Origin of the sequence: Nannocystis sp. RBIL2, assembly GCF_026626745.1 — a bacterium.
GTDB lineage: Bacteria > Myxococcota_A > Polyangia > Nannocystales > Nannocystaceae > Nannocystis.
Genome location: NZ_JAPNJW010000002.1, coordinates 1,844,558 through 1,959,900 on the forward strand (window position 1 = coordinate 1,844,558; position 115,343 = coordinate 1,959,900).

Sequence of the window (115,343 nt, forward strand, 5' to 3'; positions counted from 1 at the left end):
ATGTCGGCGCGCCCGCGCTCGCGGGGCGCTCGACGGTCGCCTGTCCGGACGGCCAGGCGGCCTCGGCGGGTGCGGCCGTGCGCGCTTCGGGCTCGTGACGGGGCGACGGCGCGGCCGACACGTACGTCAGGCCCCGGAACTCCCGGAGGTGGCGCAAGTGCGCGGCGAACTGGACCGCCAGCCGTCGCGTCGCGTCGCGTCGATCGCCCTCCACGAGATCCTCCAAAGGTTATGTGGCCGCCAACGCGTCGAGCAGCCAGGTCGCCAGCGCCGCCTTGGCGATCGGCGGGCCCGAGGCGCGCACGGCGATCGCGTCGCCGTCGCGCGCGAGCAGCAGGCCGGCGTTGGTCGCCGACGCGAAGCCGACCCCGGGCGCGCCCACGCGGTTGACGAAGATCGCGTCGGCGTCCTTGGCCCGCAGCTTGGCCTCGCCGAGGCGGATCAGCTCCTGCTGCAACCTGTCCTCGGGGCCATCCTCGACCGTCTGCGCCGCGAACCCGAGGAAGCGCGCGCGCGCGGCCCCTGCCGGCGCGCCGCGACCGAAGCGGGCCGTCAGCGCGGCGAGGATGTCGCGCGCCGTTCGCCAAGCGAGCGTCGGCAGCTTCGTCAGCAGCTCGGCCTTCTCGAGCTTTCGCCCGGCCCCGCCGTCGATCTCGAGGTCCTGCACCGCCGCGACCATCGCCACCCAATCATATGGCTTTTGGGACAGCTCGCTCTCCAGCGCCGCGAACATCTGCTCCGCGGTCTCGACGTCGACGCGGCGCACCCCCTGCGGCGTCGCCAGCTCGACCGGCCCCGCGACCAGCGTCACCTCGGCGCCCGCGCGGCGGGCCGCCTCGGCCAGCGCGAACCCCATCGCCCCGGTGGACGCGTTGGTGACGAAGCGGACCGGATCGATGTACGTGCGCGTCGGCCCGGCCGACACCAGCACGCGCTTGCCGGCCCACGGCCCGCGCGCCTCGAGCTGCGCCAGCGCGGCCGCGACGATCAGCGGCGGGTCGATCATGCGGCCCTCGCCGATCCACCCGCACGCCAGCTGCCCGCGGTCGGGCCCGACGAACTCGGCCCCGCGGGTGCGCAGCGTCGCCAGGTTGGCCTGCGTGGCCGGATGGCGCCACATGTTGGTGTTCATCGCCGGCGCCCACAGCACCGGCGCGCGCGTGGCCAGCAGCACCGTCGCCGCCAGGTCGTCGGCCATCCCCGCGGTCGCGCGCGCCAGCAGGTCGGCGGTCGCGGGCGCGACGACCACGAGGTCGGGCCAGTCGGCCAGCTCGATGTGGCCGACGTGGCCCTCCTCCTCCGGGTCGAGCAGACGCTTGCGCACCGGTCGAGTCGACACCGTCGCCAGCGACAGCTCGCTGACGAACGCCGCGGCCGCCGGCGTCATCACCACCTGGACCTCGCAGCCGGCGGCGACGAACGCCCGCACCAGCTCGGGCGTCTTGTAGGCCGCGATCCCGCCGCTGACGATCAGCAGGACGCGACGCCCGCGCGGACGTGTCCCTTGAGACATGTCCGTCGTGCCAGCCTCAGCCAACCGCCCCCTCCTCGAGCGGCACGGCCCCGACGGTGTGGATGCCGAAGCCGGTCAGGCCGACGATCTTGCGCGGGTTGTTGGTGATCACCTCGATGCGGTGGATGCCGAGGCTGCGCAGCACCTGGGCGCCGAGGCCGAACTCGCGGAAGCCGGCCTCCGCGGGCTTGAGCGCCGGCGCCGGCTCGGCGGTGCGCGGCGTCAGCAGCGGGTCGGACGGCCAGCGGTGGCCGAGCACGTACAGGAACACCCCGCGGCCGGCGCGATCGATCTGCTTGAGGCTCGCGCGCATCCGGCTGGCCGCGCCGTCGCCCGTCACGCCGAACACGTCCTCGAGCACCTGCGACCGCTGGGCCCGCAGCAGCACCGCGTCGTCGCCGTCCTCGCGCTGGTGCAGGTCGCCCTTGCACAGCGCGACGTAGAAGCTGGCCGGCTCGACCGTCGAGCGGAAGGTGTGCATCGTCCAGCCGTCTTGCGCGGTGATGCCGAGGATCGGCGACTCGAGCGGCTGGCGGGCGATCTCCTCGATCAGCGTCTCGCGCTGCAGGCGGTAGCCGATCAGATCGGCGATCGTCAAAATCGGCAGGTCGTGCGTGCGCGCGAACGCCTCGAGGTCGTCCATGCGGGCCATCTCGCCGTCGTCGCGCATGATCTCGCAGATCACGCCGGCGGAGCGCAGGCCGGCCAGGCGGGCCAGATCGACCGAGCCCTCGGTGTGGCCCGAGCGGACCAGCACGCCGCCGGGCTGGGCCCGCAGCGGGAAGATGTGGCCGGGGCTGACCACGTCGTGCGGGCCGAACTTCTCGTCGCTGGCGACGCGGATCGTCTGCGCGCGGTCGGCCGCGGAGATGCCGGTGGTGACGCCGCTGCGCGCCTCGATCGACACGGTGAAGGCGGTGCCCATGTGGCCCGGGTCGGTCGGCACCATCATCGGCAGCCGCAGCTCGCGCACGCGGTCGGCCGTCAGCGCCAGGCAGATGAGCCCGCGGCCCCACCGGCACATGAAGTTGACCTGCTCCGGCGTGCAGTGCTCGGCCGCGCAGACCAGGTCGCCCTCGTTCTCGCGGTCCTTGTCGTCGACGAGGACGATCATCCCGCCGCGGCGGATGACCTCGATGCAGCGCTCCACGTGCTCGTAGTTGGTCGTTTCGCTCATGATGGTGCTACTGGTTGCCTTCAGAGACAGGTGCTTCGGGACATGGCGCTTCGGACCTGTCCCGAGAGTCAGTGTAGTCCGCGGCCGCGTCTTCGAGGTAGCCGGCGCGGGCCAGGGCCTCGCGCGTGAGCGGCGGCGCGGCCGCGCGGGCGGGCTCGTCGCCGGCGCCGAGCAGGCGGGCGACGTAGCGGGCCATCAGGTCGACCTCGAGGTTGACCGCGTCGCCGACCTTGCGCTCGTTCAGCGTCGTGACCGCCAGAGTGTGCGGGATCAGGCCGACGGCGAACCCGCGGGGGTCGACCGCGTTGACGGTGAGGCTGACGCCGTCGACGCACACGCTGCCCTTGATCGCGATGTAGCGGGCCAGCTCGCCCGGCACGTCGAACCACACCTCGAGCGCGTCGCCGCGGGCGACCCGGCTGCGCACGCGCGCGAGGCCGTCGACGTGGCCCGAGACGAGGTGCCCGCCGAGCGCGTCGCCGAGGCGCAGCGCCGGCTCGAGGTGGACGCGGCTGCCGGGGCGCAGCTCGCCGAGGGTCGTCACCGCCAGCGTCTCGAACGCCGCCTCGACGGTGAAGTCGCGCGCGGTCGAGGCGACCACGGTGAGGCAGACGCCGCTGATCGCGACGCTCGCGCCGAGGCTGCGATCGCCCTCGGACAGGGCGTAGGCGATCACGAAGGTGCGTCGCTGCGCGCCGGGGATCACGCGCTCGACCGTGCCGACGCCGCGCACGAGGCCGGTGAACATGCGGGGGTTATGGCACAGATCACCGGCCGGATCGACGCCCCGCGGCGGCCGCCGCCGGCGTCAGCTCTCGCGTCTCGCGGGCTCCTCGGCGCGATCCGCCGGCGGCCCCAGGACTGTGAGGCCGTCGACCCCGACGTCGGTGCGCAGCAGCGGACGGAGCCGCGTGGCGTCGGCGACCGCCGCGACCTTCAGCCCGGCCGCGGCCGGCCTGCCGTCGCCCAGCACCACCGGCGCGTGGAACCAATAGAACCGCTGCCACGCGCTCGCGGCGACGAAGCTGGCGATCATCCGCCCGCCGCCCTCGACCAGCAGCGAACGCAGCGGCAGCTGGCCCAGCGCCTGCAACGCCCCGGTCACGTCGACCCGACCCTCGGCGTCGCCGGCCAGTTCGATGCGCCGCAGGCCGAGGTCCTCGACCGCCCGCTGCGCCGCCGCCGGTGCGCGGCCCGTGTGCAGCACCACGGTGCCCGGGCGCAGCAGCGTCGGCCGCCGCACCGCCCCGGCCACGCGCAGCGCGCTGTCGAAGATGACGGGCAGCGGATCGACGCCGGTGACCATGCGCACCGACAGCGCGGGATCGTCGCGCAGCACAGTGTCGGCGCCGACCGCGATCGCGTGGTGACGGGCCCGCAACCAGTGCCCGAGCCGCCGCGCCGGTTCACCGGTGATCCACTTGCTGTCCCCGGAGCCAGCCGCGATCTGGCCGTCGAGCGACGACGCGATCTTGAGGGTCACGAACGGCAGCCGCGTCACCTCGTGATGCACGTAGTGCTCGTGCGCCGACGCGCACGCGCCCGCGAGCACGCCGTGGCGCACGCGGATGCCTGCCGCGCGCAGCAGCTCGAGGCCGCGTCCGCCGGCGTGCGCGGCCGGATCGAGCGCACCGACCACGACCTCGGCGACGCCGGCGGCGATCAGCGCCCCGGTGCACGGCGGCGTGCGGCCGAAGTGCGAGCACGGCTCGAGCGTGACGTAGACCGTGGCGCCTCGCGCGGCCCCACCCGCCTGCGACAGCGCCGAGACCTCCGCGTGCGGCCCCCCGGTGACCGCGCTGCGCCCGGCGCCGACGACCCGCTCGCCCTGCACGACGATCGCGCCGACGCACGGGTTGGGATAGGTCGCGCCGGTGCCCGAGCGGGCCAGCGCCACTGCAGCGCCCATCAGTCGGACGTCGCGCGCCTCGGGCGACTCGTTCGCCGCCGCCACGCTCGCCAGCGCCGCCGCGATCGCGGCCGGTCCGTCGTCGGCGACCCCGTCCGCTCCGCCGAGCAAGTCGGCCAGCTCGGGCGCGATCACGAGACCTCGCTGTCCGGCACGGCGGCCGCGGTCGACCTGTCCCCGGAGTCAGCCTCGTCCTCGGCCTCGACGAACAGCCGGCTCGGCGCGCTGAGCTGGATCTGCCCGCGCGCGTCGATCTCGAACAGCGTGCGCTGGCCCTCGGGGCTGGTGTGCGCGGCCTTCTCCATCTGGCCCAGAAGATGAACGAACTCGTCGACGTTGTGATAGACGCCGTGACTGGCGAGGTAGCGGACGTAGGCGACCAGGTCGAGCGGGCGCAGCAAGCGAGTGACGCGGTCGGCGATCTCCTCGGCGCGGATCTCCCGCTCCCCGCGCGTCGCGGCCCACAGCTCGACCGCGACGATCAGCGCCTCGATCTGCTCGTCGTCGACCGGCCGCTTGTGACACACGCGCTGCAGCCCGGCGCGGATCTTGTTGCGGTCGAAGGCCTGCTTGCCGCCGCCACGCTTGAGCACGATCGGCGGGGTCGTCTCGATGCGCTCGTAGGTGGTGAAGCGGTGGTTGCAGTCGAGACACGCGCGGCGCCGCCGGATCGCACCGCCGTCCCGACTCTCCCTCGAGTCGAGGACCTTGATGCTCCCGCTGCGGCAGACCGGGCAGAGCAACCTACCCCCCGGGCTCCAGCTTCTCGACCCGCCGGGCGTGGCGCCCCCCGGCGAAGCGGGCGTCGAGGAAGGTCCTGAGCAGGACCTTCGCCAATTCGACGCCGACCACCCGCGCGCCCAGGCAGAGCACGTTGGCGTCGTTGTGCTCGCGGGCCATCGCGGCGCTGAACGGATCCATCACCACCGCGGCGCGGATGCCCGGCTGCTTGTTGGCCGCCATCGCCATGCCCTGACCTGTCCCACAGACCAGGAGGCCGACCGAGCCCGGATCGGCCTTGACGCACGCGCTGACGGTCGCCGCGACGTCCGGGTAGTCGACCGACTCGGCGGCGGTCACCGGCCCCGACTCGCTCGCTACTTCGTGGCCGAACGCCGCGACCGCGGCCGCGAGCTCGCGCCGGAGGTCGATCGCCGCGTGGTCGCTGCCGAGGTGAACGCGCATCGTCGGTCCTACGCTGTCCGCTTGAACGCGAGGCACGCGTTGGTGCCGCCGAAGCCGAAGCTGTTCGAGAGGGCGACGTCGACCGCGACCTTGCGCGCCTCGTGCGGCACGTAGTCGAGGTCGCACTGGGGGTCGGGATCGTCGAGGTTGATGGTCGGCGGCAGCACCTGGTGGTGCAGCGCGAGGGCGCAGATCGCCGCCTCGAGCCCGCCGGTGGCTCCGAGCAGGTGGCCGTGCATCGACTTCGTCGACGACACCGCCAGCTTGCGCGCGTGCTCGCCGAACACCGCCTTGATCGCGCCGGTCTCGGTCGCGTCGGCGCCAGTCGAGGTGCCGTGGGCGTTGATGTACCCGACCGCCTCGGGGGAGAGCCCCGCGTCGCGCAGCGCGAGCCGCATGCAGCGCTGGGCGCCCTCGCCGTCGGGCGGCGGCGCGGTGATGTGATGCGCGTCCGCGGTCGCCGCGTAGCCGACGATCTCGGCGTAGATGCGGGCCCCGCGGGCCGTCGCGCGCTCCCACTCCTCGAGGACCACGAGGCCGCAGCCCTCGCTGAGCACGAAGCCGTCGCGGCTCAGGGTGAACGGCCGCGACGCCTTGGTGGGCTCGTCGTTGCGGGTCGACAGCGCCCGCATCGACGCGAACCCGCCGATGCACAGCGGCGAGACCGTGGCCTCGGTGCCGCCGGCGATCATCACGTCGGCGCCGCCGCGGGCGATCAGGTGGAACGCCTCGCCGATGCTGTGCGCGCCGGTCGAGCAGGCCGACACGTGGCTCATGTTCGGCCCGCGGTAGTTGTGGCGGATCGAGATCTGCCCGGGCGCGAGGTTGACGATGATCGCCGGCACGAAGTACGGGCTGATGCCGTGGCGCGGCCCCTTCTCGCGCAGCGAGTCGTGCGTGGCCTCGAGGACCGGCAGGCCGCCGAGGCCGGCGCCGACGTAGACGCCGAAGCGCTCGGGGTCGTCGGGCGGCCCGAGCTTCGCGTCCTCCACGGCCATCGCCGCGGCCGCGATCGCGTACTGGATGAAGAGGTCCATCTGTCGGACCTCCTTCTTCGGGATCCAGCGCGTCGGGTCGAAGTCACGCACCTCGCCGGCGATGCGCGTCGTCAAAGCGCTCGCGTCGAACCGCGTGATCGGCCCGATCCCCGACTTCCCCGCGCACAAGCTCCGCCAGTTCTCGTCGTTGCCGACGCCCAGCGGGCTGATGAGCCCCACTCCCGTGATCGCGACCCTACGACCCGTCACAACGACCCCTCAGGCCTTGCGGCGCGCGCGGATGTAGTTCACCGCGTCGCCGACGGTCTTGATGTTCTCGACCTCTTCGTCGGGGATCTTGATCTCGAAGTGCTCCTCGAACGCGAGGACGAGCTCGACGATCGCCAGCGAGTCGGCGCCGAGGTCGTCGGTGAAGATCTTGTCCAGCGTGCAGTCCTCGGGCTTCACGTCGAGCTGCTCACGGACGATTTCGATGACCTGCTTCTCGATGTCGGTTGTCGTCATAGTGTGGTTCCCTCTCCAGACGGGTCACAAGCGGCGGGCAAAGCGTTTCACATGCGCAGGCCGCCGTTGATCGCGAGGACTTGCCCCGTGACGTAGGCGGCGGCCGGCGCGGCCAGGTAAGCGACGGCCTCGGCGACCTCTTCGGGTCGGCCGATCCGGCCGAGCGGGATCTGCTTGAGCAGCGCCTCGCGGGCGTCGCCGTGGACGCTCGCGGCGGTCATGTCGGTCTCGAAGAAGCCCGGCGTGACCGCGTTGACGGTCACGCCGCGGCTGGCGAACTCGCGGGCGAGCGAGCGGGTCAGGCCGAGCAGGCCGGCCTTGGCGGCGGCGTACATCGCCTGACCGGCGTTGCCCTGCTCGCCGATGACGCTGCTGATGTTGATGATGCGGCCGTCGGCCTTGGCCTTGAGCAGGTGGCGAGCGGCCGCCTTGGCGCAGAAGAACGCGCCCTTGAGGTTCACGTCGAGGACGCGCTGGAAGTCGGCCGGCGCGGCGCGCATCAGCAGCGCGTCGATCGAGATCCCGGCGTTGTTGACGAGGATGTGCAGGCCGCCGAGCTCGGCGACGATCTTCTGCACCCCGGCCTCGACCGCGGCGGCGTCGGCGACGTCGAAGCCGAACGGCTTGGCCGCGCCGCCCTCGCCGACGATCTCGTCGCACAGCTCGCGGGCCGCGTCCTCGCGGGCCGCGTAGTTGACCGCCACCGTCGCGCCGCGCTGCGCGAGCACGCGGGCGATCGCCCGGCCGATGCCACGCGACGCGCCAGTGACGAGCGCGACGCGCCCGGTGAGCGCGAGCGACGGCGGCAGCGCCCTGGCTTGAGGAGTGGCTTCGTGGCCCGACACTAGGTGCCGAGCTTTAGCACATCGAGGTCCGCCGGGGAACTGACGCCGACGACCGAGAAGCCCTTGTCGATGCGTTTAATCAAGTTGTGGAGCACTTTGCCGTGCCCGAGCTCGAGCCCGCGAGAGATATCCATGCGCATCACCGTTCGCACGCTCGCCTCCCAGCGGACGCGGCCGGTGATCTGACGAACGAGCCGATCGCGGACGGCCTGCGGATCGCCCGTCGACGGATACGGCTCGGCATCGACGTTCGCGATCACGGGCGCACGCGGCGCGGAGATGGCGATGTCGGCGAGCGCCGCGGCGACACGCTCGGCTGCGGGCTGCATCAACGCGCAGTGGAACGGCGCCGACACGTTGAGCTTCATCGCTTTCGCGCGACCTTCCTTCGCGCGCGCGACCACTCGCTCGACCGCAGCCGCATGCCCGGCGATCACGATCTGTCCGCCGCCGTTCTCGTTCGCGGGGCTGACGACCTCGCCCCCCACGCTCGCCTCTTCGCACCACTGCTCGAGCGCGGCCGGGTCGGCGCCCATCACCGCCGCCATCGCGCCGACGCCCGCCGGCACGGCCTCTTGCATCGCGAGGCCGCGCAGCCGCACCAGCTTGACCGCGTCGACGAACGACAGCGCGCCCGCGGCGACCAGCGCCGAGAACTCGCCGAGGCTATGGCCGAGCAGCGCCGCGGGCTGCAGCCCGAGCTCGTCCGTGACCACCGTCCACGCGGCGATGCTGCAGGTGAGGATCGCCGGCTGGGTGTTGGCGGTCCGCGCCAGCGCCTCGGCCGGGCCCTCGAAGCACAGTTGCGACAGCGACTCGCCGAGCGCGTCGTCGGCCTCGGCGAACACGCGCCGCGCGGCCGGGAACGCCTCTGCGAGCGCCTTGCCCATGCCGGGCTCCTGGCTGCCCTGGCCGGGGAACATCAACGCGAGCGGCCTTGCGACCCCAACGCTGTCCGAAGAGACATGTTCGTTCATGCAGGTGAATCCTCGCGCTTGGCCGCGGCGAACAGCTCGCGGTGATCGCCGATCGCGGCCCGCAGCGCCGGCGTGAGGTCGCGCGCCGCGTAGTCGGCGGCGATCCGGATCCCGGTAGCGAGCGCCTTTGGTCCCGCGCCGCCGTGACAGATGATGGCGACCCCGTCGACGCCGAGCAGCGGCGCGCCGCCGTACGAGTCGGGGTCGAGCTGCTCGCCCAGGGCGCGGAAGGCCGGGCGCAGGATCAGCCCGCCGAGCTTGGAGCGCGCGGTCTGCATCACCGCCACGCGCAAAAACCCGACGATCCCGCTCGCGGTGCCCTCCATCACCTTCAGCGCGACGTTGCCCGTGAACCCGTCGGTGACGATCACGTCGACGGTGTCCTTAAAGAAGTCTTTGCCCTCCACGTAGCCGTGGAAGGAGAACGCCGGGCTCGGGTGGGCCGACAGCAGGCGATGCGCCGCGCGCGTGAGGTCGGTGCCCTTGCCCTCCTCGCTGCCGTTCGACAGCACGCCGACCCGCGGCTTCTTGCCGTGGGCGGTGTTGGAGAAGATCGCCCCCATCACCGCGAACTGCACGAGGTTGATCGGCTTGCACTCGACGTTCGCGCCCATGTCGATGAGCACGCACGGGCCGCCCTTCGGCCGCGGGAAGCTCGAGACGATCGCCGGGCGATCGATCCCCTTGAGCCGACCGAACCGGAACAACCCGCTGGCGAGCATCGCCCCCGAGTTGCCGGCCGAGACCACCGCGGCAGCCTGACCGCGGCGGACCAGGTCGAAGCACACGACCATCGACGCGTCGGGCTTGGAGCGGACCGCCTTGGAGGGGGTATCCTCCATGGTGATCGTCTCCGACGCGTGATGGACGGTGATTCCGTCCTCGCCTTCGAAGCGAGAGATCCCGAGCAGCGCGAGCTGCGGGACGAGGCGCGCCCGGTCACCGACGAGGATCACCTCTTGCCCGGCGCGCGCGGCGAGGACTGCGGCCTCGACCTCGACGAAAGGACAGTGATCACCGCCGAAGGCGTCGAGCGCGATCTTCCTCGTCGCCGCCACCTCTTATTACTCTTGCGCGATCGTGATCACCTCACGGCCCTTGTAGTGGCCGCAGGCCGGGCAAACGTGGTGGCTACGCACGCGCTCCTGGCAGTTCGGGCAGGCGACGAGGGTCGGTGCCGAGCGCTTGTCGTGGTGGGCGCGCCGCATGTCGCGACGGGACTGGGACTTCTTCTTCTTGGGGACAGCCATGACACGAACCGCCTTGGAAGCGGGGGCGGGAGTCTAGCGCTTTTCCCGGCGCCACAATCGGCGCCGGGGGCGGTAGAGCGCCCGGAGGACCTGAGATAACTCAAACCTCCGGGCAGGGATCACTACTTCTTCTTGCCGGCAGGCCGGGACGACGACTTGGTCGCGGGCTTGCCGGAGGACTTGCTGGTCGCCTTGCTCGACTTGTTTGGGGCCTTGCCCGACTTGCCGGTCGGGGTCGCCGACTTGCCGGCCGCGCCCGACTTGCTCGTGGGCGCCGTGGACGATCTACCCGCCGGCTTGCCGGCTCGCTTGCCGGCCGACGGGGCCTTGTCGCCGGGCCGGGGCTCGGGCTCGCCGAACCCGGGATCGAATTCTTCATCGCCGGGAATAGGGCCGGCGAAGCCCTGGTTGTTGGCGTCGGTGTCGTCGTTCTCGCCCACGCCGGAGTCGGCCAGCTGCCGCAAGGCCGCCTGCCACGACGTCGTGGGCTTCGCCGGCGCCTCCTCCTCGCCCTCGTCCTTGTCTTCGAGGGTGACGAGCGGCACCTGGGCGTCGGCCGCTCCGCACGCCGCGCACGGCCCCAGCGGCTGACCGTTCAGCTCGGCGCCGCAGCGCATGCAGAGCCCGCGGCACGCCTCGCCGTAGGCGCACAGCGCCCGGATCGGATAACTCAACAGCACCTGCTCCACGAGCAACGGCCGCAGATCGATGCGCGTGCCCGAGAAGCTGCGCTCGTCCGGCGACTCGGTCTCGCTGTCCTCGTCGTCGGCGTCGCCGACGCGATCGCGGACGAAGTGGACGCAAATCTCCCCGCCCGCCGAGACCGCCGCCGGCGCCAGGCAACGGGCGCAGGGGACGCTGTAGCCGCCCTGGAGGGTCCCGCGGACCAGATAGCTGGTGCCCTCGCCCAGCGGCGTCACCTCGAGCGACGTGGAGCCGGCGCTCGTGACCTCGGCGTCGGTGTGCGCCAGCACCGTCTTCATCCACGGCGCGGGGAGCTCCGCCTGAATGGCGTAGGGGCCCGGCCCGGAGCGAGCCAGGGCCACGAGATCGAGGTCAAGCTCCGGCGGGAGCTGCGTGCCGTCGTCGCGGGTCGCGGCCTTCATCCGGCCGCATGTAGCGCGTGGCGCCAGGGCTGTCAAACCGCCGCCAGCCCGGATCCTTTCGCCGCCTGCCCCAGATCCTTTGGTTGACACGGCAAACGCGGATTGGCTATTGCCTCCCGGCCCTTGGTCGCCTCTGAGCCCACTGCGCGCCTCGGAGGCGCCGACGCGAGCCCCCGGACCGACGCGCCCGGCGAGGTCACGCCGATCGCCGAGCCCGCGACGACGCGTGCGCTCGAGTCCGGTGTCCGTCGTTCACGCGTCCTCGCGGTGTCGGGCCTCGTCGGCGCCTGTCTGATCGGACTTGTCCCTCAGGACAGCCACGCCCGCACCCGCACCGGCGCGCTCGGGGTAGTCGCCCCGCCCGCGCCGCCGCTGCTGCCGAGCCTGCGCGCCGCCCCGGGCCTGCGCGCCGCCGACCTGGTCGCCGGCCTCGGCGCGCCGCTGCTGCTCGGGCCGCCGCCGCGCACCACCCCGCGGCGCCTGCCGGGCGAGCAGCCCCCCGCGGCGCCGGGCACCGAGCCGACGCCCGTCGAGCCTGCCCCCGAGGACATGTCCGAAACGCCAGCGCCTTCGGGACCTGGCCCAACGGGCAGCCCGCTGACCCGCCCCGCGCCCACCCTGGCGCCGCCCCCCGCGGAGGGCGAGGTCGCAGTCGAGACCGAGACCGAGACCGAGGCGAAGGCCCCCGCCCCTGCCCCCGCGCAGGACGGCCAGATCTTCGCGCCGATCACCACCACCGAGCCGAAGACGGAGCCCGAGCCCGAGCCACAAGAGGAAGCCTCGCGCTTCCTCAAGGGCAAGAGCGTCCCGCCGTTCTGGATCGATCGCACCTACACGACGCACCGCACGCGCGCGCTGACGCTGCCGCCGCTGTTCTTCCACCGCACCGGCGCCGCCAACCACCCGGAGAAGTTGTTCCACTTCAACCTGTCCCTCACGACAGGTTGGTACAGCGAGCGGACCGCGAAGCGGCGGTGGTTGTCGCCGGCGATCCTGTTCTTCGGCTCGTTCAGCGAGCGCACCTCCGGCTGGGGCGCGGTCGCGCTGCTGATGGGCTACAAGCGGGTCGGCGAGCAGTACAGCTTCGGCCAGTTCCCGTTCGTCTGGCGGTGGGGCAACAAGTCGGTCAAGAACCTGGTCGTCGTCCCGTTCCACTACCACCAGAAGACGCCCGACAGCTTGCGCGGCTTCTCGGCGGTGCTGTTCTGGTACGGCCACAAGAACACCACCGACAAGGACCCGCTCAACGACCTGCGCTACTTCGTCGGCTTCCCGCTGTTCTACCGCGTGACCCGCGGCCCGAGCACGGTCAACGTCGGCGTGCCGCTGTACCTCGGCGGGCAGAACAAGGCCCGCGGGGTCCAGTGGCACACGGTGCTGCCGTTCGTCCACTGGCAGTCGAGCGAGTACGGCAACCGCAAGGACCTGTGGACGCTGCTGTACGTGCAGCGCAGCGACAAGGCCCGCAGCCGGCGCACGTGGGCCGTCCCGCCGCTGCTGACGTTCTCGCGCCAGACCCCGACCCACAAGCTGTTCTCGGCCACGCCGCTGGTGTGGCGGGCCGAGAACCGCGACCGCGGCAGCGTCGCCTGGTCGGTGTTCCCGTGGGTCAGCTACCGCGACCCCGAGCAGCGCAACCGGGTGCTCTTCCCGCTGTTCTGGCAGTTCGGCGACGTCAAGGCCGGCGTCACCAGCAGCGTGTTCGTGCCCCTCGTCTACGCGCGCAAGAGCCCGCAGGAGACGCGGGTCTACACGCTGCTCGGCGGCGGCCGCTCGGGCAAGAACGGGCGCTGGGGCTTCGGCATCACCCCGCTCCTCACCTTCGTACGCAACGAGCCGGGCGGCAAGAGCTTCCAGGTCGTCACGCCGCTGTTCGGCCACTCGCACGACCCGAGCGCCTTCGGCGGCAAGGGCGAGCGCACCCTCTCGGCGGCGGTGCTCGGCTACTACCGCCGCCGCGGCGAGCGCTGGGACGCCGGCTTCGCCCCGCTCGCGTTCGTCGGCCGCGACGGCACCCGCTCGTACCAGACCATTACCCCGCTGTTCTGGCACCGCCGCGACACCGACCCGCAGAACCCGAGCGACCTGTGGGTGCTCGGCCCGGCCTACGCCAAGAAGGTCAAGTCAGGCGGCCACGGCGGCCTCGCCCCGCTGGTGTTCGCCGGCCGCGACGACAAGTTCCGCTACGGCATCGTCCCGCCGCTGCTGTTCGGCCACGTCCACGACGTCGAGGCCCAGCGCTCGCGCACGGTCTCGCTGGTGTTCGCCCGCGACAAGGGCCCCGACCACCGCACCCTCGGCGTCCTCAACCTGTTCTGGGACGTGAAGCGCCCCGCAGGCGAGCGCCACACCGCCCTGTTCCCGCTGTTCTACCGCCGCCACGCCGAGGGCAAGACGCTCACCCTCACCCCGCTGGGCGGCGCCTACAGCACGCCGGAGCAGCGCACGTGGTCGGCCGCCGCGCTGCTGTACGGCTTCCGCGGCTACAAAGATCCGACCCGCCGCGGCTTCGGCCTGATCCCGCTGATCTTCTACGATCGTCGCAAGGTCGAGGGCGGCGTCGCCAGCAACCTCGTCGTCGCGCCGCTGTTCGCCCGCCATCGCGCGCCCAGCGAGGACCTCGACATGTGGTCGCCGCTGGTCTGGCGCACCGCCACTCGCGGCGAGAAGCCGCGCAAGAACCTCGCGGTCATCCCGTTCTACTTCCGCCAGCGCCAGCCCGACGGCATCGACGTCGACGCCGGCCTGATCCTCCCGTTCTTCTACAGCCGCGACAAGGTCCGGCGCACGCACACGCTCATCGCCGGCCCGGCGTTCCACCGCCTCACCCGCACCTCGCTCAACGCGGGCCTGGTGCCCGTCTACTGGTGGCACGACTCGGCCGAGAAGCGGCGCCTGATCTCGCTGCCGCTCATCTTCCACCAGGCCGACAAGAACAAGCTCGAGCACACCACCATCGCTGTGCCGCTGTGGTTCGACCGCCGCCGCGCCAACGGTCGCCGCTCGTGGGTCGCCTTCCCGTTCGTCGTCGGCGTCAAGGGTCAGTTCAACTTCACCCGCTTCAGCCTGACCCCGCCGATCTTCTTCGACATCTTCCGCCTCCACAAGAACTACCGCTTCACCGGCGTGGTCCCGTTCGCGTTCCGCTACCAGAAGTGTGGCTTCCGCGAAGAAGACGACGATCGTTGCCGCTACACGCTGTGGGGCTCGTGGCCGCTGTTCCTCTACGGCAAGGACGGCAAGGGTCGCACCAGCCACGGCGCGCTGATGCTCTACTACTTCGACAAGGATCCGGGCGGCCGCCGGTTCCTCACCCTGCTGGGCGGCGCCAACGTGCGCCCGGGCGAGCGCCTCACCTGGTACGCGCTCAACTTCGGCCACACCACCACGCGGCAGTTCAAGACCACCGTCTTCTTCCCGCTGTTCTTCCGCAAGGCCTACCGGACCAAGGACCGCAGCACCACCGTCGTGCTGCCGCCGCTGTTCGTCGGCGCCCGCCGCGAGGACTACCGGTGGTTCCAGGCCGGCCTGATGGTGTGGAACTTCCGCCGGCCGCACAAGGTGACGACCGTGGTCGCGCCGCCGCTCTTCTACACCGCGCACAGCTACGCCGAGCGGCGCATGACCTGGCTCCTGCCGCTGTTCCTGCGCGACAACAACTGGGCCAAGGACACCAGCTTCACCAGCGTCTTCCCGGCCCTGCTGTTCCAGCGCCGGCGCGGCCAGGACAACGACTGGGTCCAGTTCCCGCTGGTCTGGCACATCGAGCGCGGCGAGAACTCGGGCACCTTCGGCGCCTTCATGTGGTGGGACATCCGCCGCAAGGGCCGCATCACCCAGGTCGTCCCGGCGCTGTGGGCCCGCCACCGCGGCCGCGGCCGCGACGTGCAGGTCCTCGGCCCCGGCCTCGGCTGGTGGTGGCGCGACGAGCAGCCGATCCGCGACGCCCAGGGCGAGAGCATCGGCACCAAGAAGGGCCTCCACTGGCGCGCCCTGTTCGGCATCCTCGGCGGCGGCAACGACGGCGTCCAGCGCTACTTCTCGCTGTTCGGCGGCCGGATCCCCCTGCGCCCCAAGGCCGTGTGGGAGCCCCGGCGCAAGCGCCTCAAGGCCGCTCAGCCCGCCGCGCCCAAGGCCCTGCCCACCGCGGCCCCGGCCGGCCCAGTCGCGCCGGTCGAGAAGAAGCCCTGAGCAGCGCGAGCGCCGAACGCACCTCCCGTTCGAGCCTGCGTGAACGAGCATGTCCGTGCGGGCATGTCCCTGCGGGCATGTCCGCTCGAACATGTCCCGCGGCGTGTCGACAGGGCTAGCGAGCGTGCGTGCGCGCGTCTCGCCAGCGCTCGTCTCGCGCGCGAGGCGTGACCACGCCTGGCGCCCGCGAACCGCCGCGTGCAGCGCGGCGCCTGACGTGGCGAGCTCGGCGTCCCCTCGGCGCGCGTCGGCCTCTACCGAACGGGCGGCACGCCGCGAGAGGGCGCCCCCACCGCCCACAGCGCCGCCTGAGGGCGCTCACCAGCGATCGCCCGCTCCCCGCCGCCCGCGAGCGCCCCCCCTTTATTAAACGGCCCGAGGGCCCCGGAGCGGCGCTCCGGAGCCCTCGTCGTGCGCGCAGCGGAGCGCGGCTCACATCGGCTGGACGCCGCAGTCGTCGACCTCGCTCGGGACGCAACCCTCGCAGTCCCAGCGGAAGTTGTCGAGCAGCGTGGCGGTCGACAGGTACTGATCGGACATGTCGGCCAGGAAGAAGCCGATCGTGATCTCGGCGCCCGGCTGCACGCCGCCCTTGGCGGTGAACCAGTCGGAGCACGCGTGCTGCTCGAAGCCGGTGCCGGCCAGCTGCGGCTCGTTGTAGGTGTAGCCCTGCTGGATGAAGTACGGGTCGAGCGCGGTGATGGTGATCGGCAGGCCCTTGGTCGGATCGTTCGGATCCGGGATGAAGGTGACGTTGCCGCTGTACGGATCGACCGGCGGGACCTGGTTCGGATCGTCCGGCGTCGGGTCGACCTGGTAAGCGATCAGCAGGTCGTTCCACACGGTGTCGACGAAGGACGGCCACTCGGCCGAGCAGAACGCGAACTCGAAGGTGTAGCCGAAGGTCCCCGGCGGCACGACGGTCTTGAAGCTGAAGTAGATGCGGTCGTTGCCGTCGGCGTTGGTCATCTCCCACTGCGCCTGGATGGTGTCGGAGCAGTCGTTGTCGCCTGCACCGTTGTCGCAGTCCTTGAACGGGGTCCCGCCGGCGCCGTTGTTGCTGCCGTTCTTGGCCTTGAAGGGCAGCGGCAGCCCGCCGCCGTCGGGGTTGCCGTTGTTCGTGGTGCCCTGGTTGTTGGGCGCCTCGATGACGATGCCCTCGGCGTTCGGCGCCACGATGTCGCCGTTCGAGATGATGAGGAAGGTGTCGCCCTCGCGCGGGCTGTACAGGCGCTGATTCGGCGTCTGCGGGTCGTTATCGTGGTCGAACATGTAGGTGCCGTAGCCCTTGGCCACCTGCCAGCTCTTGTTGACCGGGTTCGAGTGCTGGAAGTCGCTCGTGATGACCGAGTTGTTCGGCGCGACGTTGCAGATGCCCATCGCCTTGAGCATGTTCGTCTTGTCGGCCTTGTCCGAGATCACCTGCGGGGTGTTGTCGCAGACGACGTAGTCCGCGGGCGCCTGGCAGTTGGCCGGGAAGAACGGCGTGCAGTTGTTGAGGCAGAAGTCCTGCGGACCGCCGTTGACCTCGTTGCCGTCGTCGCACTGCTCGCCCCGCTCCTTGACGCCGTTGCCGCACTCGGCCGGCGAGAAGGTGCAGTCCGGCTCGCAACCGTCGCCGGGCTCCTGGTTGCCGTCGTCGCACTGCTCGGGGTCCTCGACGGTGCCGTTGCCGCAGTCCTGCTGCGGGGTCGCCGTCAGGCAGTCCGCGCTGCACTCGTCGCCGTCCTCGGTGTTGGCGTCGTCGCACGCCTCACCCTGCTCCACGGTGCCGTTGCCGCACACCGCCGTGATCGTGCACGTGGGCTCGCAACCGTCGCCCGCGACGTCGTTGCCGTCGTCGCACTCCTCGTTGCCCTCCTGCACGCCGTTGCCACACTCCGGCGTCGCCTCGGTCACGCCCTCCGTCGTGGTCGACGTCGCATCGGTGGTGGAGGTGGTGGCGTCCGTCGTCGCGGCGGTCGTGCCCTGCGTGTCGCTGTCGCTGATGCCCGTCGTCGGCGTGGTCGTCGTCGGCGTGGTATCGCTCTCCGAGTTGCTGTTGCTCCCCGGCGTCGGGTTGTTGCTGGTGGTGTCCGTCGAGGTGTCACCCTGGGTCTGGTTGCCCGACGCAGTGATGTTGTCGACGGCGTCACCGCACGCCGCGAGCGCGGTCACACACAGCCCGGTGGAGAAGAGTCGAAGCACGGAAATCTTCATGGTCATGGTCCTGGGTTCTAAGGTCATGGCCGACCCCACGCGGGCCTGGCCGATCGCACGCCAGCGTTTCCCATCCGCCCCTTCATTTCAAGGGCGTAAGTCGCGGTACGTCGACGACGTCGACAGCATCGCGGGCCGACCTCAGGCGCATGCCTCGTGCGTCGCTTCGGCGAGACGCCGAGCTGCACGGCGCTCCAGGCTCGGTGGCCACTCCGCCCGCTTTCCGTCGGTGCGGGGATCGAACGGCACGATCGTTCGCCTCACTCGACTCGCCGCTTCCACACGAGCCCCACGTGAAAAAGGGGCGCGCCCGTCGCCGGGCACGCCCCCTTCGAGCTCATGCTCGCGTGACGATCACATCGGCTGGACGCCGCAGTCGTCGACCTCGCTCGGGACGCAACCCTCGCAGTCCCAGCGGAAGTTGTCGAGCAGCGTGGCGGTCGACAGGTACTGATCGGACATGTCGGCCAGGAAGAAGCCGATCGTGATCTCGGCGCCCGGCTGCACGCCGCCCTTGGCGGTGAACCAGTCGGAGCACGCGTGCTGCTCGAAGCCGGTGCCGGCCAGCTGCGGCTCGTTGTAGGTGTAGCCCGGGCCGTCGAAGTACGGGTCGAGCGCGGTGATGGTGATCGGCAGACCCTTGGTCGGATCGTTCGGATCGGGGATGAAGGTGACGTTGCCGCTGTACGGATCGACCGGCGGGACCTGGTTCGGATCGTCCGGCGTCGGGTCGACCTGGTAGGCGATCAGCAGGTCGTTGAACACGCTGTTGACGTAGGTCGGCCACTCGGCCGAGCAGAACGCGAACTCGAAGGTGTAGCCGAAGGTCCCCGGCGGCACCGTGGTCTTGAAGCTGAAGTAGATGCGGTCGTTGCCGTCGGCGTTGGTCATCTCCCACTGCGCCTGGATGGTGTCGGAGCAGTCGTTGTCGCCCGCACCGTTGTCGCAGTTCTGGAACGGGGTGCCGCCGACGCCGTTGTTGCTGCCGTTGACCGCCTTGAACGGCGCCGGGAGCGGGCCGCCGTCGGGGTTGCCGTTGTTCGTGGTGCCCTGGTTGTTGGGCGCCTCGATGACGATGCCCTCGGCGTTCGGCGCGACGATGTCGCCGTTCGAGATGATGAGGAAGGCGTCGCCCTCGCGCGGGCTGTACAGGCGCTGATTCGGCGTCTGCGGGTCGTTGTCGTGGTCGAACATGTAGGTGCCGTAGCCCTTGGCCACCTGCCAGCTCTTGTTGACCGGGTTCGAGTGCTGGAAGTCGCTCGTGATGACCGAGTTGTTCGGCGCGACGTTGCAGATGCCCATCGCCTTGAGCATGTTCGTCTTGTCGGCCTTGTCCGAGATCACCTGCGGGGTGTTGTCGCAGACGACGTAGTCCGCGGGCGCCTGGCAGTTGGCCGGGAAGAACGGCGTGCAGTTGTTGAGGCAGAAGTCCTGCGGACCGCCGTTGACGTCGTTGCCGTCATCGCACTGCTCGCCCCGCTCCTTGATGCCGTTGCCGCACTCGACCGGCGAGAAGGTGCAGTCCGGCTCGCAGCCGTCGCCGGGCTCCTGGTTGCCGTCGTCGCACTGCTCGGGGTCCTCGACGGTGCCGTTGCCGCAGTCCTGCTGCGGGGTCGCGGTCAGGCAGTCCGCGCTGCACTCGTCGCCGTCCTCGGTGTTGGCGTCGTCGCACGCCTCACCCTGCTCCACGGTGCCGTTGCCGCACACCGCCGTGATCACGCAACCGGGCTCGCAACCGTCGCCCGCGACGTCGTTGCCGTCGTCGCACTCCTCGTTGCCCTCCTGCACGCCGTTGCCGCACTCCGGCGTCGCCTCGGTCACGCCCTCCGTCGTGGTCGACGTCGCATCGGTGGTGGAGGTGGTGGCGTCCGTCGTCGCGGCGGTCGTGCCCTGCGTGTCGCTGTCGCTGACGCCCGTCGTCGGCGTAGTCGTCGTCGGCGTGGTGTCGCTCTCCGAGTTGCTGTTGCTCCCCGGGGTCGGGTTGCTGTCGGTGGTGCCGGTCGAGGTGTTGCCCTCGGTCTGGCCCACGGTCGCAGTGAGGTTGTCGACGGCGTCGCCGCACGCCGCGAGCGCGGTCACGCAAAGTCCGGTGGAGAAGAGTCGAAGCACGGAAGTCTTCATGGTCATGGTCCTGGGTTCTAAGGTCGTGGCCGACCCCACGCGGGCCCGGCCGATCGCATGCCAGCGTTTCCCATTCGCCACACCCTTTCAAGGGCGTAAGAGCGCGACGCGCGAGGTCGTGCTCGCGACACATCACACGCTTAAAGCGCGTAGCGGGCCGCGCCCGGAGGCACGGCCCGCTTCGCACGCCACATCACTCACATCGGCTGGACGCCGCAGTCGTCGACCTCGCTCGGGACGCAACCCTCGCAGTCCCAGCGGAAGTTGTCGAGCAGCGCGACCGTGGTCAGGTACTGATCGGACATGTCGGCCAGGAAGAAGCCGATCGTCACCTCGGCGCCCGGCTGCACGCCGCCCTTGGCGGTGAACCAGTCGGTGCACGCGTGCTGCTCGAAGCCCGTGCCCGCGAGCTGCGGCTCGGCGTAGGTGTAGCCGGGGCCGTCGTAGTACGGATCGAGCGCGGTGATGGTCAGCGGCAGGCCGCTGGCCGGGTTGTTCGGGTTGGGGATGAAGGTGACGTTGCCGCTGTACGGATCGACCGGCGGGACCTGGTTCGGGTCGTCCGGCGTCGGGTCGACCTGGTAGGCGATCAGCAGGTCGTTGTACGAAGAGCCGACCCAGCTCGGCCACTCGGCCGAGCAGAACACGAAGTCGAAGGTGTAGCCGAACGTGCCCGCCGGGACCGTCGTGTTGAAGGTGAAGTAGATGCGGTCGTTGGCGTTGCCGTTCGTCATCTGCCACTGCGCCTGCAGCGTGTCCGAGCAGTCCTTGTCGCCGTTCGGGACGCCGTTGTCGCAGTTCTTGAACGGGGTGCCGCCGACGCCGTTGTTGCTGCCGTTCACGTTCTTGAACGGCGGCGGCAGCGGGACCTGGTTGACGTTGCCGTCGGGGTTGCCGTTGTTGTCGTGCGTCTGCGAGTTGGGCGTCTCGATGACCACGCCCTGGCCGTTCGGCGCGGCGATGAAGCCCGACGACAGCATCAGGAAGGTGTCACCCTCGCGCGGGCTGTAGAGCAGCCGGTTCGGCGTCTGCGGGTCGTTGTCGTGGTCGTAGGTGTAGGAGCCGAAGCCCTTCGCCACCTGCCAGGTGTTGTCGACCGCCTGCGAGAACTGGAAGTTCGAGGTGATGATCGAGTTGTTCGGCGCGACGTTGCAGATGCCGATCGCCTTGAGGGCGTTGGTCTTGTCGGCCTTGTTGCTGATCACGTCCGGCGTGTTGTCGCAGGTCACGTAGTCGGCCGGCGCCTGGCAGTTGGCCGGGAAGAACGGGGTGCAATCGTTGAGGCAGAAGTCGTTCGGGCCGCCGTTGACCTCGTTGCCGTCGTCGCACTGCTCGCCCCGCTCCTTGACGCCGTTGCCGCACTCGGCCGGCGTGAACGTGCAGTCGGGCTCGCAGCCGTCGCCGGGCTCCTGGTTGCCGTCGTCACACTGCTCGGGGTCCTCGACCGTGCCGTTGCCGCAGTCCTGTGCCGGCGTGGAGGTCAGGCAGTCGGCGCTGCACTCGTCGCCGTCGTCGGTGTTGGCGTCGTCGCAAGCCTCGCCGCCCTCGACCTGGCCGTTGCCGCACACCGCGGTGATCGTGCAGGTCGGCTCGCAGCCGTCGCCCTCGACGGCGTTGCCGTCGTCGCACTCCTCGCTGCCCTCTTGCACGCCGTTGCCACACTCCGGCGTCGGCTCCGTCACACCCTCGGTCTCGGTCCCCGTCGACGTGGTGGTGGTCGCGTCCGTGGTCGTGCTGTCGGTGGTGCCCTGCGTGTCGCTGTCGCTGATGCCCGTCGTCGGCGTCTCGGTCGTCGGCTGCGCGGTCTCCGACTCGCTGACGCTGCCCGGCGTCAGGTTCGTGCCGTTCGTCGTCGTGGTCGTGTCGTCGCCCTGAGTCTGGCTCTCCGACGCGGTGGAGACGTTGTTGCCGTCGTCACCGCACGCGGCGAGCGCCGAGGCGAGAAAACCCGTCGTAAGGAGTCGAATGATCGGTCGAGTCGTCATGGTGGTGTCCTAGTCGCAGAGAAGGCGGCCGTCCTCGAATGCGTGGCGGCATCGCCACGATTTCCCATATTCGACGGTTGATCAAGCCGGGACGTCCGCCCGTTCGCCGACCCTGCAGCGATCCGAGCGCAGCACCCGACTCTCGTCACTGGACCGCTGTTCGGGCGCAAGACGCACGAACTTGCGCGTGGTCTCCGATCGCGCGTCGTTACGCCCCCGCAAGGTCGCGCGGTCGCTCCGCACGAACCATGTCGGCGTCGATGATTCGACGTCGCGTTTGTTCGACTCGCTCGATTCGCCGCAATATCACATTCACGAATGTCACAGGTCGACGTCGCGACGAAGCGCGCACGTCGCCGTGCGCGCCTCGTCGTGATTCAGGCCAGCAGGCCGATCACATCGGCTGGACGCCGCAGTCGTCGACCTCGCTCGGGATGCAACCCTCGCAGTCCCAGCGGAAGTTGTCGAGCAGCGCCAGCGTCGCCAGGATGTTGTCCTGCATGTCGGCGAGGTAGAAGCCGATCGTGACCTGCGCCCCCGGCTGCACGCCGCCCTTGGCGGTGAACCAGTCGGAGCACGCGTGCTGCTCGAAGCCGGTGCCCTGGAGCTGCGGCTCGTTGTAGGTGTAACCCGGGCCGTCGAAGTACGGGTCGAGCGCCGTGATCGTCAGCGGCAGGCCCTTGGTCGGGTCGTTCGGGTTGGGGATGAAGGTGACGTTGCCGCTGTACGGATCGACCGGCGGGTTGACGTTCGGGTTGTCCGCCGTCGGATCGACCTGGTACGCGATCAACATGTCGTTGAACGAGGTGCCGACGTAGGTCGGCCACTCCGACGAGCAGAACACGAAGTCGAAGGAGTACCCGAAGGTCCCCTGCGGCACGGTGGTCTTGAACGTGAAGTAGATGCGGTCGTTCGGGTTGTTGGCGCCGAGGGTCCACTGCGCCTGCAGCGTGTCCGAGCAGTCCTTGTCGCCGTTCGGGACGCCGTTGTCGCAGTTCTGGAACGGGGTGCCGCCCGCGCCGTTGTTGCTGCCGAAGCCGACCTTGAACGGCGCCGGCAGGGCGTTGTCGTCGGAGTTGAAGTTGTCGCCGTTGCCGACCTGCGAGTTGACGGCGTGGGTGACGACGCCGGTGCCGTTGGGCGCGTTGATCGTGCCGCTCGACAGCATGAGGAAGGTGCTGCCCTCGCGCGGGCTGTACAGCAGCTGGTTCGGCGTCTGGGGATCGTTGTCGTGATCGTAGGTGTAGGTGCCGAAGCCCTTCGCCACCTGCCAGGTGTTGTTCTGCGCCGCGGCGTCGAACACGAAGTCGGTCACCTGGATCGAGTCGTTCACCTGCTGGTTGCAGATGCCGATCGCCTTGAGGGCATTGGTCTTGTCGGCCTTGTCCGTCAGGACGATCGCGTCGTCGCAGTTGACGTAGTCGGCCGGCGCCTGGCACTGCGGCGGGGAGTACGGGGTGCAGTCGTTCTTGCAGAAGTCGTTGGGACCGCCGTCGACGTCGTTGCCGTCGTCGCACTGCTCGCCCGTCTCCTTGACGCCGTTGCCGCACTCGGCCGGCGTGAAGGTGCAGTCGGGCTCACAGCCGTCGCCCGCGTCCTCGTTGCCGTCGTCGCACTGCTCCGGCTCCTCGACGGCCCCGTTGCCGCAGTCCTGCGCCGGCGCGGCGGTCTGGCAGTCGGCGCTGCATTCGTCGCCGTCGTCGGTGTTGCTGTCGTCGCAGGCCTCGCCCGCCTCGACCTGACCGTTGCCGCACACCGCCGACAACACGCAGCCCGGCTCACAGCCGTCGCCCGGCACGTCGTTGCCGTCGTCGCACTCCTCGGTGCCCTCCTGCGTGCCGTCGCCGCAGACCGGCGTCCCCTCGGTCACGCCCTCCGTCGTCGTCGCGGTCGCCTCGGTGGTGCTCGACGTCCCGGTCTCCGCCTCGGTGGTGGTGCCCTCGGTCGTCGCCTGGGTGTCGCTCATCCCCATGCCGGTGGTCGGCGAGGTGGTGGTCGGCCCCTGCGTGTCCGAGTTGCCGCCCGGCCCAGCGGTCGTCTCGCCGTCGTCGGTCGTCGCGCCGCCCTCGGTGTTGTTGGCGGTGGCCCCCGTCAGCTCGCCGCCGTCGTCGCCGCAAGCGGCCAGGGTGGCAGCGCAGAATCCTGCAGTGAGAAGGCGAATGATCGGTCGAGTCTTCATGGTCCGTGAAATCCTGGAATGAGGTGCGCCCGAAACCGAGCGCGAACTTCTCTGTCCGGGCGGCGTCCGCGCCGCACGAGCGGAAACAACGGCGCCACGATTTCGGACTTCGTCGATTCGATCAAGCGTCGGCCGACGTGGTGCACGCAGACTGAGCCGTACGGCACCTGCGGCCAATTCAGTCGCGCACGGGCGCCGCCGGCGCGTTGTCGCTCGCTCGGCCGAAACACAGGTGTGATTTAACCTGCCGTCGCGTCTTCACGCGCAGAGTCCGCTGCGTGCGCGCAGGCGCACGACATGTCTCTTCCGACCTGTGCTTTCACACCTGTCTTATGGATCCTGTCCGCTGGTTTGCACGCGCGCTCGCGGGCGAACAGCGGTCAGCCGCGCCGGACCGATCCCGCGCACACGGTTCAGGTCGTCGACCGTCGCGTAGGGTCTCCCTTCGACGATCCGCCGCGCCAACTCGGGACCGATCCCAGGCAAACTCTCGAGCTCGGGGGCCGACGCGTAATTGAGATCTACGGGGATCGCCAGCGCCTCGAGATCCTCGCCGCGCATGCGGGCCCAGCCGTTCGCGCCTGGTCTGGGCGCTGCGTCGGCGCACAGCGTCGCGCGCGTGACGGCGTCGCCGTGCGACAGAGCGAGGCTCGCCCGGCCGGCGCCGCACAGCGCCGCGACGTCACGCGGCGCCTCGCCGTCGCAGCGCAGCACGCCGTCGACCTCGACCGCGAAGTCGCACGCCGTGTACACCATCAGCTCCGGCGCGGTCGGCCGCAGCCAGGCGACCAGCGCCACGACGAGCGCGGCGATCAGCGCGACTGTCGCCCCGACGCGGACCACCGCGGCTCCCCTCAAGCGGCGCTGCTCGTCGGCCCCTCGTGGAGGCCGAACCCGGCGTGCAGCGCCCGCAGGGCCAGCTCGCCGTAGCGCTCGTGGACGACCACCGAGACCTTGATCTCGGAGGTCGAGACCATCTGAATGTTGATGTTCTCGCGGGCGAGGATCTCGAACGCCTTGGAGGCGACGCCCGCGTGGGTGCGCATGCCGACGCCGACGATCGAGATCTTGCAGATGTCGGGATCGCTGAGGATCTCCATCGGCCCGGCGCCGGGCAGCTCGAGGCTGCGCAGGCCGGCGACCGCCTTCTTGAGGTCGTTCTCCGGCACCGTGAAGGTGACGTCGGTCGAGCCGCCGCGGCTCGCGTTCTGGATGATCATGTCGACGACGATGTCGGCCCCCGCGAGCACGCCGAAGATCGAGGCGATGGTGCCCGGGACGTCGGGCACGTTGGTGAGGGTGACCTTGGCCTCGTTGCGGTCGAGGGCGACGCCGGTCACGACCGCGGACTCCAGACTCTTCTGCTCAGACACGATCCACGTCCCTTCGCTCTCGTTCAGGCTCGATCGCACGTGCACCGGCACGCCGAACTTCATGGCGAACTCGACGCTGCGGATCTGCAGCACCTTGGCGCCGAGGCTCGCCAGCTCGAGCATCTCTTCGTACGTGATGCGCTGGATCTTGCGCGCGCGCGGCTCGATCCGCGGGTCGGTGGTGTAGACGCCGTCGACGTCGGTCAAGATCTCGCACACGTCGGCCTTCAGCGCCGCCGCCAGCGCGACCGCCGAGGTGTCGGAGCCGCCGCGGCCGAGCGTGGTGATGTTGCCGGCGGCGTTCAGCCCCTGAAAGCCGGCGCACACCACCACGTTGCCGGCCGTCACTTCCTGGCGGATACGCCCGTGGGAAAACCCGAGGATCCGCGCGTTGGTGTAGGTCGCGTCGGTCTGCAGGCCGATCTGGTGGCCGACCAGCGAGATAGCCCGCCCGCCCGCGTTCTGGATCGCCATCGCCAACAGCGCGGCGCTGACGTTCTCGCCGGTGCTCACCAGCTGATCGAGCTCGCGCTCGTGGGCGCGGTCGCCCGCCCGCTCGCTGGCGACGTATGGCCCCTTGCTGGCGCCGCCCACCTGCCCGTCACCCTCGTTCGCCAGGTGGTTGGCGAGGCCGATCAGGCGGTTCGTCTCGCCCGCCATCGCCGACACGACGACGACCACGTCCTGACCCGCGCGCTGGGTCGCCAGGACCCGCTGGGCGACGTTGCGGATCCGCTCGAGGTTGGCGACCGAAGAGCCGCCGAATTTCTGCACGATGAGCATGGCTTTCGATCGGGACGCGCAGTCCCGTGCGCCGTTGCTGTACCGCAATTGCGGTGCGAGGGCACTACTCTTTTCGTGTCTTGAACAGCGGTAGCTGGAACAGCGCCTCGGGCGCCCCGCCGTCGCGACCGCCGCGCCGCTTCTGGGCCTCCTCCTCGAGGATGGTCTTGATGGCCCCGCGACAGCTGCCGCAGCCGGTGCCGGCCTCGCAGTCGTCGCCGACCTCCTCGACGGACCGGGCCCCGCGACGCACACAGGCGATCACCTCGTGCTCGAAGACCGTGTTGCACTGGCACAGCAGCACCCGCACCCCACTGGGATACCGCAGCGGCGGCCGCCCGTCGATGTCCGCCGGCGAGCGCGGGCGCACGCGCGCATGCCCGGGAGACAGGGATGTCCCCGCGGACATGTCCCTCGCGCCATGTCTATTCGACCAGGACCGCGAGGTAGTCGCGGACGGCCCGGTCGAGGCCGACGAACAGCGCGTGGCTGATCAGCGCGTGGCCGATCGAGACCTCGTCGAGGTGCGGCAGGCGGCTGAACAGCGGCAGGTTGTCGAGGTCGAGGTCGTGGCCGGCGTTGATGCCGAGGCCGAGATCGTGGGCCAGCTCGGCGGCGGCGGCGAAGCGCGCCAGCTCGGCCTCGCCGCGGCCGGCGGCGAAGCCCCGCGCGAACGGCTCGGTGTACAGCTCGATCCGCTGCGCGCCGACGTCCCTGGCCCACCGCACCGCCTCGAGGTCGGCCTCGATGAACAGCGACACCCGGACGCCGAGCCCGTGCAGGCGGGACGTGATCGCGCCGAGCTCGGTCCGCGAGGTGTCGGTCGGCCACCCGGCCTGGCTCGTGATCTCGCCGGGCCGCACCGGCACCAGGGTGCACTGGTGCGGCCGCAGCTCCTCGACCATCGCCAGCAGGTCGGGCCGCGGGTCGCCCTCGATGTTGAACTCGATCTGCTCGCGCAGCGGCGCCAGCTCGGTCGCGATCGCCCGCGCGTCGACGGCCCGGATGTGCCGCTCGTCGGCCCGCGGGTGGATCGTGATCCCCGGCGCCCCGGCCGCCACGATCGTCCGCACCGCCGCGATCACGCTCGGTACGTCGCCGCCGCGGGCGTTGCGGAGAGTCGCTACCTTGTTGACGTTGACGCTGAGGCGGGCGGCCATGCCGCGCGGATAGCACCAGCGCGCGCGCTTGTCACCTCCCTTGTGGCCGCCGACGCGCGAGCTCCCCCGCGGACGCGGCCGGCCCCGCCCTGGCCGCGCGAGCCTTGAATCGACGCGTCCGCGCGGGCTCGGCCGGCGCGTCCCCCGTTGAAGCCGCGCGGCCCGGGCACTAGGCTCGAGAGGTGCCGTCCGCGTCCGCGCCCGCAGTCGTCGTCGTCGGCGCGGGCTTCTGCGGCGCGGCCGTCGCCTGGCACCTCGCCCGCGCCGGCGGCCCGCGCGTGACGCTCGTCGACGGGCGCGGCGAGTTCGGTCCCGGCCTGGCCTATCGGACAGCCGACCCGCGCCACCTCCTCAACACGCCGGCGGGGCGGATGAGCGCGCTCGCCGACGACCCGGAGCACTTCGTCCGCTGGGCCCGGGCGCGCGACCCCTCGGCCTGCGGCGGCAGCTTCCTGCCGCGCGGCGTCTATGGCGACTACCTGCGGCAGCTGGTGGCCGCGGCCGGCTCGGGCATCACATGTCTCTCGGGACATGTCGTCGACATCGCGCCGCCCGGGCCCGCCGGGCCGGCGACCCTCACGCTGGCCGACTGCACCCGGCTCGCCGCCGAACACGTCGTCCTCGCCCTCGGCAACCTCCCGCCGCGCCTGCCCGCCGGCCTCGACGACCGCGTCCGCGCCGATCCGCGCTACGTCCACGATCCCTGGACCGCGCCGGGACCCGCGATCGCGCAGGACTCCGCGGTGCTGGTCTTCGGGACAGGTCTATCGGCGCTCGACCTCGCCCTCGGGCTCGCCGGCGCCGGCCACCGCGGACCTGTCCACCTGCTCTCGCGCCATGGCCTGTTGCCGCAGGCCCACCGCGCCCCGGCCCGTCCGCCCGAGCCGCATCCGCCGGCGTACGCCGACTGGCCAGCCACGACGCGCGGGGCCCTGCACGCGCTGCGCACGGCCGCTCGGAACGAGGCGGCCCGCGGCGGCGACTGGCGCGACCTGCTCGCCGACCTGCGCCCGGTGACTCAGGCGATCTGGCGCCGCTGGCCGGCGTGCGAGCGCGAACGCTTCGTCCGTCACCTGCGGGTCTACTGGGAGGCTCACCGCCACCGCGCCGCCCCGACGACCGCCGCCGCGATCGCCGAGCTGCGCGCGAGCGGTCGGCTGCACGTCCACGCCGGGCGCATCGAGGACATGTCCCTCGGGACAGACGCGATCGCCGCGGCGATCCGCCCGCGCGGCGCCGCCACCCGCGTCCACCTGCGCGTGGAGGCGCTGCTCAACGCCACCGGCCCCGCGCCCGATCCGCGCGACTGCGACGACCCGCTGCTGCGCGCCCTGATCGCCCGCGGCCTGCTGGTGCCCGACCCGCTCGGCGCGAGCGTCGCCGACGACGGGGCAATCATCGACGCGGACGGCCAGGCGTCGAGCTGGCTGCACGCCGTCGGCGGCCTGCGCCGGCCGCAGCTGTGGGAGACGACCGCGGTGCTCGAGCTGGCTCCCCAGTGCCAGGCGCTCGCCGAGCGCCTGCGCGGCCAGACTTGAGCCCGGAACGGCTTCATACCGCCTGTCCCTCCGGACAGCCCCGACCTCCGCCCGCCTATTCCTTCGGACAGACTCAACCTCTGCCCGCCTGTCCCTCCGGACAGCCTCGACGTCTACCCGCCTGTCCCTCCGGACAGCTCAATCTCCGTCCGCCTGTCCCTCCGGACAGCTCAATCTCCGTCCGCCTGTCTCTCGGGACAGCTGCCCGTTCGTCCGGCCGGCCCCCATCTCTCACTCGCCGGCAGGCTCGGGCTCCCCACCCTCGCCTGTCCCTTCGCGCAGCTGCTGCAGGCGCGCCCACGCGGCCGCCTCCCACCCGCGTGGGCCCGGGTGGGCGTAGCGCTGCCCTCTCAGGGCCTCCGGCAGATAGCTCTCGTTGCCCGGCACCACCCCGCCCTCGAAGTCGTGCGGGTACTTGTAGCCGACCCCGTACTGCGCCTCGCGCATCAGCGGCGTCACCGCGTTGCGGACCGCCAGCGGCACCTCGAGGCTGCCGGCGCGCAGCACGTCTTTGCGCGCGTTGGCGTAGGCCGTCAGCGCAGTGTTGCTCTTCGGCGCCAGGGCCAGGAACAGGGCCGCCTGCGTCAGCGGCAGCACGGCCTCGGGCATGCCGATCTGGTGGGCCGCCTGGGACGCGGCCACCGCCACCGGCAGCGCCTGCGGCTCCGCGTTGCCGACGTCTTCGGCGGCGAAGATCACGATCCGCCGGGCCACGAAGTCGACGTCCTCGCCGGACTCGAGCATGCGCGCGAGCCAGTACACCGCCGCGTCGGCGTCGCTGGCCCGCATGCTCTTGATGAAGGCCGAGACGACGTTGTAGTGCTCCTCCCCGGCCTTGTCGTAGCGCAGCGCGCGGCCGCCGACGGCCTGCTGCGCGACCTCCCGGCTGAGCCGCGTCTCGCCCTCGGGCACCAGGTCGACCGCCAGCTCGAGCGACCCGAGCGCCCGCCGGGCGTCGCCCTGCGCCGTGTGGGCGATCGCCGCCAGCAGCCCGTCCTCGGCCTCGAGCTTGCGCGCCCCGAGCCCACGCTCCTCGTCGGTCAGCGCGCGGCGCAGCAGCGCCACCAGGTCGCGGACCTCGATCGGCCGCAGCTGCAGCACCCGCACCCGGCTCAGCAGCGCCGCGTTGACCTCGAAGCTCGGGTTCTCGGTGGTCGCCCCGACCAGCGAGCACACCCCCGCTTCGATGTGCGGCAGCAGGATGTCCTGCTGCGCCTTGTTGAAGCGGTGGATCTCGTCGACGAACAGCAGCGTCCCGCGGCCCTCGTGGGCCCGCCGTCGGCGCGCGACCTCGACCACCTCGCGCAGCTCGCGGGCTCCGGCCGAGGTCGCTGACAGCACGCAGAACGCGCTCTGGGTGTGCTCCGCCAGCAGCCGCGCCAGGGTCGTCTTGCCCGTCCCCGGGGGCCCCCACAGGATCAGGCTCGGCACTCGCCCGGTGTCGGCGATCCGGCGCAAGATCTTCCCCGGCCCGAGCAAGTGCGTCTGCCCCACCACCTCGTCGAGGCGGCGCGGCCGCATGCGCTCGGCCAGCGGCACCAGCGTGGGGTCGCGTTGCCAGGCGCGCTCGAAGAGGTCGTCGCTCGCGTGGGACTGCACGGTGCGTGGTAGCCTACCAGGCGTGACGCGCCGCGCCGCTCCTTCCGCGCCTGCGACCGCCCGCCTGCGGCCGGTCTCGCCGCGTGCGCTGGCCCTCGCGGTCGCCGTGGCCGCCGCCGCCGGGCCCGCTTGCGACGAGAAGTTCCAGTCCTTCCTGAAAAACGCCTCCGACCGCCACGTCGAGCGCGAGAAGAAGAAGGAAGGCGACGTCGAGCGCCAGGCCGCCGAGGAGGCCGTGATCTCGTCGCCCGTGCGCGCCGCGATCGCCCTCGTCCGCACCAGCGACTACGACTTCGTGTCGGTCAAGTCCGACGGCAGCCGCAAGCGCTACAGCGGCTTCGACTTCGCCGCGATGCTCGAGACCAAGTCGCGCTGGCTCGGCCGCGGCCTCGACGAGCTGCCCGCCTGGCTCGACCAGATCGGCAGCCGCACCTTCTTCGGCGGCCGCTCCTACTTCGTCCGCTTGCCCGACGGCCGCGAGCTCAACTTCCGCAGCTGGCTCGAGGCCGAGATCGCGGCCCTGCCGACGGCCCTGCCCACGGAGTCACCATGACCGCAAAGACAGGCATCATCCTCGCCGGCCTCCTCGGCTTCTTCGGCGTCGCCGCCGGGGCCTTCGGCGCCCACGGCCTGCGCGACCGCGTCGGCCCGCGCGAGCTCGAGATCTGGCACACCGGCGCGCACTACCAGCAGCTGCACGCCGTGGTCCTCCTGGCCGTCGCGCTGTGGGCCCTCACCCTCTCGGCCCGCGGCGAGCCGACCGGCCTCCACGGCGTCGCCATGTCGCTGTTCGTCGCCGGCATCGCCATCTTCTCCGGCACCCTCTACGCCATCACCCTCGGCGGTCCGCGGATCCTCGGCGCAGTCACCCCGCTGGGCGGCCTGTGCCTGCTCGCCGGCTGGCTGACGATCGTCGTCCTCGGCCTGCGCCAGGTGACGTAAGCCGCGAGCGCGGACGGACCCCGCCGGTCACCGGCCGCATGTCCTCGCGGACATGCCCGATCGAACATGCCCCGATGCGCATGTCCGTTCAGGCATGTCCCGAATCGATCGCCTGAGCCGTCAGTCGACCCCGCAATAGCGCAGCGCGCAGGTCGGCGGCGTCGGCAGGCGGTACATGATGAACGGCCCGCAGTTCTGCACCGCGATCGGCACCTTGAAGTGGCAGGTCTCGTCTTCCCAGTGGAAGCAGACCTCGCGCGGCACCACTCCGTCGGCGGGGGCCGGCTCGGAGCCGTTGAGCCAGCCCGGCGCGTGGGTCCCGCACGAGAACTGCGGCGGCGCAGCGGTCGGCATGCGCTTGCCCGCCGAGCCGACGAAGCGCGACCACTGACCCTCGACCGGCAGGTCGAGGTCGCACTCGACCTCCTCCACCTGCGACGCCACGTTGCGACCCGGCTGCGGCAGCGCCACCGCCTGCCCGCACTCGCCCGGCAGGTTCTCCGTCAGGCACGCGTTGCAGCCGTCGCCCGCCGTCTGGTTGCCGTCGTCGCACAGCTCGCCCTCGTCCGCCTGCAGCACGTTGTCGCCGCAGCGAGGCCCGAGCGCCGAGCAGCCGGGCGCGCAGCCCTCGTACGAGTTGTCGTTGAGCTTGTCGTCGCAGACCTCGACGCCGGCGCGGACGAAGCCGTCGCCGCACACCGCGGTCTTGCAGGTCGTCGGACACTCGTCGGTGTCGGAGGAGTTGCCGTCGTCGCACTCCTCGCCGTCTTCGACGAGCCCGTTGCCGCAGTCAGTGGGCGGCTCCGTCGTCACCGTCACGGTCACCGACGTGACCGTCGGGTCGGTGAAGATGGTCGTGAAGGTCGGGTCGGTGATCGTCGGGTCGGTGTCGGTCGGGTCGATCGTCGTCGGCGTCGTGATCGTCGTCGGCAGCGTGTCGGTCGGCTCGATCGTCGTCGGGCCGGTGTCGGTCGGCTCGATCGTCGTCGGCGTCGTGATCGTCGTCGGCAGCGTGTCGGTGAGCGTGTCGGTAAGCGTATCGGTCGTGATGGAGGTCGAGAGCGTGTCCGTCGTGTCGATCTTGACGGCGAAGCAGCCGCTGATCAGGTGCGCAAAAACAATCGCTCGTGTCGCCAACCCCCACCGTCTACAAGCGCGTAACATAATGTCTTCAAGGTACTCGTGGCCCCCGTACCCGTGCAAGGCCGACCCCTCGATCAGGCTGGCCCGGGCCTTCTGCGACACGATCGCGCGCGATGTGTGACCGCGAAGGTGCGGGCTATCGGCGTCAGTTGACAGCCGGCGGGCCTTGCCCGATTGAGGCTTTGATGACGAGGCAAACGCACCGCCCCTGGTTCGGGGCCGCGCTCGGGCTCGTGTGGTTGGCTGCCTGTCCGAGCAGCCCGACCGCCAACGACACCGACGAGCCGGCCACGGCTGGTAACACGATGACGTCGCCGACCGGGGGGCCCACCGAGGGCACCGCGGGAGAGACCGAAGATCCGACAGCCGGCGATCCCACCGAGGGCGGCGAGGAAGCGGACCCGGGGCGCGTGACCGTGCATCGGCTCAACCGCACCGAGTACAACAACACCGTCCGGGACCTCCTCGGCACCGCGCAGCGGCCGGCCGACAGCTTTCCTGCCGACGACTTCGGCCTCGGCTTCGACAACATCTCCGACGTCCTCAGCACCTCGCCGCTGCAGGCCGAGCTCTATGAGCGGGCCGCCGAAGGTCTGATCCTCGAGGCGATGGAGATCCCGATCACCGATCCGGGCACCTGGCAGATCGAGGCCGAGGACGCGCTCGCCTCGGTCGGCGGTGCGTCCGGCGAGGCCTGGAACCTCTACAGCAACGGCGAGGTGTACCAGACCATCGAGCTGCCCTACGACGGCCAGTACAAGTTCAGCGCCCGCGTGTGGGGCCAGCAGGCGGGGCCCGACTTGCCGCACATGAACCTCACCGTCGACCAGGCGCCCGTCGGCATGTTCGACGTCGAGGCGGTGCAGAACGGCGCCCAGGTCTACGAGGTCACGATCGACGCGACCGCCGGCGTGCACAAGTTCGCCGTCGAGTTCACCAACGACTACTACGACGAGCCGAACATGGCCGACCGCAACCTGCTGGTCGACTGGTTCAAGGTCGAGGGTCCGATCAACCTGCCCGACGGCGACAACCCGCTGCGTACGCGCATCATGGTGTGCGATCCGAACGTCGACGGCGAAGAGGTCTGTCTGCGCGAGATCTTGACCAAGTTCACCGAGCGCGCCTGGCGACGCCCGGTCACCGGCGCCGAGCTCGACGCGCTGATGAAGTTCATCGCCGACGGCAAGGGCGCCGGCGAGACCTGGGAGGCCGGCCTCCGCATCGCGCTGCAGGCAGTGATGGTCTCGCCCTACTTCATCTACCGCGTCGAGCTCGACGCGGCCCCCACCGACCTCACGCCGCACCCGCTCGGCGACTTCGAGCTCGCCTCGCGCCTGTCGTACTTCCTGTGGAGCAGCATGCCCGACGACGAGCTGTTCGCCGCCGCGGCCGCCGGCACCCTGCAGGACCCGAAGGTGCTCGAGACCCAGGCCCGGCGCATGCTCGCCGACGACCGCGCGCGCGCCCTGATCGACAACTTCGCCGGTCAGTGGTGGCTCATCCGCAACATCGCCGTCGCCTTCAAGGACGTGGCCCTGTTCCCGCAGTGGAACGACGCCATGCGCGAGTCGATGCGGACCGAGATGCGCCTGTTCGCCGAGGCCTTCTTCTCGGAGGACCGCGACATGCTCGAGATGCTGACGGCCACCGACACCTTCGTCGACGCCACGCTCGCGCAGCACTACGGCCTCGAGGGCCAGTTCGGCGCCGAGTTCGCCCCGGTCGACTTCGGCGACCGCCCGTTCCAGGGCATCCTCAACAAGGCCGGCCTGATGACCGTGCTCTCGCACGCCGACCACACCTCGCCGGTCAAGCGCGGCAAGTGGGTGCTGGAGAGCCTGCTGTGTCAGGTCCCGCCGCCGCCGCCGCCCGGCGTCGACACCAAGCTGAACCCGGTCGAGGGCAAGACGCAGCGCGAGATCCTCGAGGCGCACCGCGAGAAGCCCGAGTGCATCAGCTGTCACGTCACCATGGACCCGCTCGGCTTCGGCCTCGAGCACTACGACCCGCTCGGCGCCTGGCGCGACCTCGACAACGGCCTGCCGATCGACGCCTCGGGCACACTGCCCAACGGCACCCCGTTCGCCAACGGCCTCGAGATGCAGACGCTGATCGCCGACGAGCCCGACTTCTTGCGCTGCGTCGCCCGCAAGACCTTCATCTACGCGCTCGGCCGCGCCGTCGGGCTCAAGGACATCCCCTACCTCGACGGCGTCACCGAGACCTTCTCGGCCAACGACCGTCGCTTCTCCGACCTCGTCGTCTCGCTCGTCACCAGCGAGCCGTTCCGCATGCGCCGCGGCGACCCCGCGATGTGACCTCACCACCCCATTCTCCGGAGACATCACGATGCCGCGTCGCTTCTCTCTCTCGCGCCGTACCCTCCTGGGCGGGGCTGGTGCCCTGATCGCCCTGCCCTGGCTGGAGGCGATGGCGCCCGTCGCAAGGCGGGCTCGCGGGGCCGACCCCGAGCCCCCGCCGCTGCGCGCCCTCTTCTACTACCTCCCGAACGGGATCCACATGCAGTCCTGGACGCCCGCCACCGAGGGCCCGGGCTACGAGATCACGCCGATCCTCTCGCCGCTGGTCGACCCGCAAGCCATGGTCGACCTCAAGGGCGACGTCATGGTCCTCACCGGCCTGCAGAACCTGCCCGCCAAGCCCGAAGGTCCGGGCGACCACGCGGGCGGTACCTCGGCCTTCCTGACCTGCACCCACGTCACCAAGTCCGAGACCGACATCAACAACGACATCTCGATCGACCAGGTGCTCGCCAATGCCATCGGCGAGGCCACGCCGCACCGCTCGCTGCAGTTCGGGACCGCCAACGGCGCGACCATGGGCAACTGCGACAGCGGCTACAGCTGCGCCTACACCAGCAACATCTCGTGGGCCGACGCCAAGACCCCGCTGCCGAAGCTGTACGACCCGCAGGTCATCTTCGACCTGCTGTTCTCCGGCTTCGACCCCGAAGCGACCGCCGAGGAGCAGGCCAAGCGGCGCGCCAACCGGATCAGCGTCATCGACTACGCCACCGGCCAGGTCGAGTCGCTGCAGACCAAGCTCGGCAAGACCGACCGCGACAAGCTCGACCAGTACCTCACCGGCCTGCGCGACCTCGAGAAGCGCCTCACCGCCGAGAACACCGACGCGGTGTGCGAGCTGCCGGCGATGTTCTCGGGCGCCTACCCCGACTTCACGACGCACGTCGACCTGATGACCGAGCTGATGGTGCTGGCCTTCCAGTGCGACCAGACCCGCATCATCACCTTCATGCTCGAGAACGCCGGCAGCTACCGCGACTACTCGTTCATCGGCGCTCAGGGAGCGCACCACGAGATCTCGCACCACATGGACAACCCGGACAACTTCGCCAAGCTCGAGATCATCGATCGCTGGGAGATGGTCCAGTTCGCCAAGCTGCTGCAGAAGCTCAAGAGCTCGCCCGAGGGCGAGGGCACGCTGCTCGACAACTGCGTGGTGTTCCTGTCGTCGGAGATCAGCGACGGCAACGCCCACAACCACAACAACCTGCCGGTGCTGCTGGCGGGCCGCGCCGGCGGTCAGCTGACGCCCGGGCGCCACGTGAAGTACGGCGAGACCCCTCCGCTCTCCAACCTGTTCATCTCGATCGCCGAGATGTTCGGCGTGCCGGCGGACGGCTTCGGCGACGACGGCGTCGGCCCGCTGCCGAACCTCAAGGTCTGAAGACCGCCGACGGGGGCGCCACGCACCCCCGGTTCGACGAACGCGAAGAGACCCGCGTCCCTGGCACCCCAGCCAGGCCGCGGGCCTCGCCGCGTCGAACGTCGGAAGCCACTCGGCGCGCTCCCGTACCAATGTGCATCGGAGGACCTGCCCCGAGGGTCATGTCCGATTCGACATGCCCGAATGAGCATGTCCCCCGAAACACCCCGCCTACGGCGCCGCCAGCTCGCGCCGTGCGACCTCGCCGATCCGCCCGGCCAGCTCCTCGAGCCGGGCGAGGTCGGGGCCCTCGAGCATGACGCGCAGGCTGGCCTCGGTGCCGGAGTAGCGGACCAGCACGCGGCCGTCGTCGCCGAGCTCGGCCTCGGCCTCGCGCACGACGGCGCCGAGCTCCGGCAGCAGATCGAGCGGCACCTTGCGCGCGACCGGGATCGCCTTGAGCAGCTGCGGGTAGCGGATCATCACCCCGGCGAGGTCGGCCAGCGAGCGGCCGCTGCGCTGCATGATCGCCAGCACCTGCAGCGCCGCGACCATGCCGTCGCCGGTGGTGCCGTGGTCGAGGAAGACCACGTGGCCCGACTGCTCGCCGCCGAGGTTGTAGCTGCCCTGGACCATCGCCTCGACGACGTAGCGGTCGCCGACCGGCGTGCGCACCACCCCGATCCCGCTGCCGGCCAGGCAGCGCGCGAGGCCCATGTTGGACATCACCGTCGCCACCACCGCCGCCCCGCGCAGGGCTCCGCGCGCGTGCATGTCGAGCGCGCACATCGCCAGGATCGCGTCGCCGTCGACCACCGCGCCCTGAGCGTCGCCGAAGACCACGCGGTCGGCGTCGCCGTCGAGCGCGATGCCGAGGTCGGCCCCGTGCTCGACCACGGCGCGGCACATCGCCTGCGGATGCACCGCCCCGCACGCGTCGTTAATGTTGACCCCGTCGGGCGTCACGCCGATCGGGATCACCGTCGCCCCGAGCTCGCGCAGCACCGTGGGCGCCACCTTGTAAGCGGCCCCGTGCGCGCAGTCGACGACGATCTTGAGGCCGTCGAGCGCGAGCGACGACGGAAAGCTGTGCTTGAGGTGGGTGAGGTAGCGGCCGGCCGCGTCGTCGATGCGCGCGGCCTTGCCGATCTCGCGCCCGCGAGCGACCCGCTCGTCGACCGCCCCGGGCTCCATCAGCTGCTCGAGGTGCGCCTCGACGTCGTCGGGCAGCTTGAAGCCGTCGGCCGCGAACAGCTTGATGCCGTTGTCGGCGAACGGGTTGTGACTGGCCGAGATGACGACGCCGGCGTCGGCCCGCATCGAGCGCGTGATGTAGGCGATGCCCGGGGTCGGCAGCGGCCCGACCAGCAGCACCTCGGCCCCGATCGCGCACACCCCGGCGGCCAGCGCCGTCTCGAACATGTAGCCCGACAGGCGCGTGTCCTTGCCGATGACGACGCTGCCGCGTCGTCCGAAGTGGGCCGCCACGGCCATGCCCAGCCGCAGCGCGATCTCAGGGGTCATCGGCGGGACGCCCGCGGGGCCGCGGATCCCGTCGGTGCCGAACAACCGACGCTCGTTCGCCATGCGCTCTTTCTTAATGGCCGCGACCGGCGCCGTCCAGCGGCTTTTCGGCGGGCGGAGGCGGAAGGATGATCCGCTCCTGATCTGGCTCCAAGGTCAGGTTGGCGCGCAGCGCCGGAGGCACCGCCTCCGACAGCCCGAGATCCACCATCACCGCGCCGACCGGCGCGTCCTCCTGCGGCTTTTGCAGCTGCACCGTCGCCACCACCGCGCTCGGGATCGCGTCGATCTGCCGCAGGGACGGCACCGGCCCGCGCACCACCGCGGCGACCTTGAGCGGCGCCCCGTACGGCGCTTCCTGGTCGACGGGCCAGGTCAGCGGGACCTCGTAGCGGCGCTCGCTGAGCTTCGGCCGGATCGCCACCGACACCGTCACCTTCGGCATCTCGCCCGGCGCCACGCCGGTGTACTCCGCGCCCTCGCGCAGCTGTCCGAGCCCCACCACCATCTCGACGTCGCTCGTCGCCCCGCTGACGTCGATCGGGTCGGTGTTGAGGTTGGCCAGCTCGCCGACGATCTTGCTGCCGCCGTGGACGCGCCAGCGCGGCGGGTCGACGCGCGTGCCGGTGTGCTCGTAGTCCGGGTGGACCAGCCCGCGCACCGCGGCGCTGATGAGCACCGCGCGCTCGATCACCGGGTCGAAGCGCAGGTCGACCTTCTCGTAGTCCATGCCGCGGAAGATCACCCCCGGCGGCATCACGATCGTCGCCGGGTCGAGCTCGAGCGGGCCCGGACGCGCGCCGGCGAGGTCGAGCTGGGCGCTGCCGAGGTCGTGGCTCGACAGCCGATTCATCCGCGCCCACGAGCCGTGCAGCTCGACCGTCACAGTGTCCGGCAACTTCGTCAGCAGCACGCGCCGCGGGTCGGTGTTGACCTTGAGCGGGATCGTGAAGCGCCGCGTGACGTCGTCGCGGGTGAAGATGAAGAACCCGCTGGCGAGCACGAGCGCCGTCAGCTTGGTCAGCAGATGGTTGAACAGGGCCCCGTAGAGCCACCGCAGCGCGCGCGTCACCCCTCACCTCCCTTGCGCGCGGCGGGCGGGAAGTCGGCCACCGACGGCGCGTGCAGGAAGTCGTTGTCGTTCCACTTCTCGTCGGCCGCGCCTTCTTTGCCGCGCTGGCGCACCACCGTCATGCCGCTGCCGCTGTCGCCGGCCTTGCGCAGGTCCATGTAGCTGCGGGCCGCGCCCTTGGCGACCGCCAGGCTCTCGCTCGGCGGCGCGGGCCGCGAGGCCTCGGCGCGCGGCTGATCGAGCCAGCGGGTGATCCGCTCCTCGAGCTGCTCCGGCGTCAGCGGCTCGGAGATCGCGCCGCGATGCACGGTGCGGATCTCGCCCCGCTCCTCGCTGAGGACGACGACCAGCGCGTCGCTCTCCTCGCTGACGCCGATGGCCCCGCGGTGACGCGTGCCGAACGCCGGGTCGAGCCGGTCGCGCTGGGTCAGCGGGCAGATCACGCCGGCCCGGGCGATCCGCAGGTTCTGAATCAACACCGCGCCGTCGTGGGTGAGGTTGATCGAGTACGGGATCAGCAGCGCGACCAGGGTGTCGGCGTGCAGCGACGCGTCGATCTCGCGGCCGCGGTCGCTGACGACGTCGAGGACGTCGATCTCGCCCTGGAGAATGAACAGCGCGCCGAGCCGCGCGCGGTGCAGCCGCTCGACCGCCACCACCAGCTCGCTGACGGCGCTGCGGGCCGCGTCGCGGTGACCCTGCGGCAGCAGCCGCTGGCCCATGTGCAGCAAGATCCGCCGCAGCTCCTGATGGAACACGACGATGAGGATGATGATGACGTACTCGAGGAAGTAGCGGACCAGCGCCGCCACCGCGACCATGTCGAGCGCGCTCGCGGCGGCGGCGATGCCCCCGAACACCGCGACCGACAGCAGCACCGGCACCGCACGTGTCCCTTGGAGCAGGCGCAGCGCGGCGTACACCAGGATCAGCAAGATCCCGAAGTCGAGCCCGTCGCGCCACGTGAGCGCCTCGATGAAGTCCCGCGGCGTCACCATCGCCCCCGTTCGACCTCCTCCGCCTCCTCGCGGGCCGCCGCCGAAGCGGTGCGGATCGCCCACGCCACGCGCAGCGCCTCGGCCGTGGCCGCGACGTCGTGCACGCGCACGACGGCCGCGCCGCCGAGCGCCGCCATCACCGCCGCCACCACGCTGCCGATCAGCCGCTCCTCGACCGGCCGCGGGCGCCCGCCTACCACGCCGAGGAACGCCTTGCGGCTGGCGCCGATGAGCACCGGGCAACCTGTCTCTCGCATCAGGTAGTCGGACGCGCCGACCAGCGCCGCGCTGTGCTCGGCGGTCTTGCCGAAGCCGATGCCTGGATCGACCGCGATCCGATCGGCGGCGACGCCGGCCCGCAGCGCCCGCTCGACCGCGCGTCCGAGCTCGGCCGCGACCTCGACGAGCACGCGTTCGAACCGGATCTCCCGCATCATCGTCGCCGGCTCGCCGCGCAGGTGACCAATCACGAGCCCGGCCCCGTTGTCCGCGGCCACGCGCGCCATCTCCGGGTCGGCGAGCCCGCTGACGTCGTTGATGATCGCCGCGCCGGCCGCCATCGCCGCCGCAGCGACCGAGGCGTGGCGCGTGTCGACGCTGATGGGCACGCCGGCCAGCTCCGGATCGGCCATCAGTCCGCGGATCACCGGCAACACGCGCCGCAGCTCGACGTCGGGCGCCACCGGCGTCGCGCCTGGACGCGTCGACTCGCCGCCGACGTCGAGGATGTCGGCGCCTTGCTGGCGATACGACCGGCACAGCCGCGCCGCCACGCTGACGCTCGGATCGTCCGTCTCGGGCGCGAGCAGGTTACCGCCGTCGAAGAAGCTGTCGGGCGTGATGTTGACGATCGCCATCACTCGCGGCGCGCTCACGTCGAGCGCTCCGCGAGCGTGCACCCACGGGGGCGCGGGCTCGGGCCGCGCGCCAGCGTCACGGGCGGAGGCGCGGTCGGCGGCGAAGGACATCGCCGCCATGGTAGCGCGCCATTACGCCAATGACACGCCCGGGTCGCTGTTGTCGCTGTGCCCGCCTGCAGCCCCGCCCCGCCCGGCGGCGAACTGCTTGGCGTCGATCCCGTAGCGGCGCAGCAGCTTGTGCAGGTACTTGCGGTCCATATCGGCCTCGCGGGCGGCCCGCGAGATGTTGCCCTCGGCCCGCTGGAGCAGCCAGTTCAGGTACGTCTCTTCGAACAGCTCGACCGCGCGTTCCTTCTGCTCGCGGAACGTCAGGGTCGGGTCGAACGCGACCTGCTGCTCGCGCCCGGCGCGCCCGAGGTTGCCGGTCGTGATGAGGTCGATGACCCCGTCCGGCGACAGGTACGCCGAGCGCTCGACCACGTTGCGGAGCTCGCGGACGTTGCCGGGCCAGTCGTAGCCGACCAGGCGAGCCATGGCCTCGGGGCCAGGCGCGCGCCACATGCCCGGGGGCAGGCGCCGCGAGAACTGGTCGATGAGCATCGGGATGTCCTCGCGACGGTCGCGCAGCGCCGGCACCTCGATGTGAACGACGGCGAGCAGGAAGTACAGGTCCTCGCGGAACTCGCCCGACTTGACCTGCTCTCGCAGCCCGCGGCTCGCAGTCGCCAGCACGCGGATGTCGACCTCGAGCTCCTCGGTCACGCCGTGGCGGCGAACCTTGCCGTTCTCGAGCGCCCGGGTGAGCTTGGGCTGGAGGTCCGCGGGCAGCTCGCCGATGTCGTCGAACACCAGCGTGCCGCCGTGCGCGAGCTCGAAGGCCCCACGACGGTCCTCGTGGCCGAACAGCTCCACCTCGAGCTGAGCCGCGGCCGTGCCACCGCAGTCGACGACCACGAAGGGGCCGTCGCGCCGCGGCGAGATATCGTGGATGGCCCTAGCCAGCAGCGCCTTGCCGGTGCCTGTCTCTCCATCCAGGAGGATGGTCGCTTCGGCGCCCGCCACGCGCTCGAGGACTCCGAAGATCTTGCGCATCGCAAGGCTGCGTCCGCAGACCGGACCGAAGCTGTCGGCTTCGCTAGGAAGAAGTTCGACACGCGAGTCCCTGGGCATGAATCGGACCTGGACCTTGCCGAGCCCGAGGACATCGCCTGGGCGCAGGAAGCCGTCGCTGACCCGCACGCCGCCGATGAACATGCCGTTCGTGGACTGTTGATCCAGGACCCGATAGCTGTCGCCTTGCCGCCGGATCTCCGCGTGGATCCGGCTCACCGACTCGTCGGGCAACACCACGTCGCACTGGCGTGACTTGCCGAGCTGGACGACATCCTGGGTGACATCAATCTCGCGGCCGCGGAGCTCGCCGTTCAGGACGACCAGTCGAAAGCCCGAGTGCCGCATGGGCTCGGCATCGTCCTGGACCACCGTCGAATCCACCGCTGCTTCGATCTCGTGCGCCATGTCCTCCACGCTACCAGGGGGCTCCCTCTGCGGGAAGCACACAACGGCCGGTACGGAGCGTCTGGCGAAGATTTACAGCGTTGAGGTCGCTCGGCCGCAGACAAAAAAAATCGGGGTGCCTCGGCCCCGAAGCACCCCGAACCTCCGCGAAAAACTTCCTCAGACGTAGAAGTCGACGATGGCCACGCCGCGCTCCAACGGCTCCGGCGGCGACGGGCGCTCATCGAGCTCGTCGGCGGGCACCCGCGGCAGCTCGAGCTCGATCTGCAGCGTCGGAGTCCGCTTGCCCGGGATCTTCTTGCTAGGGACCTGCTTCTGCTTCTCGAGGGCTGGTCGCATGAACACCTGCCTTTTTCGCCAGAAATCCGAATAAGCTACCGGGCTGTGTGTTTCAAAGCTCACGAGGTTGGCGCTTGCACCGCCTCCTCGCGGGGAGTACCAATCCTCCCCACGAACGAGGTGGCTCGCTCGACATGCAGCTTCGACCCTGATGTGCCCACCATCCGGTTCGGAGCGCCTGAATTCTTGGTTCGCCACCTTACGTTTGAGACTAACGCCGCCACGCTTGTTGGCAAGAATTGTCTTCGCGCCGTTTAGCGCTGTTCCAGTGTGCGCCAGGCGTACACCGGAGCCAGGTCTACGACGCTCGAATTGAGCCCAGGCGGCGCTGACGACCTTGCCCCGACGCGGTCGTGGCGACAAACTCAGAAGTCAACCACGACCCAGCGGGTGCCTTCCCGCTCGAGTCGGGCGACCTCGGCGTTTCCCAGGTCGAGGACGGCCTCGTGCGCGTCGGCGACGATGGGATCGCCCAGTCGGGCTGCCAGGCGATCGCGGGCCGTCTGCAAGGCGTCGGCATGCTCGCCCTTGGTCCAGGCCGCACGGAGATCGTCTTCCGACAGACCGAGCCGGTAACGCTCGGGCGCAAGGCCGAGGAGCACGTCCCAGCGGCGCTGCAGACTCGCCCGCACCAGGCTCCGCAGCGCCGCGCGAGGCGTCGACTGGTCGTACACGACGGTCGGGTCCTCGGCGAACACCCAGCCGCGCGGCGTCCAGCGCACGTCGACCGGAGAGTCGGGCGCGAGGAACACCACCGCACGAGGGCGGATCTCCTCCGGCTTCTTCAACGTCTTCGCCCAGCGCTGCCGCGCCGCCTTGTCGCCGAGGAGCGCCGCGTAATCGACGCGCGCGCGCGCGCCGACGAGCACGTGGCTCGACAGTTCCTTCGCATCGCCGCGACGAACCGCACCGGCGGCGGCTTCGCTCGCGCGCGCGAGGCCGCGGACGTCTCGCTGTGCGCAGGATGCGAGCAGCAGCGCCACGCACACCGCGAAGCTCTTCACGCAGCGCCCCCGGCGGCGCTGCGCTTGGGCTCGATGATCGCGGTGAAGACGCCCGAGCTCTTCACCTGATCGCCGACGCGGGTCTCGCCCGAGAACTTGCCGATCCGGCCGAGGCGCTGCGCCCTGACCTCGATCGTCAGCACGTCGCCGGGGACCACGGGTCCACGGAACTTCGCCTCCTGGATGCCCAAGAAGAGGCAGTTGTGCAGCGCCGGGTCGAACACGCCGGACAGGTTGGCGAGCACGACAGCCGCCTGTGCCATCGCCTCGACCTGGACCACGCCCGGGAGGATCGGATAGTCCGGGAAGTGTCCCTGCAGGATCGGGTCGCCGATCGACACCAGCTTCTGCGCCACGATCGATTCGCCCGGGGTCGCCGAGAGCACGCGGTCGATGAAGAGGAAGGGATACCGGTGCGGCAGGATCTTCTGGAGCTGGACGGCGTCGAGGAGCATCGGTGGGCGGCTAGCTTATCAGGCCGCCGCGGCCGCGCCCACCGCCAGGCCGGGGCGAGCGCCACGCCGGCCTTAAACGCGAACGTCCCGGGCGCGCAGCGGCGTGCGCGAGCCCGGGACGAGCGAACCGAAGCGGCTTACGACGGATACTTGGCGTTGTAGCGCTTGACCAGCTCAGCGGTGATGTCGAGGCCCGGCTCGACGAACAGCACGGTGGAGTCGTCGCGGATCAGCACGAGGTCGACGTTCTTCTCGGCGGCCAGCTTGTCGATGATCGTCTGGCAGTTCTTGTAGATGTCCTCGAGGACACGCGACTCTTGCTGCGTGAGCTCCTGCTGCATGGTCATGTAGATCTGCTGCATCTCCATGTACTCCTTCTGCAGCGCCTCCTCGGCGGCGGCGAGCTTGTCGCCCTGGAGGCTCTTGAGCTTGCCGGTGTCGGCCTCGAGCTTCTTGCGCTTCTGCTCGAGCTTCTCCTGCTTGGCCTTGGAGCTGTCCTCGAGCTTCTTGCGGGCGGCCTGGCCCTGCTTGGTGTCGCCCAGGACCTTCTGCATGTCGACGACGGCGACGCCGCGGATCTGCGGGATGGTGGCCTGGGCCGGAGTGACGGCGCCCGGGGCGAGGCCGGCGCCGCCGACGAAGGCGAGCGCGACGGCGGCGGCGGACAAGAGACGAGTGAAACGGCGCTGGGGGGTGAACATGGCGGAGCGATCCTTCAGGTGAGTCACTTGTGCTTCTTGTCGTAGGCGACGATCACGCGGTTGGTGATGTCGAGCTTGGGGTTGGCGTACAGGACCGTCGCCGGCGAGCGGACCAGTACGATCTGAAGACCCTCCTCGGCCGCGATGTCTTTCACGATGGCCCCGACGTTCTTGTAGATCTTCTCGGTGAGCTGCGCCTCTTTCGTCGCCACGTCCTCCTGGAGCTGGGCGTAGAGCTGCTGCAGCTCCTGGTCCTTGACCACGAGCTCTTGCTGGCGCTTGGCGATCTCCTCGTCGGAGAGCATCGCCCGCTTGGCCATCAGGTCCTCGTACTTCTTCTTGAGGTCCTCGGTCTTCTTGTCGAGTTGCGACTGACCCTTCGCAAACACCGACTCGAGGTCCTTCTTGCCCTTGGTGCCTTGCGTGGTCTCCAGCAGGCAGCGCTGCAGGTCGACGAGGGCGACCTGTTTGAGGGCGTTAAGCGTGGCAGCCGGCGCGGCGGCGACCGGGGAGGCGCCGAGCACGCCGGCTGTCATGGCCGCTGCGAGGAGGAGAACGCGCGAGGTAGAGGGCATAACGGGCGGGACCTTAGCCGGGGCCGCGCAGGGGGGCAACCGGGCTGGCCTCGGACGCGCGGACTTACAGCCGCATTCATGCGGCCTGTGAACCTGGAGGGCACGTCAGGTTGTGGCCTAGCTCACCCGATTTGCCGCTGGGCGCGCCGCAAACCGGGTCCTGGCGGGAATTCTCAGAAGCTGTTGCCGACGTTGAACTCGAAGACGACCGGTTCGTCGCCGTAATAGAACTCGGTGGGCGGCAGGCGGTCGAGCGGGAAGCCCCACTCGAACCGCAGCGGGCCGATCGGCGACTGCCAGCGGAAGCCGAAGCCGATCGAGCGGCGCAGCGACTTGAGGAAGCCGGGCGCGCCGGGGCGCAGGAGCGTGCACGGGTCGCTCTTCGGCTGCTCGACCGGGTTGGCCTCGACGCAGTACAGGGGCTCGGTGTTGTAGGCGTTGCCGATGTCCATGAAGACCACGCCCTTGATGTTGGCGGGCGGGACCATCATGAACTCGAGCTCGAGGTTCAGCGCCGTCAGCAGGTTGCCGCCGATCGTGTACGGGATGAGCGTCGCCGTCGGGTCGGAGCTGCCGAGCACCTTGATCGCCGGACCGAGGCTGCGCAAGCGATAGCCGCGGATACCGCCGTCGCCGAAGATACCGCCGGGGAAGTAGCGCTCGAACACCGGCACGCCCTTGTCCTGCGGGCTGTGGATGAAGCCGACTTGCAGGCGGGTCTTGAACACGAGCCAGGCACGGAACGCCTGCTTGCTGCGGATGATCGGGAAGTAGAAGCGGAAGTTGGCGTCGTAGCGGTTGAACCGGTTCTGCGAGCCCCAGTACTTGTTGGCGAACTCGGCCCGGATCTCGTGGCGCATGCCCTCGGTCGGGAACAGGTAATTGTCGGTCGTGTCGTAGCGGAGGCTGGCCGTGATCGCCGAGGTGATGCCGTTGTTGAACAGGTTCGAGATCAGCGCCTGGCCGCTGTAGAGCGTCGAGTAGGCGCCGCCCGTGAACAGGCCGGCGCCGCCGCCGTAGTAGCCGCCGAACGAGCCGAAGTTGCCGAAGCCGACCTTGATGTACTCGAACGAGTAGCCGGCGAACAGGATGAGGTTCGGGATCCGCGGGATCGGGTAACCCCACGACAGGCGCACGCCGGTGCTCTCGCGCGAGAACCCGGGGAACACGTTGCGCGAGTTGAAGATGTTGAACGAGAAGTTCCAGCGCGAGTCGAGGAAGTAGCGCGTGATGTAGGCGAGGTTGAACAGGCGCCGCAGGCTCGACATCTGGGCCACGAGGGTCACCGTGGTGCCGCGGCCGAGGAAGTTGTCGTACTGGATCTGCGCCTGCAGCACGAAGTTCTCGATCGTGCTGAAGCCGGCGCCGACCTGGAACGTGCCGGTCAGTCGCTCGGTCACCTCGACGTTGAGGACGATCTTGTCCTCGGCGCTGCCCTTGCTGGTCGAGATCGTGACCTGGTTGAAGTAGCCGAGTCGCATCGCGTTGAACTCGGACTGCTCCTTGCCGCTCTCGGCGTAGAGGTCGCCCTCGCGCAGCGCCATCTCGCGGCGGATGACCTTGTCGGCGGTCTTGTCGTTGCCGCTGATGTTGATGCGCTCGACGTAGACCAGCGGGCCCTTGCCGACCTCGAGCGTCATGTAGAGCTTGAGGTTCTCGCGGTCCTGGCGGCCGTCGGGGATGACGTTGACGTAGGCGTGGCCGGCGTCCTTGTAGCGGCGCTCGATGTCCTGGATGATCGTCTGGATCTTCCCCATCGAGGCGACGTCGCCCTCCTTGATCACGGGGTTGATCGAGTCGGCCAGGACGTTCTCGTTGTAGAGGGCCTTCTCGCCGCGCGCGAGCACCTCCTTCGCGCGGATCTTGCCGACGCGGTACTGCGGGCCCTCGTCGACCGGCACGGTGACGTAGACGAACCGACGGTCGGGGCTGAGGCTCAGCTCCGGGTCCTTGACGTTGACGTCGAGGTAGCCGTTGTCGGTGTAGAACTGCTTCAACATCTGGAAGTCGCCGGCGAACGCCTCCTTGTTGAAGACGCCGCCGGCTTTCTTCGTGACGACGCTGAGGTAGCCGCCGACGCGCGTGATCATGTGCTTGCGCAGCTCGTCGTCGGTGAACGCTTGGTTGCCGATGAAGGTGATCTTGCGGACGATGGTCTCGGCCGCCTCGCTGATCACGATCTGGATGTCGACCTTGCCGACCTCGTCCTCGACCGGACGCAGGCCGTAGGTCACCTCGGCCAGGAAGAAGCCCTTCTCGACGTAGAGCTGCTTGACCTTCTCGACGTTGGCCCGCACTGCGCCGACGTCGAGGATCGCGTTGAGCTTGAGGTCGAGCTGCTCGTTGATGTCGTCGAGCTTGATCTTGCTGTTGCCCTCGACGACGATCTTGCGGATCGTCGGCCGCTCCTTGACGACGTAGGTGAGCACCACGCCCGACGGCGTCAGCTCGCCCTCGACGCGGATGTCGTCGAACTTGCCGAGGCCCCACAGACGCTTGATGTCGGTCGCCAGGTTGCGCGGGTTGACGACCGCCTCGATGTGGCTCTCGAGCTCGAGCATCATCGCCTCGCTCTCGACCCGGCGGTTGCCCTCGAAGCGGATGTCGACGATCGGCTGGCCGTAGAGCTCCTGCGGCACGCCCGCGGCGGCGGCCCGGAAGAAGAACTCGCTGCCGATGTCGGCCATGCTCGGCAACGCGGCGGAGACCTGTCCCACGAGACAGATCAACGCGGACACCAGCAGCGCCAGCGCGCGGGACCACGGGCGGCGGCGGGTCAGCGACACGCGGAGCGGCACTCCGCGAGCGGAGCTGTGAAGACGAGGCTCCGTCACGGGGCTTTCGCGGCGCTCCGCTCGTTGCGGGCGCGACCTGGGCCGCGCTGATCGTCGACGAGCCGCCCGTCTTCCATGCGGATCTGGCGCGGCACCTGGCGCGCAAGCTCCATGTTGTGGGTGACGATCAGCAGCGTCATCTTCCGCTCGTCGTTGAGGCGGAACAGCAGGTCGTGCACCTCGTCGCTGGTGCGGGTATCGAGGTTGCCGGTCGGCTCGTCGGCCAGGAGCAGCGCGGGCTGCATGACCAGCGCGCGGGCGATGGCGACGCGCTGCTGCTCGCCGCCCGACAGCTCGCCCGGCCGGTGAGCGAGACGGTGCGACAGACCGACAGCCTTGAGCATCTCCCCTGCCCGCTCGCGCGCCTCCTTCACGGCGACGCGCCCGATCAGCGCCGGCATCATCGCGTTCTCCAGCGCGGTGAACTCGGCCAGCAGGTGGTGGAACTGGAACACGAAGCCGATCGTCTGGTTGCGGAAGCTCGCCAGCTCCGGCGGCGACAGGCGCGTGATGTCGGTGTCGCCGAAGTAGATGCTGCCGCGCGTCGGCAGGTCGAGCGTGCCGAGGCAGTGCAGCAAGGTCGACTTGCCCGCCCCCGAGGCGCCGATGATCGTCACCATCTCGCCCGGCTCGAGCGTGAGGTCGACGCCTCGCAGCACCTGCAGCACCTGGGCGCCGTGCGTGAATTCCTTGACCATGTTGGCGACGCGCACGAGCGGCGTGGCGCCAGGCACCACAGAACCCGCGGGACTGGCCGCCGCGGGCCTTACAGCTCGATCAGCACTCGCGCTCATGGGGGGCCGTTGCGGGCGCAACCCTAGACGCGCCCCATTCCCCTGTCAATGCGAGTTGCGGGTCACTCGCCGCGCCGGAGGCCGTCGACAGGGCGCAGCGCCGCCGCGGCACGCGCGGGGAGCACGCTGGCCAGGCTCACGAGCACCAGCGCGGCGGCAGCGACGAGCGCGACCTCCCGAGGATCGACGCGCAGCGGCAACGCCTCGAGGGTGAAGGCGTCGCTGCGCAGGGGGATGCCGCGCTCGCTGAACCACGAGCACAGGGCCAGACCCGCGGCGATCCCACCGACACAACCGACGCCGCCGACGATTATTCCTTCGAACGCGAAGATCCTGGCGATCAGGCGATCACGGGCCCCCATGGCCTTCAAGATGGCGATCTCGGCCGACCGCTCCATGACGCTCATCATGTTGGTGGCGAGGATCCCGAAGGCCGCGACGAGGATCACGAACAGCAACGCGACGAACATCGCGACCTTCTCGAGGAACATCGCCGAGAACAGGCCGCGGTGGATCTGGCGCCAGTCCTCGACCACCAGCTCCGGGCCGGCGACGGCGATCACGCCGGACTTGGCCGCCGCGAGCGCGTCGGGGTCGCCCAGGCGGACGGCGATGGAGGTCACCGCGCCCGGCGCCCGCAAGAACGCCTGCGCGTCGGGCAGCGGGACGTAGGCGTAGTCGCGATCGTCGTCGTAGACGCCGGTGGCGTAGACCCCGGCGACGCGGGCCTGAAGGACGCCCGGCACCAGCCCGGCGGGGGTCATGCGGCCCTCCGGCGTGATCAGCTGCACGGGGTCGCCGGCGCTGACGCTGAGCTCGGCCGCGAGCTCGATGCCGAGGAGCACCGGCACTGTCCGCGGGTCGTCCTCGCCGACAAGGTCGGCCGCGGGCTCGGCGGCCGGCAGGTCGTCGGGGGCCGGGAGTTGCTCGGCGAGCGATGGCTCCTCGGCGGCCTCCTCGGCGACCGGCGGGCGAGCGGGCGGGATCTTGCCCTCGGCGCGCAGCCGCGGGATCTCCTGCTCCGGGTCCTCCCAGCCGCCGCCGTCATCCTCCTCGGGAGCGGGCGACGGTGCCGGCGCCGGGGCGCGTGCCGGCGGGATTTTGCCCTCCGCGCGCAGCCGCGGGATCTCCTGCGCCGGGTCCTCCCAGCCGCCCGAGTCCTCGGCCGCGTCGGCGACCGTCGTCGCGTCCCCGTGCTCGGCGGCGGGCGGCGCCTCGACCGGGTCTTCGGACCCTGTCTCATCAGCCATGTCCGAAGGTTCATCCGCCGACACGACCCCGGCGGCGTCGATGAACGGGAACGGGCGCCGCGGCAGCCGCGAGGGGTCGACGAAGGAAGCGTAGTCGCCCTCGACGACCTCGTCCGGCAGGCCCGAGGCGGTCGCGTGCAGGACCGGATCGACGCCGACGAGGTTGACGCCGGCGCGGCCGAAGCCGCTGCGGATCATGATCGGCCCGGCGAGCTCGGGACTGACGCCGACGACGTCCGGCACCGCCTGCACGCGCGTCACCAGCGGCTCGGGGTTGACGATCTCGGAGCCGGCCGGCGGCGCGATCCGGAGGTGGGCGCGATGCCCGAGCAGCCGGCGCTGCAGGTCGCCCTCGAGACCGCCCAAGAGGCTCAGGACCAGCACCAGCGCAGCGCAGCCCTGGGCCACCGAGTAGCCGGTGATTGCGACCAGCAGGGTGAAGCCGCGGACGGTCGCGGCGAAGCTGAACACGAGCAGGCCGATCGCCGCGGCGAAGCTGCCGATGACGTACGCCAGGTCGGCCGGCGACAGCTCAAGGCTGGGCTCGGAGGGCGGCTGTCCGAAAGACCAGACGATCGCGGACGCGCCGGCGACGACCAGCACGAGCGCGGCGCCACCGACAGCCCGGGTCCAGCGCGGCGGTCGGCGCGTCCGCAGGTGCCGCCAGGCGACCCGCAGCGGCAGGCTCATCGCTCCGCCTGTCGCAGGGCGTCGACCGGGCGCATGCGCGAGGCGATCCGCGCCGGATAGAGGCTCGACAGCCAGACGATGACGAGCGACGACACGCCGACGAGCAAGACCTCGAACGCGTCGATCGCCACCGGCAGCTGCTCGAAGCTCTGCAGCGAGCCGCTGAGCGGCAGGCCGAAGCGATCGAGCAGGCCGCAGAGGCCGATGCCGGTGGCGATGCCGAGGATGCCGCCGAGGATGCCGAGGCACAGACCCTCGGAGATGAAGATCCGCTGGATGAGCGAATCAGTGCAGCCCATCGTCTTGAGGATCGCGATCTCCTTCGACTTCTCGATCACGCTCATCAAGTTGGAGCCGAGGATGCCGAACGAGGCGACCAGGATCACGCACAGCAGCGCGACGAACACCGCGATCTTCTCCAGCGCCATCGCCGAGAACAGGCTGCGGTTCAGCTCCTGCCAGTCCTGGACGAGGAGGTCGTCGCGGCCGGCGGCGTCGACCGCGTCCTGGACTTCTTGGCGGCGGACGTCGAGCTGCTCGAGGTCGTCGACCTTGACCTCGAGGCCGGTGACGCGGTCACCGGCGCGGAGGAAGGCCTGGGCCACCGGCAGCGAGGCGTACACCAGCCAGCGGTCGTAGTCGTAGTGGTCGGCGTCGAACACCCCGGCGATCCGCACTGCCATGACGCCGGGGATCCGGCCTGCCGGGGTCATGCGCCCGATGGGGGTGATCAGCTGGACCTGATCGCCGGTGCGCGCCGCCAGCTCCTTGGCCTTCTCGGCGCCGATCAGCAGGCCGTCGACCAGCGGCATGTCGGCCGGCGTCTCGAGCTGCGTCTCGACCTCGGGGACCGGCTCGGGCGCGGGCGCGGCCTCGGGCTTGGCCGGCGCCAGCTTGCCCGCCGCGCGCAGCTTGCCGATCTCGAGCTCCGGGTCCTCCCAGCCCTCGTCCTCGTCGCCGACCGAGACGACGCCGAACGGGCTGCGCGGGATGGTCAAGATCGCCGCGGCCGGCGAGGTCGGCACACCGATGGGCTTCACCACCTCGGGTTTCTCGAGCTTCTCGGGCTTCTCGGGCTTGGCCGGCGGCAGCGCGCCCTTCTTGCGCAGCGCCGGGATCTCGACCTCCGGGTCCTCCCAGCCCTCGTCGGGATCGTCGTCGACGAGCTGGGGCTTGTCCTCGGGGACATGTCCTTCGGCACCTGTCACATGAGGCAGGGCCGTGGCACCCTGCCCTTCCTTCGCCGTGTCCGTGTCGGCCTGCGCCGGCGGCGGCTCGACGGGCGTGATCTCGAAGCCGAACTCCGACTCCGGGATCTTCTCCGGGTGCGACAGGAACTCGTAGTCGCCCTCGCGCATGATGTCGGGCAGGTTCGACACGCTGCGGTGCAGCTCGGGGTCGATGCCGAGGAGGATCCCGCCCTGGCGCTGGAAGCCGCTGCGGACCATGACCTCGCCCTGCAGGTACGGGCTGGCGCCGAGGATGCCGGGCTTGTCGGCGATCGCCTTGGCGAGGTCGCGGTAGTCGGCGAACGGCCGGCCGTCGGCTGACGCCACGCGGATGTGCGCGCGCTGGCCGAGGATCTTGTCGCGCAGCTCGAGCTCGAGGCCGGTCATGAGGCTGAGCACCACCACCAGCGCCATGCAGCCGAGCATGACGCTGACCGTGATGACTGTGGCGAGCAGCGTGAACACCAGCGACAGCACTGCGCCGAGCAACAGGCCCGCGCCGAGCAGCAGGGTGATCGCGCCGAGGACCCCGAAGTAGGCCTGCGCCGGCGGCGGCAGGTCGGCGGTGGGATCGAAGCCGAGGCCGACGAGGCTCGAGTCGAGGGCGACGCGCTCGGGCAGGCCGGACTCGACCGGCGAGAAGCCGTAGAGCGCGTAGAGCACGAAGCCGCCGCCCACCACGAGCAAGTAGAGGGCCAGGCCGACGGCCGGCCAGGCCCACGACGGCGGACGATCGCCCGCTCGCAGGTGCCGCCACGCGATCTGCCAGTGGAGGCTCGGCGGAGCCTCCGCCCGGGACGACGCGGCGGGACGAGGACGACTCACGACGGCGCTTCCGCGGACGACTGCGACTGTTGCAGGAGGTACGCCTCGATGAACTCGTCGAGGTCGCCGTCGAGCACGGCGTGGACGGCCGAGCTCTTGAGCTCCGTGCGGTGGTCGTTGACCTGCTGGTACGGCTGCAGCACGTACGAGCGGATCTGGCTGCCCCACTCGATCTTCTTGCGTTCGCCCTGCAGGCTCTCGCGCTCGGCCTCGCGGCGCTGCTGCTCGAGGTCCCACAGCTTGGCCTTGAGCACGCGCATCGCCGTGGCCTTGTTCTTGTGCTGCGAGCGCTCGACCTGGCACGCGACGACGATGCCGGTCGGCAAGTGGCGCAGGCGCACCGCCGAGTCGGTCTTGTTGACGTGCTGACCGCCGGCGCCGCTCGAGCGGAAGGTGTCGACCTCGAGGTCGGCCTCGTTGACCTCGATGTCGATCTCGTCCTCGCCGAGGTCGGGCAGCGCCATCACGCTGGCGAAGCTGGTCTGGCGGCGCGCGTTGGCGTCGAACGGCGAGATCCGGACCAGCCGGTGGACGCCGATCTCCGAGCGCAGGTAGCCGTAGGCGAACTCGCCGGTGATCTCGATCTCGGCGCTGCGGATGCCCGCCTGCTCGGCGTCCTGGACGTCGAGCACCTCGACCTTGAAGCCGTGGCGCTCGCCCCAGCGTAGGTACATGCGCATCAGGATCTGGGCCCAGTCCTGGCTGTCGACCCCGCCGGCCCCAGCGTTGATGGTGATGAGCGCGCCCTTGTCGTCGTGCGGCCCCGACAACATGCGGCGGAACTCCATCTTGCCGACACGCTGGTCGAGCGACTCGAGCGCCGACCAGGCGTCGCGGATGCTGGCGTCGTCGCCCTCTTCACGGCCGAGCTCGTAGAGCGTCTGCGCGTCCTCGTAGCGGGTCTGGGCCTCGTCGAGGTCGGCGAGGATCTTCTTCAGCGTCGACTGCTCGCGCAGCACGTCCTGGGCGCGGTCATTGTTGCCCCAGAACGACGGATCGACGGTCTGCGCGTCGAGCTCTTCCAACTTCTCGCGTTTGCCGTCGTAGTCAAAGATGCCTCCGCAGCTCGTTCAGGCGGTGCGCGAGGCGGGCGAGCTGCTCGGTGACCTTGTTGTGCTCGGGGAGGATGCTGGTGGCGTCGTTCATGGCGTTCCAGGGCTCAGGCTTCGATCAGGCGGAGCTGACGGCGGCCGGGCGGGGGGATGAAGCGGATCGGGTAGCGGCCGGAGAAGCACGCGTCGCAATAAGTTGTACCAGAATCGCCGCGCACCGCCTTGCTCAGCCCCTCGGGCGAGAGGTAGGCCAGCGAGTCGGCCGTGAGGTAGCGAGCGATCTCGTCGGGCGTGTGGCTGGCGGCGATCAGCTCGGAGCGGGTCGGCGTGTCGATGCCGTAGTAACAGGGGCTGATCACCGGCGGCGACGAGATCCGCAGGTGGACCTCGCTGGCGCCGGCGGCCCGGATCATCTTGACGATCTTGCGCGAGGTGGTGCCGCGCACCAGCGAGTCGTCGACCACCACCACCCGCTTGCCGCGCAGCACCTGCGGCACCGGGTTCAGCTTGAGCTTGACGCCGAAGTGGCGGATCGAATCCTTCGGCTCGATGAAGGTGCGGCCGACGTAGTGATTGCGGATGAGGCCCATCTCGAACGGGATCCGGCTGGCCTTGGCGAACCCGAGCGCCGCGACCACGCCGCTGTCGGGCACCGGCACGACGACGTCGGCCTCGACCGGGGCCTCGCGCGCGAGATGGTCGCCCATGGCGATCCGCGCCTCGTAGACCGCGAGGTCGTCGAGGACGCTGTCGGGGCGGGCGAAGTAGACGTGCTCGAACACGCAGAAGCGGCGGTTGTCGCGGCGCAGCTGGACGCTGCGCAGGCCGGTGTGGTCGATGACGAGGATCTCGCCGGGGGCGATGTCGCGGATCTTGTCGGCCTCGATGAGGTCGAAGGCGCAGGTCTCGGAGGCGACGACGTAGCAGTCGGGGTGGTTGCGCAAGCGGCCGAGCACCAGCGGGCGGAAGCCGTACGGGTCGCGGACGGCGAGCAGCTTGTCCTCGGTGACGAGCACGAGGCTGTAGGCGCCCTGGACCCGCCCGAGCGCATCGCACAGGCGCTCGACGAAGGTCGGCTCGCGGCTGCGCGCCAGCAGCTGCAAGATGACCTCGGTGTCGCTCTGGCTCGAGAAGATGGCGCCGTCGTGCTCGAGCTCCTCGCGCAGCTGCTCGGCGTTGACGAGGTTGCCGTTGTGACCCAGCGCGACCGAGCCGTGGCGGTACTCGGCGGTGAGCGGCTGGATGTTCTTCGGCAAGGAGCCGCCGGCGGTGGTGTAGCGGACGTGGCCGATGGCGATGCGCCCGGGCAGCTGCCCGAAGGCGCCGTCGAACACGTCGGCGACGTAGCCCATCTTGCGCACCGCGTGCAGCGTGCCCTCCTGCGAGGTGACGATGCCCGCCGACTCCTGGCCGCGGTGCTGAAGCGCGTGCAGGCCCAGATAGGTGAGGTTCGCAGCCTCGGGGTGATTGAAGATGCCGAACACACCGCACATGGCGCGCGAAGCCTAGCAGCACGCACGCAACGAGGCCGGGCGCCGCCGCCGCCGCGACCGTGAGCCGACGCGCGGACAGGTGCTCGCTAGCCGGAGACGGCCCGCGTGACCAACATCTGCAGCAAGGTCAGACCGATCGCCGCCCACAGCGCCGTGCGCCAGCGGACGAACCGCACCCCGTCGACCAGGTTCTCGGTGATGACGAGCAGGATCGCGTTGACGAACGCCTGGACGAGGAAGGCGCCCAGCGGGCCGCTGATGAGGATCGGGAAGAAGAACACCAGCGACAGCAGGAAGAACAGCACCTTGCCGAGCACGGCGCTGAGGAGCCCGCAGATCACGGCCGCTTTGAAGGCGCTCCACAGGTCTCGCACAATCATTCCCGGCAGGAGCGCCGAGCAGACGATCAGGCCGAAGGTGAACGCGAGGCAGGAAGCGACGAGCGACGTCATCGCCGCCAGCGTGACGCGCCCGCCCGCCGTTTGCAAGCCAGGACGCTGCTCAGGGCGGCTTCAGCCGGCCCGGCGCGCTGCGAGCCGGCGAGCCGCTCCCGCGCCGCAGGGCTCGTGCGTAGGGGCGCGAAGGAAGAGGGATCGATCCTGCCGCGGTCCGCGGCGCTAGCGCGGCGGCAGGCCGAGGTTGCGCCGCAGACGTGCGACCGGCGGCTCGGTGTCCGGCTCGAAGCGGCGGCCGGTGATGAGCTCGTGGACCTCGATGTAGCGCCGCGCCGCCTCGGCGCGGACCTCGTCGGGCAGGGCCGGCGGCTGCCCCTCGCCGCGGAAGCCCTGCGAGACCAGCCAGCGCCGCAGGTACTCCTTGTCGAGGCTGCGCGGATCTTCGCCGCGGGCCATCGCCTGGGCGTAGCTGTCGGCGTACCAGTAGCGCGAGCTGTCGGGCGTGTGGATCTCGTCGATCAGGACGATCTCGCCGTCGGGCCGCATGCCGAGCTCGTACTTGGTGTCGACGAGGATGAGCCCGCGCTCGGCGGCGATCTTCTGCCCGGCCTCGAACAGCGCCAGGCAGCGGCGCTCGAGCACGTCGTAGCGCTCGCGGTCGATGAGCCCGCGCTCGACCAGCCAGTCGCGGCTGACGCTGATGTCATGCTCGCCCTTGGGCGCCTTGGTCGACGGCGTCAGCAAGTTGAGCGGCAGCTGCTCGTGCCGGCGCAGGCCGTCGGGCAGGTCGTGTCCGCAGAAGCTCCGCTCGCCGCGCTCGTAGGCGCGGGCGATGCTGGTGTCGCTGACGCCGGTGAGGTAGCCGCGGACGACGAACTCGACCGGAATCGGCGTGCACTCGACGGCGCGCATGGCCTGAGGGTCAGGGACGCCGAGCATGTGGTTGGGGAAGATCGCGGCGGTGGCGTCGAACCAGAAGCGCGCGAGGCCGTTGAGCACCTGGCCCTTGAACGGGATGGTGCCGAGCACGACGTCGAAGGCGCTGACGCGGTCGGTGACGAGGATCAGGCGCTCGCCGCCGCGCGTGAAGTTCTCGCGCACCTTGCCGCTGTAGCGCGCGCCGAGGACGTCGAAGTCGTCCGGCAGCGCGTCGAGGGTGCCGCCCGGCGCCAGCGCGCGCCGCATCTCGGGGGATTCGCTGTCGGTGACCGCCATGCGGCGCGGACCATACCCGGACCGCACCGCGCGGGGGGCGCGCTCAGGTGAACGCCCACGCGAGCACCACCGCGACCAGCAGCGCGGCGATCACCAGCCAGAAGCCGGTGTCGGTGCGCCGCGGCGCGGGCAGCTCCGGCGGCCGCGACGTCAGCGACGAGCCGGCGCTGAGCGACGAGCCGGCGCTGAGCGACGTGGCAGCCGTCGGCGCCTTGGGCTCGAGCACCGGCGGCGGCTTCGCCTCGAGCGGCGCGGGCAGCGACGCGGACGGCGTCGGAGCCGTCACCGGGGCCACCGGCGCCTCGATCTCGCGCGCGTCGGAGCGGGCCGCCGAGGGGCTGGTGTCGCCGCCGCTCGGCTCGACGAGGATGTCAGGCCGCGACGGCGAGGGCGAGCCGCGGCGGACGATGCTGTCCTCGGTCAGCACGTGGACACGGCGCAGGCCGCTGTTCGAGCGCCCCGAGGGGTCTTGCTGGTTGGCGAAGCCGCCGGCGCTGACGGCCGCGAAGGTGCCCGAGGGGATCGAGCTTGAGCGCAGCGCCTGCACGCTGTTGGGCCGGATCGAGCCCTCGCCGAACAGCAGATCTTCGAGGCCCATGACCGGCTGCTCGACCGGCGCGGACGCGGTGACCTTCGGCGCCTCTCTGACCGGAAGGCCAGGTGCCGAAGGACCTGTCGGAACGGACAGGGTGTCGAGGACAGGCGGCAGCGGAGCCGCGGGCGGCGCGACCGGCGGCACCGCGATCGACGGCGTCGAGACCTCGCCCGAGGGCCTCGACGTGCGCGGCGGCGGCGGCGGCGGCGAGGCCGGCGTGAGGTCGATGATCGGCTCGGGCGCGGCCTCGGCGGTGCCGGCGAGCGCGAGCGCCTCGAGGCGTCGCACCAGCTCGGCGCCGTCTTGCGGGCGCGCGCCCGGGTCGGGAGCGAGGCTGGCGCCGATCAGCGACCACAGCCCGGCTTGCAGCCCCGGCGGCTCGGCGGCGCGGAGGGCCTCGGCGCCACGCAGGCCGGTGGCGAACTCGGAGAGCGCGACGCCCCACGCGTAGGTGTCCGACGCGGGCGTGAAGCCGCCGCCGGCGAGCACCTCGGGGGCGAGGAGCGCCGGGTCGACGCCGCTCCAGCGCCGCTCGAGCTCGACGCGAGCGCACAGCGGGGCGAACCCGTGCTGGAACGCCGCCGGACCGCGCGGGCCGACGAACACCGCCTCGCCGGCGAGCATGCCGTGGACGCGGCCGCGATCGTGCAAGGCCGCCAGCGCGCGCGCCAGCTGCCGCGCCAGCCGCTGCAGTTCGTTGGCGAGGTCCGACGAGCGCGGGCCGTCGTCCATGTCGCGCAACGCGAACGCGCCCTGCAGCGGGTCGTAACAGACGACCACGCGCTCGCCGTCTTGACCGACGAACACCTGGGGCACGAGCGCCGAGTCCTGCACCTCGCCGAGCTCGGCGAGCTCGCGCACGAACGCGGCCCGGGCCTCGGGCGTGGGCAACAGCGCAGCGTCGAGGACACAGGCTCGGGCGGGCTCGCCGGTCTGGGTGTCGAGGACCGCGAGCGTGGGGCCGAACAACTGCACGCCGGTGTTGGCCGGCTCCTCACGCATGAGCTCGAAGCGGCCGCACAGCGTAGTGTGCTGTTCGAGCGAAGTTCCGGCGCTCAACTCCATGAGACGCTCCCGCGGCTAGACGCCGGTGCTGCCGAAGCCACCATCACCACGCGCGGCCGCCGGAAGGTCCTGGACCTCGACGACCGCAGGAAAGACGACAGGGGCGACCACGAGCTGAGCGATCCGCTCGCCGTGCGCGACGACGAACGGCGCGGCCCCGAGATTGACGAGGATGACCTTGAGCTCCCCACGATAGTCGGCGTCGATTGTACCTGGTGCGTTCACGATCGAGAGCCCATGCCGCAGGGCCAGCCCCGATCGCGGACGCACCTGACCCTCGTGCCCGCCGGGGATAGCGACGGCGACGCCCGTGGGAATTAAACGGCGTTCCCCGGGCGCCAGCTCGACGGGCCCGTCCGGCAGACAGGCCGCCAGGTCCATCCCGGCCGCCTCTGCGCTCATGCGGCGCGGCAGCTCGGCCTGGGGATGGACCTTGCGGACCAGCAGCGTCGGCTGGACGTGGGACATCCGCTCACCCTCGCAGGTTCTGGACCTCGGACGGGTCGACCCCGAAAGCGGCTCGGCGGCTGAGGCGGATCTTGCCGGTGGGATCGACATTGATCACCTTCACCACGACCTCGTCGCCTTCCTGGACCACGTCGGTCACGCGGTCGACGCGCTTGTCCTCGAGCTCCGAGATGTGGACGAGGCCGTCGGTGCCCGGGAGGATCTCGACGAACGCGCCGAAGTCGACGATCCGCTTGACCACCCCGTGGTAGGTCGCGCCCACCTCGGGCTCGGCGATGAGGCCTTCGATGAGCCGCTTGGCCCGCTCGATCTGGGCGATGTCGTTGCTGGCGATCGCCACCCGGCCCGAGTCCTCGATGTTGATGACGCAGCCGGTCTGCTCGATGATCGCGCGGATCGTCTTGCCGCCGGGCCCGATGACCTCGCGGATCTTGTCGACCTTGACCTGCATCGTGACGATGCGCGGCGCGTGCTTGCTGATGTCGGCGCGCGGCTCGGCCAGCACCTCGAGCATCTTGCCGAGGATGTGCAGCCGGCTCTCGCGCGCCTGGTCGAGTGCGGCCTCGAGGATCTGGCGGGTCAGGCCCTCGATCTTGATGTCCATCTGCAGCGCGGTGATGCCGGTCTTGGTGCCGGTCACCTTGAAGTCCATGTCGCCGAGGTGATCCTCGTCGCCGAGGATGTCGGAGAGGATGGCGATCTCCCCGCCCTCCTGCATGAGGCCCATGGCGACGCCGGCGACCGGCGCCTTGATCGGCACGCCGGCGTCCATCATCGCCAGGCAGCCGCCGCACACCGCGGCCATCGACGACGAGCCGTTCGACTCGAGCGTCTCGCTGACGATGCGGATGGTGTACGGGAACTTCTCCTGCGCCGGCAGGACGTACTTCAGCGCCCGCTCGGCCAGCGCGCCGTGGCCGACCTCGCGCCGCGACGTGCCGCGGACCGGCTTGGCCTCGCCGGTGCAGAACGGGAGGAAGTTGTAGTGCAACATGAAGTTGCGGGTGACGTCGCCGCGGATGGTGTCGAGCCGCTGCGCGTCGCTCTCGGTGCCGAGGGTGACGGTCGCCAGCGCCTGCGTCTCGCCGCGCTGGAACAGCGCCGAGCCGTGCGGCCGCGGGAACGGGTGGGCCTCGATGTAGATCGGGCGCACGTCGCGGGTGCCACGACCGTCGAGCCGGCGGCCCTCCTTGATCACGCGGCTGCGCACGACCTTCTTCTCGAGCTTGCCGAGCGCCGCGAGCACCTCACCGGTGCGCTCGGGGTGGCTGGCGGCGAAGCGCTCGATGACCTTCTTGTTGGCGGCCGCGAGCGCGTCGCGGCGCTCGTGCTTGCCCGTGATGGCGAACGCGGCCCGCACGTCGGCGTCGGCCGCGGCCATGACCTCGGCGCGGAACGCCTCGTCAACGGTCGGCTCGACGTGGACGCGCTTGGGCTTGCCGGCGTGCTCGCGCAGGCGCTCCTGCGCCTCGAGCAGCGGCTGCGCCGACTCGTGAGCGAACATGAGGGCGTCGATCATGTCCTTCTCGGAGATCTGATCGCCGCCACCCTCGACCATCACGATCGCGTCGCGGCTGGCCGCGACCACGAGCACGATGTCGGCGACCTTCATCTGGTCCCACGACGGGAACGCGACCAGCTTGCCCTGGACGCGGGCGACCCGAACGCCGGCGATCGGGCCGGCCCACGGGGCGTCGCTGATGTGCAGCGCCGCCGAGGCGCCCGTGATCGCCAGGATGTCGGGCTCGTGCACCTTGTCGTGCGACAGCACGGTGGCGATGATCTGGGTGTCGCTGCGATAGCCCTTGGGGAACAGCGGCCGGATCGGTCGATCGATGAAGCGGCAGGTCAGGGTCTCCCACTCGGTGGGACGCGCCTCGCGCTTGAAATAGCCGCCGGGGATCTTGCCTGCGGACGCCGGGTACTCGCGGTACTCGCAGGTGAGCGGGAGGAACGGCAGATCCTTCGGCTCCTTGCTGCTGACCGCCGTGACGAGCACGGCTGTCTCTCCGCAGCGCACGACCACGGCGCTGGACTGCTTGGCGAGCTTGCCGGTCTCGATGCTGATCTGGACCTCGCCGACGGCGGCGGTCTCGGTGATGACGTTCATTGGGGGAAAACTTTCCGCCGTGGTAGAGAAACTCTGGTCCTGCCCATTGGGCGTCGGACACGACGCGCCCGCGCCGACATGCCGGCGCGTTCCCACGGCGATCAGCGCGACTGACCTGCGCGGGCGCCAGAGGCCACAAAAGCAAAAAGGGGGACGAGTCCCCCTTCTGCTCTCGGCCTACTTGCGGATGTTGAGCGCCCCGATCAGGGACCGGTAGCGGTCGACGCTGCGGTTGCGCAGGTAGTCGAGGAGGCGGCGGCGTTGACCGACGAGCTTCAACAGACCCCGGCGCGAGTGGAAGTCCTTGGCGTGGCCGCGGAAGTGCTCGGTCAGGTAGTTGATCCGCGACGTGAGGAGGGCGATCTGCACCTCCGGGGACGCGGTGTCGTTCGGGTGGGTCTGGAACTTGCTGACGATCTCGGCCGTGCGATCAGGAGAGAGAGACATTTCGGATTCTCGGGTGCGGGCAGCCCGTGCCCCCGCAGAAGGTGTTGTGCTTTTTGTGTAGGCGGAAAATCCAGGCAAATCCCCGGCGTGTCAAGGCCGCTCGCGCATGGGTCGACGCTTTTCCGTCGGCCCGGTCACGAGTCCGCCTCGGCGGCGGGCGCCGCGACGTGAAGGACCTTCTCGGGCCGCCACTCGGCCCCGTCGAGGCGGACGAGGACCAGCGCGCCCGGAAACCATAGCGCCTGCCTCGCCGCGGCTTCGTGACCCTCGGCCAGAGTCGGCGCGACCGCCGGCAAGGCGTCGGCACCCACGACTCGGCCGTGCAGCAGCCCCGTCAGCGCGTCGGCCTCGGCCCCGGCGACGCGGCGCACCGGGAACGGCAAGACCTCGCCCGGTGCTCGCAGCGCCGCCTCGAGCCGCGTTCGCATGGCCTCGCGGGTGCCGGCGGCCTCGAGGCCGAGGCGGAACTTGGGCGGCGCGCCAGCCAGATCCGGCAGCCGCGCGGTAACGAGCACCGGCACCGCCTCCGCGAGATCGAGGCTGCCGCAGGCGAGGCGGCGCAGCCCGGCGAGGTGCGCCGGCAGGCCGACGCGACGACCGAGCTCTTCGGCGAGGCTACGGATATAGGTGCCCTTGCTCACGGCACATGTGGCGTCGATCGCGTCGTCGCCGACCTCGATCTCGCCGACGGACCGTAGCTCCATCGGCCGCGGTGCGAGCACCAGGACCTCGCCCCGCCGCGCCAGCGCGTGGGCCGGGCGACCCTCGAGCTTGACCGCCGAGTAAGCGGGCGGCGGCAGCTCGAGCGCGCCGCACATGTCCCTCAGGACATCCGCGGCGGCCCGCGTCTGGGCCGCGGACACCGGGGCCTCGGCGATCGTCTCGCCCGCACGATCGGCCGTGGTGGTCGAGCGACCGAGGCCGAAGCGCGCGCGGTAGACCTTGTCGACGGCGCTGAGGTACGGCACGAGCCGCGTCGCCGCGCCCACGCACACCACGAGCAGGCCCGAGGCGAGCGGGTCGAGGGTGCCGCAGTGGCCGACCGCCTTCTCGTTCAGGACCCAGCGAACGAAGCCGACCACGTCGTGCGAGGTCGGCCCCTCCGGCTTGTCGACGAGCAGGACGCCGCAGCGCTCAGTCGCCGTCGCCCTCGCCACCCTCGTCCTCGTCGCCGCTGTCTTCGTCGGACTTCGGCGCGACCGGAGGCGTGGCGATCTCGGACAGGATCGTCTCGATCCGCAGGCCGCGCTGGATGCTCTCGTCGAACTCGAACCGCAGCTCGGGGATCCGCCGCAGCTGGACCCGCCCCTGCAGCTCGCGCCGCAGGGCCCCGGCCGCCGAACGCAGCCCCGCCAGCACCGTGGCGCGGTCGCGGTCGGGCGACAGCAGGTCGACGAACACCCGAGCCAGCGTCAGCTCGGTGTCGACCTTGACGCCGGTGACGCTGAAGTTGACCCCCTGAAGGCGTGGGTCGCTGATCGCTCCGAACAGGAGCGCGTCGGCGATCCCGCGGCGCAGGGTCTCCTCGACCCGTTGCATCCGGTTACTCGCCATACGCGCTCCCCTGCCCTCTCCGTCGCCTCACAGCGTCGGCGCGATCGTCTCGATCTCGAACGCCTGGAGGATGTCGCCCGGCTCCACCTCGGGGAACGAGTCGATCACGATGCCGCACTCGAAGCCCTCGCGGACTTCCTTCACGTCTTCCTTGATGACGCGCAGGCTCGAGATCCGCCCCTTGTGGATGACCGTGCCGCCACGGACCACGCGGACGTGGCTCGTGCGCTGGATGAGGCCCCGCGTGACGCGGCAACCGGCGACCACACCGACCTTCGGGATCGGGAACAGCGCCCGCACCTCGGCCTCGCCCTGATCGCGCTCGCGGTACTCGGGCTCGAGCAGGCCGACCATCAACTCACGCGTCTTGTCGAGCGCGTTGTAGATGACGTTGAAGGTGTAGACCGGCACCTTCTCGGCGTCGGCGATCTGACCGGCCTTGCCGACCGGCTTGGTGTTGAAGCCGATGATCACGGCCTCGCCGGCAGAGGCGGTCTTGACGTCGGTCTGGGTGATGGCACCGACGCCGGACGAGATGACCTCGACCTTGACCTTGTCGGTCGACAGCTCGAGCAACGCCTGCTTGAGCGCCTCGGCCGAGCCCTGCACGTCGGCCCGGAGGACGATCTTGAGGGTCGGCGTCTTCTTGCGCTGGATGAAGTCGGCGATGCTGGGACCCGAGCGCGCGCTCTCCTTGCGGCGCCGGACCTCGCGGCGGTGGGTGACGAGCTGGCGGGCAGCCTTCTCGCTCTCGACCACGTTGAAGCGGTCGCCGGCCGACGGCACGCCGTCGAGGCCGAGGACCTCGACCGGAGTCGAGGGTCCCACGTCTTCGAGCGCGCGGCCGCGGTCGTCGAGCATGCCGCGGACCTTGCCGCTGAACTCGTTGGCGACCACGATGTCGCCCTTGCGCAGCGTGCCGGCCTCCACCAGGACGGTGGCGATCGGGCCGCGACCCTTGTCGACGCGCGCCTCGAGCACGACGCCGATCGCCCGGCCCTCGGTGGTGGCCCGGAGATCGAGGATCTCCGACTGGATGGCCAACATCTCGAGCAGGTGGTCGATGCCCTTGCCGGTCTTCGCCGACACCTCGCAGATGATGGTGTCGCCGCCGTACTCCTCACCGACCAGGCTGTACTCCATCAGCATCTGCTTGACGCGGCCGGGGTTGGCGTCGGGCTTGTCGATCTTGTTGAGCGCCACCACCAGCGGGACGTTGGCCTCCCGCGCGTGCTTGATGGCCTCGACCGTGGTCGGCATGATGCCGTCGTCGGCGGCGACGACCAGCACGACGACGTCGGTGACTTGCGCCCCGCGGGCACGCATCGCCGAGAACGCCTCGTGACCGGGCGTGTCGAGGAACACCACGTCGCCCTTGGCCGTGCTGACCTTGTAGGCGCCGATGTGCTGGGTGATGCCGCCGGCCTCGCCCTCGGCGACCGTGGCCTTGCGGATCCGGTCGAGGAGCGAGGTCTTGCCGTGGTCGACGTGGCCCATGATGGTGACCACGGGCGCTCGCGCGTCCCCGGCCCCCTCCTCGGTGCCCTCGTCGAAGTACTGGTCCTCCTGGAAGGCCACGTTCTCGACGGTGTAGCCGTACTCGGCCGCCACCAGTTCCGCCGTCTCGGCGTCGACCGAGCTGTTGATGGTGACGCCGCGCAGGCCCATGCCCCACAGCGTCTTCAGCAGCATCGTCGCCTTCTTGCCCATCTGGTGCGCGAGGTCGGCGACCGGGATCGCCTCGTCGACGCGGATGCGCTTCTTCGACTCCGACATCTCCTGCGTGGAGGGTCGGGCTCCGGACGCGCCGGGGCGGCCGCGGACGTTGCGGAGCATCGTCTTGCGCTTGCGGCCCTGCTGCTGCGCCCGCTCCTCACGCTCCTTGCGGATCGTGGCGCGGCCGCGCTGCTGGCTGTCGCTGGCGTCGGTGATGATCACCTGCTGCGGCCGCGGGCGGTTGGCGAGCTGGACGAAGCCGAGGATCTTCGGCTCGCCGCGCTGCGGGGCGGCGCCGACGATTACGCCGGACTCGTCGCGGACGACGCGGCGGTTGGACGCCTCGGCCGCTTCAGAGACAGGCGGCGGCTGCGGCGGCTGCGGCGGTTGCGGCGCCGCGGGCGTGGCAGGACGGCCGAGCTGACCGCCCGAGCGATCGCCCGGACGGCCTGAGACCGGCGCCGGCTGCACGACCTGGCCGCGCGGACCGGTCTGCTGGCCGAGCTGCGGGCCGCTGCCCAGCGGACGGGTGCCGGTCTGGGTCGGGGCGCCCGGCTTGCCGGGGCCCGGGCGCGTCTGCACGCCCGGACGCAGCGGCGTGCCGACCGGGCCGACCTGGCCCTGTGGCGGCGTGCCGCGCGGACCATCCGGACCGCGGCGGTGCGGCTCGTTGCGGGGCTCATGGCGAGCCTCACCACCGCGCGGGCTGTCCTCCATGCGCGAGGCGACGCCGCCCGGCAGGCGCTTGGTGCCCGGCGGGAGCTGGATCCGCGTGCCCACCTCGGGCGCGGGCGCTCGCGGGGCGGTGGCCTGCGGTTGCGGTCGCGACTGCTCGGGCCGGCGGACCTCCGGACGCGACTCGGCCTGCCGCGTTACCGACGGCTGGGCCGGGCGCTGCGCCTGGGTCACGGGCCGCTGTACCGGCGGCTGGACCGGCTGCGACTGCGCCGGGGCGATCGGAGCAGGCGGCGTGACGGGCTGCGGCGCGGCCACCGGGGGCGGCGTCACGGCCGGCTCGGCCGGGCGGGCCGGCTCGACCGGCTCGCTGCGGACCGGCTCGGCCACGACGGGCTCGGCAGACGGCTCGACCGGGCGCGGCGGGGCGGGCGGAGCCGGGGGCTCGGCCTGCACCGACGGCTGGACCGGCTGGCTCGGACGGGCCTCGACCGGCTCGCTCGGGCGCTCGCGCACCTCGATCGGCTCGGCCGCGGCCCGCACCTCACGCTGCGGCTCACGCGGCTGCGTCACCGCAGGCGTGGACCACGGGGTCTCCGGCGGGCGCGACGGCTCGCTCGGGCGCACCACCGGCGCGCTCGGACGAACCACCGGCTGCGGCGCACCCGTCGGCGGCGGCACGGGCCGGCGGATCACCGGCGCGGGCTGCTGCTGCTGCGGTTGCACCGGAGCGGGACGCACGACCGGCGGCGAGGGACGAGCGGCCACCTCGGGCTGCTGCTCCTCATCTTCCGGACGCGGGCCACGCCCGGGACGACGGATGACCGCTGCCGGACCGCTGGCACGCGGGTCGTTACGCTCGGGCTCGCGGCGGCCGCCGCCCTGGACTTGGCGACGGACAAGCTCGGCCTGGTCGTCGTCGAGCGTGCTCATCACGCCCTTGATCTCGACCCCGAGGCCGCGGATCAGGTTCTCCATCACCTTGTTGTCCTTGCCCAGCTCTTTGGCGAGCTCATAGACGCGAATCTTGGCCATAACTCAGGAAACCCTCCCCACCGCGGCGCGCATCGCGGTCGCCAAGGTAGCGAGACGTTGTACGCGCGCCGCAGCGGCGGTGCCGCCAGTGCGGTTCAGGAGATCGATCTTGCCCGCGAGCGCCTCTTGGTGCGCGCGCCACAAACCAGCGGGGTCCACCGCTGGCATCTTACGGGCGAACGCGCGGGCGAGGCCGCCACGGCGGGCGGCGCGCTCGAGACAGGCGCGCGCCGGGCACACGTAAGCCGAGCGCCCCCTGGCCGAAAGGCCATGGCGCTTCGCACATGTCCGGATGTACTCGTCCGGAACGACTAACACCTGTTCGCCATCATCGGCGAGCAGGATCCTCGTCCGCAGGAGTTCGGCCTGCGGACGTACGGCGCGGCAGCCCACGCAAGTGCGCATCGGCGCGTGCATGTTACTCGCCACCTCCGTCGCTGTCGTCAGTGTAGTGGTCCTCGCCCATGTCTTCGGGCGGGGGCTCGGGGTACTTGACGTTGAGCTCGAGCTTGCCCGAGGCGGCGTCGTCCGCGACCTCGATGATCTGCTCGGCGCGCTCGGTCGAGCCCACGCCCGGCACTTGCGCCAGCTCTTCCGCGTCGGCGATGGCGACGTCGCGGAGGTTGCGCCAACCCATCTGGAACATGGCCAGGGCCACGGCGTCACCGACGCCCGGGATCGCCGCCATCTCGGCCAGCGAGCGCCGCTCCATCTGCTTGAGCTTCGACTCGGAGTAGATGTCGATGCGCCAGCCGGTCAGGCGCGAGGCCAGGCGGACGTTCTGGCCCTTCTTGCCGATCGCCAGCGACAGCTTGTCGTCGGGGACCACTAGCTCCATCGTGTGGCGCTCGGCGTCGATGAGGACGCGCGACACGGTGGCCGGCTGGATCGCGTTGCACACGAAGCGCGCCGGGTCGTCGTTGTAGGGGACGATGTCGATCTTCTCGCCGCGCAGCTCCTGGACCACCGCCTGGACGCGGCTGCCGCGGATGCCGACGCAGGCGCCGACGGGGTCGACGTCGCGGTCGCGCGAGGACACTGCGATCTTGCTGCGGGCCCCCGGCTCGCGGGCGCACGCCTCGATGCGGACGATGCCCTCGTAGATCTCGGGCACCTCGTGCTCGAACAGCTTCTCGACCAGGCCGCGGTGGGTCCGCGACAGGATGATCTGCGGGCCGCGGGCCGACTTGTCGACGTCCTTGACGAACGCGACCACGCGATCGCCGGGGCGCAGCGACTCGCGCGGCACCTGCTCGCGCGCCGGCAGGAGCGCCTCGGCCTTGCCGTTGTCGACCTCGACCACGATCGAGCCGCGCTCGAAGCGGCGGACGATGCCGGTCATCAGCTCGGACTTCTTGTCCTTGTAGGCGTCGAACAGGTTGTCGCGCTCGGCCTCGCGGACGCGCTGGATGATCACCTGCTTGGCGGTCTGGGCGGCGATGCGGCCGAACCCGTGCTGGCCGAACTGCAGCGCCTCGATCTCGGCGTAGTCCTTGGCCTGCTGCTCGGCGCGCTTCTTGTCGGATTCGAGATAGAAGATCTGGAAGAGGAGCTCGTCGCCGATCTCGGCCTCGAGGCCGGCGCGGTGCGCCTGCTCGAGGCTGATCTCGCGGTGGGGCGCGGTCACCTTGTCGACCACGTAGAGCACCTGGAACAGATTTACGTGCCCGGTCTCCGGGTCGAAGCTGGCCTCGATCTCCTTGTCCTCGAAGACCTTCTTCGCGGCGGTGGCGACCGCCTGCTCGACCGTCTCGATCAGGACCTCGCGCGAGATCTTCTTCTCGTCGCAGACCTGGTCGAGCACCGCACTGAGGTTGAGCTGTTCTTCCATAACCGGATGACCTCTGCTGTCCTAGCCGTGCCCCCCCGTACTCGGGGGGGAGTACACGAGGTTGGCCCGCCGGATGTCGGCGAGCGAGATCTTGTAGATGGTATCACTGTCGAGCGACCGCAAGAGCACCGTGCCGCGGCGATCGTCGGCAGGATCGGCGGCGTCGACCTCGGTGCCGACGATCCGTCCGTGAAAGGTCCGCTGGTCGGCGCTGCCCTGGCCCGCCAGCGGGTGGAACGTGCGGACCACGGCGCGCCCGCCGACGTGGCGGGCGAAGTGACTGAGACGCGCCAGCGGCCGGTCGACGCCGGGCGAGCTGACCTCGAGCGTGTATGGCAGCGACAGCAACGCGGTCAGCTCCGGCGTCTCGGGATCGGCCTCGGCGGCGTCGAGGGCGTTGCTCAGGACCCCGCTCATGCGCGAGCAGTCGTCGAGCGAGACGCCGTTGGGATGGTCGAGGTACACGCGCGCGATCCGGCCGCCGCGGCCGCCGGCCCACTCGATGAGCACGACCTCGAAGCCCATCGCCCGCGCCACCGGCTCGACCGCCGCCTCGAGCAGGCGGACCGCCCCCTCGTGCCCCTCGTGCTCGGCCTCGGTGCCAGCGACGTCGTCGACCGCCGCGGGTTGCGGCGGTTGCTTGGGGCTCTTGTTGTGTGTCGGGCGCCTCGTGGCCATGCGGGTGGGATTCGAGACAAACGAAAAAAGCGAGCTCGGCCAGTTGCCTGCTCGCTTACGAAAGGCAATTTGCTGGCCGGGCCTGTAGCACGGCGCTTGAAGGCGAGCAACCCCCTTCCCGGGGCGTGAGGCCCGGAGGCCCCCGATGGCGCGGTCCTGGCGTCGGGTCGTTCAGGAGGCTTGGCGGCGGGCGTTTTCTCGCTACCATCCCCGCGTGCGAGACCTCTGCGCCGCCCTGATCCAGCTCGGCAGCGGGGCTGACCCCGTCCCCAGCCTCGCTCGCGCCGCCGAACTCACGCGCGAGGCGCTCGCGCACGGCGCCGAGCTCGTCGTGTTGCCCGAGAATTTCTGGGCCGTCGCCCCGCCGGGCCTCGACCGTCGGCCGTGGGCGGTCGATCTCAGCGCCCTGGGTCCAGGCGGCGATCTCCACGGCGAGCCGCCACCGGTGCTGCGACCCTTCCTCTTTCTCTCACGGGAGTACCCGGCGGCGGTGATCATCCTCGGCGGCCTGCCGGAGCTGCCCCCGGCCGGCGGCGAGGGCAAGTTCTACAACACCCTGGTCGCCGTGTTCGGCGGCCGCGTGGTCGCGGTCTACCGCAAGATCCACCGCTTCGACGCCACCTTGCCGGACGGCTCGCGCGCCTCCGAGTCCGACGTCATCCTCGCGGGCGAGACTCCGCACGTGCTCGTCGCGCCGTTCGGCAAGATCGGCCTCAGCATCTGCTACGACCTCCGCTTCCCCGAGCTTTATCGCGCGCTCTCCGCCGCCGGCGCGGAGATCCTCGTCGTGCCCTCGGCCTTCACCCTTCTGACCGGCATCGACCACTGGGAGCCGCTGCTGCGCGCCCGCGCCATCGAGAACCAGGCCTACGTGCTCGCTCCGGCGCAGTACGGGCCGCACGGCCACGGCCGCCACAGCTTCGGCCACAGCCTCGCCGTCGACCCGTGGGGCGCCGTCATCGCCCAGGTCTCGCGCGGCGAGGGCCTCGCCCTCACCTGGCTGCGCGCCGACCTGCTCCAGCGCGTCCGCAGCGACTTGCCCGCGCTGACGCACCGCCGCCTCCACGGCGTAACTCCGGCCGAGGTCGTCACGTTGTCGGCCGAAGAGACCTCGGCGTGACCTCTCCCGGCACCGGCCGCACCTCCGGCACGGGCCGCGCCTCCGGCCCCGGCCGCGGCGCTCCACCCGGCCTCCACGCCCTGATGGACCGCTACCTCGACGGCGACGCGCGGGCCTTCGCCGCCCTGCACGCCGCCCTCGTCCCTCGCCTCACGGCCTTCCTCGTGCACCTCGTCCGCGACACCACCGCCGCCGATGACCTGGTCCAGGCGACCTGGCTCAAAGCGCACCTCGCCCGGGCCCGCTTCCAGGTCCAGGGCACGAGCCCCGACGGCGCGGTGCAGGCCTGGTACTTCACGATCGCGCGCAACCTCGCGGTCGACTGGCTGCGCGCGCAGATCCGGGAGCGCCGCCGCCGCGAGCCCGGCGCCGGCGGCGCCGACGAGCGCGATCCGCTGGCAGAGATCCCGTCGGACCTGCCGACCGCCGAGGAACTGGAGATCGGCGAGGCCGAGGCGCAGGAGATCGCCTCGCGGGTCCGCGACGCCCTGGCCCAGCTGCCCGCCGGTCAACGCGAGATCGTCGAGCTCCACAAGTTCCAGGGCCTGAGCATGGCCGAGATCGCGGCGCGCCTGCGGATCCGCGAGGGCGCCGTGCGAGTCCGGGCCCACCGCGCCTACAAGGCCCTCGCGCAGTGGCTGACCCCTTCGTTGCGAGCCCTGCTCGTGTTGCTCGCGCGAGGTGGGGCATGACTGCGAGCTGTCCTCCTGTCGCCCCTCGTCTCGCGCGCACGCGGCGGAGCGCGACCGACCGCATCCTCATGGGCTCGGGTCTCACGCGGGCCATCCGCATGGAGGCCGACGGCGCCGTCATCGTCAGCCGCGGCCCGGGAGCGAGTCGCCTGGCCTCGGGAGGTCACGCGTGACCATCGACGCCAAAGCGCTGATCGCCGACGACCTCGGCGAGCGCCGGCGCGAGCGCCTGCAGCACTTCCGGCCGGCCTGGCTGCTGGCCGTGGCGATCCCCGTCGTCGGCCTGCTCGCCACCGGCGCGCGCGACGACTTCTGGGCCCAGCCGACCTGGATCCTCGGCCTCCAGGCCCTGGTGTGGGGCCTCGCCCTGTTCGCCTTGCCCGCCCTCGGGCTCGGCCTGTGGTTCCCCGGGCGCGCCGCCCGGGTCGTGCTCGGGCTCATCGCCGCCGCCGTCGCCGTCCTGGTCGCCGCGGGACCTGCTCTTTTCGACAGGTCCTACCCGACAGGTCTCGAAGACCACCCGATCTACCAGGTCGGCTGCGCCTCGCTGACTCTCGGCGCCGGCGCGCTGGTGCTGGCGGTCTGCGCCCTCAGCGGGGCCTTCGCCCAGCGCCGGCGCAGCGCCGGCGCGCTGTGGCTGGCCGCCGCGATCGCCCTCATCGGGATCGACACCACCACCTGGCACTGCGTGATCACCGGCCTCGATCACACCCTGCCCTCGCACCTCGGCGCCGGCGTCCTCATGCTCCTGGCCGCCGGCCTCGTCGGCGCCGCCCTGCACCGCCGCCAGCGCCTGACCGACTGACCCGTGAGCCGTCGAACGGCCGCTTCGGCGCGCCCTGCACCGTCACCAGCGCCAGCCCCACTGACCCGCGAGGCGCGGCGGACTCGTCGGCACTGCTCTGCCCCGCCAGCGCCTGACCGACTGACCCGCGTCTCGACCGCGAGCCGCCGCAGAGCGGAGGCCGCCGCGCCCGAGCCAGGCCCAGCCGCCGCCGGCCTCGTCGCGAACCTCTCCCTGCCCCACCCGACCTGTCGCGTGCAGCAGGCCGCGCACCGGCCAGGATCTGAGATAGGCTGCGCGCGCGTGGCCACCGAGCACATTCTCACCCGCGGCAGCGACACCATCCGCATCGTCCACGACGGCTGCGACCTCGTCACCGGCGAGGGCGAGAACAGCGTCACCCAGACCTTCGACGACGACGCCGAGGCCCGCTCGCACCTCGACTACGTCCTGCGCCGCCTGCAACGCACCGGCTACGGCGTCAGCAGCCGGCGGTTCGCCCCCGAGCAGGCCCAGGCGGACGTGCACGACGACCTGTTCGAGTGGGACTCCGAGCATCGCCGCCTCCGCTGCGTGTTCACCGACAGCGTGGGCGTGCGGACCCGCTGCGAGGTCCTGCCCGACGTCGCCGCCGCGCGCGGGGCCGCAAGTCTCCACCTGGTGTGCGACCCGGCCAGCCCCGGCAACACTCTCGCCGTCGCGCTGAGCGAGCGGCCGCTCCCGCAGGTGCGCAGCTTCGTCTTCGACACCCCGTTCCAGACCGTCACGCGCCAGCGCGACAACAGCCCCGGCCGGCTCGACCTCGTCCTGCAGGCGCTGCCCGCCCTCGAGTCGGTCTACGTCACCGGCGCAGTCGAGCTGCGCGGCTGTCAGCACGCCCGCCTCAAGCATCTCCACCTGCTCGGCGATCCGCTGCCGGCCGACGCGCTGGCGGGTCTGGGCAGCAGCGAGTTCCCTGCGCTCGAGCGGCTGGTCCTGTGTCTCAGCCGCGACGACGAGCCCGCCTCGACGAGCGAGGTCGTCCGCGCCTTGCGGCGGCTGCGGGCGCCCGCCCTGCGCCACGTCTACCTGTCGGGCAGCGACGACCTGGTCGCGCTGCTCGACGAGCTGTGCGCGACCCCGTTGCCGCCGTGGACCGTCCTCTCGGTCGAGGGCATCCTGCGCGACGAGGACGACCTGCTTGACATCCTCCAGGCCCGCGCCGACACCCTCGGCCGCCTCGGCCGCCTCGCCCTCCCGCTCGTCGACGACCTGTCCGACGACGCCGCCGAGCGCGCCCTCCAGCTCCTGCCGCGCGTCATCGACTGCGACGAGCTGCCCGACCAGCTGCTGCCCGGCGTCTACGAGGAGTGGTGAGCTCTGGCCTCGGGGGCATGTTCTATAGAACATGTCCCTGAGGACCTGCGCCAACGGCCCTCACCTTCGGTCCCGACTGGATCTTACGATCGGTGTCATGTCCTCAGAGACATGTCCCATCGGACATGTCTCTTGAGAACTTCACGGCAGCGCCTGCCGGCGATCGTCTTCGCGGCATGCGCCATCGGACATGTCCCTGAGATCCTGACGGCAGCGCTTCGGGCCTGACAGGATCCGGCGCTCGAGCGCCTGTCCTCGAGAGCATGTTCCATCAGACATGCCTCTGAGACCCCTCTCCGCCTCGCCAGCGGCGAGCGCCTCCGGCACCGCAGCGTCACCCCTGTCCCGCGAGCCACGCGGCCGTCCGCCGCAGCCCCTCGTCGAGCTCGACCTCCGCGCGGAACCCCAGCAGCTCCGCCGCCCTGTCGGTCGTCGCCGCCGAGCGGGCGATCTCTCCCGCGCGCGCCGGCGCGAACGCGATCGCCTCTGCCTTCACCCCGCAGGCCCGCTGCACCGCCGCTGCCAGCTCGACGATCGCCACCTCGTGTCCAGTGCCGATGTTGATCCCCGCCGGCTCGGGTGGCCCCGAGGTCACGTCCTTTAAAAGGACATGTCCCTGCGACCCTGCTCCGGCGGCCAGGCAGATCGCCCGGGCCACGTCGCCCACGTAGATCAGGTCGCGCGTCTGCTTGCCGTCGCCGAAGATCGTCAGCGGCTCTCCGCCCCGCGCCCGCGCCAGGAACGTCGCCACCACCCCCGAGTACGGGCTCTTCGGGTCTTGCCGCGGCCCGTAGACGTTGAACAGCCGCAGGCACACCGTCTGAAGCCCGTGCAGCGGCCCCAGGCAGCCGAGGTACAGCTCCGCCGCTCGTTTGGCCGCGCCGTACGGCGACAGCGGGGTCGTCGGCTCGCTCTCCGTCACCGGCACCCGGCGCGGCTCGCCGTAGACCGCCGCCGACGACGCGAACACGAACCGTCGCACCCCGGCCGCGGCCGCCCACAGCGCCAGGCGGGTCGTCGCGCGCAGGTTGACGTCGAGGTCGTCGATCGGCGCGGAGATCGATCGCACCACCGACGTCTGGGCCGCCAGGTGGACCACCGCCGCGAACGGCCCGTGCCCGGCCAGCAGCAGCCCGACCTCCCCGCGCACGTCGCCCTCGACCACCTCGACCTGCGGGTCGTCTGTCCATTCAGACAGGTTCTCACGCCGCCCCGTGCTGAAGTCGTCGAGCACCACCACTCGCCGGCCCGCCGCGCGCAGCGCCGCCACCGTGTGCGAGCCGATGAACCCGGCCCCGCCGGTCACGAGCACCGCGTCGTTCACCGGTCCAGCCTATCAGCGCCGCGACGCCAGCGCGAACGGGTTGTCCGGCCACAGCGACGCGTCGCCTTGCACGATCTCCAGCGACTGCGCCGCCAGCGGCAGCGTCAGCTGCTGGTACAGCGCCGACGTCGTGAACCCGTACGGCTCGCCGTCGGCGTTGCTGTACGCGAACACCACCCGGCGCACGCTCGCCAGGTGCAGCGCCGCCAGGCACATCGGGCACGGCTGCCCGCTCGCGTACACCGTGCAGTCGTCGAGCTGCGCCCGCTCGAGCGTCGCCGCGGCCGAGCGCAGCGCCAGCATCTCCGCGTGGGCCGACGGGTCGGGCCGCAGGTGCAGCTCGTTCACCGCCTCGGCCACCAGTTGGCCCTCGCGCACCACCACCGCGCCGTAGGGGCGCCCGCCCGCCAGCGCGTTGTCGCAGGCGAGCTCGAGCGCGCGGCACAAGAACCGGTCGTCGTCGGTCACGACCACAGCATGCACGCTCGCGTCAGACCGCCAGCTGGACCCGGTGCACGGCCACCTCTTCGCGGCCGTGGGGCAGCTCGAGGCCCTCGCCCGAGAATCGCGCGATCGCCACCGTCACGTTGTCGGGCCCGCCGGCGGCGCAGGCCGCCTCGGTCAGCGCCCGGCAGCAGCGCAGCGGGTCTTCGTAGCGGAGCATCAGCCCGAGGATCTGCTCGTCCGTCACCGGCCCGGTGAGGCCGTCGCTGCACAGCATCAGCACGTCGCCGGCGCGCAGCTGGACCACGTCGAACTCCGGCCCCACGCGCGGCTGGACCCCGAGCGCCTGCAGCAGCACGTTGCGGTGCTCGTAGTCGCGGGCCTGATCGGGGCGCAGGCGGCCGGCCGCGATCAGCTGGCCGACCACGCTGTGGTCCGTCGTGATCTGCGTCAGCGAGCGGCCGCGGCGGATGTACGCCCGCGAGTCGCCGACGTGGCCGATCAGCAATTCTGGCCCGAAGGCCAGGGCCGCGGTGAGCGTCGTGCCCATCCCGTGGCGCGCCGGGTCTTCGACCGCCGCCGCGCGGATCTTGTCGTTGACCGCCGTGATCGCCTCGTGCATCACGTCCTGAGCCGCCGTCGTGGTGGGGAACGGCGCCTTGCTGTGGACCACCGCCGACAGCACGTCGACCGCGATCCGCGACGCCACGTCGCCGGCCGCCGCCCCGCCCATCCCGTCGCACACCGCGATCAGCGACCCGCGCGACGTCAGCGGCTGCACGCGCTGGTGCGGCAGCAGCCCGCGCTCCCCGGTTTGGAGGTTTTGGACCACGAAGTGGTCCTCGTTGCGCTTGCGGACGCAACCAACCTCCGTCCTTGCGAACACCTCGAGCTGCGCCACCTCAGTGCATCCTCACGCGGAAGATCTGGTCCCCGACCCGGAACATGTCGCCCGGTTGAAGGATGACATCCCCGCGGATCCTGAGATAGGTCCCGTTGGCCGAGCGGAGGTCGGTCAGCAGGACCGTCATCGCGTCTCCGCGCAGCTCCATCGCCAGCTGCGCGTGTTGCCAGCTCACGAAGGGGTCCGTGGGGAAGATGATGTCGCCGAGTTCGCGGCCGAACACGATCTGCGGGGCGCGCAGGCAGTGGACCTCGGCTTCGGCCCCGCCGACCCCGATCAGCGTCAAACGGCCCCAGGCCGGCTGCATCGGCGTGCCGAACAGGCGGGTCGAGTCGCCGTCGAGCTCCTGCTCGCGGCCGCCCGGCGGCAGGTTCTCGAGCCGCAACAAATGGTGACCGACCAGGAAGAGATCGCCCGGAAACACCGGTTCCGGCCGCGAGATCCGGACATAGACCCCGTTGCGAGATCCGAGATCGCCGAGGCGCACTCCCCCGCCGGGCGCCGGCTCGAGGCGGGCGTGGGCCGGGCTCAGGAACTCGTCGCTCGGGAACAGTAGTTCGCCCTGCTTGCGGCCGACCACCAGAGACCCGCGCAGCGCCACCGACTCGCCTTCCGAACCGTCGCGCTTGACCAGCACCACCCGCAGCGGCGCCGCCCCGGCCGAGCGGCGCGACGACTCGACCGCCAGCCTCGCCATCGGCGCCGACCACGAGGGCCCGCCCGGCGAGCCGGTCACCGACACCGACGCCTGCTCGCTCGCCGGCGCCGCCTGACCCATGCGCGCAGTGTCACCGGGGCCGGGCGTCTCGCGCGGCACCGGCACCCCGTCGTCCGCTTGCCCTCGCGGGATCACGCGGGCCTGGCCCCACGAGCCCTGACCTGACTCGGCGGCCGCGCCCTCGTCGGCTCCTGCCTCGGCCGGGGGCGGGCTGGCGTTCGGGACAGGTTGAACAACCTGCGGCGCCGGGCTCGCCGTCGCCGTCGCCGGGGCGATCCCCCCCGCGTCGACGACCTGGGCGGCGGCCGGCTCGACCGCGGAAGAACGCGGCGCCGGCTCGGGTACCGGGGAGCGTGCCGGCTCCACCTCGCCCGTGCCCTCGGCCAGGCGCCGCGGGATCAACTTTATGCTCTGCGTGCTGGGCCGCGGCCGGCGAGAGTGCACGCGGAGGCCGCAGATCTGGCAGAACTCGAAGCCATCACCGAGGGGCTGCCCGCAGCGCGCGCACTTCGGGAGCGCGCTCACTGGCGCCGGCGGCGTCAGGCGATAACCGCAGATCTCGCACGCGATGGCCTCTGGGGCGTGTTCGGTGCCACAGGCGGGACAGGGGATCCACTCCGTCATCGGCGTCGTGCCTGGAGAAGGCTTGCCAGGGTCGCTCGCGTGGGATAGACCCGCGCTCGCCCGCGATTCGCCCCGTCAGGGTACCCGTCCGGCTCGGACCGCGTCAATTGAGCGTCGCCATTGCACAGTCAGGTTCGTCGCCCTCGCCCGCCGGGCCCGAGCCGTCGTCAGGTCGGTCTTCCTCGCCCTCGGGGCGCGCGTCGTGCTCGCACGCCGACCGCCGGGGCGACGATTTTGGCCGCGGATCGCTCCGCGCGCTCCGCCGTCTGCGCACCGTCCTGGCCGTCGCCGCCGGCCTGTGTGCCCCGCTGCTGGCGGCCTGCGCCCCGATCGTGCGCCCGCCGGCCTACGTCGGCGCGCGCGACGTGGTCACCGACGCCTCGCTGATCGGCCCGTTCGACGGCCAAGTCGTCGACGCCGCCACCAGCGAGCCGGTCGCCGAGGCCACCGTGGTCGCCGTCTGGTCCTACGATCGCGGCGACGGCTTCATCGGTCCGTGGGGCGCGGAAACGACCAGCGTCACCACCGACGCCACGGGTCGCTACCGGATCCCTCCGGCCAAGCTCGTGGTGCGGGGCGCGACGGCGCGGCTCGTCGACGCCTACCTCATCGTCTACAAGCGCGGCTACGCCGGCTACCGCTCCGACGCGGTGCCGACCGGCGGCCCGCGCTCCGACTTCACCGTGCGCCACAACCGGGTCGAGCTGCGCAAGTGGCAGAACAGCGACTCGCACGCCGACCACCTGCTGTTCCTCGCGCCGCCGCGGCCGCTGCACAAGGCGGTGCGCTGGGAGGCCGAGCTGGCCAACCTCGACCTGTTCCGCGCGCTCGGCGGCGCCGGCGGCCCCGCGGTCGTCGTCGAAGAGGAAGAGCCGGGCAAGGCGACCGCGCCCGTGGTCGCCGAGGTGCTCGACGCCAGCGGCCTGCTCACGCCCGACGAGGTCCGCCAGCGCACCGGTTACACCGAGGCCTTCGAGGTCAAGGACCTCACCGACCTCAAGCGCACCGGCTTCTACCACGGCGTCCACCTGCAGGCGATCCACAGCGACGAGCGCCACGACCTCGCGCTGCGCGTCTGGAGCGCCCCGCCGGGCGGCATGGACCCGGTCGCGGCCACGATTCAGGAGACCTTCGGCAAGGTCAAGCCGGCCAGCGACATCACCCCCGAGACGTGGAGCACCACCGCCGACGGCGTCCACGCGATCGGCTTCGTCGACCGCGCGCAGAAGATCGGCGTGCTGCTGACCTGCGGCGATCAGCAGTGCCACGACCTCGACAGCGCGCTGATCCTCGCCAAGCACGTCTACCGCAACCTCGACCGCCTCAAGTCCGTCCCCGACCCGGCCGGCGCCGCGGCCACGCCCGCCGCCCCCGGGACCACCCCGCAGGGCGCCCCGAGCGTCCCGAGCGGCGCCGTCCCCGGCAGGACCGCCGCCCCCAGCGGCGCCGGGGCGAACAACCCCGCCGGCGTCGCCAGTCCCAAGGGCCAGGGCGCTTCGACCATGTCCCCAGAGTCAGGTCCCACCACCGGCGCCACCGGTCCCAAGGGACAGGGCGCTTCGACCATGTCCCCAGAGTCAGGCCAGCCGGCCGGGAAGGGCAAGCGGCCATGACCGGCCTGCGCAGCTGGCTGCGGCGCTCGACCCGGCCCGGCCTCGGTCGCGCCGCGAGCTCGACCGGTCCCGAGGGTCAGGTCGCTTCGGCCATGTCCTCCGAGACACCTGGCTCGCTGCGCCGCGCGGCCCGGCCCTGCGTCGCCGGCTCGACCGGTCCCGAGGGCCAGGTCGCTGCGGCCATGTCCCTCGAGACACGTGGCGGCCTGCGCGGCTGGCTGCGGCGCTCGGCCCTCGCGGCCGCCCTCGCGGTGTTCGCCGTGCCCGCCCCGGCGGCCGCCTGGGACGCCCGCGCCACCCACCTCGGCATGGTCGACCGGGCCCTGCTCGAGAGCGCCCTGCACCTGCGCTGGATGGCCGCCAGCGAGCTGCAGCGCGGCCTCTTCACCCCGCTGCGCATCGACCCCCGGCGTCTGTCCGCGCCCGAGCGGCGCATGCTGGCCGCGGCGCTGCAGCACGGCGGCCTCGAGGCGCTCGGCGGGCCCGGCGCCTGCCCCGGCCTCGGCGCCCCCATCGAGACCCAGCGCTACTGCGTCCAGGGCGACCTGTGGGAGCTGCCGGCGCTGCAGTGGCTGCAGGTCGGCGTCCTCGCCGAGCTGGTGCCCTCGGCGCGCGCCGTCCACCACTTCGTCGACCGCGACGACCCGCTGCGCCGCGACTTCAGCGACCCGCAGTCGCGCCCCGGCCTGCTGCGCCTGCGCCAGGTCCGTCACAACGGCGGCTCGGCCGCGGCCCTGGCCACTCAGACAGGTTTCTCGGGACAGGGCCCTTCGGTCATCTCCTTCCTGCGCGACGAGGCCGACCCGCTGGCCCCGCCGCAGATGTGGCGCCACCTCGAGCTGTCGTCGACCCTGCCCGATCCCGACGGGCGGGCGCACCACCTCGCGCTCGCGCTGGTCGGCCTCGGCGCCCTGCTGCACGTCGTCCAGGACCTGGCCGTCCCGGCCCACGCGCGCGGCGATGTCAGCGGCTTCTTCAGCCCGCTCTCGCCGAGCCCCGGCGACCGCGGCCTGCCGTTCGCCGAGCTGGCCCGGCTCGCCTTCGGCCGCAACGCCCTGCCCGGCCGCCCGACCCAGGATCAGATCGCCCAGGCCCGCGGGATCGCCGTCGCCGGCTCGCTCGCCGAGCACCTGTTCGGCGGCGCCGCCCCGAGCAAGGAGCCCGGCGCGCTCGTCCTGCCCGAAGGGACAGGTTACGAAGGCCTCGCGGTCTTCACCGCCCGCCGCTTCCTGTCCGAGGCCAGCGTCCCGCCTCCGCGCTTCCTCGACGACGACCTCACCCCCGAGGCCGCCGCCGCCGAACTGCTGCAGGGCAGCCGCCTCGACCCCGCCGAGCTCGCGGGCGCTCGCCTGCACCCGTGGCCGGCCGCGCGGGGCTACATCCAGAGCGGCACCGGCCGCCCGCTGGCCGCCTTCGACACCGACGACGACGGCCGCGTCCGCCCCTACGTCGACGAGGCCGTCTACCGCGAGCAGTTCGTCCACCTCGCCCCGCGGGCGATCGAGGTCACGCGCTCGCTGCTCGACTGGATGTGGCCGACCTGGCCCGAGCTCAGCTTCGACGCCACCGCCGGCAACCTCGACTTCGTGGTCCCGCCTGGCCTCGTCGACGCCGTCGTCCTGGTCCTGCGCCAGGACGCCGCCGGCGCGCGCACCATCGTCCGCAAGGTCGCCCTGCGCCCCGGCGAGCGCAACCGGGTCACCGGGATCCCCACCGGCCTCGGCGACGGCGAGCGAGCCGTCGTGGTCCTGCGCGCCCGCCGAGCCAGCGGCGAGCCGCTCCTGCTCGAGCACGTCCTCGCCACCGAGAGCAAGGTCTACCCGATCGTGCCCGCGCCCTACGTCGCGCCGCCGCCGGAGCAGGCCGCCCCGCTCGAGGAAGAGCTCGAGGCGGAGCCCGTCGTCGAGCCGGAGCCCGAGCCCGAGCCGGAACCCGCGCCCGAGCTCGCCCCGACGACCGGCACCAAGGGACAGGCCGCCAAGCCCGGCAGCAAGGCCAAGGGGCAGCCCGTGGAGCCTGTCCCCGGCAACGGCGGTCAGGCCCGCAAGGCCGCAGGCCCGCCCGGAAAGCCCGCCAACCCGCCCGGGACCGCCGAGCCGACCAGCCCGAGCCCGCCCGCCGCCAAGGGCACCACCAGTCCCAAGGGACAGCCTCCCGCCGAGGCCACCAGTCCCAAGGGACAGCCCGCCGTCAAGCCCCCGACCGAGGCCACCAGTCCCAAGGGACAGCCCGCCGCCAAGCCTCCCGCCGAGGCCACCAGTCCCAAGGGACAGCCCACCGCTCCGCCCAGCGGCAAGGCCAAGGGCTGAGCGCTCGCGGGGCGCAGCCGGGCCTCCTCGTCGGTTCATCGCCACTGACGCTGTCCCGGAGGACAGCTCAGGGCGACGGCGCACGAGTCGTACTCGTACTCGAAGAAGAGATAAGGCCTGCGGTCGTCGTCGCCGCCAGGCCGCCAGTCCCAAGACTGGCCGCCGCTCCGCCCAGCGGCAAGGCCAAGGGCTGAGCGCACGCGGGCCGCGGCCGGGCCTCATCGTCGGTTCATCGCCACCTTCGATGTCCCGGAGGACAGCTCAGGACGACGGGCGCGCTAGTCGTACCCGAAGAAGAGGTGAGGCATGCGGTCGTCAGGCCACCAGTCCCAAGGGACAGCCCGCTGCTCCGCCCAGCGGCGTCCTCGTCGGACAGCAGGGCGATGACGCGGCAGTTGTACTCGAAGATCCAAGGCCGGGGGCCAGGTCTCTCCAACTGTCTCGAGGACAGCCCGACCTCGCCGAGCGATGGCCCGCGGCCCTGAAAGCTGTCCCCGAGCACAGCAGGCCGAGCCGAGCCGCCGCCGTCCGGAAGATGTCCCCCGGGACAGCCTCGCCCCCGCTACCGGTCTTCGAATCTGTCCTCGGGGACAGCCGCGCGCTCGACCCCCTCGGGCCGCGGTTCGCGTGCACTTCCCGACAGCCCTCGCCCTCCCCGCGCATCCCCGACCGCCGAGGTCGTACCTGCGAGCAGCTCCTTCAGCTCCCACTCCTCTCTCGTCCGCCGGTCGCCCTCGCCGCCAGGCTTCGCTCCGAACACCGCTCACATCGCCGCGCCCAGGTGCCCCGCCACACACCGACGAGCCCGCCGTCCTCGCTGCGAGACGCCGCTCACCACCTGGAGACTGCGCCGGCGGCCCGCGCGGCCGACCGTCCGCATCGCCTCCCGCCAGCGCACGGCCCGGCGCGACCAGGGACGTCGGCGAGCGCGAAGCGTGGACGCTCGCACACCGGTGAGCCGGACTGCCGCGCCGGATTCGTCAGGCGCCCAGGCGGCTGTGCTACACCTCCCCGCCGTGTCGACCGAGCGAGACGACGACGGCCTGATGTTGCCGCCCCTGGACGAGCGTCGCACGCTGCTCGACCAGCTGGCCGCGCTCGTCAAGGCGCGGGGTCCTGCCCCGCTGCTCGTCGCCCCGTTGGTCGAGCCGAGCGCCAGGTTCTTCCCCGATCGCTGGCAGGGCGGCGAGGCCAGCTTGCGGCGGCTCGTGCGGCGGCTGCTCGGCTACGCCGGCCTCGGCCAATTTCGGGTCGAGGTCGCCATCTATGACGCCGATCCGGCTCGTCGCGGCGAAGTACTCGGCAAGCCCAGCTCGCCGCGCGGCCACGACCTCGTCGTCTGGCTCGCCGGCTTCGAGCGCGACCTCGTCAAGGTCGGCGCCGAGAGCTCGGCCATGGTCGACCCGCACACCATCGTCGCCGCCGCCGCGCGCGTCGTCGCCCACCTCTATCGTCGTCACTTCGGCCTCCCCACCACCGACGCCTTCGACCCGCGCATCGACCTCACCGGCGTCTTCCTCGGCTTCGGCGTGCTCACTGCCGACGCCGCCCTGCGCTACACCGTCCGCACCGCCGCCGGCCCGATGCAGACCCGCCGCACCCCGGCGCGGCTCGGCGTCCTCTCGCCGCAATCGCTCTGCTTCCTCCTCGCTGCCCAGCTGCACGCGCGCGTCCTCCCGCGGGCCGAGCGGCAGCGGATCGGCAAGCTCCTGCAGGCCAACCAGGCCGCCTTCCTGCGCCACGCCTACGCCGCGCTCGACCGCGCCGAGCCGCCAGTCAGTCAGCAGCTCGGCCTGCCGCCGCCGGAGCAGTGGCCCTCCGCGCCCGACCTCGCCGCGCTCACCGTCCCCTTCACCGACGACCCCGACGCCGCCCCCGAGGCCCGGCGCGACGAGGATCCCGGGATCGCCGGCATCAACGCCGGCAAGCCCGTGTTCCGCGTCGAGCGCAGCATGGCCGCCCGGCTCGGTCGCAGCCTCGGCATGGGCGCGCTCATGCTCGGCGGCGTCGTCGCCGGCATGAAAGGCGGCCTTCAACTCGAGGCCGGCACGATCCCTCTGATCGCCGTCGGCCTCGGCGTCACCGGCCTCGTCCTCGGCCGCTTCCTCCGCGAGTCTCGCTGCTCCGAGCCGCGCTGCGGCGCCACTCTGGCCCCCGGCGACAAGGCCTGCCCCCGCTGCGGCGGCGACGTCGTCGGCGTCATCCACCACCCGCGCGAGCGCCTGGCCGCCGAGGAGGCCTGGCGCCGCGCCCACCCCGACGCCGCCGAGCCCGACGCCGCGCAGTCGACCCCGGCCGCCGCCCCGCCTGCTCCCTGAGCCAGCCGCCGGATCGGCGCGAGTCAACGGCCGCGCGACCTTGTTCGCAAATCACGGCCCCGAGCGTCGCCGCCTCGAGAACATGTCCCATCGAGCATGCTCTTAAAAACATGCCCGATCGGGCATGTCCGATGGACCATGCCCGATCGTTCACCCGCGCGCGAGCCGCCGCACGATCCGCCGCACCTCGTCGGGCCGGAGGAACGCCAGGTAGCTCGCCAGCGTCAGCGGCGTGAACCACTCGACGTACATCATCATCTGGATGCCCACGTGCATCGCCACCCCGAAGCCGAGGAACAGCCAGCGCAGGTCGGGGACCCTTCGCCACCGCTCGCGCAGCCAGTGGGCCAGCACGAACCCGCTGAAGCCGACCTCCCACGCCAGCACCAGCCACGTGATCGGCCGCAGCACGTACGGCTGCAGCATCGCCAGCGCGCGCGCCAGGTCGAAGTGGCGGTTGTAGGGGCTGACCAGCGAGAAGTAGATCGCCGTCCCTTCCGACTTCCAGGTCGCCCCGTGCTTGGCCAGCCCCGTCGACGTGTACACGACCGCCAGTTGCAGCTGCACGATCCGCCGGCACCACACCGGCACCGGCCCGCCCTTGCCGCGCCAGCGCGCGTCGAGGCTCAACCCGCGGCCCGTCGGCATCAGCGCCAGCCACACGATCATCGCCGAGTGCATCTGGTCCGGCATCGCGTACAGCAGCGGGTTGCGGCCGACCATGCTGACCCACAGCAGCGCGCTCAGCAGCGCCGCCGGCCGCGTGAACAGCCCCACCAGCCACAGCAGGTGCGCCACCACCCCGGCGGCGAAGATCCCCTGCACCGCCAGCGGATCGTCGATCGTGAAGAACAGCGACCAGCGGGTCGGGAACGCCTGGCGCGCGTACTGCCCGGCCAGCGGCGACGCGCTCGAAAAATACTCGGCCACAGATCCGACATGCGACAGCAGGCTCGCGGTGAACACCGCGACCAGCCCGATCCGCAGCAGCCCGAGCGCCGCCGGATCCTCCTCGCCCGTCAGCAGCGCGTCGCGCAGGCGAGCCAGGCGCCCGCGCCTGTCCTTCGCAACATGTCCATCGGAACCTGACCCTTCGGCCATGCGCCCCTCGACGCCTCGCGCCGCGTCCGCACGGTCCTCCCCGCCGGCCGCGACCGCCGGACCCGCCAGGGACCTCGACCCCGGACCATCGGCCGCCGCGCCGGCGCCCCGCCGCTCGCGCACGTCGAGCCCCCCGCCGAACGGCCCCGCGTCCGCGGGCCTCGCCCCATCGGCCTTCGGCCTGTCCTCTGCGCCATGTCCCTCGGACCCTGTCGCATCGGCCATCCCGGTGCTCGCCGCGATCCCCACCGCAGCGAGCTCTCCGCCCTGCCCGTCCGGACCTGACCCTTCAGCCATGGCGAGCCTGCGCGTCCGCCAGCATCTCGCGCACCGGCCAGGTCTTGCAGTCGATCGTCGCCAGCGGCTTGCGCTCGACCGGCCCGAGCCCGGGCTTGCCCGCGCGCACGCGGTCGGGCGGGGTGAAGCGCCGGCGGACCCGCTCGGCCACGATCTTGCGCGGCGGCTGCTCGCGGGCCATGGCCTCGCGCACGCACAGCGAGCGCAGGTACCACAGCCGGTTGTTGTTCGGCTTGTCGGGGTTCAGCACCGCGTAGTAGCGCCAGATGTCGACCCGCGTCTTCTGCCACGCCCACGTCGTGCCCCAGCCGGCCTGCGCCTGCGCGGCCTCGGGCAGCGCCTCGCGGCGGCCGTCCTCGAACTCCGCGTACACCGCGATGTACGTGTGCGCGCGGGTCGGGTCCGGCGCGTACATGTTCCACGTCTGGACCACGCTGATCTTCTTCTGCCACTGCGCCAGCTTCGACGGCGCCCCGCCGAGCGCCGCGTTCGGTAGCGCGGGCCCGACGATCAGGGCCACCAGCGCCAGCGGCAGCAGCGTGTTCCAGAAAGTCGCCAACCTGTCCCGAAGGCCAGCCATTCGCTAGCGCCGCCTCCGCCCGCGGCGCAGCCCCAGCAGCGCCAGCAGGGCCAGCGGCGCCGATGCGCCGTCGCTGCGGCAGGCGCAGCTGGCCTCGGGCTCGGCGGTGTGGACCTCCGACGCGTCGACACCTTGCCCGTCGGTCACCACCTCGGGCGGCCCGACGTCGACCGTGACCGTGCCCTCGTCGAGGAACTCGGGCGGCACGCTGACGATCGACGTCCCGCTCGCGACCTGCTCGCCCGTCGTCAGGTTGGCCAGCGCCACGTGGACCACCTCGCCGGGCCGGAACCCGCGCAGCACCAGCTGGTTGTCCGACTCCCCGAGGCGGCTCGCCACCAGCTGGTGGTCCCAGTCGCCCGACACCTGGATGACCTCGCGGACCGAGCCCTTGTTCGAGCCGTCCGGATTCTTGTCGACCGCCGTCAGCGTGTACTCGAACGCGATCGGCTCGTCGGCCCGCTTGAGCAGCACCACCACCCCGGTCGGGTTGTCGGGCGGCCCCGCGTCGCCGCCGAGGCGGAAGCGCACGATCACGTTGTCGCTGCCCTGCGGCACCTCGTGGCGCAGCTGCATCGGCCCCGGGAAGAACGGCGTCACCCCGGTCGTCTTGCCGCGGAGGTACAGCGACGCCCCGCTCGCCACCTTGTCCGGGTCGACGTGGATCCGCGGGCAGTCGTACAGCCCGCGCGAGTCGAAGCCGCGGACCAGCTGATCGATGTCGCTCTGGGTCCACTCGCCGCGCGCCAGCGCCTCCTCGGCGATCTCGAGCACCGTGAGGCTCGCGGTCTCGAGGTCCGCGTCGCTCGGCAGGCGCGGCAGCAGCTCGAACACCACCAGGTCCATCTTCTCGCGGCCGATCCGCTTGCGCGCCGCCCACATCGCGCCCATGAACGGCTCGCCGTCGTTGTGGACCTGACCGACCGTGTTGTCGGGGCAGCGCTTGGTGTTCTCGGCGTTGCGGATCGCGTTGCCGTAGCCGGGCCAGAAGCGGGCCACGTAGTCGCCCAGCAGCGGCTCGTTGGACAGGATCACCGAGAAGTAGTCGGCGACCGCCTCGTTGATCCCGCCGGCGTCGTTCAGCACCCCGTCGCTGCGCAGCGTGCGGTCGCCGAGCCCGTTCGGCGTCAGCAGCGACACCATCCCGTGGCCGAGCTCGTGGTAGACCACGTCGCCGTCGTAGCCGAAGTCGACCGCCGTGCCCTGGCCGAAGATCATCGTCGGCCCCTTCTCCGGGTCGCACGTGTTGGTCCAGTAGGCGTTGTTGAGCGGCGTGTAGTCGAGGTCGGGGTAGGCCGTCGACAGCTCGGACGTGCGGTAGTTGGCGAGCATCGTCGACAGCTCGCACTTGAACGCGTCGACCCCGAACCGCTTCATCTCGTCGATGAAGCGCTCGGCGTGGTAGTACATCGACAGCTCGGCGTACAGGTCGTCGTCGTCGGCGTTGTCTTCGGGGAAGATGACGTCGGGCAGCGGCAAGAAGAAGTCGCCGTTCTCGTCCGACACCGCGCGGTGGATCGCGTAGCACTTGCCCTCGGCCCACCACGGCTGGATCTGGTCCTCCTCCGGCGCCTCGAGCGTGCAGTTGAACGAGCGGATCCTGTCGCCCTCGAGCGGCTGCCCCGGCCCGGTCGCGTGGATCCCCGCCAGCTCGACCTCGACCGGCACCGGCGTCGACGCCGGGTTGGTCTGGAACACCCGCGCCCGTGACGACCGCACGTGCTCCCACTCGTCGAGCACGATGCCCGAGCTCGCCGACACCCAGATCGTCTTCTTGCTCGGCTCCGGGTCCCACAGCAGCGGCAGCTCGACCTCGTAGGCCAGCACCGGCTCGCCGAGGATCAGCTTGTAGACCAGAGTGCCCGGCTCCTCGGGCCCCTCCGCGTGGGCGTGGGCGGCCGCAATCGCCTCCGCCTCGCCGACCTCGATCCGCGCCTCTTCGGGCCGCAGTTGCGGACCGGCGAGCGGCCGCGAGGACGCGACCTCGCGCTCACCTGTCTTGTCGGACAGCATCGTCGCGAATGCCCCGCGCACCGGGATCCCGTGCAGCGTGTACGACTTGTGGGCCACCGAGGCCGCCCCGCTGCGCAGCGCCATCGGCAGCGCGCGCCCCTCCGCGGCCAGCTCCGGCGGACCGGCGAGCGCGTGCGGCCACGCGACGCACAGCCCGAGACCGAAACCGAACCACCGCAAGCTCCGCGCGACCGTCATGAGCGCTCCTGCCGAGGCCACCAGCATACCCAAGATCGCCGGCCGGGCGGCGGCGAAGACGGCCGCCCGATCACCCCAGGTTCCGCAGAGCGGTCGGCCTGCACGGCGCGCGGCGCGACGCAAATTGGACGTTCGGCCGGCAAATCACTTAGCCTGGCCGGGTGCGCCCCTCGTTCGGCCAGCGCCTCGCAATCGCCGCCGCGGCCTTCGTGTGCTGCCTCGCTCCGCCCCCGTCGGCCGCGGCCCCGGTCGCCGAGTCCGCGCCTGCCGCCGCGCCGACCGACCTCGCCGGCCAGATCGACCTCCTGTTGCAGGCCAAATTCCTGGCCCGCGCGCGCGTCGGCCTGCTCGTCGTCGACATGGCCACCGGCGCCCGCCTCTACGAGAAGAACCCCGACCTCGGCCTCAACCCCGCCAGCAACATCAAGCTCGTCACCACCGCCGCCGCGCTGTCGCTCCTCGGCCCCGAGCACCGCTACGTCACCCGCGTCTACGCCAAGAAGGGCGCGCTCAAGGGTCACACCGTCGACGGCGACCTCTATCTCAAGGGCGGCGGCGATCCGTCGCTCGTCACCGCTGACCTCTATCAATTGGCCAGCGACCTGCGGGCCCTCGGCATCACCAAGGTCACCGGCGGCCTCGTCCTCGACAGCACCGCCTACGACCGCGACGAGCTGCCGCCGCTGTTCGATCAGAAGGACGAGCTGGCCTCGTTCCGCGCCCCCGGCGGGGCCACTGCAGTCAACTTCGGCACCTACGTCGTCCTCGCCCGCCCCGGCGCCGGCGAGGGTGACCCGGCGATCGTCGCCGTCGACCCGCCCGTCCCCTCGCTCAAGCTCAAGGCCAACACCGCCACCACCGCCACCGGCGCGCGCAACCAACTCAAGCTCGCCATCGGCACCACCGAAGGCGGCGTGGTCGAGATCGCCGTCGACGGCACCATCGGCAAGGACGCCGCCGCGGCCGAGTACCGCTACCCCGTCGCGCGCCCGGCCGAGTACGCCGGCGAGGTGTTCCGCCTCGTCCTCAAGCAGCGCGGCATCGGCATCGGGCGCAGCGCGGTCAAGTTCGAAGCTGTCCCCGAGGACAGCGAGCGCCTGGCCCTCGTGCGCAGCGAGCCGCTCAGCGTGCTCGTCCGCAGCGTCAACAAGCTGTCGAACAACTACGTCGCCGAGCACATCCTCAAGAGCCTCGACGACCACACCCCGGCCAGCTTCGCCGGCGGCCTCGCGCGCGTGCGCACCTGGCTCGCGGGCCTCGGCGTCGGCGTCGACGGCTTCGTCTACAACAACGGCTCCGGCCTCTACGACGCCAACCGGATCAGCGCCGCGCAATTGGTGCAGCTCCTGATCGCAGTCCACCGCGACTTCCGCTACGGCGCCGACTACCTCGCCTCGCTGCCGATCGCCGGCGTCGACGGCACCCTGCGCGGGCGCATGCAGGAGGGCCGGGCCGCCCGTTTCGTGCGCGCCAAGACCGGCTCGCTGGACGGCGTCTCGACCCTCTCGGGCTACGCCGGCGCAGTCGGCCGCCCCCCGCTCGCCTTCGCCATCCTCTTCAACGACCTCGACACCTTCGCCGCCCCGCAGGCGCGCGATCTCCAGAACCAGATCGCCGAACTGCTCGCGGGCGCGGTCGCGGCCCGGCCCTGACCTCTATCGTCCGCCTGAGCCCGGTGCTAGCCTGGCGCGATGAAGCACGTCGCCCTCGTCCTCGGAGCGCTCCTCGCCGGCGCCCCGCTCACCGCTCGCGCCACCGTGTTCGAGGACGGCAACAGCGCCGCGGCCCCGCCGGCCGGCGCCGCGCAGGACGAGGCCCCACCGCCCGGCTGGGACGCGCTCAGCCCCGCCCAGCAGGAGAAGCTGGCCGCGATCGACGAGGCCGGCATCCAGGCGCTGGCCGCCAAGCTCGACCGCGGCGAGACCCTCACCGACGACGAGAAGCTGATCGCCGAGGGCCTGGCGACCCTCATGAGCGCCGAGTTCGACAGCAAGCTGACCTATCAGACAGGTGACATCAAGGTCGGCGACGGCCTCGCCACCTTGCACCTCGGTGAGGACTACCGCTTCCTCGGCCCCGCCGACGCCCGCCGCGTCATCGAGGAGGCCTGGCACAACCCGCCCGGCGAGCAGCCGCTCGGCATGATCGTCCCGGCCAAGCTGAGCCCCGCCGACCCGCGCGGCTGGGGCGTCGTCGTCTCCTACGTCGAGGAGGGCCACGTCGACGACGCCGACGCCGCCAGCATCGACTACGACGAGCTGCTGACGCAGATGAAGGAAGCGACCGAGAAGGAGAACGAGTCGCGCAAGGCCATGGGCTTCCCGGCCATGCACCTGGTCGGCTGGGCCGAGCCCCCGCACTACGACCAGTCGCGCCACAGCCTCTACTGGGCCAAGGAGCTCGGCGGCGACGAGGGCGGCGAGAACTCGCTCAACTACGCGGTGCGCGTGCTCGGCCGCAAGGGCGTGCTCGAGCTCAACGCAGTGTCCGGCATGACGCAGCTGCCCCAGATCCGCCCCGAGATGGAGACGATCTACGGCCGCGTCGAGTTCGACGACGGCAACCGCTACAGCGACTTCAACCCCGACATCGACACCGTCGCGGCCTACGGCATCGGCGGCCTCATCGCCGGCAAGCTGGCCGCCAAGGCCGGCCTGTTCGCCCTCCTCGCCAAGGGCGGCAAGTTCATCGTCCTCGCCATCGTCGGCCTGTTCGCCGGCATCCGCGCCTGGTTCACCCGCAAGAAGGAATAGCCTTCGGGACAGGTCCCTGAGAGCAAGTCCCTCGGGACAGCCATGCAACGCATCGTCATCGAAGATCGCGTCAGCCAGTGGAAGGTCTCCTGCTTCGCCGCGGACCGCGGCCTCGTCTTCTACGACAAGGTCCCCGAGAGCGACGACAACCCCGAGGAGATCATCTGGATCAGCCGCGACAGCGCCACCCGGCTGCACCGGCTCGACGATCGCTTCGCCGGCATCGCCTACCTCGTCGTCGACGGCGCGGACGAGGCGAGCCTGGCCGCGGACGCGATCGACGAGCTCGACGGCCTCTCGCTCGCTACGCTGCTCGCCGCCCTGGCCGTCGACGCCGCCGCGGCGCGGTCGTTCCCGGTGATCGCCTCGCTCGGCGTGCTCGCCCCGCAGTCGTTCGAGCCCCGCGTGTTCGACCACTTCTCCCGCCTGCTCGCCGACGAGGACCCGTCGCTGCGGAGCAAGGCGCTCACTGCCGCCGCCTACCCGACCTGGCCGGAGTTCCTGCCGCTGCTCGAAGCGATGGCGAGCGGCGACCCGGACCTCGAGGTGCGCGAGCGGGCCACAGTCGCCCTGGCCGCGTTCCGCCGCCACCTCGCCGGCGCTGCGACCTGACGGCCTCGCGCCCATCGGTCTCTCGGGACATGTCTTTCAGAGCATGCCCTCGGGAGCAGGCGCACATCGGCCGGGCGCCGGGCGCCGCCCCCGCCGTTCGCTGCGCCTGACTCTCGGGACACCTGCGGACCCCGCTCTCGCTGCGCGCGTCACTGCGCACCACGCCGCTGTCCCCGGGGATCGGCCCGGGCCCGCGGGCCTGCGGGCGCAGCGGCGGCGGACCTTCACTCACGAGCGCCGCGATCGCCGTGCGCACCGGCCTGCGCAGCCGACTGCGTCGCCGGAGGAGCGCGGCGAGGGATCGATGTTCCGCCGCCGCTGCGCCGCGCTGTCGGAGTGACGCACTGCGCATTCGATTGCACACCGCCCGCGTCGCGGCGCACGGCGTGCTCAGCGGGCGCACGTCAGAATTTGTCGCTCACGATCGGGGCGCGTAATGTCTTCCCTCGGCACTTCGGGGTCGCAATGGACGTCGGCATCATCACCAACCCCAACTCGAAGAAGAACTACCGCCGGCCGCAGCGTCGGCGCGCCCTCGAGCAGGCCGTCGGACGTTACGGCGCGGTCGTCGAGACCCGTCGCCTCGACGAGCTCCCGAAGGCGATTCGTAACCTGCGTGAGGCCGGCTGCCGCTACTTCGTGTGCGACGGCGGCGACGGCACCCTCCACTGGGTCCTCAACACCCTCCACGCCGACGCCCAGCAGACCGGCGCCACCCGCCTCCCGATCGTCGTCCCGACCAACGGCGGCACCGTCGACTTCGTCGCCCGCAAGGCCGGCCTCAAGGGCGACGCCGACTCGATCGTCCGCCGCCTCGTCGGCCGGCTCGAGCGCGGCGAGCCGATCCCCACCGTCACGATCGACACCTGCAAGATCGTCGGCGCGCCGATCGGACAGGAACTTTCGGACAGCCCGCAGTCGCCCGCGTTCGAGCGCGTCGGCCTGGCCGCCGCGCTCGGCGGCGTCGCCCAGGCGTTCTTCGACCGCTTCTACGCCCTGCCCAAGGAGCGCGGCGCGCTCGCCATCGCCGGGGTCATCGGCGCCGCTGCAGGCGGCGCCCTGGTCAGCACCCTCGCCAGCAACCTCGCCCCGCCGCTGCAGCGCTTCATCCCCGACGAGATGCGCAGCTACGCCACCGACTTCTTCCGACCCACGCGCGCCCGCGTCGAGGTCGACGGCCGCGAGCTCCCGTTCGCCAGCTTCGCCTCGATGCAGGTCGGCGCGATCGACATCAACCTCGCCGGCGTCGTCCGCTGCTTCCGCCACGCGCGCGAGGGCGGTGTCCTCCACTTCCAGGCCCTCGACACCACCCCTATCGGCGTCGTCGCCAACGTCCCCAACATCGTCCTCGGCACCCCGATCCTCGGCCGCAAGGTCTACGACGACAAGGCTCGCCGCGTGCGGATCACCGCCGAGGACGGCGAGGCTCTGAATCCGGTCATCGACGGCGAGCAGTTCCACGGCCTCGGCCACGTCGAGCTCACCCTCGGCCCCCGCGTCGAGCTGCCCACCTTCGCCTCCAACTGAGCCCCGGGCGCGCTGCGAGCCCCGGCCGCACCTCGTGCCGCCGGGGTCTCTCGCGAGCGCAGTCGAGCGACATGTCCCAAAGTGCATGTCATTCGCCGCTCGCGGTCCGCGAGACCGCGGTCTCAGCCCTGACCGCCATGAACCGCGCCTCCTCCCCGTGCGCCCGCTCCGCCCGCAGCTCCCTCCTGCGCGCCCGCCCGCGAGGTTTTACCGACCTCTTACCGACGCCGCCGCGATCTGTGCCACGATCGTCCGCGTGACCGAGCCTGCCCCGCGGATCTTGATCGTCGAGGACGAGCCGGCGATCCGTCACGGCCTCGTCGAGCTGTTCCGCTCGCAGGGCTACACCCTCGAGGTCGCCGAGGACGGCCACGCTGCGCTCGCGCGCCTCGCCTGCGCCCAGTTCGACCTGGTCCTCCTCGACATCATGCTGCCCGGCGTCGACGGCCTCGGCGTCCTGCGGCAGACCCGGGCCCGCGGCGACCTCGTCCCGGTCCTCGTCCTGACCGCGCGCGGGGCCGAGGCCGACATCGTCGCCGGCCTCGACGCCGGCGCCGACGACTACGTCACCAAGCCGTTCGGCATCCGCGAGCTCCTCGCGCGCGCCCGCGGCCTGCTCCGGCGCAACCGCCCGGCCCCCGCCAGCCAGTCGTTCCGCGTCGGCGACGCCCTCGTCGACCTCGCCCGCCTCAGCATCACCTGGCCCGAAGGACAGCTCGAGCTCACCGCCCGCGAGGGCCTGATCCTCGACTTCCTGCGCGCAAGGCCCGGCGTCGGCGTCACCCGCGAGGAGCTCCTCACCCAGGTGTGGGGCTACCACGACGGCACAGTCCGCACCCGCACCGTCGACGTCCACATCCTCCAGCTGCGCGGCAAGCTGCGCCAGCTGCCCGGCGGCGACGACTGGATCGGCACCGTCCGCGGCCGCGGCTACCGCTGGGACGCGCGATGAGCCCCGCCCGCCGCCGTACCCTCGCGCTCGGCCTCGGCGTGGCCGCGCCGACCCTCGCCCTCGCCCTCGGCTGGCTGCTCGCCGACCTGCGCGAGCGCAGCATGCTCGCCGAGCAGCGCCACGACGAGCTGGTCCAGGCGGCAGAGCTGCTGCGGGCCGCCGCGCGCGAGAGCCTCGAGGAGCTGCGCCGCCGCGAGGACGCGCGCCCGTTCGAGCACTACGGCCGGTTCTACCGCCCGCCCGAGGTGCTCGCGCTCGGCGAGGCAGTGGCCCTCTCGCCGCTGGCCGGCGCGCCCGACGACCCGCGGATCTCCGCCTACTTCCAGCTCGATCCCGACGGCCGCGTGCGCACCCCGTACGCCACCGAGCCCGGCGGCTCGCCGCGCGCGGTCGCGGTCGAGGCCACCGTCGCCGGCCCCGAGTTCGCCCCTTTGCGCGCCCTCAGCTTCGGCAGCGGCGCCGTCGCCGGTGACCAGTCGCTGACAGTCGCCCTCAACGACATGGGCAACGCCGCCTACCGCGACCTCGCCGACGCCCGCCGCGGCGACGCCCTCGCCGCCGAGCGGACCCAGAAGGTCCGCCTGCCGCAGACCAGCCGCAACCTCGTCACCTGGGACACGATCCAGAGCCAGCAGGCCCAGAGCGCCACCCCGCCGCAGCAGGCCAGCGCCGAGCCGGTGTTCGAGGCGATCCAGCAGCAGCGCGTCGTCGGTCCCCAGGGACATGTCCCATCGGACGGGTCGCAAGGGCCATTGCCGAAAGAACATGCCCTCGAGGACATTCCCCAAGAGGCAGGCCCGAGCCTCGACTACTCGCCGATGGCCTACCTGAGGCTCGGCGAGGCCGTCGTCCTGCAGCGGGTCGTCAGCCACGCCGGCGCCGGCTCGGTCCAGGGCGCGGTGCTCGATCGCGGCCGGCTCGCCGGCGAGTGGCTCACCGCGCTGGTCGCCCGCCACGCCCTCCCGGAGGCCACCCCGACGATCGCCGCGACCTCCGCCACCGGCGCCTGCGCGCTCGCGCGGCCGGTCCACGACGAGGTCCTGCCCGACCTCGCGTTCTGCTTCCCCGCCCCTCCGCTCCCGCCCGGCGGCTCGCTCGTCCTGCAGCTCGGCGTCCTGCTCGGCCTCGGCGGCGTGGTCGCGGCGGCGATCGTCGCCCTCGCCCGGGCCGCGCGGCGGTCGGACGAGCTGTCGGCGCAGAAGACCGCCTTCGTGTCGGCCGTCTCGCACGAGCTGCGGACCCCGCTGACCACCCTGCGCATGCACGCCGAGATGCTGCAGGAGGGCCTCGTCGCGCCCGAGCGCCTGCCCGTCTTCTACGACGACCTCGCCCACGAGAGCGTGCGACTGAGCCGCCTGGTCGAGAACGTCCTCGCGGTCGCCCAGCTCGAGGAGGGCCGGCGCGTCCTGCAGCTGCGGCCGGGCGATCTCGCCGCGCAGATCCGCGACATCGTCGACGACCAGGCGCGTCACGTCGAGCGGCGCGGCTTCCCGCCGGTCGAGCTCGCTCTCCCCGACGAGCCGGTGACCGTCCGCAGCGACCCGCAGGCGGTCGAGCAGATCCTCGTCAACCTCCTCGACAACGCCCTCAAATACGCCGCCGACGCGCGCGCGGCCGGCCTGCGCGTGGAGCTCGCGGTGGTGGCCGATCAGGCCGTACTGCGCGTCCAGGACCGCGGCCCCGGCATCCCCGAGGCCGACCGCGACCGCGTGTTCGACCGCTTCTACCGGGTCGCGCGTGAGCGCGACGCCCACACCCCCGGCACCGGCCTCGGCCTCGCCCTCGTGCGCGAGCTGGCTCGCGGGCACGGCGGCGACGCCGTGGCGGCCGCGCGCCCGGGCGGCGGCGCCGAGCTCCAGGTCCGCTTCCCGCTCGCATCCGCCGCGGTCCGGCCGACGTGATCGACGCGTCGTGACCTGCAGCGGCAGCGCGGCATCTCGCTACACCACCGCCGCCCGTCGTTCCCGCGCAGCCGGCCGGCCTCGAACGATCTCGCAGACTTGCGGCCGGCCCCCGGGCGTCGGGCGGAAGTACGCGTCTTGCTGAGGCCAGGACCCGGGGGCAAACTAATGCACGCTCGCCCCCATTGAGGAGCTCAGCATGATTCGCCGCGCCGCCCCGCTCGCCGCCGCCCTCGCCGTCACGCTCGCCTGCCCCGAGGTCTTCGCCAGTCCTTGGGGACATGTCCCTGCGAACCTGTCCCTTCGTTCCAACGTCCAGCAGCCCGCGACGGAGACCACCGTCGTCGTCGAGTCCGGGCCCGCCGCGCCGGCGCCCGTCGCTGCCCCCGCGCCCCAGCCCTACGCCGACCCCGCCGCGCCCGCCCCGGTCGCCGAGGGTCCGCAGCCCTACGCCGACCCCGGCAGCACGCCCACCGTCAGCTACGCCCCGCCGCCGCCGATGCCCCGCAAGCGCCGCAAGGGCCTGATGATCGGCGGCTGGGTCATGTTCGGCTCGTCGTACCTGGCGACCGCCTTCGTCGCCGCCATCGTCCACGACACCTGCAACCTGACCCGCAACCCCAACTGCAAGAACGCCGCCGCCTTCAGCCTGATCCCCGCGATCGGCCCGTTCATGGCCATCCCCTACATCGAGACCGACGCGATCACGCCCAAGGTCCTGATGGCCTTCCCGGCGCTGGTCCAGATCGCCGGCCTGACGATGGGCATCATCGGCACCGTGCAGTTCGTCCGCGACGGCCGCGAGCCGCGCTACGTCGGCGTCGACGGCGTCAAGCTCGGCAACAAACTGCGCCTCGGCGTCGCCCCCACCCGCTTCCTCGACGGCGGCACCCTCACCCTGGGCGCCCGCTTCTGACCTCCTTCTTCACGCCCCGCGTCTCGTCGCGTCTTCACCACGCCCCGCGGCTCCTTGCCTCGCCCCCCCTCGCCTCGCCCCCCCTCGCCTCGCCCCCCCTCGCCTCGCCCCCCCTCGCCTCGCCCCCCCTCGCCTCGCCCCCCCTCGCCTCGCCCCCCCTCGCCTCGCCCCCGGTCACCTGAACTCAAGGACCTGTCCTCATGTTCACGTCGCGCATCGCCGCCCTCACCGCCGCCGTCAGCCTCGTCGGCCTCCCGCTGGTCCCGAACACCGCCGCCGCCAGCCCCTACCTCGTCCAGCTGCACGCCGACGGCGACGTCCCCGCGGGTTACGCCCCGGCCGGCACGCACGAGGTGATCGTCGAGGCCGTGCCGGTGCCCGAGGCGCCGCCGGCCCCGCCCGAGCCGGTGGTGGCCGAGGCCGTGGTCGTCACCACGCCCACGGTCCAGCCCTACAACGACCCCTCGCTGCGCGGCCCGACCACGACCACCGTGATCGTCGCCCCGCCGCCGGCCCCGCCCGCGGCCCCGCGCCGCCCGATCCCGCCGCCCAAGCGCGGCCTCGGCCTGATGATCGCCGGCTTCTCGATGTTCGGCACCACCTACCTGCTCACCGCCTGGGCCGGCGCCATGAGCCACGACGGCCACGGCGGCTGCAACCGCACCAAGCACGACTGCCGCGAGATGGGCAAGGCGCTGATGGTCCCGTTCGTCGGCCCCATGCTGGCCGCGCAGAGCTCCGACAGCGCGCGCGAGACCTTCGGCCTGTTCCTCGTGTCCGGCATCCAGATCGCCACCTTCGTCATGGGTGTCGTCGGCGCCGTCCGCTACTCGCGCTACAAGAACTGGGAGCGCAACCTCGCCGGCATCCCGGTCGGCAAGACCGGCCTCGCGGTCGCGCCGATGCCCCGCTTCGACGGCGGCGGCCTCGGCCTCAACTACCGCTTCTGAGCGCGGCCCACCGCCTCACGACTCGGCCCGCGGCGCCTCGCACCGCGGGCCGACACCCATCGTCAGGTCGTCACGGCCCTCGCTTCGTCACGGCCCTCGCTTCGTCACGCTTCACGCCTTTCACGCCTTTCACGCCTTCGCGCCGATGCAGTACTTGAGCGCCTGACGCAGCGTGGCGAACACCTGGATCCCGCGCAGGTCGACGCCGAGGGTGACGATCGTCTGGGCGATGCCGGGGTTGATGCCCGTGATCACCCCCTCCGCGCCGAGCAGGCGGATCGCGCGGATCATCGAGATCAGGTGGTTCGCCGTCGACGTGTCGACCACCTCGATCCCCGTCATGTCGAGGATGGCATGCCGCGCGCGCATGCGGCCGACGTGCTGCAGCAGACTGTCCATGATCTCGGCCGTGCGCACGCTGTCGACCAGGCCGATGATCGGCAGCGCGAGGATCCCCTCCCACACCTCGATGATCGGCGTCGACAGCTCGCGGATCACCCGCTGCTGGCGCTCGATGAGCTCGATCTTCTCGAGCAGCTCCCGCTCGCGCGCGCGGGTGGCCGTGACCTCGAGCGTGATCGTCACCAGACCGGCGTCGCAGCCCTCGGGGACCGGGATGTGCCAGTTCTCCCAGATCTTCCCATACTCCTCGAGCACCGTCATCGGCATCGACTCGCCGGCCAGGCCGCGGCGGATGAACTCCGCCGACTCGCTCTTCGCGTACAGGTCGAACGCGTTCTGCCCGACGAACTGATTGGGGGCGATGCCGATCGCCTCGAGGCCCTTGCCCTCGACCAGCATGTACGTGCCCTCGCGGTCGAACACGCTGACCACCGTCGGCAAGTGGCTGAGGAACGCCCGCAGCGCCGAGTGCTCGATCTGCGCCTGCTTCTCGGCCGCCACCGTCGCGGTCACCTCGCGCCCGTAACAGACCACCCCGATCCGCGCGCCTGCCTCGTCCTGCACCGTCGCGGGCGCCCACTCGATCACGCGCCCGTCGGCCAGAGTCAGGCGCACCGTGGGACTGTCCTCGAGGACAGCTCGCCAGTCCTCGCCGCGCAGCGGCACCAGCTCCGCGACGTCGCGCCCCGAGACCGCCTCGCTCGTCACGCCCAGCAGCTGCTCGGCGCCCTCGCTCCACTCGGTGACTCGCAATTCCAGGTCGAGCCCGACCACCGCGAAAGGGACCCGATGGCCCCCGCTACGTCGTTCCATCCCCGGATTTCAGCACAACCACCGCCTGCGCCGCAGGCGCCTTGCTGCCCTGCGCCCGACCTGCACTCACGCGCGCCGGACCCTCCGTGCTGCCGCGGAGCACCGCGCGGCAGCCCGCCGCACGTCGACCGACACGCGGCGCTGGAACGCGCTCTAGAACAGGTTTCTCCTGACATGTCCTTACGGACATGTCCTTAAAACGCGTGCTCGCTCTGCAGGTACAGCGCCCCGCCCTCCTTGCCGAAACCGCCCTCGACGCGGAACACCACGAAGCGGTCCCAGATCAGGAGCAGGCCCGGCCCGCCGGACACGTACCAGTGCTTGAGGAGGTCGGCCATCGTCTGCGACACCAGGCCGGCCTCGACGAACAGCTCGAGACCGACCCCGAGCGTGTGTCGGCGGATCTTGAACTCGACCGGCGCGAACCGCAGCTCGAACGAGGCGGTCGCCTTCTGCTTGCCGATGAAGCGGCGGCGGCCGAAGCCGCGGCCGACGAACGCGCCGCCGTAGGCGTCCATCGGGAACAGCCCGCCGAACTCGCCGAGCGTCATCAGCGGCGGCTCGCCCCACAGCGAGTCGAACGTGAAGCGGTGGGCCAGCACCACGTTCGACTGGCCGAGCGACCAGTAGTGGCGCATCGTCGTGTGGAAGCGGCCCCAGTTCGACGTCGAGCCGGTCCACTTGCCGGCCGCGTCGAACGTCACGTCGATGAGGCTGCCCTCGGTCGGGCTCCAATCGTTGTCGCGGCTGTCCCACGTCAGGCCGAGGCGGACGATGCCGCGCCGCGTCGTCCCCTCGGCGCTCGGGAACTCCTCGACCAGCCGGCTGTTCGCGTAGCCGCGGACGATGTCGACGTAGTAGAAGATCCCCGAGTAGTGGCGCAGCGTCCCCGGCGATCGGCCCGGGCGCTCGACGGTGTACAGCGGGTGCTCGAAGGTGAACCACCCGCCCCAGTTGTCCATCCGGATCAGGTTGTGGGGCGACTGCAGCTCCGCCGGCGTGATCGTGGCGTGGTTGTTGACCCCGTAGAACGGATAGACGGGGTCGAGCGAGGCCCAGAAGCCGAAGTTGAAGATCTCGCGGCGGCCCAGCATGTCGCGCATGCGGGCGCTGATGATGTGGTCCTGCACCAGCTTGGTCGACACGCGCGACCACGCCAGGCCGTACACGCGGTTGAAGTTGTCGTTGGGCAGGCGGTAGGCGTAGTTGAGCGAGCCGCCGAGAGTCAGGCCGGTTGCGGGCTGCGAGCTCAGATGCGGCAGCGGCAGCAGGCGGTGACGGTTGTCGCGCTGCCGACGTTGGCGTTTGCGGAAGCGGCGGCCGGCCGGCGGCGTGACCGGCACCGTCGCCTCCGGCAGCTCCGGCTTCGGCGGGCCGTTGTCGATGCTGACGGCCAGCGGCTGGGCGGGCGGCAGCTTCGGCCCCTCCGGCAGCACGCCCGGCGGCGTCGCCGGCGTCGCGCCGGGGACGGGCGACGGCGCGAGCGCGAGGGCGATGGCGCAGGCGGCGAACAAGGATTCGGAGTCCGCGGCAGTGTTGACCGCGCGCGCAGCCGATGCAAGCGCTCGCTTGCCTGCTCAGCGCGGCGCGCGCTACCGTGCCCCCACTACGAAGATGCCCGCCCCGATCGCCATCTTCTACGAACACCCCGATTGGTTCCGTCCTCTGTTCGCCGAGCTCGAGCGGCGCCACCTCCCGGTGGTCCGTCTCGCCGCCGATCAGAGCCGCTTCGACCCCGCCGAGCGCGAGCCGCCGTACGGCCTCGTGTTCAACCGCGCAAGTCCCTCCGCCTACCTGCGCGGGCGCGGCCAGACCACGCATTACACTCTCGCAATTTTGCGGCACTGGGAGCGGCGCAAGATCCCCGTCGTCAACGGCAGCGCCGTCTACCGCTACGAGGTCTCCAAGGCCGACCAACTCGGCCTCCTCGACGACCTCGGCCTCGGCTATCCGCGCGCCCGGGTCATCAACCACGCCAGCCAGGCGCTGCCCGCCGCCGAGGGCCTGCGCTGGCCGATCCTCGTCAAGGCCAACGTGGGCGGCAGCGGGGCCGGCATCCGTCGCTTCGACGCGCCGGCCGAGCTCGCCGAGGCCGCCGATCGCGGCGAGCTCGATCTCGGCGTCGACCAGACCGCGCTCGTGCAGGAGCTGTGCCCTCTGCGCGGCGGGCGGATCGTGCGCGTCGAGGTCGTCGGCCGCAAGTTCCTCTACGCGATCGAGGTCTTCCCCCCGCCCTCCTCCTTCAACCTGTGCCCGGCCGACGCCTGCCAGACCGCCGACGGTCGCGACCTCGTGCGCTCGGCCTGCGCCCTCGATGCCCCGAAGACGGGCATGCGCGTCCAGGGCTACACGCCCCCGCCCGAGGTCATCCGCGCGGTCGAGGCGATCGCCGAGGCGGCCGCGCTCGACGTCGGCGGCGTCGAGTACCTCGTCGACGACCGCGACGGCGAGATCGACTACTACGACATCAACGCCCTCTCGAACTTCGTCGCCGACGCGCCGAACGTCGTCGGCCTCGACGCCTTCGCCCGCTGCGTCGACTACCTGCAGGCCCGCTGGGAGGCCGGCATCTGACCCTTGGGCCATGTAGGAACAGACATGCGACGCCTCCGCGCCCTCGCCCGCTCGGCGTCCACCCTTTCGCCCCTGTAGGACGGACATGCGACGCCTTCGCAGCTCAGCCGGTGCCTACCCCTTAACAAACATGCAACTCCGCCGCCCCCTCGCCGCCCGGCCCGCACCTGACCCTTCGACCCTGTAGGAACGGACATGCGCTTCGGTTATTGGCTCCCAGTGTTCGGCGGCTGGCTGCGCAACGTGCCCGACGAGGGCATGGCGGCCACCTGGGACTACGCGCGCCGGCTCGCAGTGCGCAGCGAGGAGCTCGGCTACGACCTCACCCTCGTCGCCGAGCTGTTCCTCAACGACATCAAGGGCCCGGCCGCGCCGGCGCTCGACGCCTGGACCACCGCGGCCGCGCTGGCGGCCGTCACCACCCGCCTCGAGCTCATGGTCGCGGTGCGCCCGACCTTCCACAGCCCGGCGATCTTCGCCAAGCAGGCCGCCAACCTCGACCGGATCAGCGGCGGCCGGCTCGCGCTCAACGTCGTCTCTTCGTGGTGGTCCGACGAGGCCCGCCGCTACGGCGTCCGCTTCGAGCGCCACGACGACCGCTACGCCCGCACCGACGAGTGGCTGCAGGTCGTCACCGGCGCCTGGAGCGAGCCCGAGTTCTCGTTCCGCGGCCAGTACTACGAGGTCGAGGCGTGCGTGCTCGAGCCCAAGCCGGCGCGACGGCCCGTGATCTATGCGGGCGGCGAGTCCGAGGCCGCGAAGTCGCTGATCGCCCGCGCCTGCGACGCCTACGTCATGCACGGCGACCCGCCCGAGCGCGTGGCCCCCAAGATCGCCGACATGCGCCGCCGCCGGGACGCCCTCGGCCTGCCGCCGATGCAGCACGGCATGGCCGCCTACGTCATCGTCCGCGCCAGCGAGGCCGAGGCCGAGCGCGAGCGGGCGCGGATCACCGACGTCTCCGAGGGCTCGCCCGGCTACGCCAACTACCGCGACTTTCTACAAAACACCCAGCTCGAGCAGCAGGTCAGCCGCGAGGACTACTCGGTCTCGAACCGGGGCCTGCGCGCCGGCCTGGTCGGCACGCCGGAGCAAGTCGCCGACCAGATCCGCCGCTTCGAAGCCGCCGGCGTCGACCTCCTGCTCCTGCAGTGCAGCCCGCAGCTCGAGGAGATGGAGCGCTTCGCCGCCGAGGTGATGCCGCTGCTGCGCTGAGATCTTTTTCCCGACATGTCCTATGCGACATGTCCTATCCGACGTTACCTAAACGACATACCCCGAGTGACATGTCGGAACCATTCGACGGATCGCCGCCCCGGCCTCGCTGACCAGCGCACGCGCCCTGCGCCGCGAACAGGTCACCGCGCTGGACCCGAGGACAGCTCTCCGCCTCGCGGCGGACCGCGCATGGCGGTCAGCGCATCGAGCTCGGCTGACCGCGCCGGACACGAGCGGTCGCCAGGACAGCTCGCGGACCGACGAAAGACAGCGACTCGCAGTCGACGATGAGCGCGCCGCGCCCGGCTGTCCGCATGGGCCAGGGCTCGAACCGAGCCGTCCGCTCTCATGCAGTTCCTGCCCGCTCTGCTGTCAGCCTCGTCTGCCCCCAACCGGCCTTGGCGCGCCCGCTCACATCGACGTCCTGCAAAACATCCCCGCCGCCGCGCGACCTCTCGGTGTGAGACTCCGGCTCCTCCTCGCCCTCGCCTTCGTCCCCTCCTGCATCGACTTCGTCCTCGACGCCGACCTCGACGGTCCGCGCGTCCTCGCCAGCGACTTGCCCGGTCCGCGCGCAGTCGAGGTCCCCGTCGCGGGTCCGTGGCGGCTCGAGTTCAGCGAGCCGCTCGACCCTCGCCGCCTGCGCGTCGCCCTGCTCGCCTGGGAGACCGTCGGCGCCTGCGAGCTCACCCCCGAGTGCGACGAGGGCAGCTGCGAGCGCGGGCGCTGCCAGGTCGACCCGATCGCCGACGCCGACCTGCGCGCCCTGGAGCGCGGCGACCCGCTCGACGGCGCCATCCCGCTCGCCCTCACCCTCGAGGACCTGCCCAAAAGACCAGGCACTCGCCTGCACATCACCCCGGAGCGCCCGCTCGCAGCGCACGCCCGCCACAGCCTCCTCGTGTTCGCCCGCGACCGCCGCGGCGCGCCGCTGGTCGACGACGACGGCGAGGCAGTCGTGTGGCGGCGCGACCTCGTCACGGCCGGCCCCGCCAGCTCGGGCCCGGCGCCGCGGCTCGTCTCGCCGCCGCCCGGGGCCGACCTCGTGCCCACCGATCTCGCCCGCATCGACACCGCCTTCGCTCGCCCGGTCGCCCCCGTCCCCGGCGACACCTTGCAGCTGCGCGCCGCCGATCATCAGCGCGAGCTCGTCGATCCCGTCGCCTGTCCCGGCTGGGTGCCCGGCCTCTGCCTGTCCTGGAGGACAGCCGAGCTGCTCGCCCCCGGCGCGGTCTACGAGCTCGCCGGCGGCAGCCTGCGCGACCGCGCCGGCCGTCCGCTGGTCCCCGCGCGCGAGTTCGCCGCCTTCCGCACCGGCCCCGGCCCCGACCTCAGCCCGCCCGATCTCGGCGGCCTCGTGTTCGCCCAGCTCGGCCGCTGCCTGCACGCGCGCCTGCACGCCCGCGAGCCGCTGCGCCTGCGCCTCACCGCCGGCCCGGCCGCGCGCGAGCTGGTGGCCCCGCCCGGCCCCGTCGACCTCGCAGTCCGCCTGGACGCCCCCGCCGGCGCCCGCGTCACCGCCACCCTCCAGGCCTGGGACCTCGCCGGCCGCGCCGCCGAGCGCAGCGCCGAGCATGTCCTCGGGGACAGCTTCGATCGCGCCGCCCCGCCGCTGGCGCTCGCCGAGGTGCTCGCCAACCCGCGCGGCCGCGAGCCCGCGCAGGAGTTCGTCGAGCTGGCCGATCTCCGCGCCGCCGGCGACCCGCTCCTCGTCAGTGGCCTACGCCTCGTCGACGGCCCCGCGGGCGCCCTCGACCTCGGCGGCGGCGATCCGCTGCCGCAGTTCACCTCCGCGCCCGGCCAGCGCCACGTGGTCGTCCCCGCCGCCTACGACCCGGCCCAGGGCGACGATCCGGGCCCGCCGCCGGGCGCCTCTTTGATCCGCGTCGACGCCTCGCTGGCGGCCGGCGGGCTCAAAAACAGCCCCGGCGAGGCGCTCCTCCTGGTCTTCGAGGCAGGTGCGAAAGGACCTGTCGTATTGGACAGTTACGGCGGCTGGCACGACCCGGGCGATCTCCCGGGGCGCTCGCTCGCCCGCGACCCGGGCGGCTGCGACACCCCCGCCGCCTGGGCCCCGCACCCGAGCGGCCGCGCGAACCCGGGCACAGGCCCGTGAACGTTGCCGATCGGCGCGCGATGGGCGATGCTCCGCCGCCGCATGGCGACCCCCGAGACCCCCGAGAACGAAGCCGCCGGCGAGCGGATCGAGGGGGCCGTGCTGCGCGTCGTCCACCACAACCCGCAGACCCGCTACACGGTGCTGCGGGTGGTGCGGCCCGGCGAGGTCGCGCCGCAGACGTGGGTCGGCCGCTCGACCGGCATCGAGGAGGGCATGCAGGTCACTGCCGCGGGCGAGTGGACGCACCACCCGAACTACGGCAAGCAGTTCAACTTCGCCAGGATCGCCGCCAAGGCCCCGACCACCCTGCCCGGCATCCAGCGCCGGCTCGAGCGCTACCCCGGCCTCGGCGCCGAGAAGGCTGAGCGGATCGTCCAGCGCTTCGGCCTCGACACCCTGGGGATCCTCGACAAGTCGCCGCGCCGCCTGCTCGAGGTCGAGGGCATCGGCCCCAAGACGCTCGAGCGGATCCTGGCCCACCACACCGCGCGCGGCGGCCCGACCGCGGAGATCGAGAATCAACTGCTCGAGCTCGATCTGCCGACCCACTTCGCCGACGCGATCAGCCAGCGCTTCGGCGAGACCGCCCTCACCATCCTGCGCCAGCACCCCTACCGCCTGGCCCGCGAGGTGCGCGGGATCGGCTTCATCACCGCCGACAAGATCGCCCGCGCCCTCGGCGTCGACCTCGAGAGCGACGAGCGCATCGAGGCCGGCCTGTTCCACACCCTCGAGCAGTCGGAGCAGAACGGCCACTGCGCCCTGCCGATGCCGATCCTCGTGCAGAACGCCGAGCGCCTGCTCGAGCTGCCGCCGGCCCGCATCGAGGCCGAGGCGATGAAGCTCGTCCACTCCGGCGCGCTCGTGCTCGACCGGCGCGAGGGCGACGAGGGCGAGCCGCTGCCGCCGCTGTGCTACCCGCCGCGCTTCTACGACGCCGAGCGCAACGTCGCCGAGATCCTCACCGACATCGCCCTCGGCGCCGGCAAGGGCCGCGGCCGCTGGACCGAGGTCGCACCGCCGCCGGGTCTGTCGGCCGGCCAGCTCGCCGCGATCGCGGCCATCCGCGACGCCGGCCTCGTCATCCTGACCGGAGGGCCAGGTACGGGCAAGAGCACCGTCACCCGCGCCATCATCGACACCGCGCTCGCCAACGAGTCGCCGGTGCTGCTGGCTGCGCCGACCGGCCGGGCCGCCAAGCGGCTCGCCGAGGCCACCGGCCAGCGCGCCACCACCATCCACCGCCTGCTCGAGATCGAGGGCGGCACCGGCGAGTTCTTCCACAACGCTCAGAACCCGCTGCCCGAGGGCCTGGTCGTGATCGACGAGGCCTCGATGCTCGACCTCCCGCTGGCCGAGGCGCTGCTCCTGGCGCTCACGCCCCAGCACCGCCTCTTGCTGGTCGGCGACGCCGATCAGCTGCCCTCGGTCGGCCCCGGCAACGTCCTGCGCGACGTCCTCGCCGCGGCCGACCGCCCCGACTCGCCGATCCCGGTGGTGCGCCTGACCCAGATCTTCCGCCAGGCCGAGGGCTCGTCGATCGTCACCTCGGCGCACGCGATCTTGCGCGGCAAGGTCCCCGACTCCGACCGCAGCGAGGGCGGCCAGTTCTACGTCGTCCAGGCCCGCGACAGCGAGCGCGCCCACGAGCTGGTGCTCAAGGCCATCACCGAGCGGATCCCCAAGGCCTACGGCCTCGACCCGCGCACCGAGGTCCAGGTGCTGTGCCCGATGCACAAGGGCAAGGCCGGCACCGAGGCCCTCAACGCCGCGCTCCAGGCCCATCACACCGCCGGCGCGCCCGAGCTGGTGCTGCCCGGCCGCCAGCCGCGGATCTTCCGCGTCGGCGACCGCGTGATGCAGACCAAGAACGACCACGAGCGCGGCGTCTTCAACGGCGACATCGGCCTCGTCACCGCCGTCGACCCCGACCGCCAGATCCTCACCGTCGAGATCGACGGCGACCCGGTCTCTTACGACAGCAAGCAGCTCAACGCGCTGCAGCTCGCCTACGCCGTCTCGATCCACAAGAGCCAGGGCAGCGAGTTCCCCGCCGTGGTCGTGCCGCTGCTCGGCGAGCACCACGTCATGCTGCGCCGCAACCTCCTCTACACCGCCGTCACCCGCGCCCGCCGCCTGTGCGTCCTGGTCGCCGACCCACGCGCCCTGACGCAGGCCGTCCACCGCAGCGACGCCGCCCGCCGCTTCACCGGCCTGCGCGAGCGCCTGCTCGCCGCCCTGCGCGAGCGCCTCGGCGAGCGCCGGACCGTGCGCCACATCGACAGCGCCTGAGCGACCGGCGCTGGTCCTGGGGACATGTCCTCTTCGCCATGACCTCGAGCACATGGCTCTTTGAACATGTCTTACAGAGCATGCCGCGAACGATCTTCGCGGCGAGCCGACCCGTGCACTTGAGGCGTGGCCAGGGCCATGCGGGATCGGCGCCGGGCCCTGCGGCGCTCCGGGGGTGACCTGGCGGCTCGATCTCCGGCGCCTCCGCTGCCTCCCCGCTGACGGCGACGTCTCGCGGCGGAACTCACCGCGCTCGACGCAGCCGATCGCCGCGATCACCGCCGGCGGTCGAACAGGGTCCGAACGCACGTTCCGAAGCGCCGCCGACGGGCCCGGGGTGCCGGCGCCGACGCGGCCCGGGAGACCCTCCTCCCGGGCCCTGCGGGGGTGCTTTTTTCCGCCAGGCGCGTGTGGTACTGACCTCGGTCAGCATGTCCGGCCACAGCAAATGGTCCACGATTAAGCGCAAGAAGGGGGCGCTCGACGCCCAGCGTGGCAAGATCTTCACCAAGATCGCCCGCGAGATCATGGTCGCCGCGAAGGACGGCGGAGGCGACCCGGCCGGCAACCCGCGCCTGCGCACCGCGCTCCTCGCGGCCAGGGCCGCCAACATGCCGAAGGAGAACCAGGAGCGCGCGATCAAGAAGGGCACCGGCGAGCTCGCCGGCGTCACCTTCGAGAACGTGCTCTACGAGGGCCGCGGCCCCGGTGGTTCGTGCTTCATCGTCGAGGTGCTGACCGACAACAAGAACCGCACGGTCGCGGAGATCCGCACCGCCTTCGGCAAGTCGGGCGGCGAGATGGTGTCGAGCGGCGCGGTCGCGTGGATGTTCGATCACAGGGGCGTGCTCGAGGTCCCCAAGGCCAAGATCAGCGAAGAGGCGCTGATGGAGCGGGCGCTCGGCGCCGGCGGCGAGGACATCCAGGACTGGGGCGAGACGTGGGCCATCATGTCGTCGCCGGGCGACCTCGCCGGGCTGCAGACCGAGCTCGCCGACCTCGAGCCCAGCGGCGGCGTGCAGTGGATCGCCAAGCCCGAGAACGAGAAGGCGCTCGACGGCGACGTGGCGGTCTCGGTGGCCAAGTTGTGGGCCAAGCTCGACGAGCACGACGACGTCCAGAGCTGCTACACCAACGCCACCCTGCCCGACGAGGTCATGGAGGAGCACGGCCCGTAGGCCGCGGACCCCCGTTGTCGACCGCCACGCGGATCCTCGGCGTCGATCCCGGCACACGGATCGTCGGCTACGGCCTCCTCGATCACCGGCAGGGGGCCCGCCCCGCCTATGTCGAGTGCGGCGTCATCCGCCTGCGCCAGGAAGACCCGATGGCCGTGCGCCTGTCCGTCCTCGCCCGCACGATCGCCGAGCTCATCGTCGAGTTCGGCCCGCGCGTCCTGTCCCTCGAGGCAGCCTTCCACGGCGTCAACCCCAGCTCCGCGCTCAAGCTCGGCCAGGCGCGCGGCGCAGTGATGGCCGTCGCCGCCGAGCGCGGCCTCGAGGTCGCCGAGTACCCGCCCGCCTACGTCAAGCGCGCCGTCGTCGGCCACGGCCGCGCCACCAAAGAGGACGTCATGGCCCGCGTGCAGCTGCTGTTCGGCCTGGCGCGCGCCCCCACGGCCGACGCAGCCGACGCCCTCGCCATCGCGCTGTGCCACGTGCACGCGCCCAAGCTGCCCCGGAGGACAGGTCCATGATCGGCTGGTTGTCGGGCATCGTCGTCTACCGCGACGCCAGGCAGGGCGTCGTCGTCCTCAACGTCGGCGGCGTCGGCTACGAGCTGCGCGTGTCGCTGCAGACCCTCGCCGCCGTCGGCGACCCCGACGAGCACTGCGCCCTGTGGGTCCACACCCACGCCCGCGAGGACGCTCTGCTGCTGTTCGGCTTCGCCACCCAGGCCGAGAAGCAGCTGTTCCTGCTGCTGACCGGCGTGCCCAAGGTCGGTCCCAAGCACGCGATGGCGGTCCTCGGCGGCTTCCCGCTGGCCGAGCTGGTCGACCACCTCACGCAGGGCCGCGAGGTCATGCTGACGAAGATCCCCGGCATCGGCAAGAAGACCGCCGAGCAGATCCTGCTGTCGATCGCCGACAAGGTCGCCTCCTTCGCCACCGAGCTCGAGGGCAGCCCGCGCGGCCCCACCCCGGCCAAGGCCGAGCCCGAGCCGCCGGCGATCGTCGAGGAGGCCAAGCAGGTGCTGATCGACCTCGGCTGGCGCGTCAAGGAGGTCGAGGTCGCCCTGGCCAAGCTCACCGCCGGCGGCCCCGTCACCGCCTCCATCGACGACCTGGTGCGGCGGACGCTGGCCCAGCTGATGGAGCGCTGAGGCGCTTCGTACATGTCCGTCGGGACATGTCCTGAGGCACCGGCCGCAAAGAGCATGTCGCAGAGGGCATGTCCTCTCGGACACCTGCCCGCGACGACGTGAGAGCCCGGCTCAGCCGCCGGCCGTCTGCAGCTCGGCGACGTACCAGTCGCCCCACTCGAGCCGCATCTGCATCACCAGGGTGGCCGGCTGGCGGCCGTCGGTGTCGCTGTTGCGCAGGGTGACGACCGCGTGCGGGGCGTAGGCGCCGGGCACGATCTCCAGGCGCTCGACCTGGAGGTGCGCGCCGCGCTTGAAGCGGCCGGTGGCCTCGGCGAACGCGAAGGTGCGGGCGGCGTCGACGGTCTGCAGGCGCATCATCGCCGCGGTCATGGCGGTGTCCTGGTCGCTCTCGGCGAAGTAGCGGGCGCCGACGTAGGCCTGGGCGAACTCGAAGAAGAAGCTGATGACCTGGTCCTTCGACAGCGCGCCCTCGACCCCGAGCGCCTCCATGAAGCCGCGGGTGCCGGTGCGGAGGACGACGTCCTGGACCTTGGAGAACGGCAGCTCCTCGGCGCCGGCCGGCTCGGAGTCGATGATGTCCTCGAGCGCGGCCACGAACTGCTGGACCGCCGCGCGCCCGTCGCCCGGCAGCTGCTCGGCGATGGTGGTCATGGTGCGCTGGCGGATCTTCCGGCTGTAGGTCGGCGACATCATGCGCCGCGCGACCTCGAGGTCGCCGCCGTCGAGCGCCTTGAGGAAGCCGCGGGCCCGCTCCGTCGCGCGGGCGCTCTGCTCGGCCGCGGTGTCCATCACCGGGCGCTCGCTCAGCATCTGCGCCGCCTCGGCGATCGGGATCGCGTAACCGCCGACGCGGTGCTTCCACGTCCAGCTGACCACCCCGACCACGCGGCCGAAGCGGTCGAGCACCGGCCCGCCGCTCTGCCCGCGCCGCACCGCCTGCGACAGGCCGAAGAACGCCCCCGGCCCGACCGCGGGGTTGAAGACCTCGAGCTCGCGGACGTTGCCGGTGCGGGCCACGAAGCCGTCGGGCTTCTTGCCGCCCGCGCTCGCGTCGTCCTCGCCCGGGCGCGCCAGCAGCAGCACGCGATCCTTGGCGCGCAGGTACTCCTCGATCGGCGCCGAGCCGACTGTCGCAAGGGACAGGGCCGGCAGCGGCGCGTCGACGTCGAGCTTGATCAGCGCGAGGTCGCGGCTCGGGTCGATGTAGACGATGCGGACCGCCGCGAAGCTGCGCTGGGGCCGGAGCGCGGGGAACGTGACGTCCTCGATGTGATCGGCGTCCTCGATCACGTGGCGGTTGGTGATGAGATAGCCGTCGGGGTCGACGACGAACGCGAGGCCGCGGCCGACGTCGGTCGAGATGACCGCCACCGACGCGGCCCCCTTCTGCGCCACCGCGAGGTCCCCTTGCGCGCGCCCGGTCTTGCCGCGCTCGAGCGTCACGTCGCCGATCGGACGGCTCGCGCAGCCCAGGGCGACGAGGGCGGCGCAGAGCGACAGGATCCGGAGCGCAGCAGGCACAACCTCCAGGCTACGGCACGCCTCGGGCACCGGCCAGCCCGAAGCCAAATCTCGTGTGGTGGCGCCCACGGACGCGCGCCGCGGCCCGGGCGCGCCGCCGCGCGAGTCTCCGCGTCCACGCCGGCCCGCCGCGGCCGAGCCCGCACCCGCCGTCGAAGCGACCGACATGTCACCTATCCCGAAAGACCTGGCCCGAGAGACAGCACGACAGTCGTCCGCGGAGGGCGCGCGGCGAGGTGGGAGCGGAGCCGAGATCCAGCCGGACGATCCGGCGACGTCGCCTGGGATCATGAGCCTGCGTTCATCGACCGCGCCCGCAATCGCGGGAAAGCGGCCGCCCCTGTCGCTCCCTGCCCACGCGGCGCCGCATGCCCTGCCACACGCGCGCGGCCGGCCGCCGCCGAGATCGCCGCCGCACCGCTGTGATAGCGTGCGGTCGGACCCCTATGACTCGCCTCATCGCCTACATCTCGATCCCCTGCGCGCTCGCCCTCGCACCGCTCGCCGCGGCGGCTGATCCCGCACCGCAGACGCTGTTCGGCCAGCCGGTGGAGGCCGCGCCCGAGCTCACCGAGGAGGAGATCGCGGCCCGCCGCGCCGCCTTCGAGAAGTACCTCGAGGAGAACGACCTCATCCACGCGGGCGGCCTCGTGGTCCCGCGGTCGATGGCCGAGGACGATCTCTCCGCCGGCCCGCGGCCGAGCTACGCCTGGGACACCCCGCCGAAGCGCCACACGGTCTTCCTCAACTTCTTCGGCGGCGAGATGACGGGCGGCACCAACTCGGCGCTGATGGAGTCGCCATGCATCCAGGGCGGCACGGTCCAGTACCCCCAGTTCCAACGCTCGGAGCAGGAGGCGCTGGCGATCATCCAGGTGTTCAAGGACGCGATGGAGCCGTTCGGCGTGCGGATCGCCTACGAGAAGGCGCCGCCGAAGCACCTGCCGTACAGCATGGTGATGATGGGCGGCAAGCCGCAGGTGATCGGCCTGCCCAACGGCGTGCTCGGCGTGGCCTGCAACCTCGACTGCGGCGACACGTGGTGGCGCGACACGACCTTCGCCTTCACCGAGGTCGCCGGTGACATCCAGGTCCTCGGCACCACCGCGCTGCAGGAGGCCGCGCACGCCTGGGGCCTCGACCACATCGACGGCGAGGACAACATCATGTACCCGTACGCCACCTTCGGGAAGAAGGTGTGGGCCGACACCTGCACGCCGTACAACGCGGCGACCGGGCCGATCGGCTGCGAGTACGTCCACGACGAGTTCTGCGGCGAGAACGGCGGCGCGCAGAACGACATCGCCGAGCTGATGGCGTTCTTCGGCGCCAACTCGGTCGACGACGTGGCGCCGACGGTCACCCTGCTGTCCCCCGAGGACGGCGCGATGATCGAGCCCGGCACCGACGTGCTCATCAAGGCCGAGGTCAGCGACAACTTCGAGGGCTACGGCTGGCGCATGATGATCCCCGAGGCCAACATCGAGCAGCCCGCCTACTCCGGCGAGAAGCAGTGGTCGATCAAGCCGCCCAAGGGCACTTACACGATCCGCGTCGAGGCGCTCGACCACGACGGCAACATCGGCTTCGCCGAGTCCGTCATCCACGTCGGCGTCGAGCCGACCGACCCGACCACCGGCGAGCCCACGACCGGCAGCGACACCACCGGCACCACCAGCGAGGGCCCGTCGAGCGAGAGCGACACCGAGGACAGCACCGGAAGCGGTAACGGCTCCAACGCGACCGTCGATCCGGCCACCGCCACCGCGCCCGTGGACCCCGGCACCGACGAGAGCGGCTGCAACTGCGTGACCGCGCCTGTCTCTCGCGACATGTCCGTTTGGATGCTCGCCCTCGCCGGCCTCGGCCTCGTCCGCCGGCGCCGCACCTGACCTCGCGGCCATGCCGCGTCGCCGACGTCCCGGCCGGACCGCCGCCCCGCGCCGGTCCGCGCCGCCGGAGCCGGAGGGCCGCCTGCGCGCTCCGCTGGTCGCCCTGTTCCCCGACGGCCTGCCCAAGCCGCCCCCGCCCGCCCCGCCGCCTCCGCCCCCGCCGCAGCTCGTCAGCGAGCGCGAGCTGATGGCGCGGGCGTTCGCGGCGCTCGCCACCGGCGACCCGCTCGACTTCGACGTCCTGCGCGTCGTGACGCGCCTGCCCTCCGCGACAGGTCCGAAGCGACATGTCACTTCGGCCAGCTCATCCGCTGCGCCGACGATCCTGCGCGCGCCGACTGCCGCGCCCGGCCGGACCTGCGACGCTCCCGCGAGCGAGAGCGACGACTTCGCGGCCCTCCTGCACGCGCAGGACGGCAGCGTCCGCCCGGCGCCCGGGCGCTCGCCCGAACCCGCCAGCCCGGTGGTGGCCCTGCGCGGCCGCAACTGGGCCGGCGCGGGCTGGCGCGACGAGCCCGGCCGCACCCTCGAGCACGCCCGCGCGGCCGCCGAGCTGGTCGCCCGGGCCCGCCGCGGCCGCCTGCCGACCCTGCGCCTCCGCGGCCTGCGGCGCGAGCCGGCCGTCGAGGCGCTGACCGCCTTCGTCACCCGCGAGCGCGCGGCCGGCAGCCGCTACGTCCGAATCGTCACCGGTAAGGGCCTCGGCAGCCCCGGCGATCCGGTCCTCAAGGAGGCGCTGGCAGAGTGGTGCGCCTCCGTGGCCGGCGAGGCCGAAGTGGCAGCGTGGGCGCCCGAGCTCGACGTCCGCGGCGAGTACGGCTCGGTCATCCTCCAGCTGCGCCCGCGCGCGTGACTCCGCCGCAAACCATCTCGGGCCCGGGCGACGCTCGAGGACATGTCCTTGACGCCATGTCCATCACGACATGCTTACAAAGCAATGTCGTGAGGGTCAGTCGTCGTCGTCGTCGTCGTCGCCGCCGGTCGGCTCGACGCGGACGCGGATCACGTGGCGCGCGTCGGCCTCGAGCACGCGGAAGCGCAGGCCCTCCCACACGAACACCGAGCCGGCGATCGGGATCTGGCCCGCCAGGTACGTCAGCAGGTCGCCGACGCTGATCACGCCCTCAAGGTCGGTCAGCTCGACGTTGAGGCGCTCCTCGACCCGCGTCAGGCTGTCCTGACCCTCGACGATCACCGCGCCGCTGACGTCGGGCACCGGGGTCAGCGGCGCCCGGTCGCTCTCGTCGAAGATCTGGCCGACGATCTGCTCGAGCACGTCCTCGAGGCTGACGATGCCGACGGCGTCGCCGGCGTCGTCGACCACGATCGCCAGGTGGACCCGCTGCTCCTTGAACCGCTGCAGCAGGTCGTGCAGCCGCATCGTCTGGCTGACGAACACCGGCTGACGGACCACCCGCGCCAGCCGCTCGTTGTCGGCCAGGTCGACCAGCTGCTTGATGTGCAGCACGCCCTTGATGTTGCCCGGCTGGCCCTCGTAGACCGGCAGCCGGCTGTGACCCGAGCGCAGCGCCACCTGGCGCACCTGCGCGACGGTCCACGCCAGGTTGACCGCGATGATCCGGCTGGCCGGGATCATGATGTCGCGGACGATCTTGGCCTCGAAGCGGACGATGCCGGCGAGCAGCATGGCCTGCCCCGGATCGATCGAGCCCTCGCGCTGGCCGACCTGCACGAGATAGCCGATGTCGTCGGAGGTGACCTTGCTGCCGCCCGACCCACCGTCCTTCGGCTCGAAGCGCCGCACGATCACGCCGGTGATCGCGGTGAGCAACCACAGCGCCGGCGCCATGAGCTTGCTGAGCCCGCGCAGCACCCACAGCGCCGGCAGGGCCAGCCGCTCGGAGTAGATCCGGCCGAGCGCCTTGGGCGTGATCTCGCCGAGGATCAGCAGCATCACCGTGGTGACGAAGGTGGCGACGCCGACGGCCCAGCCGCCCCACGGCCCGCCCTCGAGGTGACGGAGCGCCAGCGCCGTCACGACCGCGCCCATCAACGTGTTGGCGATGTTGTTGCCGACCAAGATGGTCGACAGCACCCGCACCGGCTCACGCACCCAGAACGCCGCGATGCGGCCCTGCCGCCCACCGTCCTCGACCAGGCGCTTGGCCTTGTGCGCGTCGAGGCTGGTGATCGCGGTCTCCGAACCGGAGAAGAACATGCTCGCGGCCAGACACAGGACGACGATCAACAGCCCCAGGACGTCGGCATCGCTCATCGGCGCGTCCCGGAGAATTTCTCACGAGACGCGAGAGCGAAGCAAGCGGGCGTCACCGGAAGCATGTACCGGCCTCTTCCGCGAGGAAGCACGCCAGCGCCGCAGTGCGCCGACGCAGGCTGTCGAGGCTGCACCACTCCTCGGTCTCGTGGAAGTGTTGCCCGTACGGGCCGAGGCCGTCGACGCAGGGCACGCCGTCGGCCGCGAGCAAGTTGGCGTCGGAGCCGCCGCCCTGGAGCGGGCACTCGCCGACTTGTAGACCGCATGCCGCGGCGTAGGGCTCGTAGACCCCGCGCAGCCGCTGGCTCGCCGCCGACGCTTCCATCGGCGGACGCGTGATGCCGCCGCTGACCTCGACCACCACCTCGCGCAGCCGCTCCGGCACGTCGGCGAGACCCGCGAACGGATCGCGCTTCAGCGCCTGCAGGAACGCGGCCACGCGCTCGGCGTCGGCGACCGTCTCGAAGCGCGCGTCGACCTGGCACTTCGCGCTCGCGGGCACCGTGTTCTTGGCGGTGCCGCCCTCGATGAGCCCGACGTTGAGCGTGACGCCGCGCGAGTAATCGGTGAGCCGCTCGACG

General features: G+C 71.6%; 93 protein-coding genes (1 of these 93 cut by a window edge). 30 read left to right on the plus strand and 63 right to left on the minus strand.

Annotated features, from left to right (window positions below; translation table 11 throughout):
- Nucleotides 1-229: 229 nt before the first annotated feature.
- The 13 genes from coaBC to OV090_RS32495 form a co-directional block, all read right to left on the minus strand.
- Nucleotides 230-1,513, minus strand: coding sequence for a bifunctional phosphopantothenoylcysteine decarboxylase/phosphopantothenate--cysteine ligase CoaBC (coaBC, locus tag OV090_RS32435; protein ID WP_267708541.1), 1,284 nt, complete (start codon nucleotides 1,511-1,513; stop codon nucleotides 230-232).
- Nucleotides 1,514-1,529: 16 nt separating this feature from the next.
- Nucleotides 1,530-2,690: a 3,4-dihydroxy-2-butanone-4-phosphate synthase gene (gene ribB, locus OV090_RS32440; protein WP_267708542.1), complete on the minus strand. Its 1,161-nt coding sequence runs from the start codon at nucleotides 2,688-2,690 to the stop codon at nucleotides 1,530-1,532.
- A gap of 7 nt (nucleotides 2,691-2,697) precedes the next feature.
- A complete protein-coding gene (locus OV090_RS32445; protein ID WP_267708543.1) occupies nucleotides 2,698-3,438 on the minus strand; it encodes a riboflavin synthase in 741 nt (246 codons plus the stop codon).
- Between the two features lie 60 nt (nucleotides 3,439-3,498).
- Nucleotides 3,499-4,734: a bifunctional diaminohydroxyphosphoribosylaminopyrimidine deaminase/5-amino-6-(5-phosphoribosylamino)uracil reductase RibD gene (gene ribD, locus OV090_RS32450; RefSeq protein ID WP_267708544.1), complete on the minus strand. Its 1,236-nt coding sequence runs from the start codon at nucleotides 4,732-4,734 to the stop codon at nucleotides 3,499-3,501.
- The gene (nrdR, locus tag OV090_RS32455) at nucleotides 4,731-5,342 is read right to left on the minus strand and encodes a transcriptional regulator NrdR (RefSeq protein ID WP_267708545.1); all 612 of its coding nucleotides are present in this window, start codon (nucleotides 5,340-5,342) and stop codon (nucleotides 4,731-4,733) included. The genes ribD and nrdR overlap by 4 nt, the downstream gene beginning before the upstream one ends.
- 1 nt (nucleotide 5,343) lies before the next feature.
- The gene (gene rpiB, locus OV090_RS32460; protein WP_267708546.1) at nucleotides 5,344-5,784 is read right to left on the minus strand and encodes a ribose 5-phosphate isomerase B; all 441 of its coding nucleotides are present in this window, start codon (nucleotides 5,782-5,784) and stop codon (nucleotides 5,344-5,346) included.
- An 8-nt stretch (nucleotides 5,785-5,792) separates the two neighbouring features.
- Nucleotides 5,793-7,031 carry a beta-ketoacyl-ACP synthase II gene (gene fabF, locus OV090_RS32465; RefSeq protein WP_267708547.1) on the minus strand — a complete coding sequence of 413 codons (1,239 nt, stop codon included), beginning with the start codon at nucleotides 7,029-7,031 and terminating at the stop codon, nucleotides 5,793-5,795.
- 9 nt (nucleotides 7,032-7,040) lie between these two features.
- Nucleotides 7,041-7,286, minus strand: a complete 246-nt coding sequence (gene acpP / locus OV090_RS32470; RefSeq protein ID WP_096325863.1) for an acyl carrier protein — start codon at nucleotides 7,284-7,286, stop codon at nucleotides 7,041-7,043.
- Between the two features lie 47 nt (nucleotides 7,287-7,333).
- The gene (locus tag OV090_RS32475; protein WP_267708548.1) at nucleotides 7,334-8,131 is read right to left on the minus strand and encodes a 3-oxoacyl-ACP reductase family protein; all 798 of its coding nucleotides are present in this window, start codon (nucleotides 8,129-8,131) and stop codon (nucleotides 7,334-7,336) included.
- Nucleotides 8,131-9,108: an ACP S-malonyltransferase gene (gene fabD / locus OV090_RS32480; protein ID WP_267708549.1), complete on the minus strand. Its 978-nt coding sequence runs from the start codon at nucleotides 9,106-9,108 to the stop codon at nucleotides 8,131-8,133. Before fabD ends, OV090_RS32475 begins: the two co-directional genes overlap by 1 nt.
- A complete protein-coding gene (plsX, locus tag OV090_RS32485; RefSeq protein WP_267708550.1) occupies nucleotides 9,105-10,166 on the minus strand; it encodes a phosphate acyltransferase PlsX in 1,062 nt (353 codons plus the stop codon). Before plsX ends, fabD begins: the two co-directional genes overlap by 4 nt.
- 6 nt (nucleotides 10,167-10,172) lie before the next feature.
- Complete coding sequence (rpmF, locus tag OV090_RS32490; protein WP_096325866.1) at nucleotides 10,173-10,358, minus strand: 50S ribosomal protein L32; 186 nt, start codon at nucleotides 10,356-10,358, stop codon at nucleotides 10,173-10,175.
- A 122-nt stretch (nucleotides 10,359-10,480) separates the two neighbouring features.
- On the minus strand, nucleotides 10,481-11,464 hold the full coding sequence (locus OV090_RS32495) for a YceD family protein (protein WP_267708551.1): 984 nt from the start codon (nucleotides 11,462-11,464) through the stop codon (nucleotides 10,481-10,483).
- A gap of 123 nt (nucleotides 11,465-11,587) precedes the next feature.
- Between OV090_RS32495 and OV090_RS32500 the strand changes: the two genes are divergently transcribed.
- Nucleotides 11,588-15,655: a hypothetical protein gene (locus OV090_RS32500; RefSeq protein ID WP_267708552.1), complete on the plus strand. Its 4,068-nt coding sequence runs from the start codon at nucleotides 11,588-11,590 to the stop codon at nucleotides 15,653-15,655.
- 432 nt (nucleotides 15,656-16,087) lie between these two features.
- Here OV090_RS32500 and OV090_RS32505 read toward each other — a convergent pair whose 3' ends face one another.
- The 8 genes from OV090_RS32505 to OV090_RS32540 all read right to left on the minus strand — a co-directional run bounded on the left by OV090_RS32505 (nucleotide 16,088) and on the right by OV090_RS32540 (nucleotide 27,455).
- Nucleotides 16,088-17,854: a DUF4215 domain-containing protein gene (locus OV090_RS32505; RefSeq protein WP_267708553.1), complete on the minus strand. Its 1,767-nt coding sequence runs from the start codon at nucleotides 17,852-17,854 to the stop codon at nucleotides 16,088-16,090.
- A 354-nt stretch (nucleotides 17,855-18,208) separates the two neighbouring features.
- The gene (locus OV090_RS32510; RefSeq protein WP_267708554.1) at nucleotides 18,209-19,975 is read right to left on the minus strand and encodes a DUF4215 domain-containing protein; all 1,767 of its coding nucleotides are present in this window, start codon (nucleotides 19,973-19,975) and stop codon (nucleotides 18,209-18,211) included.
- Nucleotides 19,976-20,172: 197 nt separating this feature from the next.
- Complete coding sequence (locus tag OV090_RS32515) at nucleotides 20,173-21,960, minus strand: DUF4215 domain-containing protein (RefSeq protein WP_267708555.1); 1,788 nt, start codon at nucleotides 21,958-21,960, stop codon at nucleotides 20,173-20,175.
- 394 nt (nucleotides 21,961-22,354) lie between these two features.
- Nucleotides 22,355-24,139: a DUF4215 domain-containing protein gene (locus tag OV090_RS32520; RefSeq protein ID WP_267708556.1), complete on the minus strand. Its 1,785-nt coding sequence runs from the start codon at nucleotides 24,137-24,139 to the stop codon at nucleotides 22,355-22,357.
- Nucleotides 24,140-24,469: 330 nt separating this feature from the next.
- Nucleotides 24,470-24,982: a helix-hairpin-helix domain-containing protein gene (locus tag OV090_RS51090; RefSeq protein WP_267708557.1), complete on the minus strand. Its 513-nt coding sequence runs from the start codon at nucleotides 24,980-24,982 to the stop codon at nucleotides 24,470-24,472.
- 11 nt (nucleotides 24,983-24,993) lie between these two features.
- On the minus strand, nucleotides 24,994-26,295 hold the full coding sequence (locus OV090_RS32530; RefSeq protein ID WP_267708558.1) for an aspartate kinase: 1,302 nt from the start codon (nucleotides 26,293-26,295) through the stop codon (nucleotides 24,994-24,996).
- Nucleotides 26,296-26,359: 64 nt separating this feature from the next.
- Nucleotides 26,360-26,665: a (2Fe-2S)-binding protein gene (locus tag OV090_RS32535; RefSeq protein ID WP_267708559.1), complete on the minus strand. Its 306-nt coding sequence runs from the start codon at nucleotides 26,663-26,665 to the stop codon at nucleotides 26,360-26,362.
- 55 nt (nucleotides 26,666-26,720) lie between these two features.
- On the minus strand, nucleotides 26,721-27,455 hold the full coding sequence (locus OV090_RS32540; RefSeq protein WP_267708560.1) for a pyridoxine 5'-phosphate synthase: 735 nt from the start codon (nucleotides 27,453-27,455) through the stop codon (nucleotides 26,721-26,723).
- A 182-nt stretch (nucleotides 27,456-27,637) separates the two neighbouring features.
- On the opposite strand from OV090_RS32540, the gene OV090_RS32545 reads away from it, so the two are divergent.
- Entirely contained in the window at nucleotides 27,638-28,993 is a 1,356-nt protein-coding gene (locus tag OV090_RS32545; RefSeq protein ID WP_267708561.1) for an FAD-dependent oxidoreductase, read from the plus strand.
- A 231-nt stretch (nucleotides 28,994-29,224) separates the two neighbouring features.
- Here the strand turns inward: OV090_RS32545 and OV090_RS32550 are convergent, their stop codons facing one another.
- Nucleotides 29,225-30,592, minus strand: a complete 1,368-nt coding sequence (locus OV090_RS32550; protein WP_267708562.1) for a replication-associated recombination protein A — start codon at nucleotides 30,590-30,592, stop codon at nucleotides 29,225-29,227.
- Between the two features lie 22 nt (nucleotides 30,593-30,614).
- Between OV090_RS32550 and OV090_RS32555 the strand changes: the two genes are divergently transcribed.
- Both OV090_RS32555 and OV090_RS32560 read left to right on the plus strand, forming a co-directional pair.
- Nucleotides 30,615-31,145 (plus strand): hypothetical protein, encoded by a 531-nt coding sequence (locus OV090_RS32555; RefSeq protein ID WP_267708563.1) that lies wholly within the window; start codon nucleotides 30,615-30,617, stop codon nucleotides 31,143-31,145.
- Complete coding sequence (locus OV090_RS32560) at nucleotides 31,142-31,534, plus strand: DUF423 domain-containing protein (protein ID WP_267708564.1); 393 nt, start codon at nucleotides 31,142-31,144, stop codon at nucleotides 31,532-31,534. The genes OV090_RS32555 and OV090_RS32560 overlap by 4 nt, the downstream gene beginning before the upstream one ends.
- Nucleotides 31,535-31,654: 120 nt before the next feature.
- Here the strand turns inward: OV090_RS32560 and OV090_RS32565 are convergent, their stop codons facing one another.
- The gene (locus OV090_RS32565) at nucleotides 31,655-32,671 is read right to left on the minus strand and encodes a DUF4215 domain-containing protein (protein WP_267708565.1); all 1,017 of its coding nucleotides are present in this window, start codon (nucleotides 32,669-32,671) and stop codon (nucleotides 31,655-31,657) included.
- Nucleotides 32,672-32,862: 191 nt separating this feature from the next.
- Here OV090_RS32565 and OV090_RS32570 point away from each other — a divergent pair, with 191 nt between their 5' ends.
- Both OV090_RS32570 and OV090_RS32575 read left to right on the plus strand, forming a co-directional pair.
- Nucleotides 32,863-34,998 carry a DUF1592 domain-containing protein gene (locus tag OV090_RS32570; RefSeq protein ID WP_267708566.1) on the plus strand — a complete coding sequence of 712 codons (2,136 nt, stop codon included), beginning with the start codon at nucleotides 32,863-32,865 and terminating at the stop codon, nucleotides 34,996-34,998.
- A gap of 31 nt (nucleotides 34,999-35,029) precedes the next feature.
- On the plus strand, nucleotides 35,030-36,388 hold the full coding sequence (locus tag OV090_RS32575) for a DUF1552 domain-containing protein (RefSeq protein WP_267708567.1): 1,359 nt from the start codon (nucleotides 35,030-35,032) through the stop codon (nucleotides 36,386-36,388).
- A 210-nt stretch (nucleotides 36,389-36,598) separates the two neighbouring features.
- On the opposite strand, the gene glmM is transcribed toward OV090_RS32575, so the two are convergent.
- The 28 genes from glmM to rimP form a co-directional block, all read right to left on the minus strand.
- Entirely contained in the window at nucleotides 36,599-37,954 is a 1,356-nt protein-coding gene (gene glmM, locus OV090_RS32580) for a phosphoglucosamine mutase (RefSeq protein WP_267708568.1), read from the minus strand.
- Between the two features lie 10 nt (nucleotides 37,955-37,964).
- Nucleotides 37,965-38,963 (minus strand): hypothetical protein, encoded by a 999-nt coding sequence (locus OV090_RS32585; protein WP_267708569.1) that lies wholly within the window; start codon nucleotides 38,961-38,963, stop codon nucleotides 37,965-37,967.
- A complete protein-coding gene (locus tag OV090_RS32590) occupies nucleotides 38,960-39,961 on the minus strand; it encodes a diadenylate cyclase (protein ID WP_267708570.1) in 1,002 nt (333 codons plus the stop codon). The genes OV090_RS32585 and OV090_RS32590 overlap by 4 nt, the downstream gene beginning before the upstream one ends.
- The gene (folP, locus tag OV090_RS32595) at nucleotides 39,955-40,929 is read right to left on the minus strand and encodes a dihydropteroate synthase (RefSeq protein ID WP_267708571.1); all 975 of its coding nucleotides are present in this window, start codon (nucleotides 40,927-40,929) and stop codon (nucleotides 39,955-39,957) included. Before folP ends, OV090_RS32590 begins: the two co-directional genes overlap by 7 nt.
- Nucleotides 40,930-40,950: 21 nt before the next feature.
- Nucleotides 40,951-42,339, minus strand: coding sequence for a sigma 54-interacting transcriptional regulator (locus OV090_RS32600; protein WP_267680006.1), 1,389 nt, complete (start codon nucleotides 42,337-42,339; stop codon nucleotides 40,951-40,953).
- Nucleotides 42,340-42,498: 159 nt separating this feature from the next.
- A complete protein-coding gene (locus OV090_RS32605; protein ID WP_267708572.1) occupies nucleotides 42,499-42,678 on the minus strand; it encodes a hypothetical protein in 180 nt (59 codons plus the stop codon).
- Between the two features lie 365 nt (nucleotides 42,679-43,043).
- Nucleotides 43,044-43,682, minus strand: coding sequence for a hypothetical protein (locus OV090_RS32610; RefSeq protein WP_267708573.1), 639 nt, complete (start codon nucleotides 43,680-43,682; stop codon nucleotides 43,044-43,046).
- Nucleotides 43,679-44,137, minus strand: coding sequence for a 3-hydroxyacyl-ACP dehydratase FabZ (fabZ, locus tag OV090_RS32615; protein ID WP_267708574.1), 459 nt, complete (start codon nucleotides 44,135-44,137; stop codon nucleotides 43,679-43,681). The genes OV090_RS32610 and fabZ overlap by 4 nt, the downstream gene beginning before the upstream one ends.
- Before the next feature lie 137 nt (nucleotides 44,138-44,274).
- A complete protein-coding gene (locus OV090_RS32620) occupies nucleotides 44,275-44,805 on the minus strand; it encodes an OmpH family outer membrane protein (protein ID WP_267708575.1) in 531 nt (176 codons plus the stop codon).
- 56 nt (nucleotides 44,806-44,861) lie between these two features.
- The gene (locus tag OV090_RS32625) at nucleotides 44,862-45,362 is read right to left on the minus strand and encodes an OmpH family outer membrane protein (protein ID WP_267708576.1); all 501 of its coding nucleotides are present in this window, start codon (nucleotides 45,360-45,362) and stop codon (nucleotides 44,862-44,864) included.
- 224 nt (nucleotides 45,363-45,586) lie between these two features.
- Entirely contained in the window at nucleotides 45,587-48,211 is a 2,625-nt protein-coding gene (gene bamA, locus OV090_RS32630; RefSeq protein WP_267708577.1) for an outer membrane protein assembly factor BamA, read from the minus strand.
- Between the two features lie 32 nt (nucleotides 48,212-48,243).
- The gene (locus OV090_RS32635) at nucleotides 48,244-48,945 is read right to left on the minus strand and encodes an ABC transporter ATP-binding protein (protein ID WP_267712108.1); all 702 of its coding nucleotides are present in this window, start codon (nucleotides 48,943-48,945) and stop codon (nucleotides 48,244-48,246) included.
- Nucleotides 48,946-49,103: 158 nt separating this feature from the next.
- A complete protein-coding gene (locus tag OV090_RS32640) occupies nucleotides 49,104-50,981 on the minus strand; it encodes an FtsX-like permease family protein (RefSeq protein ID WP_267708578.1) in 1,878 nt (625 codons plus the stop codon).
- Entirely contained in the window at nucleotides 50,978-53,035 is a 2,058-nt protein-coding gene (locus OV090_RS51095; RefSeq protein WP_267708579.1) for an FtsX-like permease family protein, read from the minus strand. Before OV090_RS51095 ends, OV090_RS32640 begins: the two co-directional genes overlap by 4 nt.
- Nucleotides 53,032-54,181, minus strand: a protein-coding gene (gene prfB / locus OV090_RS32650) for a peptide chain release factor 2 (protein ID WP_267708580.1) whose coding sequence is annotated in 2 segments (ribosomal slippage) — nucleotides 53,032-54,093 and nucleotides 54,095-54,181 — 1,149 coding nt in all. Because the reading frame shifts where the segments join, the coding sequence is not laid out codon by codon here. Before prfB ends, OV090_RS51095 begins: the two co-directional genes overlap by 4 nt.
- Nucleotides 54,182-54,194: 13 nt before the next feature.
- On the minus strand, nucleotides 54,195-55,580 hold the full coding sequence (gene purF, locus OV090_RS32655) for an amidophosphoribosyltransferase (RefSeq protein WP_267708581.1): 1,386 nt from the start codon (nucleotides 55,578-55,580) through the stop codon (nucleotides 54,195-54,197).
- Nucleotides 55,581-55,666: 86 nt separating this feature from the next.
- Nucleotides 55,667-56,032: a phage holin family protein gene (locus OV090_RS32660; RefSeq protein ID WP_267708582.1), complete on the minus strand. Its 366-nt coding sequence runs from the start codon at nucleotides 56,030-56,032 to the stop codon at nucleotides 55,667-55,669.
- Nucleotides 56,033-56,197: 165 nt separating this feature from the next.
- Nucleotides 56,198-57,190: a phosphoribosylaminoimidazolesuccinocarboxamide synthase gene (locus tag OV090_RS32665; RefSeq protein WP_267708583.1), complete on the minus strand. Its 993-nt coding sequence runs from the start codon at nucleotides 57,188-57,190 to the stop codon at nucleotides 56,198-56,200.
- A gap of 43 nt (nucleotides 57,191-57,233) precedes the next feature.
- Nucleotides 57,234-58,850 (minus strand): protein kinase, encoded by a 1,617-nt coding sequence (locus OV090_RS32670; protein ID WP_267708584.1) that lies wholly within the window; start codon nucleotides 58,848-58,850, stop codon nucleotides 57,234-57,236.
- Between the two features lie 15 nt (nucleotides 58,851-58,865).
- The gene (gene dut / locus OV090_RS32675; protein WP_267708585.1) at nucleotides 58,866-59,318 is read right to left on the minus strand and encodes a dUTP diphosphatase; all 453 of its coding nucleotides are present in this window, start codon (nucleotides 59,316-59,318) and stop codon (nucleotides 58,866-58,868) included.
- Between the two features lie 4 nt (nucleotides 59,319-59,322).
- A complete protein-coding gene (pnp, locus tag OV090_RS32680) occupies nucleotides 59,323-61,428 on the minus strand; it encodes a polyribonucleotide nucleotidyltransferase (protein WP_267708586.1) in 2,106 nt (701 codons plus the stop codon).
- Nucleotides 61,429-61,605: 177 nt separating this feature from the next.
- The gene (gene rpsO, locus OV090_RS32685) at nucleotides 61,606-61,875 is read right to left on the minus strand and encodes a 30S ribosomal protein S15 (RefSeq protein ID WP_267708587.1); all 270 of its coding nucleotides are present in this window, start codon (nucleotides 61,873-61,875) and stop codon (nucleotides 61,606-61,608) included.
- 134 nt (nucleotides 61,876-62,009) lie between these two features.
- On the minus strand, nucleotides 62,010-63,032 hold the full coding sequence (gene truB, locus OV090_RS32690; RefSeq protein ID WP_267708588.1) for a tRNA pseudouridine(55) synthase TruB: 1,023 nt from the start codon (nucleotides 63,030-63,032) through the stop codon (nucleotides 62,010-62,012).
- Complete coding sequence (gene rbfA, locus OV090_RS32695; RefSeq protein ID WP_267708589.1) at nucleotides 63,010-63,429, minus strand: 30S ribosome-binding factor RbfA; 420 nt, start codon at nucleotides 63,427-63,429, stop codon at nucleotides 63,010-63,012. Before rbfA ends, truB begins: the two co-directional genes overlap by 23 nt.
- 27 nt (nucleotides 63,430-63,456) lie before the next feature.
- A complete protein-coding gene (gene infB, locus OV090_RS32700) occupies nucleotides 63,457-66,855 on the minus strand; it encodes a translation initiation factor IF-2 (RefSeq protein ID WP_267708590.1) in 3,399 nt (1,132 codons plus the stop codon).
- 3 nt (nucleotides 66,856-66,858) lie between these two features.
- Nucleotides 66,859-67,260 (minus strand): YlxR family protein, encoded by a 402-nt coding sequence (locus OV090_RS32705; protein ID WP_267708591.1) that lies wholly within the window; start codon nucleotides 67,258-67,260, stop codon nucleotides 66,859-66,861.
- 13 nt (nucleotides 67,261-67,273) lie between these two features.
- Nucleotides 67,274-68,686 carry a transcription termination factor NusA gene (nusA, locus tag OV090_RS32710; protein ID WP_267708592.1) on the minus strand — a complete coding sequence of 471 codons (1,413 nt, stop codon included), beginning with the start codon at nucleotides 68,684-68,686 and terminating at the stop codon, nucleotides 67,274-67,276.
- 21 nt (nucleotides 68,687-68,707) lie between these two features.
- Nucleotides 68,708-69,364, minus strand: coding sequence for a ribosome maturation factor RimP (rimP, locus tag OV090_RS32715; RefSeq protein ID WP_267708593.1), 657 nt, complete (start codon nucleotides 69,362-69,364; stop codon nucleotides 68,708-68,710).
- Nucleotides 69,365-69,578: 214 nt separating this feature from the next.
- Between rimP and OV090_RS32720 the strand changes: the two genes are divergently transcribed.
- From OV090_RS32720 to OV090_RS32735, 4 genes are all read left to right on the plus strand, one after another.
- Nucleotides 69,579-70,484: a carbon-nitrogen hydrolase family protein gene (locus tag OV090_RS32720; RefSeq protein ID WP_267708594.1), complete on the plus strand. Its 906-nt coding sequence runs from the start codon at nucleotides 69,579-69,581 to the stop codon at nucleotides 70,482-70,484.
- Nucleotides 70,481-71,176 (plus strand): RNA polymerase sigma factor, encoded by a 696-nt coding sequence (locus tag OV090_RS32725; protein WP_267708595.1) that lies wholly within the window; start codon nucleotides 70,481-70,483, stop codon nucleotides 71,174-71,176. The genes OV090_RS32720 and OV090_RS32725 overlap by 4 nt, the downstream gene beginning before the upstream one ends.
- A gap of 169 nt (nucleotides 71,177-71,345) precedes the next feature.
- Nucleotides 71,346-71,981 (plus strand): hypothetical protein, encoded by a 636-nt coding sequence (locus OV090_RS32730; protein WP_267708596.1) that lies wholly within the window; start codon nucleotides 71,346-71,348, stop codon nucleotides 71,979-71,981.
- Between the two features lie 282 nt (nucleotides 71,982-72,263).
- The gene (locus OV090_RS32735; RefSeq protein WP_267708597.1) at nucleotides 72,264-73,316 is read left to right on the plus strand and encodes a hypothetical protein; all 1,053 of its coding nucleotides are present in this window, start codon (nucleotides 72,264-72,266) and stop codon (nucleotides 73,314-73,316) included.
- A 334-nt stretch (nucleotides 73,317-73,650) separates the two neighbouring features.
- On the opposite strand, the gene OV090_RS32740 is transcribed toward OV090_RS32735, so the two are convergent.
- Genes OV090_RS32740 through OV090_RS32755 form a run of 4 tightly spaced genes read right to left on the minus strand, consistent with a single transcriptional unit; the run spans nucleotide 73,651 to nucleotide 77,330 of the window.
- Nucleotides 73,651-74,640: an NAD-dependent epimerase/dehydratase family protein gene (locus tag OV090_RS32740; RefSeq protein ID WP_267708598.1), complete on the minus strand. Its 990-nt coding sequence runs from the start codon at nucleotides 74,638-74,640 to the stop codon at nucleotides 73,651-73,653.
- Between the two features lie 12 nt (nucleotides 74,641-74,652).
- Nucleotides 74,653-75,108: a nucleoside deaminase gene (locus tag OV090_RS32745; protein WP_267708599.1), complete on the minus strand. Its 456-nt coding sequence runs from the start codon at nucleotides 75,106-75,108 to the stop codon at nucleotides 74,653-74,655.
- Nucleotides 75,109-75,130: 22 nt separating this feature from the next.
- Nucleotides 75,131-75,985: a PP2C family serine/threonine-protein phosphatase gene (locus OV090_RS32750; protein WP_267708600.1), complete on the minus strand. Its 855-nt coding sequence runs from the start codon at nucleotides 75,983-75,985 to the stop codon at nucleotides 75,131-75,133.
- 1 nt (nucleotide 75,986) lies between these two features.
- Nucleotides 75,987-77,330 (minus strand): FHA domain-containing protein, encoded by a 1,344-nt coding sequence (locus OV090_RS32755; protein WP_267708601.1) that lies wholly within the window; start codon nucleotides 77,328-77,330, stop codon nucleotides 75,987-75,989.
- Between the two features lie 107 nt (nucleotides 77,331-77,437).
- On the opposite strand from OV090_RS32755, the gene OV090_RS32760 reads away from it, so the two are divergent.
- The 3 genes from OV090_RS32760 to OV090_RS32770 all read left to right on the plus strand — a co-directional run bounded on the left by OV090_RS32760 (nucleotide 77,438) and on the right by OV090_RS32770 (nucleotide 83,570).
- The gene (locus tag OV090_RS32760) at nucleotides 77,438-78,943 is read left to right on the plus strand and encodes a carboxypeptidase-like regulatory domain-containing protein (protein WP_267708602.1); all 1,506 of its coding nucleotides are present in this window, start codon (nucleotides 77,438-77,440) and stop codon (nucleotides 78,941-78,943) included.
- Nucleotides 78,940-81,252 carry a hypothetical protein gene (locus tag OV090_RS32765; protein ID WP_267708603.1) on the plus strand — a complete coding sequence of 771 codons (2,313 nt, stop codon included), beginning with the start codon at nucleotides 78,940-78,942 and terminating at the stop codon, nucleotides 81,250-81,252. Before OV090_RS32760 ends, OV090_RS32765 begins: the two co-directional genes overlap by 4 nt.
- Before the next feature lie 1,016 nt (nucleotides 81,253-82,268).
- Nucleotides 82,269-83,570, plus strand: coding sequence for a hypothetical protein (locus OV090_RS32770; protein ID WP_267708604.1), 1,302 nt, complete (start codon nucleotides 82,269-82,271; stop codon nucleotides 83,568-83,570).
- Nucleotides 83,571-83,720: 150 nt separating this feature from the next.
- Here OV090_RS32770 and OV090_RS32775 read toward each other — a convergent pair whose 3' ends face one another.
- From OV090_RS32775 to OV090_RS32785, 3 genes are all read right to left on the minus strand, one after another.
- Complete coding sequence (locus tag OV090_RS32775; RefSeq protein WP_267708605.1) at nucleotides 83,721-84,671, minus strand: HTTM domain-containing protein; 951 nt, start codon at nucleotides 84,669-84,671, stop codon at nucleotides 83,721-83,723.
- Nucleotides 84,672-84,960: 289 nt separating this feature from the next.
- The gene (locus tag OV090_RS32780) at nucleotides 84,961-85,527 is read right to left on the minus strand and encodes a hypothetical protein (protein ID WP_267708606.1); all 567 of its coding nucleotides are present in this window, start codon (nucleotides 85,525-85,527) and stop codon (nucleotides 84,961-84,963) included.
- Between the two features lie 24 nt (nucleotides 85,528-85,551).
- On the minus strand, nucleotides 85,552-87,759 hold the full coding sequence (locus OV090_RS32785) for a hypothetical protein (RefSeq protein ID WP_267708607.1): 2,208 nt from the start codon (nucleotides 87,757-87,759) through the stop codon (nucleotides 85,552-85,554).
- Between the two features lie 161 nt (nucleotides 87,760-87,920).
- Here OV090_RS32785 and dacB point away from each other — a divergent pair, with 161 nt between their 5' ends.
- The 8 genes from dacB (at nucleotide 87,921) to OV090_RS32825 (ending at nucleotide 97,370) form a co-directional block, all read left to right on the plus strand.
- Nucleotides 87,921-89,411 (plus strand): D-alanyl-D-alanine carboxypeptidase/D-alanyl-D-alanine-endopeptidase, encoded by a 1,491-nt coding sequence (gene dacB, locus OV090_RS32790; RefSeq protein WP_267708608.1) that lies wholly within the window; start codon nucleotides 87,921-87,923, stop codon nucleotides 89,409-89,411.
- A 39-nt stretch (nucleotides 89,412-89,450) separates the two neighbouring features.
- The gene (locus tag OV090_RS32795) at nucleotides 89,451-90,512 is read left to right on the plus strand and encodes a DUF2167 domain-containing protein (protein WP_267708609.1); all 1,062 of its coding nucleotides are present in this window, start codon (nucleotides 89,451-89,453) and stop codon (nucleotides 90,510-90,512) included.
- Nucleotides 90,513-90,554: 42 nt separating this feature from the next.
- Nucleotides 90,555-91,124 (plus strand): HEAT repeat domain-containing protein, encoded by a 570-nt coding sequence (locus OV090_RS32800; protein WP_267708610.1) that lies wholly within the window; start codon nucleotides 90,555-90,557, stop codon nucleotides 91,122-91,124.
- Nucleotides 91,125-91,589: 465 nt separating this feature from the next.
- Nucleotides 91,590-92,651 (plus strand): diacylglycerol kinase family protein, encoded by a 1,062-nt coding sequence (locus OV090_RS32805; protein ID WP_267708611.1) that lies wholly within the window; start codon nucleotides 91,590-91,592, stop codon nucleotides 92,649-92,651.
- 256 nt (nucleotides 92,652-92,907) lie between these two features.
- Complete coding sequence (locus OV090_RS32810; protein WP_267708612.1) at nucleotides 92,908-93,603, plus strand: response regulator transcription factor; 696 nt, start codon at nucleotides 92,908-92,910, stop codon at nucleotides 93,601-93,603.
- Entirely contained in the window at nucleotides 93,600-95,504 is a 1,905-nt protein-coding gene (locus tag OV090_RS32815; protein ID WP_267708613.1) for a HAMP domain-containing sensor histidine kinase, read from the plus strand. The genes OV090_RS32810 and OV090_RS32815 overlap by 4 nt, the downstream gene beginning before the upstream one ends.
- A gap of 199 nt (nucleotides 95,505-95,703) precedes the next feature.
- Nucleotides 95,704-96,420 (plus strand): hypothetical protein, encoded by a 717-nt coding sequence (locus OV090_RS32820; protein ID WP_267708614.1) that lies wholly within the window; start codon nucleotides 95,704-95,706, stop codon nucleotides 96,418-96,420.
- 200 nt (nucleotides 96,421-96,620) lie between these two features.
- Nucleotides 96,621-97,370 carry a hypothetical protein gene (locus tag OV090_RS32825; protein ID WP_267708615.1) on the plus strand — a complete coding sequence of 250 codons (750 nt, stop codon included), beginning with the start codon at nucleotides 96,621-96,623 and terminating at the stop codon, nucleotides 97,368-97,370.
- A gap of 129 nt (nucleotides 97,371-97,499) precedes the next feature.
- On the opposite strand, the gene OV090_RS32830 is transcribed toward OV090_RS32825, so the two are convergent.
- Nucleotides 97,500-98,585, minus strand: coding sequence for a PAS domain-containing protein (locus OV090_RS32830; protein WP_267708616.1), 1,086 nt, complete (start codon nucleotides 98,583-98,585; stop codon nucleotides 97,500-97,502).
- Between the two features lie 194 nt (nucleotides 98,586-98,779).
- Nucleotides 98,780-100,099, minus strand: a complete 1,320-nt coding sequence (locus tag OV090_RS32835) for a BamA/TamA family outer membrane protein (protein WP_267708617.1) — start codon at nucleotides 100,097-100,099, stop codon at nucleotides 98,780-98,782.
- A gap of 100 nt (nucleotides 100,100-100,199) precedes the next feature.
- Between OV090_RS32835 and OV090_RS32840 the strand changes: the two genes are divergently transcribed.
- The 7 genes from OV090_RS32840 to ruvA all read left to right on the plus strand — a co-directional run bounded on the left by OV090_RS32840 (nucleotide 100,200) and on the right by ruvA (nucleotide 109,110).
- Entirely contained in the window at nucleotides 100,200-101,159 is a 960-nt protein-coding gene (locus OV090_RS32840; protein WP_267708618.1) for an alpha-L-glutamate ligase, read from the plus strand.
- A gap of 195 nt (nucleotides 101,160-101,354) precedes the next feature.
- Complete coding sequence (locus OV090_RS32845; RefSeq protein WP_267708619.1) at nucleotides 101,355-102,374, plus strand: LLM class flavin-dependent oxidoreductase; 1,020 nt, start codon at nucleotides 101,355-101,357, stop codon at nucleotides 102,372-102,374.
- A 463-nt stretch (nucleotides 102,375-102,837) separates the two neighbouring features.
- A complete protein-coding gene (locus tag OV090_RS32850) occupies nucleotides 102,838-104,493 on the plus strand; it encodes a hypothetical protein (protein WP_267708620.1) in 1,656 nt (551 codons plus the stop codon).
- Nucleotides 104,494-104,535: 42 nt separating this feature from the next.
- A complete protein-coding gene (locus tag OV090_RS32855) occupies nucleotides 104,536-106,788 on the plus strand; it encodes an ATP-dependent RecD-like DNA helicase (RefSeq protein ID WP_267708621.1) in 2,253 nt (750 codons plus the stop codon).
- Between the two features lie 431 nt (nucleotides 106,789-107,219).
- On the plus strand, nucleotides 107,220-107,966 hold the full coding sequence (locus OV090_RS32860) for a YebC/PmpR family DNA-binding transcriptional regulator (protein ID WP_267708622.1): 747 nt from the start codon (nucleotides 107,220-107,222) through the stop codon (nucleotides 107,964-107,966).
- A gap of 14 nt (nucleotides 107,967-107,980) precedes the next feature.
- Entirely contained in the window at nucleotides 107,981-108,484 is a 504-nt protein-coding gene (ruvC, locus tag OV090_RS32865; protein WP_267708623.1) for a crossover junction endodeoxyribonuclease RuvC, read from the plus strand.
- Nucleotides 108,481-109,110, plus strand: coding sequence for a Holliday junction branch migration protein RuvA (gene ruvA / locus OV090_RS32870; protein ID WP_267708624.1), 630 nt, complete (start codon nucleotides 108,481-108,483; stop codon nucleotides 109,108-109,110). Before ruvC ends, ruvA begins: the two co-directional genes overlap by 4 nt.
- A gap of 111 nt (nucleotides 109,111-109,221) precedes the next feature.
- Here ruvA and OV090_RS32875 read toward each other — a convergent pair whose 3' ends face one another.
- Complete coding sequence (locus OV090_RS32875; RefSeq protein ID WP_267708625.1) at nucleotides 109,222-110,634, minus strand: serine protease; 1,413 nt, start codon at nucleotides 110,632-110,634, stop codon at nucleotides 109,222-109,224.
- A 446-nt stretch (nucleotides 110,635-111,080) separates the two neighbouring features.
- Between OV090_RS32875 and OV090_RS32880 the strand changes: the two genes are divergently transcribed.
- On the plus strand, nucleotides 111,081-112,526 hold the full coding sequence (locus tag OV090_RS32880) for an MYXO-CTERM sorting domain-containing protein (protein WP_267708626.1): 1,446 nt from the start codon (nucleotides 111,081-111,083) through the stop codon (nucleotides 112,524-112,526).
- 10 nt (nucleotides 112,527-112,536) lie between these two features.
- A complete protein-coding gene (locus tag OV090_RS32885) occupies nucleotides 112,537-113,379 on the plus strand; it encodes a Smr/MutS family protein (RefSeq protein WP_267708627.1) in 843 nt (280 codons plus the stop codon).
- A gap of 96 nt (nucleotides 113,380-113,475) precedes the next feature.
- Here OV090_RS32885 and OV090_RS32890 read toward each other — a convergent pair whose 3' ends face one another.
- Together OV090_RS32890 and OV090_RS32895 are read right to left on the minus strand one after the other, a co-directional pair.
- Nucleotides 113,476-114,762, minus strand: a complete 1,287-nt coding sequence (locus OV090_RS32890; RefSeq protein WP_267708628.1) for a hemolysin family protein — start codon at nucleotides 114,760-114,762, stop codon at nucleotides 113,476-113,478.
- Between the two features lie 52 nt (nucleotides 114,763-114,814).
- Nucleotides 114,815-115,343, minus strand: the end of a protein-coding gene (locus OV090_RS32895) for a M20/M25/M40 family metallo-hydrolase (RefSeq protein ID WP_267708629.1). Its footprint extends 686 nt past the window's final position; 529 of the gene's 1,215 nt are visible here — the last part of the coding sequence; the start codon falls outside the window, past its right edge; its stop codon occupies nucleotides 114,815-114,817.

Excerpts from the sequence above, each read along its gene's own strand:
- OV090_RS32805 (WP_267708611.1), top strand. The coding sequence starts at position 91,590 with ATGGACGTCGGCATCATCACCAACCCCAACTCGAAGAAGAACTACCGC.
- OV090_RS32885 (WP_267708627.1), top strand. The coding sequence starts at position 112,537 with ATGCCGCGTCGCCGACGTCCCGGCCGGACCGCCGCCCCGCGCCGGTCC.
- OV090_RS32800 (WP_267708610.1), top strand. The coding sequence starts at position 90,555 with ATGCAACGCATCGTCATCGAAGATCGCGTCAGCCAGTGGAAGGTCTCC.
- OV090_RS32605 (WP_267708572.1), bottom strand. The coding sequence starts at position 42,678 with ATGCGACCAGCCCTCGAGAAGCAGAAGCAGGTCCCTAGCAAGAAGATC.
- OV090_RS32575 (WP_267708567.1), top strand. The coding sequence starts at position 35,030 with ATGCCGCGTCGCTTCTCTCTCTCGCGCCGTACCCTCCTGGGCGGGGCT.
- OV090_RS32635 (WP_267712108.1), bottom strand. The coding sequence starts at position 48,945 with ATGGTCAAGGAATTCACGCACGGCGCCCAGGTGCTGCAGGTGCTGCGA.
- OV090_RS32660 (WP_267708582.1), bottom strand. The coding sequence starts at position 56,032 with ATGACGTCGCTCGTCGCTTCCTGCCTCGCGTTCACCTTCGGCCTGATC.
- OV090_RS32880 (WP_267708626.1), top strand. The coding sequence starts at position 111,081 with ATGACTCGCCTCATCGCCTACATCTCGATCCCCTGCGCGCTCGCCCTC.
- folP (WP_267708571.1), bottom strand. The coding sequence starts at position 40,929 with ATGTCCTTCGCCGCCGACCGCGCCTCCGCCCGTGACGCTGGCGCGCGG.
- OV090_RS32665 (WP_267708583.1), bottom strand. The coding sequence starts at position 57,190 with ATGGCGGTCACCGACAGCGAATCCCCCGAGATGCGGCGCGCGCTGGCG.
- OV090_RS32830 (WP_267708616.1), bottom strand. The coding sequence starts at position 98,585 with ATGGAACGACGTAGCGGGGGCCATCGGGTCCCTTTCGCGGTGGTCGGG.
- OV090_RS32560 (WP_267708564.1), top strand. The coding sequence starts at position 31,142 with ATGACCGCAAAGACAGGCATCATCCTCGCCGGCCTCCTCGGCTTCTTC.
- OV090_RS32785 (WP_267708607.1), bottom strand. The coding sequence starts at position 87,759 with ATGACGGTCGCGCGGAGCTTGCGGTGGTTCGGTTTCGGTCTCGGGCTG.
- OV090_RS32530 (WP_267708558.1), bottom strand. The coding sequence starts at position 26,295 with ATGCTCATCGTGCAGAAATTCGGCGGCTCTTCGGTCGCCAACCTCGAG.
- rpsO (WP_267708587.1), bottom strand. The coding sequence starts at position 61,875 with ATGTCTCTCTCTCCTGATCGCACGGCCGAGATCGTCAGCAAGTTCCAG.
- OV090_RS32845 (WP_267708619.1), top strand. The coding sequence starts at position 101,355 with ATGCGCTTCGGTTATTGGCTCCCAGTGTTCGGCGGCTGGCTGCGCAAC.
- OV090_RS32765 (WP_267708603.1), top strand. The coding sequence starts at position 78,940 with ATGACCGGCCTGCGCAGCTGGCTGCGGCGCTCGACCCGGCCCGGCCTC.
- OV090_RS32510 (WP_267708554.1), bottom strand. The coding sequence starts at position 19,975 with ATGAAGACTTCCGTGCTTCGACTCTTCTCCACCGGACTTTGCGTGACC.
- acpP (WP_096325863.1), bottom strand. The coding sequence starts at position 7,286 with ATGACGACAACCGACATCGAGAAGCAGGTCATCGAAATCGTCCGTGAG.
- OV090_RS32515 (WP_267708555.1), bottom strand. The coding sequence starts at position 21,960 with ATGACGACTCGACCGATCATTCGACTCCTTACGACGGGTTTTCTCGCC.
- fabD (WP_267708549.1), bottom strand. The coding sequence starts at position 9,108 with ATGAACGAACATGTCTCTTCGGACAGCGTTGGGGTCGCAAGGCCGCTC.
- OV090_RS32775 (WP_267708605.1), bottom strand. The coding sequence starts at position 84,671 with ATGGCCGAAGGGTCAGGTTCCGATGGACATGTTGCGAAGGACAGGCGC.
- OV090_RS32600 (WP_267680006.1), bottom strand. The coding sequence starts at position 42,339 with ATGGCGCACGAGATCGAAGCAGCGGTGGATTCGACGGTGGTCCAGGAC.
- coaBC (WP_267708541.1), bottom strand. The coding sequence starts at position 1,513 with ATGTCTCAAGGGACACGTCCGCGCGGGCGTCGCGTCCTGCTGATCGTC.
- OV090_RS32855 (WP_267708621.1), top strand. The coding sequence starts at position 104,536 with ATGGCGACCCCCGAGACCCCCGAGAACGAAGCCGCCGGCGAGCGGATC.
- OV090_RS32520 (WP_267708556.1), bottom strand. The coding sequence starts at position 24,139 with ATGAAGACTCGACCGATCATTCGCCTTCTCACTGCAGGATTCTGCGCT.
- fabZ (WP_267708574.1), bottom strand. The coding sequence starts at position 44,137 with ATGCTCCTCGACGCCGTCCAGCTCCAGAAGATCCTGCCGCACCGGTAT.
- OV090_RS32825 (WP_267708615.1), top strand. The coding sequence starts at position 96,621 with ATGTTCACGTCGCGCATCGCCGCCCTCACCGCCGCCGTCAGCCTCGTC.
- OV090_RS32505 (WP_267708553.1), bottom strand. The coding sequence starts at position 17,854 with ATGAAGATTTCCGTGCTTCGACTCTTCTCCACCGGGCTGTGTGTGACC.
- nusA (WP_267708592.1), bottom strand. The coding sequence starts at position 68,686 with ATGGAAGAACAGCTCAACCTCAGTGCGGTGCTCGACCAGGTCTGCGAC.
- rimP (WP_267708593.1), bottom strand. The coding sequence starts at position 69,364 with ATGGCCACGAGGCGCCCGACACACAACAAGAGCCCCAAGCAACCGCCG.
- pnp (WP_267708586.1), bottom strand. The coding sequence starts at position 61,428 with ATGAACGTCATCACCGAGACCGCCGCCGTCGGCGAGGTCCAGATCAGC.
- OV090_RS32495 (WP_267708551.1), bottom strand. The coding sequence starts at position 11,464 with ATGAAGGCCGCGACCCGCGACGACGGCACGCAGCTCCCGCCGGAGCTT.
- OV090_RS32445 (WP_267708543.1), bottom strand. The coding sequence starts at position 3,438 with ATGTTCACCGGCCTCGTGCGCGGCGTCGGCACGGTCGAGCGCGTGATC.
- OV090_RS32860 (WP_267708622.1), top strand. The coding sequence starts at position 107,220 with ATGTCCGGCCACAGCAAATGGTCCACGATTAAGCGCAAGAAGGGGGCG.
- OV090_RS32540 (WP_267708560.1), bottom strand. The coding sequence starts at position 27,455 with ATGGCCGCCCGCCTCAGCGTCAACGTCAACAAGGTAGCGACTCTCCGC.
- OV090_RS32840 (WP_267708618.1), top strand. The coding sequence starts at position 100,200 with ATGCCCGCCCCGATCGCCATCTTCTACGAACACCCCGATTGGTTCCGT.
- OV090_RS32795 (WP_267708609.1), top strand. The coding sequence starts at position 89,451 with ATGAAGCACGTCGCCCTCGTCCTCGGAGCGCTCCTCGCCGGCGCCCCG.
- ruvA (WP_267708624.1), top strand. The coding sequence starts at position 108,481 with ATGATCGGCTGGTTGTCGGGCATCGTCGTCTACCGCGACGCCAGGCAG.
- OV090_RS32705 (WP_267708591.1), bottom strand. The coding sequence starts at position 67,260 with ATGCGCACTTGCGTGGGCTGCCGCGCCGTACGTCCGCAGGCCGAACTC.
- OV090_RS32755 (WP_267708601.1), bottom strand. The coding sequence starts at position 77,330 with ATGACGGAGTGGATCCCCTGTCCCGCCTGTGGCACCGAACACGCCCCA.
- ribB (WP_267708542.1), bottom strand. The coding sequence starts at position 2,690 with ATGAGCGAAACGACCAACTACGAGCACGTGGAGCGCTGCATCGAGGTC.
- OV090_RS32890 (WP_267708628.1), bottom strand. The coding sequence starts at position 114,762 with ATGAGCGATGCCGACGTCCTGGGGCTGTTGATCGTCGTCCTGTGTCTG.
- OV090_RS32815 (WP_267708613.1), top strand. The coding sequence starts at position 93,600 with ATGAGCCCCGCCCGCCGCCGTACCCTCGCGCTCGGCCTCGGCGTGGCC.
- rbfA (WP_267708589.1), bottom strand. The coding sequence starts at position 63,429 with ATGGCGAGTAACCGGATGCAACGGGTCGAGGAGACCCTGCGCCGCGGG.
- OV090_RS32640 (WP_267708578.1), bottom strand. The coding sequence starts at position 50,981 with ATGAGCCTGCCGCTGCGGGTCGCCTGGCGGCACCTGCGGACGCGCCGA.
- rpmF (WP_096325866.1), bottom strand. The coding sequence starts at position 10,358 with ATGGCTGTCCCCAAGAAGAAGAAGTCCCAGTCCCGTCGCGACATGCGG.
- OV090_RS32670 (WP_267708584.1), bottom strand. The coding sequence starts at position 58,850 with ATGGAGTTGAGCGCCGGAACTTCGCTCGAACAGCACACTACGCTGTGC.
- infB (WP_267708590.1), bottom strand. The coding sequence starts at position 66,855 with ATGGCCAAGATTCGCGTCTATGAGCTCGCCAAAGAGCTGGGCAAGGAC.
- OV090_RS32820 (WP_267708614.1), top strand. The coding sequence starts at position 95,704 with ATGATTCGCCGCGCCGCCCCGCTCGCCGCCGCCCTCGCCGTCACGCTC.
- dut (WP_267708585.1), bottom strand. The coding sequence starts at position 59,318 with ATGTCCCACGTCCAGCCGACGCTGCTGGTCCGCAAGGTCCATCCCCAG.
- purF (WP_267708581.1), bottom strand. The coding sequence starts at position 55,580 with ATGTGCGGTGTGTTCGGCATCTTCAATCACCCCGAGGCTGCGAACCTC.
- OV090_RS32590 (WP_267708570.1), bottom strand. The coding sequence starts at position 39,961 with ATGGTGACGCCGCGGGACTTCATCGAGGCGCTCACGTGGCGCGACGGG.
- rpiB (WP_267708546.1), bottom strand. The coding sequence starts at position 5,784 with ATGCGCGTTCACCTCGGCAGCGACCACGCGGCGATCGACCTCCGGCGC.
- glmM (WP_267708568.1), bottom strand. The coding sequence starts at position 37,954 with ATGGCGAACGAGCGTCGGTTGTTCGGCACCGACGGGATCCGCGGCCCC.
- OV090_RS32570 (WP_267708566.1), top strand. The coding sequence starts at position 32,863 with ATGACGAGGCAAACGCACCGCCCCTGGTTCGGGGCCGCGCTCGGGCTC.